Genomic DNA, 111973 nt, shown 5'->3' on the forward strand with positions numbered 1-111973 from the left:
AACCCACGACCATCCCGACCGCCGCCGCTTCGACGGCCTCCACACCTCCCGAGGCCGTGTGCGCGCCGACCGAGTCCACGGCGAAGCAGCCCCTGCGTCTCCCGCTACCGGATATCTGCCAGCGCACGCACGGAAATCCCGCACACCCCAACCCCATCCGCCCTCACACCGGAGGCACGCGATGAACCCCGCCCAGCCCAATCCCCGACCCGACCCGACGCAGGAGACAACCGTGCCGCAGCTATGCCTGACCCCGCCCGATGACCCACGCCGCACCAACCCGAAACCATTGGGGCTAAACGCCGGTGAGCTGATCGGGCTGCGGGTCACCGACGCCCGCCACCATATCCATGTGCCCGGCGTGACCGGCGCGGGGAAATCGACGTGGCTGGCCAACCTCACCGTCGCCGAAGCCAGAGCTGGGCGCGGGACAGTGCTGCTGGACTGCCAAGGCGACCTGGCCCGCCACGTCCTGGACCGGCTCCCCGCCGAGTGCGCGGACCGGTTGGTGATCCTCGATCCCGCCGAAACAGAGGCACCCCCAGTGTGGAACATCCTCGCCCCCACCGGTTTCGGGTCCGGCGACGTCGTGTCCCCGGCGGCGCACGAGTACACGGCCGAGACCTTGACCGGCACCTTCGCCAAGATCTACGCCCGCTCGTGGGGGCCGCGCATGGATGAATTGTTCCGTGCGGCGTGTCTGACCCTGATCCGCCTACCGGGGGCGACGTTGGCGGATCTGATTCCGCTGTTGACCGAACGGGGCTACCACCGCCGCATCACCGGCCGCTACGGCACACCCGGTGGCCTGCACGGGTTCTGGGAAAGCTACGACGCCCTGACCGACGCGCAGCGGCAGGAACGCTACGGGCCGGTGATCTCCCGGCTGCGGTCGGTACTGACCTACCGATTCGCCCGCGACCTGCTCGCCACCCCCGGACCCTCCACCTTCGACCTGTCCGACATCCTCGACGGCGGCATCCTCATCGCCCGCCTCCCCAAGGGCGAACTCGGCGAACACGGAGTCCGCCTGATCGGGTCGCTGCTGCTGTCGGGATTGTGGGCAGCGGCGGTGCGCCGCGCCGACCGCGCCCCCGAGGATCGGCCCGACGCCACCCTCATCGTCGACGAATGCCACAACTTCCTGCACCTGCCCATCGGCGTCGATGACGCGCTGGCCGAGGCCCGCGGCTACCGCGTCTGTCTGGTTCTGGCCCACCAGCACCTCGACCAGCTCCCACCCGAGATCCGGGGCGCGGTGGACGCGAACGCCCGCAACAAGATCGTGTTCACCGTATCCCCCGACGACGCAACAAAACTGGCCCGGCACTTCCGCCCCTATTTCGACGACAACGATCTATCGGGACGGCCCAGCTACGAAATCAGTGCCCGTATCCTGAACGCGGGCACCGCCGTTGCACCGTTCAACCTATCGGCGCTGCCGCTGCCGGATGCGATTCCCGACCGCGCGGACATGCTCCGGGCCGCCGCACGGGCACGCACAGGATTATCGAGAGCCCAACGCGCCCTGGCCGACAAGCGCCGCCGACTGCCCACCACTGATCCCGACGCCCACGACGACCGGCCGCCGGTTTCACTACCCGTCTCATCCACCGGTTCCCTCCCAGCCTCACTGCCGGTCCTAGAACCGGCGAGTGAACCGGGTACCGCCGGTCAAGGGTTTCCGCAGGTCGATGGGGGTGAACGGTGATGGGCCGGACACCCCGACAGACTCCCATGGTCTCCCCGCACAGCCACCGGTCCGGGTTTTCCTTCTCGGATGCCCTTGCCGCGCAACGGCTTCTCACCCCGCGCGATCTGCGGTTGGTGGGATTGCTTGCCGAGCATCGGGTCTTGACCGCGCATCAGATCGCGCGGCTGTTGTTCGGCTGTGACGACACCGCGCAGCGGCGGCTCAAACTCCTCGCCACCCGCGGGGTCCTCGCCCGGTTCCGCTGCTGCATCCGCCCCGGCTCGCAGGAATACCGCTACACCCTCGGCCCGCTCGGCGCGATGATCCACGCCGCCGACCACGGGCTCCCGCTCCCCACCGCCCGCACCAGCAGCGAGAAGGCATTCAAACTCTCCCGCCACCCCCAACTCGACCACCTGCTCGGCATCAACGAATTCTTCACCACCCTCGCCCATCACGCCCGCACCCACCCCGGCAGCGAACTGGTGGTCTGGCGCAACGAGTACGCCGCTGCCGACATGTGCGGGCGCATGGCCCATCCCGACGGGTACGGGCACTGGACCGAGAACGGCCGCAGTGTCCGTTTCTTCCTCGAATACGACACCGGCACCGAACAACTGTCCCGGCTGGTCGACAAACTCCACGGCTACCGCGACGTCGCCACCGCCGGACTCAACCTGCCCATCCTGTTCGTCTTCCCGGGCGCGGCCCGGCGAGACAACTTCCTGCGCACGCTGACCGGCCACCCGACCAGCACCAGCACCCTCACCATCGCGGCCACCCCCCTGCCCGACCTGGACGCCGCAGGCCCGACCGTCCCCATCTGGCAGACCCCTGCCTCGACTATCCGGTGCCGCCTCATCGACCTGCCCGTCCCACCAGCCGCCCACACGAGCGCCGCATGAATGCTCGCCACGCCCACACCAGTCCCCAGGATCGGCCCGCACGTCGACCCACCGATCCCGCACGTCTCGCCCTGCGAGACGTGCGCCACTCGTCATCGGGAATCCGAGACCGCGAAAGACGAGACGAGACAACCGGTCTCGAACCCGACCGCCACCGTCTCACCTCGACCCGCCTGCCCCCTGAACTGCACCACGACCGCCGAACACCCAGGACGCACAACGCCACCGCCGCTACCGCGACAACGACGTCAGGAGCCACACCCATGCGCCCCAGCCACCCCCACGACAACGACCACACCGACGACGACACCGCCGGTAACCCATCCGGCCGGGTGGTGCCGCTACACCGCCCGGCCCGCCGCGATGCCGTCACCGTGGAACACATCGAGACCGAACCCATGACCGGCGACCAGTACCGGCGCGCGGTCACCGCCCTGGCCGCACTCATCGGCAACTGGCACCATGCCGCGACCGACCGAGACGCTGCGTGAGATATAGGAAACAAGCCCGGCGAGACTTCCGAAAACCGTTCCCCCACTAGCAAATACGGAGGGACAATAGAACCGGGAATTCCCGCGAACCATCAATTCGAAACGCGATCATCCGAATTCGTGGACAAATCCAATTCTGGTGAAGGGACTCGACTGCCATGGTATCCAAACGCGCGCCACGCCAGCACCGCCCGGCCGATCCCGGGATCGAGGATCTGCGAGTGGGCACCTACACCCGCCGCTCCACCGACGACGAACACCAGCCCTACTCCATCGACGCCCAAGACACCCGCCTCGGCTCCTACATCGGCTCCCAACCCGGCTGGCGACACATCACCTCCTTCACCGACGACGCCTCCGGAGCCACCACCAACCGCACCGGACTGCAGAAGGCCCTCGACGCCGCCCGCGCCGGACTCATCGACGTCCTGCTCGTCTACCGAGTAGACCGCCTGTCACGCAATCTGCGCGATCTCGTCGGGCTGCTCGAAGAACTCGACCGCCTCGGAGTCGTGTTCCGCTCCGCCACCGAACCATTCGACACCGCCACCCCCATCGGACGCATGCTGGTGCAAATGCTGGGCATGTTCGCCCAATTCGAACGCGACACCATCATCGACCGCGTCATCGCCGGAATGGAACGCAAAGCCGCCAAAGGCAAATGGAAAGGCGGCAAACGCCCCTACGGCTACGACGTCGACAAAACCAGCCACCAACTCATCCCACACCCCACCGAAGCCGCGATCGTGCAACGCATCTACCGGCTCTACACCCGAGAACGGCTCGGCTCCAAAACTATTGCCCGCGTCCTCACCGAACAGGGACACCGCACCTCCACCGGTGGCAACTGGTCGGGAATTCATATCCTGCGGATCCTGGCCTCCCGCATCTACATCGGCGAACTCACCTTCCGCGACATCACCGTCACCGCTTGCCACCAACCACTCATCGACCCCGACATCTTCGCCGAAGCCGCCCGGCTGCTCACCGCCCGCGGGGAAGATCATGCGCACCGGCGCGCCAACGCCTCCGACTACACCCTGACCGGGCTCATGCGCTGCCCGGCCTGCAAGACCGCGATGATCGGCACCCGCGCCCACGGCAAAAACCGCGTCTACCGCTACTACACCTGCCACAGCCGCAACCGCTATCACTCCGGCATCTGCACCGGAGCGAGACTCAACGCCGACGACATCGAGACCGTCGTCCTCGACGCGCTCGCCCGCTTCTACCGCGACCACCACCGCCTGATCGCCGACGCGGTCGCACACGCCCAACGCCAGCACCTCGCCGGATACGACGCCCAGCACGCCGAACTGACCGCCGTACAAGCCAAGATCACCGAAACCAACGCCAAGATCGACCGCTACCTGACCGCCTTCGAGAACGGCACCATGGACGCCGAACTCGTCGGCGACCGACTCACCAGCCTGCGCGAAACCGCCCGCCAACTCGCCACCCGCCGCAACCAACTCGCCACCGCCATCGACGACACCCCCACCGCGCCGCCGCCCGCGACCCTGAACCAGATCGCCGACCACATCGCCGAAATGATCCGCACAGGCACCGATCAGACCCGCAAAGCGCTGATCGAAACCCTCATCGCCGAAATCAAAATCACCAGCCCCACGACCGTCGTCCCCGTCTTCCGCATCCCCCAACCCCCGGCATCCAACCCGGCGGCAGAGGCGGCCCCAGATACGAAAGAGGCCCTGACCGGCAGTAAACCGCCGATCAGGGCCTCAAAAAACAGTGTTCGCGCAATGGCAAACCTGGTGGAGCTAAGGGGAATCGAACCCCTGACCTTCTCGATGCGAACGAGACGCGCTACCAACTGCGCTATAGCCCCGCGGGGGCGTTTCCGACCCGCGCTGGAGAACTTTAGCAGGTGGGGTGGGGAGTCGACGAATCGGCTGGTTGGAGCGGGTTTCTCGAGATGTGGGGGCGGACAGGCGCCGGGCGATCGGCTCATCGACGAACTCCGTTCGGGCCTGAGGCGCCGAACTGAGCCCTCAGATGGGCTCGCTGTAGGAGTCGAGCACTCGCAGGAACAGGTCGAGGCGGTACTCGCGTACTGCCGGGTTGTCCGGTTCCAGCAGGCACTGGCCCAGCGTGCCGTCGTGCACCGCCACCAGTGCCCGGCCCAGTGCCGCTGGATCCGGCACCCGCCGGCCGTTGCGGCGCATGAGTGCGACCACCACGGGGATGAGTGCTGCGGCGATCGCCTCCTCCCGTGCCACCATCACCTGACGTAACGCGGGATTGCGCAGGGCGTGCGCGGTGAATTCCGAGGTGATTCGAAACCACTTGTCATCCACTGGAACTGCGGCCAGCACCTGCTCGACCGCTCGCCGTGGATCGCCGCCTACTCCGCCGGGCGTATCGAGCACCGCTGCCGCCTCGGCCAGCATCGACGCCGATCGCTGCTCCCACATGGCCAGGAACAATTCCTCCAGCGAGGTGAAGTTGGAGTAGAACGCACCCCGTGTGAATCCAGCCCGCTCACACACCTGCTCGACCGAACACCGGCCGAACCCTTCCTCGGCGAAGGCCTCGAACGCCGCGTCCAGCAGTCGCTGCCGCGTCCCGGCCCGGCTGCGGCGCACCTTCACACCCCCGGCCGCCCCATCGGCAGCCGCCCCCTCCCGCTCGGATTCGTCATAGGCCCTGCTCACGCCCGCATCGTATCCGGTCCGGCGACTTCGCCACCGAGAGTGCCGTACCCCTGGCCGATGCACCCGCCCGCACCGTCGCTGGCGACCTTCATGAATGCCGAGTCCGGACAGTCGAATCGTGCCGCCCGGCTCGGTGACGGCGATCTCGCCGGACGCCAAGGCTGGCCAGCCGAGTCGCCCGCACCGGGACTGGCGGGCTCATTGAATGCCAGACCTGGACCTCCGAATCGAGCTGTCCGCCGCGGCCGGGTCTAGGGGCGGTGGACGGGGAGGCCGGCGGATTGGGCGGCGTCGGTGAGGACCTGCTCGAGCATGGCGGGGGTGAGCCGGCCGGTGAAGGTGTTCTGCTGGGAGGGGTGGTAGGTGCCGAACAGGTGGAGGGGGGCGCGGCCGGGGACGGCGGGGGCGAGTTCGACTCGGGCGCCGTGGGTGAAGCGGGGCTTGGGTTTGGGTATGGCCCAGCCGGATTCGGCCAGGGCGGGCAGGAGGGCTTGCCAGCCCCAGCCGCCGAGGACGACGATCGCGCGGAGAGTGGGTGCCAGCAGGGTCAATTCGGTGGTCAGCCAGTGGCGGCAGGTATCGCGCTCGGTGGGGGTGGGTTTGTTGTCGGGTGGGGCGCAGTGGACCGGGGCGGTGACACGGGTGCCGAGCAGTCGCAGGCCGTCGTTGGCGGAGACGCTGGTGGGCTGGTTGGCGAGACCGGCGGCGTGCATGCAGGCGATGAGGACGTCGCCGCTGCGGTCGCCGGTGAACATGCGGCCGGTGCGATTACCGCCGTGCGCGGCCGGCGCCAGGCCCACGATCAGCAGACGGGCGTCCGCGGGACCGAAGCCGGGAACAGGCTTGCCCCAGTAATTCTCGTCACTGAAAGCGGCCCGCTTCTCATGTGCGACCTGCTCGCGCCATGCCACCAGCCGAGGGCAGGCGCGACACGCGGTAAGTTCCGCTTCTAGCTGGGCAATTGTGCGGCACACAAGGGCGACTCAACCATAAAGCGGCCCCGGCCGTGCGGCGGAGTGCCGGTGTGGCGGGCCGGGCATACTGTGCCTCGGTAGCCGAAAGTTAGCGATAGGAACGAAAGTGGGCCACCCGTGAGTGATCTCGTCGAACTCGGTACCCCTGTCGACGCGGCACAGAGTGTGGGAAACCTGCTGGGCGTGTTCGCATTCGGCGTGTCGGGCGCGCTGCTCGCGGTGCGTCGCCGCTTCGATGTGGTGGGCATCGCGGTGCTCGCGGTCGCCACCGCCACCGGCGGCGGTGTGATCCGCGATCTGGTGATCGGCCGCACCCCGCCGCTGGCCTTCGTCCAGGTGTCCTATGCCGGAGTCGCCCTGCTGGCCGCGGCCGTCATCTTCTTCTGGCATCCGCCGGTGCGGCTGGTCCGCACGCCGCTGAATATCGCCGACGCCATCGGCCTCGGCATCTTCTGTGTGACCGGCACCGTGACCGCCTTCCAGCACGGCATGTCGGCGACCTCGGCGGCGGCGCTGGGCCTGGTGACCGCGGTGGGCGGCGGTGTGATCCGCGATGTCCTGGCCGGTGTCACCCCCAGCGTGCTCAGCGACGGCGAGTTGTACGCCGTGCCGGCCCTGCTCGGTTCCGTGGCGACGGCGCTGCTGCTGCACTACGGCCAATACACATACTGGACAGGCGGATTGGCTGGGGCGGGCGCGGTCGGCCTGCGCCTGATCGCGCTCTTCCGGCACTGGCACGCCCCGATGGCCCGCCCGCACCGCCGCCGCGACGGGTGAGCGACGCGCCCGCGCGCGGGGGAGGCGAGCGCCTCAGCCGTGTCGCCGGGTACGGTCCGGGCTGATTGATAGCATGGCGAAGGCTTGGCCGACTGGCTGTGAATCACACCTCGAGAGAGTTTCCATCCAATGCAGTTCGAGATCGTCGAGCGGGACGAGACGTGGGTTGCCGGGTTGCCGGTGCGCAGTCCCAAACGTGCGCTCGGTGAACTGCGCGACCACGATCTGGAAGTGGCCTGGGCCGCGGTCCTGCACCAGGAACTCGGTGGTCCGCTGGCCTCGGCCTACACCGACTACGCGGCCGAGCTCGGCACCTTCAACACCCAGATCGTCGGCTACCAGTGCGGCTCGCTCGACGAGGTGACCCGCGGCCACGTGGTGGCCCGCCTGCCGCGCGGCACCTACGCCCGCTTCTCCTCGGTCGGCAACTTCCCCCAGGTGATGACCGATCTGTGGACGCAGATCGCCTACGCGGAGGAACACAAGCAGATCAAGCGCATTCACACCGGAGACTTCGAGACCTACCCGCACGCGTACAAGATCGATTTGTACCTGGCGGTCGAGCCGTCATGACCTATTCGATCGTGGTCCGGCCCGGCGGGGTCTACGGCGGCCTGGTGGTTCCGCGGGTGCGCCCCAGTTTCAAGGTCTCCAACAGCGAGCTCATCGAGTTCCTGCGCGACCGCCTGCGTGACCGGGAGGGCGCCGAGCGCCCGCTGGCCACCGTCTACGTTCCCGACCCTGCCGGCAACTACAACGTGCTGGTCTCCTACGAGTACAAGGGCCCCGACGATGTCCCGGTCGGCGACGTCCTCATCCGCGTCCCCAAGGGCGTCTACGCCCGCTTCCGGCCCAATGGCGATTATCACGATCCTGCCGAGGACGTCTGGGCTCAGGTCGACGACGCGACCGCTTCCGCCGAGATCACCCGCGCCTACCGCGAGGAGATCGAGATCTGGCACGGCACCGCCGAACTGGAGCTTTTCATCTCCATCCTGGTGTGATTGCTCAATGTTAACTGAATGGGAACCAACCGGTCTTGTCGCTGGTTTTCGTGACTGATAGCAATGGTTTGACCAGGGGTGATTTCTGGAGCCACGCTGGGGTTTCGGAGCATTTGCCGGACGCCTGGACAATTTCAGTTGGCTGACGGATACTCCCCTAGGCGCCCAAGCTGGGCGCGATTGATACAGAACTGTATCGGGCGAGAACTCCCAGAGGGTTGCGCGAAGTCAGTGCATAAGTGGAGCGGAACTACATGTCAGTCGAATCGATCGCGCCCGTCCCGGCCGAGGGTCCTGGTGACGGGATGCTCCACTATCGGGACGCGGAATCCGGCCACACGTTCCTGATCGGTCCGCCCCAGGCGAGTCCAGCGTTGTGGCGACAATGCATGGACGGAGCGCTGGAGGTATACCGCCACTACAGTTCCGAGGACGCGCTGGAGTACGACGCGGTCGTGGACGGCTTGTCCACCACACTCTTCGCTGTCGCCCTGGATCGCGAGCAGAAGGTCGTGGCGGGTGTCCGTGCCGAAGGGCCGCATCGTCATGTCGATGAGGTGCATGCGGTCTCGAGTTGGAGAGGCATGGCTGGTGACGCGGCTTTCCGTCGTTTGGTCGCCGAGCAGATTCCGGATGGCGTGATCGAGTGCAAAGCGGGTTGGACCGCCCGCGACACAGGGAATCGGTCCGCGCTCGCGGACTGGGTCGCACGGGCCATCGTGCACTGCGCGACCCTGCTCGGAGTGCGGTACGCCGTCGGCGTCGCTCCCGAGCACGCGCTCAAGTGCTACCGCAGCAGCGGCGCGAACGTGGCGTGGTGGATTCCGCCAACCTCGTACCCGGACGATCGGTACCGGACCGTGCCGGTGTGGTGGGACCTGCATACGTACCACACGGTCGCCACCGAACCTCAGGCGCGCTTGATCGAGATCGAATTGGCGGAACTCGTCGCGGAGGGCACCACGTTGCCCGATGAATGGAGCCGGGACGAGGGACTGGCCTGAGCATGTCCGCCGGTGATTTCGTAGCGGGCGAATATCGGCCACTCCTGCTCGATGAATTCGATCCCGAAGATGCAAGACGGTTGTCGCAATTGCGCGCCGATCGATCTGTTGACTTTTCCGATTTGCGTGGTTTGCTGCGTTCGGAATTCGAAGCCTTGGTGGCCGCGCCGAAATTATCCGAAGGGCCGGAATTCGATCGATGGGTCTATTATCCGTGGCGGCGCGCCGTCATCGCGGTTCCCGGCCCGGAACTCATGCGCGCAGTGCGGCTGGACCGGAATCGCAACACCATCACCCGGGCTGAGCAGCGGACATTGGCCGGACTGACCGTCGGCGTGGTCGGACAGAGTGTGGGGCACGCCGTTGCCTATACCCTTGCGCTCGAAGGCATCTGCGGTGGACTACGGCTGGCGGACTTCGACACCATCGAACTCACCAATCTCAATCGAGTGCCCGGCACGCTCTTCGACATCGGCGCGAACAAGGCGGTGGTCACTGCCCGCCGGATCGCCGAGCTGGATCCGTACCTGCCGGTCGAGGTCTTCGATGTCGGGGTGACCGAGGACAATGTCGACGAATTCCTGACCGGCCTGTCGATCGTCGTCGAGGAATGCGATTCGCTCGACATCAAGCTGGTGGTGCGCGAAGCCGCGCGGCGGCACCGGCTGCCATTGCTCATGCAATCCAACGATCGCGGTTTACTCGACGTAGAGCGCTTCGACCTGGAACCCGAGCGGCTGCCATTCCACGGATTGCTCGGCAGTACGCGCGCTGCCGACCTGCGGGATCTGTCGACCCGCGACAAGGCACCCTACGTGATTCGGATCCTGGATGGTCGCAATCTGTCCGGCACACTCGCGGCCAGCATGGTCGAGATCGGGGAATCGCTCAACAGCTGGCCCCAGCTGGGAGCCGATGTGTTCCTGGGAGGCGCGAGCGTCTCGACGGCGGTCCGGCGCATCGGGCTCGGTCTGAAACTGCCCTCCGGGCGCACCAGGGTCGATATCGAGCGCAGCCTCGACGAGATCGCCGAACCCGCGGGCGCCGAAGACCCGGTATGGCCGGACGAACCGGGCGAGCAAGCGGATCCCGTGTCGGGCGTTGCGGCCGTGCTGGCCTGTGCGCAGCGCGCGCCTTCGGGCGGCAACGCGCAGCCCTGGACCCTCGCCGTCGAACCGGGCGTCATTACGATTTCCCTTGCGCCCGAACGCTCTCCGCTGGTGGATATCGGTTGCCGCGGCGGCGCGCTGTCTCTCGGTGCGGCGCTGCACAACGCCCGTGCCGCTGCCTCTTCGCTCGGTCTGCTGGGCGACAGCGAACTGCACAGTGACGGTCCGGGACACCTGCGGGCGGTTCTTCGACTGGGTGCGGATTCCGATCCGTTATTGGCGAGCGATCATCAGGCATTGCTGTCGCGGCACACCAATCGTCGTCTCGGCACGGGCGCGCCGATTCCCGATGCCGTGCTGGAAACTCTGGGCGTGGTCGCTGGTAATGCCGGTGCCGCGCTGCGCTGGGTTTCCGACCGGACCACCGTCGATCTGCTCGCACAGCTGCTGGGTGAATCCGACCGGGCCCGCTACCTGACCCCCCGCCTGCACGAGGAGATGTTCGCTGAACTGCGCTGGCCCGGCGATGACCTGCAGACCGGGATGGACCTGCGCACGTTGGATCTGGCGCCCGACGAACTGGCCAAGCTCGAGATCGCCCGGCGTTCCGATGTCATGGAGCTGGTTCGCACATGGCAGGGCGGCATCGCATTGGGTGACTCGATTCGGGACCGGGTGCGAACGGCTTCGGCGCTGGCGGTGGTGACCTTCCCAGCTCCCGCACCGGACGATGCGAGTGAATTGGCCGCGTACGCCCGGGCGGGTGTGGCGATGCAGCGGGTATGGGTCGAGGCGGAACGACACGGGCTGGCCGTTCAGCCGGTATCGCCGATCTTCCTCTATGCCCGACGCCCTGGCGAACTACACACGGTTTCCCCGGAGTTCGCCGATACACTAACGTCAATTCAGGACCGCTTCCTGGACGTGTTGGGAGTACCTGAGCAGGAGACGGTGGCAGTGGTTCTTCGCCTCGGTTACGCGGCGAAGGTCACCGTACGCAGCAGGCGACTTCCGGTACCGGACGCGGACACCCGCGGTTAGTGCGATCGGAGACAAAGTGCCTCGGCGAACACTCGACTCACTGGTGACGCAAGTTGCCTCCGAGTTGATGGCGGTGGACGCCACCACGATGGTGGGTGCGAGTGAGCGCGTGCTGTCCTGGCTGGTCGAGCATTTCGACGTCGATTTCAGCTTTTTGCGCTACACCGATCAGAAGGAGCGAGCTTCGATTCTGATCGCGGAGTGGCCGCCGCGTCCGGTGGACGTCGACCCCGACCCGCTCCGGGTGACCTACTTCGACCGGACCAACTCGGTATTCGCCCAGCTGGAGCAGCTGACCGAGCCGATGATCATCCGCCGCAGCCCGGATTTTCCGGACTACCAGGAGTTCATTCTGCAGGCCACCGGATTCTCGGAGGTGTCGGCGGCCTGTGTTCCGCTGGTCTCGCGCGAAACCTCCACCGGCGTCCTGGGGTTCATCAAGGTCGGCGAGCGGGATTGGAGTACCCGCGAAATAAATGTGCTCAAGGCGATCGCCGCCTTGTTCGCCCAGTTGCAGGCGCGGGTGGAGGCCGAGGAGCGGCTCCGCTATATCGCCATGCACGACGATCTGACCGGACTGGCGAATCGGCGGGCGCTGCTCGAGCACATGGAGGAGCGGCTCAGACCCGGACGGCCGGGGCCGGTGGCGGCGTTCTTCCTGGATCTGGATCGGCTGAAGGCGCTCAACGACTTTCTCGGGCACACGGCCGGGGACAATTTCATCCGCACGCTCGCCACGCGGTTGCGCGAGAATCTGGATCCGGGTGACGTGATCGCCCGGCTGGGTGGCGACGAGTTCGTGATCGTGCCGGCCAAGCCGATGGATGCGGCCGCGGCCGAGCGGGAGGCGAGCCGGATTCAGCAGCTCATCGCGCGGCGGGTGACCGTCGGCGAGGAGACGGTGAGCCGGGGCGCGAGCGTCGGTGTGGCGCTCGGTATTCCGGGCGAGACCACGGTCGCCGATGTGCTGCGGCGCGCGGATCACGCGCTGCTGTCGGCCAAGTCGAGCGGCGGCAACGGGGTCGCGGTGTTCACCGATGCCATGCGCGCGCAGTTCGAGCTGCAGGACGACGTGGAGTTGAATCTGCGCGGCGCGGTGGCGGACGGTTCGCTGGTGCTGCACTATCAGCCCGAGGTGGATCTGCGCACCGGCCGGGTGGTCGCGCTGGAGGCCCTGGTGCGCTGGCAGCATCCGACGCGCGGGCTGCTGCCGCCCGGTGCGTTCGTGGGTGTCGCGGAGGCCACCAATCTGGCGGGGGAGCTGGGTCGCTGGGTGATTCGCACGGCCGCCGAGCAGTTCGCGCAGTGGCGGCGGCGGGGGCTGGCCTCGAATGTGGTGATCCGGATCAATGTGTCTCCGGTGCAGCTGGTTTCGCTGGATTTCGTGGAGACCATCGAGGGGATCCTGCGGCGGTACGGCATCGACGGGTCGTCGGTGTGCCTGGAGATCACCGAACATGTTGTGGTGCAGGATCTTGCGCGCACGCAGGTGACCCTGCGCGGGTTGAAACGGATGGGCGTGCAGATCGCCATCGACGACTTCGGGACGGGGTATTCCTCGCTGTCGCACCTGAAGGCGCTGCCGGTGGACGCGGTGAAGATCGACCGGGGTTTCGTGCAGCGGCTGGGCGCCAGCGCCGATGATCTGGCGATCGTGAAATCGATTGTGGGGCTGGCGGGTTCGTTCGGTCTCGGGGTGGTCGGCGAGGGTGTCGAGACCACCGTTGCGGCCCGCACCCTGGTGGCGCTGGGCTGCTACCGCGCGCAGGGGTTCCTGATCGCGCGGCCCATGCCGGGTGGGGAGGTCGAGGAGCATCTGGCGGCGGGGCGGATCGCGCTGGATCTGGACCTGCCGGGGACCAGCCGCTCGGTGCTGCCGGGGCCGTCCTGAGTCACGGTCCGGCGCCCCGGGGGCCACGGTCCGGCGGTCCGGATGGGCACGACTCCCTAACGTCCCCGTACCGCGCGCGGAATCCCGGACCGGGGTGCGTGCGCCCAGGAAAATAGGGGCGTAACGGGTACTCGCCCGACTCGCGAACAGGATTGTTCGCGTAGTAGCGTGCGGTCTGACAGGGCTGTCGAAGTGAGGGATGGATCGACGTGCGTGATCGTAGCCTGAGGGGCAAGAAGACTTTGATTACCGGCGCGGCGAGCGGCATCGGCCGGGCGACGGCACTGGCGGCGGCCCGCAAGGGCGCGCGGCTGGTGCTCACCGACGTCAATGCCGAGGGGCTGGACGCGACCGTCGAAACCATCCGTTCCACCGGCGGCATCGTCGAGGTCGCCACCGCCCTCGACATCAGCGACTACGACGCCGTCACCGCCTTCGCGGAGAAGGTGCACGAGGAGCTCGGCTCGCTGGACGTGGTGATGAACATCGCCGGTATCTCCACCTGGGGGACGGTGGAGAACCTCGAGCACCGCCACTGGAAACGCCTGGTCGATGTGAACCTCATGGGCCCCATCCATGTCATCGAGAACTTCGTGCCGCCCATGATCGAGGCGAAACGCGGTGGTGCGCTGGTCAATGTGTCCTCGGCCGCCGGTCTGATGGCCTTCCCCTGGCATGCCGCCTACAGTGCCAGCAAGTTCGGCCTGCGCGGCGTGTCGGAGGTGCTGCGCTTCGATCTGGCGCGCCACGACATCGACGTCCACCTGGTGGTGCCCGGCGCGGTCGACACGCCGCTGGTGCAGACCGTGGACATCGTCGGCGTGGATCGCGACGACCCGCGAATCCAGGCCTGGATCAACCGCTTCCGCCACCACGCCAAGTCGCCCGACCAGGTGGCCGAGGCGATCCTGCGCGGTGTCGAGAAGGGCACCTACCTGATCCACACCCAGTTCGACATCCGGTTCGGCTACTGGTGGTCCCGCAAGTTCGCCTGGCCCTACGAGTTCGCCATGCGCCGCGCCAACGACCTGTTCACCTCGTTCCTGCCGCGCAAGTAGTCACGCCTGGTCGGGTGTGGGGGCGCAGACGGCCTTGGTGCAGTTCTCGGCGGCGTGGGTGTCCAGCACGCGCGCGCCGGGGCCCTCGTCACCGAGGTGGTCGTGGGCATTGAAGATCTTGCAGACGCCCAGTGAGAGGCAGCCGCAGCCGATGCAACCGGTGAGGTTGTCGCGCAGCCGGATCAGCTGTTCGATCCGGTCGTCGAGGTCGGCGCGCCAGGTCGTGGAGAGGGTCTCCCAGTCGCGGCGGGTGGGGTTGCGGCCGTCGGGGAGGTTGTCGAGGGCGCGGCGGATCTCGGCCAGCGGAATACCGACCCGCTGTGAGATGCGGATGAAGGCCACCCGACGCAGGGTTTCCCGGGGGTAGCGGCGCTGATTTCCGCTGGTGCGACGGGCCGTGATCAGGCCCTCTCGTTCGTAGAAATGCAAGGCGGACACCGAAACTCCGGCTCGCTGGGCGAGCTGACCGGGGGTCAGCTCCTTCGCCTGCCACGACGCGGTCTGCATACCTGAACATTACTCCAGGTTTTTGGCCGGTGCGACTCCAGGGTTCTCCCAGGGTGCGACTCGAGACGCGAATTCCATGCCATCCGTGCCGCGGGGAACTACCGTCATGTCATGGGAACAAAGGCCGCACCCACGGCGCGACCGTTTTCCGTGACCTCGGAGGTCGGCGCGCTGCGCACGGTGCTGTTACACCGGCCGGGCGACGAGCTGCGCCGGCTCACCCCCCGCAACAACGACCAGTTGCTCTTCGACGCCATTCCCTGGGTCGAGCGCGCCCAGCAGGAACACGACATCTTCGCCGAGGTGTTGCGCGGGCGTGGCGTGGAGGTGCTGCTGCTGGCCGATGTGCTGACCGAGACCATCCAGGTCAGCGGCGCCGCGCGGATACAGGGCATCTCGGGTGCGGTGGACGCGCGGCGGCTCGGGCACCTGCTCGCCGACGAGCTGGCCGCTTACCTGCGCGGAGTGCCCGCGCCGGAGCTGGCGCAGATCCTCATGTCCGGCATGACATTCGACGAGCTGCCCTTCGGGGCGGATGCCACCTCGCTGGTGCGGCGCATGCACCACGGGCACGACTTCGTCATCGACCCGCTGCCCAATCTGCTGTTCACCCGGGACTCCTCCTTCTGGATCGGGCCGCGGGTGGCCATCACCTCGCTGGCGCTGCCGGCCCGCGCCCGCGAAACCTCGCTCACCGACCTGATTTACGCGTTCCACCCCCGCTTCCTGGGCGTGCGGCGAGCCTACGAATCGCACACCGCGCCGATCGAGGGCGGCGACGTGTTGCTGCTCGCGCCGGGCGTGGTGGCGGTCGGGGTGGGGGAGCGCACCACGGCGGCGGGCGCGGAAGCCCTGGCGCGCAGCCTGTTCGAGGACGATCTGGCGCGCACCGTGCTCGTGGTGCCGATCGCTCAGACCCGGGCGACCATGCATCTCGACACCGTCTGCACCATGGTGGACGTCGACGCGGTGGTCATGTATCCGGCGATCCAGGATGAGTTGTGCGCCTTCACCATTCGCAAGCAGGAGGGGCACGGGGTGAGTATCTCGGGCCCGGATCCCTTCCTGCGCGTGGCCGCCGAGGCCATGGGCATCGGCAAGCTGCGGGTGGTCGACACCGGCCTGGACGGCGTCACCGCCGAGCGGGAGCAGTGGGACGACGGCAACAACACCCTCGCCCTGGCCCCCGGCGTGGTGGTCGCCTACGAGCGCAACGAGAACACCAATGCGCGGCTCGAAGACGCCGGAATCGAGGTGTTGCGCATCCCCGGCTCCGAGTTGGGTTCCGGCCGTGGCGGTCCGCGCTGCCTGTCCTGCCCGCTGTCGCGTGACGAGGTGTGATGAAGCCATGCTGGACATCCCGGTCGACCACCACTCGACGGTCCCGCCCTACGAGCAGCTGCGCCAGGGCATCATCGCCAGGGTCCGCTCCGGCGAACTGGCGGCCGGGACCAAGATCCCCACGGTCCGGGCGCTGGCGGCGACGCTGAAGCTGGCTCCGAACACCGTGGCCCGCGCCTACCGGGAGCTCGAGCAGGACGGCGTCCTCGAAACCCGCGGCCGCCTGGGCTCTTTCATCGCCTCCTCCGGTGACCCCACCCGCGACGTGGCCGGCCGCGCCGCCACCGAATACGTCGCGGTGATCCGCCGACTCGGCCTCGACGACGCATCAGCCGTCCGCTATCTGCACGCGGCGCTCGGCGAAACTCCCACCGCTCCTTAGTTTCGGTGGATCCGCGCCGAGCGACTTACCTGGGGGTTCCGGGGCTTGGCCCCCAAGTCTTTCGGGGGTGTGGGGGCTTGCCCCCACGACCTGACGTCAGTCCTACCGCCAGCTCGGGAGCCAGAGGTGGTCGTGCCAGTTGCCCGGGGTGATGGACTGGGCGGTCAGGATCGGCCAGAGCCAGATGAAATTGGCGATGACCAGGGCCAGGTAGAGGCTGACCAGGAGCAGGCCCAGGCCTTGTCGCTCACTGAGTGGCGTGAAGTGTTGCCAGCCAGGGGCTCCCGACAGCCGTCGCCCGATGGGTGGGGCGTGGCCGAGGATGTCGCCGAGGGCCAGCGCCACACCCATGGCCAGGAACGGGGCCAGCGGCACCGCGTAGAAGTAGTACATCTGGCGGTCGAGGTCCAGGAACCAGGGCAGGATGCCCGCACCGTAGCCGACCAGGACCGCCGCGTAGCGCCAGTCGCGGCGCACCGCGCTGCGCCACAGCGCCCACGCCAGCATGGGGAAGGCCACCCACCACAGCGCGGGGGTGCCGATCGCCATCACGGCCTTCACACAGGTGGGCTGGCCGCAGCCGGTCACATTGGTGTCGGCGTAGTAGTAGAGCATCGGCCGCAGGCCCATGGGCCAGGTCCACGGCTTGGATTCCCAGGGATGGTGATTGCCGGCGGAATTGGTGAGCTGCGAGTGGAAGGTGAGCACCTCGCCGCCGTAGTACCAGAGCCCGCGCAGTGCGCTCGGCACCCAGGAGAAGTCGCCGCCGCGTCCGACCTTCACCCCGACCGCGTACCGGTCGTAGCTGGTCTCGTTGGCGAACCAGCCCCAGAAGGAGGCCAGGTACACGAACACCGGGATGACGGCGAGCGCGTAGACGGTGGGCCCGAGATCCCGTCTGGCCACACCCCACCACGGCCGCTGCACCCGGTAGCCGCGGCGGGCCGAGAGATCGAAGGCCAGTGACAGCGCGGCGAAACCGATGATCCAGTACGCGCCGGACCATTTGGTGCCGCAGGCCAGCCCGAGCAGGACGCCCGCGCCGAAGCGCCACCAGCGCACCCCGAAGCGCGGCCCGTATGGGCTGTCGTCGATGCGGCCCTGCGCGGCCACCAGCGCGATGCGAGCCCGGATGTCGTCGCGGTCCACCACCAGGCAGCCGAAAGCCGCTGTCACGAACAGGGCTTGGAAGATGTCGAGCATGCCGATGCGGGAGGACACGAAGGTGAGCCCGTCGCAGATGATCAGAATGCCCGCGAACGCGCCGATCAGCGTGGACCGGGTCATCCGCCGGACGATGCGGATCACCAGCAGCACGATCAGCGTTCCGGAGACGGCCGCGGTGAACCGCCACCCCCAGGGGGAGTAGCCGAAGATGGCCTCGCCCAGCGCGATCATCTGCTTGCCCACCGGCGGGTGCACCACCAGCCCGTAGCCCGGGTTGTCCTCCACGCCGCCGCCGGTGAGCACCTGCCAGCCCTGCGGCGCGTAGTGCTTCTCGTCGAAGACGGGCGTGTGCAGATCGGTCGGATAGTTCAGGAACAGGAACCGGGTGATGGCGGCGATGGCTGTGAGGAACAGCGTGACCACCCACCCCCGAGCCCAGTCCGTGGGCCCGAAATCGGGTGAGGGCACCAGCGGAGCCGGACTCGACAGCGCCGCCGTCTCCGCCCCCACCGCTGCCGGTCGCACGTCGGTCACCTGGGTCACGCCGTCGATCGTAAGCGGTAGCCGCCCCCGAGTCCCGCCGCGGTGAGGATGGAGGTTGGCGGTGCCGGTCGATCGCATCGATAGAGTCGGGGGCGAGTTGGCGGACCTTTCGAGGAGTAGGAGCACCATGAGCGCGGAGCCGAGTGCCGGCGGACGGCTGGTCTTGGCGGCCACTCCCATGGGCGATATCGGGGATGCCTCGCAGCGGCTGCGGGACGCGCTGGCCACCGCCGAGGTGGTGGCCGCCGAGGACACGCGCCGGACCCGGTCACTGGCCAAGGCCCTGGACATCGAGATCACCGGCCGGGTGGTGAGCTTCTACGACCACGTGGAGACCGCGCGGATCCCGATGCTGCTCGAGGAGATCGAGTCCGGTCGTACCGTGCTGCTCGTCACCGATGCCGGGATGCCGTCGGTGAGCGATCCGGGCTATCGGATGGTGGCGGCCTGCGTGGAGCGCGGCCTCCCGATCACCTGTCTGCCGGGCCCGTCCGCGGTGACCACCGCGCTCGCGCTGTCCGGCCTCCCGGTCGAACGGTTCTGTTTCGACGGCTTCCCGCCCCGCAAGTCCGGTCAGCGCAAGGAGTGGCTGCGCACCCTCACCGCGGAGCCGCGGGCCGTCGTGTTCTTCGAGGCCCCGCACCGTCTTGCGGACTGCCTGGCCGATGCCGTCGAGGTGCTCGGCCCGGAGCGCCGCGCCGCGGTGTGCCGCGAGCTCACCAAGACCTACGAGGAGATCGTGCGCGGCACGCTGGCCGAGCTGGCCGCGTGGGCGGTCGAGGGCGCGCGGGGGGAGATCACCGTGGTTCTCGAAGGCGCGCAACCGGTTTCCGCCGAGCCCGCCGACCTGGTGGGCCAGGTGGAGGCGCTGATCGGTTCCGGGCTGCGGCTCAAGGACGCGTGCGCCGAGGTCTCCGCGGCCACGGGGGCCTCGCGCCGCGAACTCTACGACGCGGTGCTCGCCGCCCGGGCCGCCGAATAGCCGGGTAAGACTCGGGACTGGCTCTCGAGTCTGATATCGCGGTGCGGGAATCACTCTCGGGTGTGAGGACCGTCGAGGACCGCGGTGCGACCATCGCGGGGTGATCTCGAATGAGGTGCGGCGGTCGGGAAGTATCGGCGCGATGGTCGGCACCTACGTGGTGCTAACGTTTCTGGCGTCCGGAGTTCTGCTTGTGATGCAGGCGAATTCGGGGATCGACCCGGCGGCGCTGTCGCTGACGCAATTCGGGCCCGCCGTGGCGGTGGGGGTCGTGGCCCTGGTGTGGCGGCAGCGCCTGGCCGCCCTGCTGCCCGCGCCGGTGTCGTGGGACGTGGTACGCGGACATGGTGTGGCGGTGGTGGTTTCGTGTGCGGCCACCGGCCTGTCGACCGCCGCGATGGCCTCCGACTCGATGAAGCTGCACGGTCCGGTGGCGGTGGGTGGGGTGCCCTTCGCGGTGTTCGTGCTGCTCCAGCTGGTCGGGGCGGCGGGGGAGGAGGCGGGCTGGCGCGGATTCCTGCAGCCGGTGCTGGAGTCGCGGTATGCCCGGCCGGTGGCGATCGGGATCACCGGGGTGGTCTGGGCGGTGTGGCATGTGCAGGCGTTCGCGGCGGGACCGGCGGTGGCGGCGGCGTTTCTGGCGGCGGTGCTCGGATTCGCCTGTGTGCTGGGGTTTCTCGCGGTCGGCAGTTACTCGCAGCGCGTGCTGATCGGCACCGTCGGGCACTGGCTGATCAACGTGGCGCTGTACTTGGTGATGGGGGACGACACACTGGGCCTGCCGCAGCTGTACTACTACGCTGCGGCGGCGCTGGTTGTCGGTGCGGCCGTGGGGATTTCGCGCCGGGGATCGGGCGTCCGCGCGGCCGGATGATCGGCAGGCGCGGCCGAGATTTGTGCACTCCGAGTGTATGCAGCGGCTGGGGTGGCCGATGGCGGGGACCCGTCAACCCGGCCGCTGTTAGAGTCCCCGATCATGGTGCACGAAACCGATGTCCCGGCAGGCGAATTGGCGATCGAGCCTTTCGTGCTGACCGATGACTTCTATCAGCACCCGCACGCCGCATACGACCTGCTGCGTGCGCGCGGGCCCGCGCATTTCGTGCGTTTCCCGGACGGCGGCACCGGCTGGCTGATCACCGACTACGAGGCGGCCAAGGCGGCCTTCCTGGACCCTGCCATCAGCAAGGCCCTCAAGTCCGAGGGCGCGCGCACGGCCCTGGCGGGTGATGGCGCGGGCGCCCAGGCGGCCGGCGCCATGTTCGGCGACATGATGCTCTTCTACGACCCGCCGGAGCACACCCGCCTGCGCACTCTGGTGAACCGGGCCTTCAGCGGCCGTGCCGTGCGTGAATTGGCCTCACGCATCACCGAATTGGCCGACGCTCTGCTCGCCGACCTGGCCGCCGACGCCGCCGTCGATCAGGATCTGCTGGACCGCTACGCCTTCCCGCTGCCCATGCTGGTCATCTGCGAACTGCTCGGTGTGCCCCACGCGGATCGCGACGACTTCCGCGCCTGGTCCACCACCCTGGTCTCCAATGACGAGACCGTCGAGGCCCGCGGGGCCGCGGTGCAGCGGTTCCTCGCCTACATCGATCAGCTCATCAACGCCAAGCGCGACGAGCCCTCCGATGACCTGCTCTCCGAACTCATCTCGGCCGGCGAGGACGGCGACCGGCTCTCCCACCGCGAGCTGATCAGCATGGTGTTCCTGCTGCTGGTCGCGGGTTTCGAGACCACTGTGAACCTCATCTCGAACGCGGTCGCGATCCTGCTGACGGACAAGGACGTCCGGACCACACTGGCCGACAGCCCGGATCGGGTACGGGATTTCGTGGAGGAGGTGCTGCGCTACGAGTCGCCGGCGAGCGAGGCCACCTTCCGCTACACCACCGTCCCGGTCACCCTGGGCGGCGTCGAAATCCCCGCCGGCCAGCGCCTTCTGGTGTCCATGGCCGCCGCCGACCGCGACCCGGCCCGCTTCGCCGATCCGCATCGCGTGGACCTGGACCGCACCGACAAGAACCACCTCGCCTTCGGCCACGGCGTCCACCGCTGTGTCGGCGCGCCCCTGGCGCGCATGGAGGGCGGGATCGCACTCAGCCGCTTGCTCGCGGCCTACCCGGATCTGGAATTGGCCGCCGGGGCGGAACTGACCTGGCGCAAGTCCTTGATCGTGCGAGGTCTCACCGCCCTGCCGGTGCGGCTTCGCCCCTGAACCGGGCGTCGGCCCGTCGAGATGTGCGCACAACGAAGGGGGTTGTGCGCCCATCTCCGCGGGCCGATGCGCGCCGGCCGAATCGGTCTCCGCCGGTGGCGGTTCCGGCCCGGTTCACGGGTGCGCCGCGTTCAACGAGGAGCGTGGCGGCCCGGGTCAGCGCAGCTGTGTGCCACGAGCGGCATCCGTGGCATGCAGTTGCGTCACCGGACTACCGGTGCGCGACAGGAACATTCAGGGCGTGACCGGGGCCGGCTTCTGGAGGAAGTCGCCGACCTGGCCGACGGCCTCGGCCGCCTCCGGATGGAACGACCAATAGATCTGGAAGGCGTGCCCGTCGACCGGGTAGCTGTCGTGCCGGACCGCGACATCGGCCGTTCGCAGCCGCTCGACGAGCGCATTGGTATTGCGCCCGAGGCCGTCGAACTCACCGGATTGCACCAGGGTCGGCGGTAGGCCGGTGAGATCGGCGCACATGGGGTTGGCCTCCGGATCGCTCACCGGGCGGCCCGCCAGGTAGGCGGTCTGGAAGCGCAGGTGCTGTTCGACATCGGCGGGCGGGTCGTCGGCGGGGGCGTAGAAGTCGACGGCGGGGCACAGCAGGACGGTCGCGCGCGGCATGGGCAGTCCGCACTCGCGGGCGTGCAGCAGCGCCGACAGGATCAGCATGGCCCCGGTCGAATCACCCACCAGCGCAATACTTGCCGGTGGCTTACCGCACTCCAGCAGCCAGCGGTAGACGGTGCACACATCGTCGCGGGCGGCTGGGAAGGGGTGTTCGGGAGCGAGCCGGTATTCGGGTACGAGTACCCGGGTGCGCCCGGCCTCGGCGACCGCGCCCGCCATGCCGCGATACCCGTAGGCCGAGCCCATCATGAAGCCGCCGCCGTGCGCGTAGACGGCGACGGTGTCGGAGTCTCCGGGCGCGAGCTGGATTCCGGGCACCCCGCCGGCGTTCACCGGCTCCAGCTGCACGCCCTCCGGAATGGGGAACTGTGCGTGCATGAGTTCGAAGGCCGACCGCATGGGCGCCAGGTCGCCGTTGAAGGTCTCCTCCACCGGACTCCACAGCCGGTCCATACGGGCCGAGAGCTCGCCGCCCGCCGCGCGGGCCGCCGTCAGGGCGCTGTCCAGGCCGGCGAGCACGTCACGGGTTCGATCCAGCAGTGCCGTGCCCGCGGGAGTGAGGCCCACGCTGCGGGTATTGCGATGGAAGAGGTCACAGCCCACCAGCTTTTCGAGTGACCGGATGGTCCGGCTGAGCGCTGGCTGGGTGACGTAGAGCCGCTGCGCCGCGCGGCCGAAGTTCAATTCCTCGGCGACCGCGACGAAGGCGCGCAGGTGCCGGAGTTCCACGCCCTCGGGGGTCCGAGGCAGCGGCTCGACCATGCGCTCGAGTATGCCCGCCCCGCATTCATTCCGCTGCGGCATCGCTGTCTTGCGAACCCGGCAATTCCTTGGGCTTTCCGAAACTGCGACCGTGGACGCATGGGAAAAATTGTTGCAGGGCAGTACCTTTCACTGGACGGCGTGACCGAGAGCGGCTGGACCGGTCTCGCCCCGTCGATCTCACCGACCGATCCGCACACCGGGCCGTATTTCAACGACGCCGAGGTGCAGCAGGCCGTGGGCGCCATCATGGCGGGCAATGACGCCATGCTCCTGGGCCGCACCACCTACGAGGGCCTGAAACCCTTCTTCACCAGCCAGTCCGGCCCGTACTTCGACGCCGTCAACGCCATGTCCAAGTACGTGGTGTCCACGACGCTGGAGTCCACCGACTGGGCCAACACCACCATCCTGCGTGACAACCTGGCCAAGGAGATCGGCGCGCTCAAGGACCGGCATCAGCACATCGGCATCGGCGGCAGCGGCACCCTGGTGCGCTACCTGATCGCCCAGAACCTCCTCGATGAGCTGCACCTGCTGGTGTTTCCGCTGATCCTGGGCGGTCCGGGCGCGCGATTCTTCACTCCGGACCAGATGCCGGCCACCTTCACGCTGACCGACTGCCGTCCCCTGGACTGCGGTGTGGTGAACCTGGTCTACACCCGGCAGGAGGCCGCGGCATGAGCCGCCGCATCACCGCCAATGTCTACCTTTCCCTCGACGGCGTGGTGGAGGCTCCGGAGACCTGGCACTTTCCGTACCACGACGACGCGACTCAGGAAGCGGTGATGGCGGGACTGCGCGCCGCCGACACCCTGCTGCTGGGCCGCAAGACCTACGACATCTTCGCCGCCGCCTGGCCGGACCGGGAAGGGGAGATGGCGGACTGGTTCAACCTGACGCCGAGACTCGTGGTGTCATCGACGCTTCGGGATCCGGAGTGGAAGTACACCACCGTGCTCGCCCCCGACCGGCTCGTCGAGGAGCTCACCGAGCTCAAGGAACAGCCGGGCCTCGCAATCGCCGTGCACGGCAGCATCACCCTGGTGCGGACGCTGCTCGAGCACGGGCTGCTGGACGACCTCGTCGTCATGCTGCACCCCATCGTCGTGGGCTCGGGTGCACGGATGTTCCCCGGCAACGGCCCCCGGCTCCCGTTACGGCTCACCGCCGCGACCACTTTCGGCAGTGGCATCCAGGCCCTCACCTACACCAAGGACAACTGATGGAACCCACCACAGGCTTCGTGGACTCCAAGGACGGCACCCGCATCGCCTACACCCGATACGGTTCGGGCCCGGCGGTCGTGCTCGTCGACGGCGCGCTCGCCGCGCAGGAGTTCGGCCCCAACAAGTCACTCGCCGAAGCGCTTTCGAGCCGCTACACCGTCTACACCTACGACCGGCGCGGCCGGGGCGGGAGCGGCGACAACCGGCCGGTCGACATCGAGCGTGAATTCGAGGATCTCGACGCGGTCATCGACCTGGCCGGGGGACCGGTGATGCTGTATGCCATCTCGTCGGGCGGCGGCCTGGTCCTGGACTACCTGCGCAGCGGCCGCACGGTGCGCAAGGTCGCGCTGTACGAGGTGCCGTTCGTGGTCGACGACAACACCCGCCCGCCGGCTCCGGCCGACTATGTCGAGCACCTGACTTCCCTGCTGGCCCAGGGCAAGAACGGTGATGCGGTCAAGTACTTCATGCGAGCGGGAGTGCATCTGCCCGCCCTCATGGTGGCCGCGTTCCCACTCTTCCCGGGCTGGAGTCACCTCAAGACGGTGGCTCCGACCATGGCCTACGACATCCAGTACGTCCAAGCGTTCCAGCGGGGCCGCAAGCTTCCGGCCGATCGCTGGGCCGAGCTCGACCTGCCGGTCACCGTGATCGCGGGCAGCAAGAGCCCCGCCTGGATGCGCAATGCCAATGCCGCGCTGGCCCAGGCGATTCCGGGCGCCTCGCACCGGGTTCTACCCGGCCAGACTCACCTGGTCAAGGCGCCCGTGCTGGCACCCGCGCTGATCGAATTCTTCGGCTGAACCTTTCTCCGATTACCCGGGGCCCACCAGTTGGCGGGCCCCATCAGCTTGACCAGGGCAGGAACCAGCAGCATGCGCACCAGGGTGGCGTCGATGAACAGCGCGATCACCATGCCCAGACCGAGGAAACGCATGGGCGTGAGCGGGGAGAGCGTGAATGCCCCGGTGATGAGCACCAGAAGCGTTGCGGCGGCGGTGATCACGCGGGCGGTCTGCACGGTGCCGATGCGCACCGATTCCTCGGTGTCGGCACCGGCGTTGTGGGCCTCCACCATTCGCGAGAGCAGGAACACCTCGTAGTCGGTGGACAGCCCGAAGACCACGGCGATGATGAGCACCATCATGCCCGCCGACAGTGGCCCGACGCTGATGTGCAGCGCACCCGCCAGGTGGCCCTGATCGAAGATCCAGGTCAGCACCCCGAAGGTGGCTGTCAGGCTCAGGAACGCCATGAGTACGGCCTTGAGCGGCAACACGATCGAGCGGAAGGCCAGTGCCAGCATGAGCAGGGTCACCGCCACCATCACCACGATCATGAGCGGCAACCGGTCCAGGACGGCGGCGATGCTGTCGACGGTGCTGGCGCTCTCGCCGCCGACCCGCAGGTCGAGTCCGTCCAGGCGCAGGTCACGCAGGTCGCGCACGACGTCCTGGGCCCGCGGCGAGCGGTCCGGAGCGGCCAGCGCCGCGTGGATGACGGTGGTGTTGTCGCGGGTGTCCAGCGCCGTCGCCTGGCGCACGCCCCGGTCGCCGCTGATCTCTCGCAGGACGGTGCTGATGGCGGTCGGAGTCGGTGCGCTGCCGTCGGTTTCGCGCAGCAAGATCGTCGCGCCACTGTTCGCGGCCGGGAAATGCGCGCTCAATTCCTCCACGGCGACGCGGGTTTCGTTCCCGGCGGGCAGTGCGGTGTGGTCGACATCGCCGAGCCGGACCCCGGACAGCGGTGCGGCGAGGACCAGCAGGATCGCACCGACCGCGATGGCGACCGTGCCCGGCCGGCGCATGACGGCGGTGACGACCCGTCCCCAGAATCGTTGCGCCCGTTCCTCCGAGCGCTCGAAGGCGTCCGCGCGCCAGCTCCACTTGCTGATGCGTGAGCCCAGCAGGGTGAGGATCGCGGGCAGCGCGGTCACCGAGAGCAGCGCGGCCAGCCCGACCGCGGCGATGGCCCCGATGCCGAGTGAGCGCAGCACGGCCAGCGGGAACACGAAGGTGCCCGCGAACGCGCACATGAGCAGCAGCGCCGAGAACAGCACGGTGCGCCCGGCGGTCCGCAGGGTGCGGGTCACCGCCTCCTCGGTCGAGCGCCCCCGCCCCAGCTCCTCGCGGAATCGTCCGACGATGAAAAGCCCGTAGTCGATGGCCAATCCGAGCCCCAGCAGCGACACCACATTCATGGCGAATACGCTGACCTCGGTCATCCGCGCGATGATCCCGACCGCGCCCAGCGCCCCCACCACCGCCAGCGTGCCGATGAGCACCGGCAGCGAGGCGGCCACCACCCCGCCGAATACCAGCACCAGCACGATCGCGGTCAGCGGGATCGAGATCGATTCGGCCAGCACCAGATCGTGCCGTGACTGATCGCTGATGGTGTCGGCCAGCGCGCTGTATCCGGTCAGCTTGGTGTCGATTCCCGGAATGCGCAGTGCGGCCGCAATTTTCGGATACTCCGCGACCCGCTGATTGTCGTTCCCCGCCGAGAACACGACCGCCACCGCCTGCCGTCCATCGGACGATCGGAGGTACTGCGATCGCGGACTGTTCCAATAACTTTCGACCGGCCGATCCAACAGCGCCGGATCGATCTTGCCGATCGCCTCGGTCACTCTCGGCCCGATATCGGTCAGCGACTGCCCCTCGGGCGTGGTGTAGATCGCGATGACATCCGGGTTCTGCGGTCCCAGGCGTTCGGCCACCCAGGCATCCACCGACGCTGATTCACCATCGGGCACCACGAATCCCGCCGAACTCACCCGCTGCTGCAGCCCGGCCGCGAACAGCCCGCAGGCCAGTGCGAACAGTACCGCGACCACCAGCACGGTCTTGGGCCGTGCCACCACGACCCGCGCCCAGGCGGCCATGAGGCCATCTGATTCCGCGGTCTCGGTGACCTCGGGGGAACTGTCGACGACGGTCATGGGGCACTCCGATCCTTGTGTGCGAGTGGCCTATTGCCGCGGCCGGGCTCGGGTCGAGAGGAGAGTCAGGCGGTCGCGTCCGAATTCGTGGGCGTCAGTTCGCTTTCCAGCGTGCGGACGATGCGGTCCAGCAGGGCGTCCAGGCGTTCCGGAATGCCGCGTCCGTTGCGGACCGAGACGGTCAGCTCGGTGCGTCCGCCGCATTCGGTCATGCCGATGAGCAGCGGCATGGCGACACTGTGCTGCGGCATGACCTTGATGGCGGTGGGGGCGAATCCGGGGACCGCGAGTGCGTCGAGGTCGTAACGGCCCATGTGGGAGACGGTGGCGGAGGCCAGGTTCCGGCCGGTACGGGAGCCGAGTAGGTTCAGCGTGCGCAGCAGCCCGCGCCCCGCCGCCTGCGGCAGGTATTTCAGCCCGCCGTTGTCCATCTGGTTGAGCTCGCGGTTCTCCTTCAGGCCCGCGCGCTTGATCTCGTTGAGCTGCTTCCAGTCGATGCCGGGCCGCACGTCCAGGAACAGCGGCAGCGCGAGATTCGCGGTGGACCGCAGTTCCGGGTCGTGGCGGCGGATGTCGACCGGAATCATGATGCGCGAGATCGGCCCGCCCTCCTCGGCGAGCAGCGCCGCCACCCGCATGAGCGCGCCCGGCCCGGTCGCGTGAATGGTGCGGGTGCGCAACAGGTGCCGGTGTTCGCCCGGGTCCTGCCGCCCGTGCCCGACCGCCGAGCGGAAGCGCGGCAGCATGAGCGTGGGCCGCCCGGGCGCGCCGACCTTGCGCACCAGTTCGGCGTCGGCGATCGGATCGGGCGCACCGACGGGTTCCTCACCGCGCAGCACCCGCAGCACATCCGTGGCCCACATGACCATGCCCATGCCGTCCATGACGCCGTGGAAGACCCGGAACACCAGGGTGGTGGGTCCCTTCTCGCCCTCGGGTAGGTCGGCCGTGAGCAGCAGCACCTCCACGGTGGCGTCCGGGGTCGGCCCGATCGGGCTGGTGAGCACCGGATCCGCCTCCAGCGCCGGATATTCCAGCACGTGGTCCACCACCCGCACGCTCGGCGCGACCCCGCTGTCCACCCACTGCTTGCCGTCGCGGACCAGCCGCGCACCCGGATTGGCGTCCGCGGCGGTGGCGACCGCGCGCCGCAGCGCCTCCGGATCGATGCTGCCCTGGCCCTCCACCACCAGCTGCATCAGGAACGGCGGCGCCAGATCCCGCATGGGGAAGTAGATGAGCTCGGTGGGGGAGATGGGACGGCGGAACATGTGTGTACCCCTGCCTAGATCTTCTCGGTCAATGCCACGATGCCGCCCTGGGTTTCGAGCCAGGCCAGGAACTCGGTCAGCCCGGTCTCGCGGTCCACGATCGGCTGGTAGCCGAAATCCCGGGTGGCGGCGGAGGTGTCGTAGGTGGCGGTGCGGGTCATCAGCGCCACCACGTACCGCGTCAGCGGCGGCGACCACCGGGTGGCGACGAACGGCAGGCGCCAGACGGTTTCGATGGCGGCCACCGCGGCGGTGAGCACCCTCGGATTCGGCTGCCGGGTCGGCTTCGGATAGCCGAGGCCGGTGGCCACCTCGCCGAGGAAGCCCCACACGTCGGTCTGCTCGGCGTCGGCGATGAAATACGCCTTGCCGCCGACCTGCTCGGAGCGGGCCGACAGGGCGGCCGCCTCGGCGATGTTCTCCACATGGCACAGCGAGGCCATCACCTGCTTGCCGTAGGACAGGTCCGGCAGCGTGCCCGCGGCCGCCCGCCCGAGCAGCCGCACGATCGGCCCGGATCGGTCGCCGGCGCCCCAGATGGCGCGGGGCCGCAGCGCGCAGGCCGTGAATTCGGCGGTGTTGGAAGCCAACACGGCGCGTTCGGCCGCGGCCTTGGTCTCCGAGTACACGTTCAGGTAGCGGCTCGGGTACGGCACCGATTCGTCGATGTCCACCTGATCGCCGCCGTCGCGGTCCATGAGTGCGCTGGGGCTGGAGATGAACACGAACCGCGAGGCCCCATTGCGCTTGGCGGCGCGCAGCAGATTCTCGGTGGCCGTGACGTTCTCGGCCACGAACTGCGCCCGGGTGCCGCGGTCGTCGACCCGCGCCGCGCTGTGGAACACCACATCCACGCCCTTGGTGGCGCGTTCGAGCGACACCTGATCGGTGAGATCGCCGGTGATGATCTCGATCTCGTCGATGACCTCGTACAGGTCACGCAGATTGCTGGTGGGCCGGGCCAGGATGGCCACCTCGAAGCCGCCGTCCCGGAGGAGGCGGCGCACGATCGCCCCGCCCAGGAACCCGGATGCCCCGGTTACCAGTGCCTTCACGCCGCCTCCTGGGTCTTCCACCACGTGATTCCGAAGATCTGGGTCATGGCCGCCGTCTTGACCGGCGAGTGCTCGGTGCCCGCGGTCGCCTTCAGTGCGGCCGGGATCTGGGCCGCGTGCACCACGATGCTGAGGAAGGCGTCGATCCAGAACACCGCCCGCAGCAGCCGGTTGGCGGGGGCGCGATCGCCCGCCGCCAGCAGCAGCCCCAGGGCCAGGTAGAGCCATCCCAGTACCGGAATCGCCCGCAGCACAGTCACCTTCATCGTCCGTCGTCCTTTCCGAGCTGCTCCGCCGCCCAGACCGCGAGTTGTTCGCGGCCGATCTTGGCATTGTGTCGGATATCGACCGGGAACTTCGGATGGAACAGGAACGTGGAAACCGGTGCGGTGACATCGAATTCGCCGGCTCGCTGCCGCAACTGCGCCGTCAGCGCCGCGGTGTCCGTGCCGGGCGCGGCCTCCACGCAGAGCACCGGCAGCTGCGCGCCGCGGGTGCCCACGCCGACCAGCGCCGTGCGGACCACCCCGGGCAGTATGTTGAAGACCTGCTCCACCTGCACGGAGAACATGGGTCCGGCGGCGGTGTGCACGCGCTGACTCTTGCGGCCGCAGAACCAGATCCGGCCCTCGCCGTCGATCCAGGCCAGGTCGCCGGTGCGATGCCACACCGTGTCGTCCTCGTGGATCTTGCCCGCCAGGTTCGCCGACTCGGGCCAGTAGTAGCGGGTGCTCACATTCGGTCCCGACACCACCAGTTCGCCGATGCCGCGGGTGGCGACCAGCTCGGATTCGCGGGCCTCGGCCTGCGACCAGGTCGGGATGGGATCGTCGGTGATGGCGACCAGCCGGGCCCGCACACCCTCGGCGGGCCGCCCGACACAGGTGCCGTCGCCCAGGTGCGCGCGCTCCGCCAGACCGCCCAGCAGTTCCCGGGATTCGATGGTGGACATGGGCAGCGCCTCGGTGGAGCCGTACCCGGCGTACACTTCGGCGTCCTCGGCCAGCACCTGCCGCAGCCCGGCGATGCACCAGTCCGGGACGGGGGCGCCGCCGGAATAGATGCTGTGCAGGGTCGGCACCGGCGTCTTGTGCGTCTCCAGGTGCCGCAGCAGCGGAATCAGCACGGCCGGGGAGGCGAACATGGTCTTCACGCCGAACCGGTTGAGGGCGTCGACCACGTGCGCCGGATCGGTGGAGCCGACCTTGCTCGGCACCAGCGGCGGTAGTACGCACCGTGATCCGAGCAGCATGTCGAGAATGCCCACCAGCGGCAGCGTGATCAGCGAGGTGCCCGGTTCCACCCGGCCGCGCGCGGCGTGCACCTGCTCGACCATGGCGCTGAGATTGCCGTGCGTCATCTCCACGGCCTTGGCGGGCCCGGTGCTGCCGGTGGTGTAGGCGATGAGCAGCACCTCGTCCGCCGGCGCCGGCACCCGCTCGCGCAGGGTGAAGGCGTCGAACGGGGCCCGGTGCTCGCCGGCGGTCCGCCGCTCAGCGCGGGCGGCCAGCAGTTCCTCCAGTCGCGCCGCGACTTTCGCGCCGACCGGACCGGCCGCGCCGTCGGCGTGGAACCGGTTGCCGAGCCGGCCCGCGGTCACCGGCGCGCCCCAGCTGCGCAGGGTCGGTCCGCTCCAGAACCACCGCGGGCCGACGGTGAGAGTCACCCGCACGTTCCGGAAGTACCTGCCGAACAGCACTCGTGCCGCGTGCGCCTGCGGAATGCCGATGAACGCCTCGGCATTCGCGGCGCGCAGGCAGTTGAGCATCTTGCGCAGGCCCATGCCCGGATCGATGACCACCGGGATGGCGCCGATCTTCAACAGCCCCAGCATGATCGCGTACAGCTCCGGGCTGGGCAGCACCAGCACGATGGTGCGGGTGCCGCGGCCCATGCCCGCCGCGGCCAGGTGCAGGCCGATGGTGTCGGACCACTCGTCGAGCTCACGGTAGGTGAGGTGGCGGTAGTCCGGGAGACCGGAGGCGGTCTTCCCCGCGGGGTAGATCACCGCCTCACGGTCCGGATCGGCGGCCACCACCGCTCGGAAGCGGTCGATGGCCTGCCAATAGGTCGCGGTGGTCACGCCGCGGCTCCGGCGAGGGCCGGGAGCCGGTAGACGACCGCGGCGGCCGAGGGGCCCGCACCGGCCGCCACGAACAGCACATCGCGGTAGCCGGCCAGCGAATCCGCCTGGGCGGCGGTGTGATACGCCAGGGTGAGCGCGGCCGTGTGCGGGTCACCGTCGGTCAGGTCCGGGGTGAACACCGCGTCCGCGGCGATGCCGAGTTCGGCGGCCAGCCGGGCCGGGAAGTCGGCGCTCGGGGTGGCGGCGATGAGGGCGGTGGTGGTCTTGTCGACCGCACTGTCCGACAGCGCGGCGCGCGCGGCCTCGGCGGCGGTGGCCAGCAGCCGGTCCAGGTAGTCGGGTTCGCGCTCGACCGTCATGATGCCGCGGCCTCGATCGCCCATCGTCTCGGTGTCCACGTAGGACTCCAGGCCCGGAGCGCCCGCGGAGGCGCGGGTGTGCACCCGGCCGAAGCCCTCGGGCTCGCCGGTCTGCTCCAGCAGCAGCGCCGCACCCGCGGTGGCGTAGGGGAATTCGTCGTCGGCGGCGGAGCGCGTCAGCGAGGGGTGGGTGTCGCCCGACACCACCAGCACGTGCTCGGCGCTGCCGGTGGCCAGTACCGCCTGCGCCACCTGCACGGCATTGAGCACGCCGGTGCCGGCGTTCATGAGGTCGAAGGAGAACGACCGCGGGTCCTCCTTCACGTAGTCGAGCCCGATGCCCGCGGCCTTCTGGATCAGGGCCGACACGGCCGGCTCGACGGTATTGCTGTCGCGGAAGATGCCCGCGTTGATCATGACCCCGACCTGCCCGGGCTCGATGCCCGCGCTCTCCATGGCCCGCCGCGCGGCCCGGCCGCTGAGCTCGACGATGCTGAAAGTGTCGGTGTCCCGGCTGATTCCGGTGGACTTGATGCGCACACCCATGGCAGTACCTCAGACCTTCAGCGACGAGATGGTGGTGGACAGGAAGCCGCCGACGACGCCGGAGGCCGCCGGAATCATCAGGATCTTCGACCCGGCCGCCAGGTTCTGCTGGCTGAGCTGATCGTGCAGCACGATGAAATGCGAAGTGCTGGAGGTGTTTCCGTACTTCTCGATGACATTCAGGTCCGGCGGCATGGGGTGGCCGAACTCGCGCTCGGCGATCGCGTTCATGAACGGAATCGCGGCCGCGCCGAACTGGTGGTGGATGATGTAGTCGAAACCCTCGTCGGCGAAGGTGATCCCGTTCGCCTCCATGAAGTTGCGCTGGGTGTCGGTCCACAGCAGGAACCGCGCCTCGTTGTGCATCTTCCGGTTGTCGGTGTAGAGCGCCACGCCATTGGACTTGTCACTGGGCATGCCCAGGCACAGGTGCGAGAACTCCGAGGCGGTGGTGAGCTCGATGTAGTGGATCATGTCGTTGTCGTCCACGGCCTCGTCGAGCACCACGGCCGCACCGGAATCGCCGACGGTCAGCGACGCGAATTGCAGATCGTATTTACTGGAAATCTCGTTCACGGCCGTTTCGGCAATAGGCGTAATGGCCTCGCCGCTGACCACGATGCCGCGTTTCACCGCGCCACTGCGAATCATTCGGTCGAGAATGTAGACGCCACTCATCATGCCCGCGCAGGCATTCGAGAGATCGAAGGCGATGACATCCTCCCGAGCGCCGATGGCACGGCCGATGGTACCGGCGAAGGATGGCTCCATGTACATCTTGGTGCCCTCCCTACTGCGCGTGATGGAGGTCGAGATGATGATGTCGAGATCGCCTGCGGCATAGGATGACCTGGACAGACAGTCCTCGACGGCCTTCATGGCCAGGGCGAAGGAGTCCTCGAGCGTCTCCGGGCGGGTGTCGCGGAAACGGCGTTCCTTGACTCCCGTGATTCGTTCGAGATCGAACTCCGGGACCTCCTTCAATTGTGAAAGCAGTTCGGCTGTGGTAATACGCTTCTCGGGCAGATAGGCGCCGATGGACTCGAATCGAGATTGCGGCACAGGGGACTCCTGAAACTGGGAGGCTGAAACCTCGTGGAAGAGAGTGAAATGTGTGTTCGTCAAGCTCGGATGAACTGAGGCTACCCGAGGGTAACTAGCTTGGGGAACTAAAGCGTTCCGAGTAGCTGTCTGAGACGAAACGTGAACGCTCGCTTAGTGTTACGCGCGGTGTCGCAAAATTTCCGCACCCAGCCTGGCTGTCCGCGGCCTGGCTGAAGTGGGGGTTCGCCGAAAGCCGGGCGCTGTGGTCACCGCCTGGTGATCGTCCGTTATGTGTCATCGGTATGGCTCGGGGATGACGAACCGAGCTTCTCGCTGTGAGTGAGTTCACCCGGCCACGTCACACCCGCACGCTCCGGTGGCCCCGACCCGAAAACTGTCTGAGCGACAGTGGATTTCGCGACGGGGCGTAGCGATTCAGGCCTGTGCGGGCAGGCCCAGCACCGCGACCACGAACTCCACGAACAGCGGCGCCAATTCGGGCACCCGATGCGCCCCCTCGGCCACGATGACCCGGCGGGTGCGTTCGCCGATGGCATCCGGAATCAGCGCGAACAGCTCGTCGGCGATGACCGGCAGGCTCGGATCGGTCGCGCGCGCCTGGGCGTAGAAGACCCGGTACAGATCCGCGAACCGATCCACCGACAGATCCCGCAGCGCCACCGACTCCTGATCCACCTTGAACGCCTCGACCAGCATCAGCCGCGCGAAATCCGGTTCGGAGGCCACGGTTTCGCAGAAGGTGACCACGATGGACTCGATGCGCTCGTACGCGCCGGCATCGGTGGGCAGCTGCGCCAGCTCGTCGGCGATGCGGGTCGCGATGATGTCGGAGGCGGTGCGCACCGCCTCGACGAAGCAGTGTTCCTTATTGCTGAAGTGCTCGTAGAAGGTGCTGCGCGAGACCCGGGCCCGCGCCACGATATCGGTGAGCGTGGTGGCGTGGTAGCCCCTGGCCTCGACGCATTCCACCATGGCCTCGAGCAGCCGGCCGCGCTGCGAGGTGAGGACGGCGTCCCGGGCGGCACGGTGCCGTTCGTCGAAGTTGGTGCGCTGCAACGTCCCCTGTGGTGCGCGAGCCGTCATGTGGACCTGCCTGTCGCGCATCCATTCCCTCTCTCACTGAACCGCGTTCGCTTCAGATGGTCATTATCGGTGGGCGCCCGGATCGGGGGGCTCCCGGGATTGCGGTCGGGTGACCTCAGTCGCCGCCGGGTACCTCGAGCGCTACGGCCGCGGCAGCCGCAACACCGCGAAGGTGAAGGCTCGCAGATCCGGAATCCGTTGCGGCAGTTGGTAAATCTCCCCACGCTCGAGCAGCCGCCGGATGCGCTCGGCAATGGCGTCGACGATCAACACCAGTAGCCGCCCGCGTTGCGAGATCAGCAGCGCTTCCCGATCCGCCCGATGTCGATCGGAGTGCCCGTTCCGGCGCGACGAAAGACCATTCCTCGTGTCGTTGGGCCGCATATGCATATCGTTGCATTGACGGATCGGCCTTCGCCATCCGCGTGGATCTCTGCCCAGGTCCGGGGTCGCTGTCGGGTGCCGCGGTCCGTACGCTGGCTGGACCGGAAAACTGGATCCTCACTGGCTACTTCGGTAGATATTTAGCTGAAGGATTGCTGGATGGATAGGCGGACAGATGCTCGACGCGCTCACCCCGGTTCCGGAGCAGCCGCTGCTCGGAATGTACCTGCGGCACCGCCGGGAGAATCAGGGCCTCACACAGGAGGAGACCGCTCGGCGGATGTTCGTCAGCGTCTCGCTCTACCGGAAGCTGGAGAGCGGGGAGCGCACGGTCTCGGCGGACCGGCTCGAGGACTGGTGTGCCGCCATGGACGTACCGATGTGGATGCTCGAGAAGGTGGTCTCGCTGGCCCTGCCCAGGGTGTCCACCTTCGCGCGCGGCACCTGGCCGCCCCGGCTGCGCCAGGAGGACCTCGACCATCTCGAGGCCCTGCCCTATCCGGCGTACTTCCACCGCTTCCCCGAATACGAGGTGCTCGCGGCCAATCGGGCTGCCAGCGGGGCGTTTCCGTGGTTGGCCCCCGCGGCGCCCGACGCCGACCGCCCGGTCAATGTCATCGAGCAGTTCCTGACCATCCCGGAAGCTCGCGAGTTGCTGGTCAACTGGGACACCATCGTGCACCGCCTGGTTTTCGGCCTGCGCGTCCTCTCACCCGGCGTAGTCGCCCCCGAGCGCCTGGCCCAGATCATCGAAACCTGTAGCGTCAACCCGGAATTCGCGCGCATGTGGAACACCCCGATGGAAGAAGACCTGTTCAATGACTCGCTCGTGCAGGTCCGCAACCCGGCCACCGGCGAGATCATGAGCCTGACCATGCGTTCCTACAACGCATTTCACCCGCAGAACTGCTCCTACCAGCTGTTCATGCTCACGCCACGGTCGCCCGGGACCACCACCATCGACCCGTGCGCGGTCCCCTGACCGGGGTCCGGCTGCTGTTCAGAGTAGGAGATCAGGTGTTCGAATCGTTCGATCCGGTTCCCGAGCAGCCGTTGGTCGGGATGTACATGCGCTTCCGGCGGGAGACGCTGGGGATCACGCAGGAGGAAGCCGCCCGGCGGATGTTCATCAGCGTCTCGCTGTACCGGAAACTGGAGAACGGGGAACGGTCCATGTCGGCCGACCGGCTCGGGGACTGGTGCGCGGCCATGGACGCGCCGATGTGGTTGCTCGAGAAAATGGTCTCGTTGGCGATGCCCAAGGCATCGCGCCTGGCGGTCGGAACCTGGCCACCGGATCTGCGCCCGGAGGATCTCGAGCACCTCGAGGCGCTGCCGGTCCCCGCGTTCTTCCACCGATTCCCCGAGCAGGAGGTGCTCGCCGCGAATCGGATTGCGCTCGAGGGCTTCCCATGGCTGGCCCCCGCGAGTCCTGATGCCGAGCGGCCGGTGAACGTGATCGAACAGTTCATGACCATCCCCGAAGCCCGGGAGCTGATCGTCAATTGGGAATCGGTTGTCCGCCGGCTGCTCTTCGGTCTGCGGGTCATGTCGCCCGGGCTGGTCGAGCCCGCCCGGCTCGAACAGATCCTGGAGACCTGCCGGACGAATCCCGAATTCGAACGTCTCTGGGCGGCCCCGATGAGCGAGGAGCTGTTCAACGATTCGCTGGTGATGGTCCGCAACCCCATGACAGGTGAGCGCATGAGCTTCACGATGCGCTTCTACAACGCCTTCCACCCGCGGTGCGGCTACCAGCTCTTCGTGCTCACGCCACGCGCGCCCGGCACCCCAACCGTTGATCCCCTCGCCAACAGCTGATCCGGGCCCGCCGGTCAGTGCGGGTGCCCCAAATCGTGCTACCGCCCCAGGTTGACCAGCGCGGTAAGCGGACCGGATGCTGGAACGGCGAGATCAGCCGCTGCCCGATCCGATTCCGCGGATCGGGCAGCGGCATGTTCGGCGCCGCATTCCCGTTCCGGCGATGGTGGAGTTCGGAGGGGAATCTCCACCCGCGGTCGGCGGGTGGGACTCGGTGCCCGCCCGCCGGAGGGCGGCGGGCGGCACCGGTTCTTACTTCGGTTCGACGTACTTCGGGAAGACCACGGCCGGTTCCGGCAGGGCGGTGCCCGGGCGGAGCGGGGTGGCGAGGTCCGCGAAGTTGCGGTCGGTGACGCCGAGCAGGTCCAGGATCTTCCCGGCCGAGCCGGGGATCACCGGCTGGACCAGGATCGAGACGATGCGCAGCACCTCCATGGTCACGTAGAGGATGGTGCCCTCGCGGGCGGTGTCCTCCGGTGTGCCGGCCTTGGCCAGGGTCCAGGGCGCCTGGGCGGAGAAGTAGCGGTTGGTCTCACCGAGGGTGAGCCACAGCTGCTCCAGACCCAGATGGATCTGCTGCTGGTCGAACTCGGCCCGGACCTTCTCCAGCAGGTCGCCCGCGCGCTCCAGCAGGGCCTTGTCGTCCTCGGTGAACTCGCCCGGGGTCGGGACGACGCCGCCGAAGTCGCGGGCCACCATCTTCAGGCAGCGCTGGGCCAGGTTGCCGTACTCGTTGGCCAGATCGGCATTGATGCGGCCGACGATGGCCTCGTGGCTGTAGGAGCCGTCCTGGCCGTAGGAGATCTCACGCAGCAGGAAGAAGCGCACGGCGTCCAGGCCGAAGGTGTCGACCAGGTCCATGGGATCGACCACATTGCCGACCGACTTGGACATCTTCTCGCCCTTGTAGTTGACGAAGCCGTGCACGAAAACCCGCTTCGGGAGCGCGATTCCGGCGCTCATCAGGAAGGCGGGCCAGTACACGGTGTGGAACCGCGAGATGTCCTTGCCGATGATGTGCAGGTCCGCGGGCCAATACCGCTGGAACGACGCCGAATCGGTGTCGGGGAAGCCCGCGCCGGTCAGGTAGTTGGTGAGCGCGTCCACCCAGACGTACATGACGTGCTCGGGGTGACCCGGCACCGGCACACCCCAGTCGAAGGTGGTGCGGGAGATGGACAGATCCTTCAGGCCCGACTTCACATACGAGACGATCTCGTTGCGCCGGGTCGCGGGCGCGATGAATTCCGGCCGGGTCTCGTACAGTTCGAGCAGCTTGTCCTGATAGTTGGACAGGCGGAAGAAGTAGTTCGACTCCTCGGTCCACTCCACCGGGGTCTTGGTGTCGGTGGAGATGCGGGTGCCGTCCTCGAGGAGGGTGGTCTCCTCCTCGGTATAGAACGCCTCGTCGCGCACCGAGTACCAGCCGGCGTAGGTGTCGAGGTAGATGTCCCCGGCCTCGACCATGCGCTCCCAGATCGCGACCGACGCGGCCAGGTGGTCCTCGTCGGTGGTGCGGATGAAGCGGTCGAAGGAGATGTCGAGCGCCTTGTCCATGTTCTCGAAGACGTCGGAGTTGCGCGCGGCGTACTCCTGCTCCGCGAGACCGGCGGCCTTGGCGGCCTGCTGCACCTTCTGGCCGTGCTCGTCGGTGCCGGTCATGTAGAACACATCGAAGCCGTCCAGCCGTTTGAAGCGGGCCAGGGCATCGGACGAGATGTACTCGTAGGCGTGCCCGATGTGCGGTGCGCCGTTCGGGTACGCGATGGCCGTGGTGATGTAAAAGGCGGGGCGATCGGATGCGCTCATGGTGTGTCTACTCTATCTGCGTGTCCTACGTCGCTCGCGTGAATATCCCCGTGGCAGGTGCCGCCCGTCTTTCCTTCAGGGGATGGGTATGACCAGTCGCCGACCTGCGCCCGAGCCGCCCGAGCCGCTGTCGCCGCTCATCGACGCGCACACCCACATCGATGCCTGCGGGGCCACCGATCCGGAATCGGTTGCGGCCCTGGTGGAGCGGGCCCGCGCGGCGGGTGTGCGGGAGCTGGTGACGGTTGCCGACGACCTCGAGGCCGCGCGCTTCGCGGTCCGCGCCGCGCACTGGGACGACCGGGTCCACGCCGCGGTCGCGCTGCACCCGACCCGCGCCAACCACCTCGATGATGCCGCCAAGGCCGAGCTCGAGCAGCTGGCCGCCGATCCGCGGGTGGTTGCGGTGGGGGAGACCGGGCTGGATTACTACTGGCCCGGCAAGCTGGACGGCTGCGCCGAGATCGAGGATCAGGTCGAGGGCTTCCGCTGGCACATCGACCTGGCCAAGCGGCTGGGCAAGCCGCTCATGATCCACAACCGGGAGGCCGATCACGACCTGCTGGCGGTGCTGCTGGACGAGGGCGCGCCGGAAACCGTGATCTTCCACTGCTTCTCCTCCGACGCGAACATGGCGATGGCCTGTGTGGAGGAGGGCTATGTGCTCAGTTTCTCGGGCACGGTCAGTTTCAAGAACGCGCACGAATTGCGCGAGGCCGCGAAACTCGTTCCGGACGAACTGATTCTGGTCGAAACGGACGCGCCCTTCCTGACTCCGCATCCGTTCCGGGGTGCGCAGAACGAGTCGTACATGCTGCCGTACACGCTGCGCGCGCTGGCCGAACTGCGCGAACAGGATCCGGTGCAGCTGGCCAAGATCACCACCGCCAATGCCCGCCGGGTCTACGGAATCTGAAATACTGTTCCGCCTCTCCGGGGCTTCAGCGCCCGGCTCGGGTGCCGTCGCGGGTACCGCACGCGTGCCGGCGGTCGGGTGGCGAACCTATTTCGGGCGTACCCGGCGAGTTACCCTCAGCGCTGCGAAATCAGTTGTCGCTGTCGGGGATCGGACACCGGGCTTTGGGACGCCATATGTGTCGCAGCTCACTATGATCTAGCGCGATCTTGATTTACCTGCGGTTCGATATCGGGTCGTAATTTTCGTCCCCGCAGTTCCGCCGAGAGTGGTTGTCAATCTCTGACCCCCTCGTTATCGTACTGTGACCATGCCGGGATTTCCGATGCACGCATTGACGAAGATCAACTCGTCGCGTTCCCCGATGCTGTACGGGGCTATCGCGGCGATGCTCGTCACGCTCATCTTCGGCGCCGGCGTTGCCATCATGAGCAAGAAGCAGATCACCTTCGTCATCGATGGCAAGCAGTTCGCCGAATCCACCATGCGCGGGGACGTTCGCGGCGCGCTCAAGGACGCCGGGTACGCGATCACCAACCGCGATGACGTATCCCCTTCCGCCGGAGCGCATATCAGCGACGGATCCACCATCACGCTGAACCGGGCCCGTGAGGTCTCACTCATCGTCGACGGCACGCCCTCCAAGGCGTGGACCACCGCGCTCACCGTGGCCGAGGCGGTCACCAAGCTCAACCTGCCCGGCGACGTCTTCACCTCGCCCGCGCGGCCGACCCCGCTGCCGCTCGAGGGCGCGCAACTGCTCATCACCAATCCGCGCACGGTCGAACTCAGCGACAACGGCGCGCCCGCGTCGCTGGTCCGCCTCGCCGCCCCGACCATCGGGGAGCTGCTCCAGGCGCAGGGCCGCCCGCTGGTCAATCAGGACTCCGTGGAACCGGTCGCGAGCACCCCGCTCACCGACGGCATGAAGATCACCGTCACCCGCAAGATCGTGGAGAACCGCACCGAGCGGGTGCCGCTCGATCCGCCGGAGAACATCATCGAGGATCAGACGCTCAATATGAGCCGCACGATCGTCGAGAATCCGGGCGTACCCGGTACGCAGGACGTGACTTTCGCGGTCTCCATCGTGAACGGCCATGAGGCGGGCAAGGATCCGATCAAGTCCACCGTGATCGTGCCCGCGCAGCCCAAGACCGTGCGCAAGGGCGCCAAGCCCGGCACCGAGGTCCCGGACGTGCAGAACGGCACCACCTGGGATGCCCTGGCCAAATGCGAATCCGGCGGCAACTGGGCCATCAATACGGGCAACGGTTTCTTCGGCGGCATCCAGTTCGACCAGAACACCTGGGAACGCCAGGGCGGCACCCGCTACGCCCCGCGCGCCGACCTCGCGACCCGCGAGGAACAGATCGCCATCGCCGAGGTGACACGCGCCCGTCAGGGTTGGGGCGCGTGGCCGGCCTGTACCTCGCGGCTCGGCATCGGTTAGAAGGGCTGTCCCGACAGCGTGGACAGCAGCTGGAACGGCATGCTGAGGAACATCAACCCGACATAGAGCGGGTAGCGGATCGGATCACCGTTGAGGTAGCCCTCGGCCAGCCAGCTCATCAGGTCTGCGGAACCCATGTCGCATCTCCCTTGCGTAGTGGTTACTGCCACCGGGCATGTCGGCAACGCGAGTCCTGTTGTTACCGAACGGAAGTATCGGCCGCCCGGGTGATCGGCGCTCGGCGCGAACGCGCAGGGTCACCGGAAAGTGGATTCGAGGTAGTCCACGAGGTCGGCTGCGGTGGTGGCCGTGCGGCGGGCGAAGCCCAGATAGCCGTCGGGACGGATGACGAAGGCCGATCCGTGGCCCGCGCGGTAGGCCCGGGCGAATTCGCCTGCGGTGTCGCGGATCAGCGGGAGGCTGGTCGCGGCCGCGCCGGCCCGGGGCGCGGCGATCAGGTAGGCGTTCAGGTGGCCGTGGGCCGTAGCGGTCGCGGTGACGGCCAGCTGTTCCAGGTCGCGCAGGTCGTGATCGGTGGTGGTGTCGTCCGCGTAGAGCAGCACGGTGTGGGCGGTGCCGTCGATGAGGGGCAGCAGCCGGAAGTCGAAGGCGACGGCGTCTCGGGTCAGGCCGCGGGCGTCGGGGGCGCGGGCGCCCGCGAGCGGGGCGGGCTCGCCGGGCGGGGACGGCGCGACGATCGGGCTGCCGGCGTAGTCGATGAGCAGCTGGGCCTCCCGGCGCAGGACGTAGCCGGGGTCGGTGGAGTCCGCCCCGATGCCTTCGCGGGCGCTGCGGACCGTGCGGCCGACGACCTCCTCGCCGACCGGGCGGCGTTCGGTGTCGTAGGAGTCGAGCAGGGTGTCGGAGGCGTCGCCGGTGAGCGCCAGGGCCAGTTTCCAGGCCAGATTGTGGGCGTCCTGGATGCCGGTGTTCATGCCCTGGGCGCCGGTGGGCGGGTGGATATGGGCGGCGTCGCCCGCCACGAAAACCCTTCCGCGGCTGTAGGAATCGACAATGCGGTGGCTGATCCGGAAGACCGAGGACCAGCGCAGGTTCGACACCTGCGCCGGCTCGGGGGCGAGGCGGTCGACGACCGCTTGCAGATCGGATAGATCGGGCGTCCACCCGGTGGTGAAGCCGTGCTCGACGCCGTCGTCGCCGGTCGCCTGGTCGGGTGTCCGGCCGTCGGGGAGGAGCATGGAGATCCGGTACCGGTGCCGGCCGGGGAGCGGGATGCAGACCAGCAGATCATCGGTGACGCCGTCGGTCTGGTGGCTCGCGCGGATGTTGTAGCCGCGCGGCATCGACCAGCTCAGTTCCACGTCCCCGAGCATGTAGTGCTCGGTGAACGCCGCGCCCTCGAAGGAGAGACCCAGCGCCTTGCGGATCGTGCTGTGCGCGCCGTCGCAGCCGACGAGATAGCTTGCCCGCGTGGTCTTCTCACTCGTTTCGCTCGCGAGCGTCACGGTGACCCCGTCGGCGTCCTGCTCGAAAGCCGCGACCCGCGTACCGCGTTCGACGGCGCCGCCCAGCGCGGCGAGCCGATCCCGCAGAATTCGCTCGGTCTCGTACTGCGGCAGGCCGACGAATCCGAACGGCACGTCCGGCGGCAGCGTCAGCTCGATGCGCGGGCCCGGCTCGCCATTGACGAAGGCCAGCTGCCCGTGCAGTTGGATCGCCGCGTCCAGGATCCGGCGCAGCACCCCCATCTGCTCGAACACTTCCAGCGCACGCGGTTGGATGCCAACGGCTTTCGCGTACTGCAGAGGTTCCAGCAGCGGGTCGACGATCCGGCACGGCACGCCGCGGCGGCGCAGCTCGATCGCCGCGGTCAGGCCGACCGGTCCGGCGCCCGCGATGATTACCGCGGTGTCGTCCATGGGGTCGAACCTGTCGGTGATACGGACGCCGCGGGGTTGTTCGTGGCCGAATTACGTTGTGCCGGATCGTGTCCGGGCACCGCACCGGTGCCGTAGAAGGTGGGCAGCATGCCCTTCACCAGTACCAGCGCCGACCCTTCGCCGGAAGGAACGGCCGCCAGGTTGGTGGCGACCACGATGGTGAGGCCGGAGTCCGGGTCCGACGCCATGTAGGTCATGTAGCCCGGGATCTGGCCGTCGTGCCCGAACTGATGCTCACCGAATCGCACGAGGCCCAGGCCGTACCCGGCCATGGCCGGATTCGCCGGATCGATCGGCTGGATACTGTCCATCCGCATCTTCTGGAACTTGGCGTCGAGCAGTTTGCCGTCGACGAGCGCCTTCGTATACGTGGTCATATCGCCGACAGTCGAGATCGCCGCACCCGCGGTCCAGGTCCACGACGGGCTCGAGGTCGTCTGGTCGCCCGGTTTCAGCGTGCCCGCCAGCGCCGCCGCCTGCTGATCCGGCGGCAGTGCGAAGGTGTCGATGGTGGAGACCATGGTGCCGAAGGCGTAGCCCTGCGGATGCGGATCCGGCATCGAGGAGTCCGCCGGCGCGGGGAACGACGTGTGCTTCAACCCGAGCGGTTCGAAGATGCGCTGCCGGAAGTTGTCGGCCACAGGCATATTCGTGACCTTCTCGATGACCAGCCCCAGCAGGATGGTGTTGGTGTTGCAGTACTCGAACTTCTCGCCCGGCTGGAAATCGACCGGGTGCGCGAACGCGATGGCCAGCAATTCCTCCGGGCTCCACACCTTCTGCGGATCCTTGTCGATCGCGGCGCTGAAGTCGTAGTCGAAGGTGTAGTTGTAGAGGCCGCTGCGCATTTCGGCGAGCTGGGCGAGGGTGATGCGATCCCCGTTCGGCACGCCCGGCCAGTACTTGCCGATCGGATCGTCGAGGGAGAGCTTGCCCTCCTGGGCGAGCTGCAGGAGGACCGTCACCGTCATGGTCTTGGTATTGCTGCCGATCCGGAAGTGGTCGTCCACCGTCATCGGATCGTCCTTGCCGATGGTCCCGGTCCCGAAGGTGGCGGTCCAGTCGCCGTCCTTGGGCGACTTGACCACCACCACCGCTCCCGGAATGGCGTTGTCCTTCATCAGTTCGGTGATGATGGGCCGCAACGTCGCGGCGTATCCGGGTTCCTTGGACCCCGTATCGTTCGACGACCCGCACCCTGCGGCGACCGTCAACGCCACGGCTGCGATGAGCACGCCGAAACTCCGCCGGTATCCCATAACTCTCCGTCCGATCCGCTGGAACGTGGTTATGAAGCTGCTGAAGCGCTTGTCAGCCTAACTCCGTACCAACCGGTCGCGAATGGAAATGGGCGGTGTCGCTACATCAGTGCGCCACCATCGACGCGGAGCTCGGTGCCGGTCATGTAGCGGCCGTCGTCGGAGGCGGCCATGGCGACGACACCCGCGATGTCCTCGGGCTTGCCGAGCGCGCCGCCCTCGATCCACCCGGGCAGCCGCGCCATGAGCGTCCAGTCGGCGTCGGCGGGCAGTTCCAGACCGGAGGTGATGCCGGTGCTGATGCCGCCGGGCACGATATTGACCGCGCGCAGGCCCTTTTTCACGTATTCCAGGGCGATGGAGTGGGTGAGCGCGTTGACGCCCGCCTTCGACGCGGAGTACGCGGCCATATAGGGGTTGGACCCGAAGGCCGAGGTGGAGGAGAAGTTCACGATCACGCCGTGCCCGGATTCGATGAGCGCGGGCAGCGCGGCCTGGATCATGAGGAAGGTGCCGGTCAGGTTGACCGAGATGACCCTGTTCCAGTCCTCGAGGGGCATGTCGTGGGTGTGCGCGGCGCGCAGGATGCCCGCGGCGTTCACCAGAACGTCCAGGCCGCCGAGGAATTCGAGGGCCTCGGCGGTGACGGCGCGGACCGCCGCCGGGTCGGAGATGTCCAGGGTGAGGGTGCGTAGACGCTCGCGCTGATCGGCGGGGACGGCGTCGACGGTGGCGGCCAGTCCGGCCTCGTTCACATCGGCGGCGACCAGGTGGGCTCCCTCTTCGAGCAGTCGCAGGGCCACGCCCTGTCCGATGCCCGATCCCGCTCCGGTGACAAGTACTCGGCGGCCTTCGTATCTGCGCGACATGGCGAGAAATTAGAACAAGTTTCAAGGCGCGTCAATGGGCCGGCGCCCAACCGGGCATAGCTGGTTGCCAGAGTCTTCTCATACTGGTCCTCCGTTCAAATCGATAAACTCGGGCCCCGAACAGGAATGGTCATCGGGTCGGGACTGATGGAGGATTCATGCGGTCGGTTGGTTGGCGTACACGGATTTTCACCGCGGCCATAGCATCGGCGGGCACGCTGCTGGTCCTGCCGGGAACCGCGGCCCATGCCGAAACGGCCGGCACCGCCTTCGCCACCACCGCGCTACCGGACGGCTTCCGCGGCCTGCCGAACGGCACCATCATCGACTACTGGACCACCCGCTCCAATGGCGAACCGGTGAAAGCCAGTGGCGCGCTGTTCGTTCCGTCCGGTCCCGCGCCCGCGGGCGGCTGGCCGATCATGGCCTACGACCACGGCACCTCCGGCATGGGACCGGGCTGCGGCGGGCAGACCGACACCTCGAAGGTGAGCCGGGCCAAGGAAGACCAGGTGCTGCAGTACTTCGTGAGCAAGGGCTTCGCCGTGGTCGCGCCGGACTACCTGGGCCTGGGCCGCTTCGACACCGGCCCGCACCCGTACCTGGAGATCAGCACCGAGGCCGGTGCCACCATCGACCTGGTCAAGGCGGCCCGCGCCACGAATCCGGAGCTGTCGCGCACCTGGGCGGTGACCGGCTTCTCGCAGGGCGGTCAGGCGGCGCTGGGCACCGCGCACCTGCAGGTGTCGCAGACCCCCGACCTCGACTTCCGCGGCACCATCGCGGTCGACCCGGAATCGGATCTGGAGAAGATCGCCCCGTTCGTCGGCCCCTGGGCGCCGGAGATCCCCGGTCAGGCCGGGACCGCGGTCAACGGGTTCGTGGTCAGCATGCTGGCCGGGCTGCGCGCCACCCACCCCGAGGTCGATGTCGACAGCTACCTGACCCCGCGCGGCAAGCAGGCCGTGGACGCCTCGGAGAGTGTGTGCTTCGCGGACATCATGAAGGCGGTCGACGGCATGGGCATCGGCGACATGCTGTCGCGGCCGCTCGACACCCCGGAATTCCAGGCCGCCATGAGCGAGTACATGGCAGTGCCGGTCAACGGCTACAACGCGCCGATCCTGCTGCTGCTCAACACGAATGACACCACCGTGCCGTCCCCGCTGCACGCGGCGCTGGCCGCGCAGCTCGCCGCCGCCGGCGCGGACTTCCAGACGGTGGTCGGCACCGGCACCCACACCCAGTTGAACCCGCAGATGTGGAATGCCATCGGCGCGTTCAGCGATCGGATCCTGGCCACGCCCACCGTGCCGTGACGATGGTCGCGTGATCCCAACGGCTTACTTCGGGAACCAGCCGAAATCGGGTTCGCAGGTGACGTCCTGGTCCGGGCGCACACCGGTGGCGAAGTAGGTGTTCACGATATTGTTCAGGCACGGGCTCAGGTCCGGCCGGAACGCGCCGTGAATCCTGGTGTCCGCCAGCGTCACCAGGCGTGACCCGGTCAGATCCGCGTGCAGCGCAAGCCCTTCCGAGTATGCGGTGCGGGTGTCGTGGACATTGGCGACGATCAGCACCGGGGTCGCATTGTGGATCTCGGTGGGCGGTTCCACCGGGTCCGGCCAGAAGGCGCAGGCGGTGATGTTGTTGGCGAACGCCCCGAACACCGGCTGCGTCGGCCGCGCGGCCTCGACATTGCCGTAGTACCAGGCGGGATCGCGCGGCGCGGCCTTGTCGCCGCACATGATGGCGGCCATGCCGGCAGCGTCGAGCGGCACCACGGAGACGATCTTGGCCTTCAGCGCGTCCATGTCGATGGGGCCGCCCGCCACGCCCGACGCCACCATGGTGAGCACTTCGGCGAGGTTGGGGTTCAGCTGCGGGTTCGGCAACAGCGCCAGCAGCATCATGGGAATGGTGTGCTCGTCGACCAGGTAGCCGCTGCCGTAGATCTCGTGACCCGCGGACCGCCGGATGAGGTCCTCGACCCAGGCGCGCACCGCCTCCGGGGTGCTGCCGAAGTGGTACTGATCGTCGTGGCGGGCCGCCCATTTCGCCCAGTCGTCGAGGGCGTACTCGTTGATCGCGCCCATGTCCTGGTAGAGCCCGACGTAGTAGCGGTCCGGGTCGACGGCACTGTCGAAGACCATGCGGTCGGCGTGGTCGCCGAACATCTGGGTGTAGACCGCGCCCAGGTAGGTGCCGTAGGACGCGCCGAAGTAGTTGAGCTTCTTCTCGCCGAGCAGGCTTCGGATGAGGTCCATGTCGCGCGCGGTATTGCGAGTCGTGATCTTGCGTGCCTTCTCCGGGTCGGTGCCCACGCACGCGGTGGCCAGCGCCGCGGCCACGGCGGTGTCGCGGGCATAGCCGAACACGTCGAATCCGGCGGAGAAGAGCATGGTGGGCACCGGAATCGTGCAATTGACGGCGTCGGAGCGGCCGACGCCGCGCGGGTCCATGCCGATCAGGTCGTACTGCGCGCGGACGTCCGCGGTTATGGCCTTCTGGGTGTTGACCGTCATCGCCAGGCCGGCGCCGCCCGGACCGCCCGGATTGGTGATCAGGATGCCGCGACGGCGCGCCGGGTCGGTGGCGGCGATGCGGGAGATCGCGACGGTGAGCGTGCGACCATCCGGATTGTTGTAGTCGAGCGGTGCCAGGACGCCCGCGCACCGCGCGCCGGCGGCGTCCAGGGCTGCGTTGTCGCACGGCTTCCACTCCAGTGTCTGGTGGTAGAAGCGGTCCAGTCCCGGGGCCGTGTCCGCATTCGCCGGTCCCGCGGGCAGCGTGACCGCCGCGGTCAGCAGCGTCGCGCCCAGGACGAGCCGTCGAATCCGCCGAGCGGGCATGCACTCTCCTTCACGGTTGTGTTCCCGAGGGGCGACGCTACTCGGATACCTGGTGAAAGACCGTGCGACATGGCGGATTTGGTCCGGCGCGCGGGGCCGCCACGCCCGCACGAACGAGTTGGCAAATGTATAGCTAACTTCAGTGTTAGACTCCGCGCGCCATCGCCCTCGCGGTGTGACCGGGTGCCGGGTGATGCACGCAGCTTGATAGGTTTTCCAGAATGTCCGAACCCGAAGTCGCCGGTCGTGGAAAAGCCGCCCTGCTGGGGCCCGCCGAAGTGCGTGAGCTGGCCGAGCGTTTCGGCGTCCGCCCGACCAAGCAGCTCGGGCAGAATTTCGTCCACGACGCCAACACCATGCGCCGCATCGTCGCCACCGCGGGCGTCCACCGCGACGACACCGTGCTCGAGGTCGGTCCCGGCCTGGGCTCGCTGACCCTGGCGCTGCTCGACGTGGTCGACCGGGTCGTAGCCGTCGAGATCGACCCGACCCTCGCGGCCCACCTGCCGCAGACCGCCGCCGCCCGCGCCCCCGAGCTCGCCGGTCGGCTGACCGTCGTCCCCATGGACGCCATGAAGGTCACCCACGCCGACCTGCCCGCCGCGCCGACCGCGCTGGTGGCCAACCTCCCCTACAACGTGGCCGTGCCGGTGCTGCTGCACCTGCTGGCCGAATTCCCCAGCATCCGAACCACTCTCGTCATGGTGCAGCTGGAAGTGGCCGACCGCCTCGCCGCCACCCCCGGCGGCCGCATCTACGGCGTGCCCAGCGTCAAGGCCGGCTTCTTCGGGACGGTCCGCCGCGCCGGAACCGTTGGCCGCCAGATCTTCTGGCCCGTACCCCAGGTCGAATCGGGACTGGTGCGCATCGACCGCTTCCCCGAATCCCCCTGGCCCCAGGACGAATCCTTCCGCCGGCGCGTCTACGCCGTCATCGACGCCGCCTTCGCCCAGCGCCGCAAGACCCTCCGCGCCGCCCTCGCCGGCTGGGCCGGTTCCGCCGCCGAAGCCGAAAAGCGCCTCACCGCGGCCGGAATCGCGCCCACCGCCCGCGGTGAAACCCTCGATACGGCCGCCTACGTCCGCCTCGCCCAGCAGGAATGAGCCGAAGACTCGTCCGTCGGCGCGGTGGAGCGCATTTCCGTCACATGTCCATGCCTGACCGCGCCGGCCGAAATGGTCGACGCGGTCACGCGGAAGATCGACGTGCGGGATTCTTCGCGGTTTGCCGGTAGTGCGCGGTTATGGCACCCGGTCTGTCCGGGTGTGCTGGGTCGTGATCAGACCGGTGCGGGGACGTCGATGGTCAGCTGGGATGGGCTGGGGTTCGTACTCACCTGGGCGGAAACCTGGCCCGAGCCTTCGAGGGTGAAGAAGGCGGCGTGCCAGCCGTAATGGCTGTCGTACTCGGTGGTTTTCGTCTCGGTCGTGCTCGTGCCGTTGTCCAGGTTCTGCATGGTGACAGTGGTGGAGATTTCGCAGCTTCCGGGCGATGCCAGCAACGAGTCGAGGGTATTGGTGTCGGGGGTGAAGTTCACCGTCACCGTGGCCGAGCTGTCGACGAAGGTATCGCCCGTTTGACCCTGATTGGCCGACAGCTGGGCGTCGGCCGTGCCCGAGCACCCCGGCGTGGAACCGGTGACCTGAGCCGAATCGAAATTCAGGGGGTCCGCAGTTGCCGGACCGGCCGGTACCAAGAATGCCAATAACGGCAGGATCGGTACTGCCGCGATCTTCAGTGCGCCTCGCTTCATGACTCTCGTCCTTCCTCACGTATACCGCGGGGATAAGGCAACTGGTCGGCAAACCGCCACTCCACGCTACTCGCCACTCGCGGCATCCGGCTGTCCGGGGCTTCGGCGCTCACACTGGGGGCATGGAGATCACGTCGGCTGTAGGGGCGGTTCTCGGGGCCTTCGGGCTGTCTGGGGCGGCGGGTTTGAATGCTTGGCTGCCGCTGCTGGTGGTGGGGGTCGCGGATCGGGCCGGGTGGATCGATCTGGGGAGCTCGTACGGGTGGTTGTCGTCGACCCCGGCGTTGATCGGTATCGCGGTGCTGTTGGTGCTCGATCTCGTGGGGGACAAGATCCCGGCCTTGGATTCGGTGTTGCACGGCGTCGGGGCGCTCGTGGCTCCGGTGTCGGGGGCGATCCTGTTCACGGCCGAGACCAGTCTGTCCTCGCATCTGCCGCCCGCGGTCGCCGCCGTCCTGGGCGCCGTCACCGCGGGCAGCGTGCATGCCGGTCGGACGGTGGCGCGACCGTTGGTCACGGGAACGACTGCGGGCGTGGGGAATCCAGTGGTTTCCACCGCCGAGGACGGAGTCTCACTGGCTCTCACGATTCTGGCGCTGGTAGTCCCGGTGGTTGCCTTCATCGTGCTGCTGATCGTGCTGATCGGGCTGGGCCGGTTGGCATTCCGGGCGGTTCGGCGGCTGCGCGGCAGGCGCGGCTCGAGCAAGCTCGAGCCGCGCTAGGCGGCGGGTCAGGCCGAGATGGACAGGCCCTGGAGCAAGGTGGTGGGGCCCGCGCCGTCGCTGTCGCTGCGGGTGGTGATGGTGAGCTGGACCAGGTACTGGCCGTTCTCGGACTCGACGATGATGTAGCGGTTGTAGGCCCAGAGGGTGAGCTGCTCGACGTTGTAGGTGCCGGTGATGCCGGCGGACGGCCAGCCCTCGAAGTCGGTGGTGTCGGTTTCGAGGTCCTCCCAGCCGGGGAGCCGGCGGGCGTCGTCGAAGGCGTGGGTGAGCAGTTCGCGGGCATCGACGGGCGGGGTGAAGGTGGCGACCAGGACGACGGCGTTGTCGGCCCAGCCGTTCACGGGGGTCTGGGTCCAGACACCGTAGGAGCCGGGGAACATGCTCGGCGGAACCTGCTGCCAGCCTTCGGGAATGCCGACGGCGACCTTGGGGGCGCCGGGAGCTGCGGGGTCGACCGGGGCGGCCTCGATCTGGGCGGCGGCCAGGTATTCGGCGATGGTGGTCAACGGGGCTCCTCGCGAGGGGACGGCGGTGGTCACCCGCCATTCAACACGATGCGACAGGGCCGCCCGGATCCGGTGATCGGGGCGGCCCTGCCGGTATCGCGGGACCAGCGATCGGTATCCCTCATCCGCGAAAGCGGCGCAGTCGCAGGCTGTTGCTGACCACGAACACGCTGGACAGTGCCATGGCGGCACCGGCGAGCATCGGGTTCAGCAGGCCGACGGCGGCCAGCGGGATGGCGGCCACGTTGTAACCGAAGGCCCAGAACAGATTTCCCTTGATCGTCCGCAGCGTCGCCCGCGACAGCTTGATCGAGGTCGGCACCGCGCGCAGGTCGTCACGCACCAGGGTGAGGTCGGCGGCCTGGATGGCGACGTCGGTCCCGGTGCCCATGGCCAGGCCCAGATCGGCCTGGGCCAGGGCGGCCGCGTCATTGACGCCGTCGCCGACCATGGCGACCACCTTGCCCTCGTCCTGCAGCTGCTTGACCACGTCCAGCTTGTCGCTGGGCAGCACCTCGGCGATGACCTGCTCGATGCCCACCTGATCCGCGACCGTGCGGGCGGTGGCCGCATTGTCGCCGGTCAGCAGCACCGGGGTGAGGCCGAGCGTCTTCATCTCCGAGATCGCCTGGGCGCTGGTGGGTTTCACCGCGTCGGCGATGACCAGCACGCCGCGCGCCTGCCCGTCCCAGGCCACCACGATGGCAGTCTTGCCCGCCCGCTCGGCCCGGATCTTGGCGTCCGCCAAGGACTCCGGCAGCGCGATGGACCAGTCCTCGAGCAACTCGACGCGTCCGATGACCACCGCCCGCTCGCCGACCAGACCCTGCACGCCCTTGCCGCCGTGGCTGACGAACTGCTCCACCTTCTCGGTGTCGAGTCCGCGCTCCGCCGCACCGGCGACCACGGCCTTGGCAACGGGGTGCTCGGAGCCGTGCTCGACGGCCGCGGCCACCGACAGCAGCTCGTCGGTATCCACGCCGGCGCTCGGAATCGCCTCGGCGAGCGTCATCTTGCCGGTGGTGACGGTGCCGGTCTTGTCCAGCACCACGGTGTCGATGCGTCGCGTCGACTCCAGCACCTGCGGGCCCTTGATCAGGATGCCCAGCTGTGCGCCGCGTCCGGTGCCCACGAGCAGAGCCGTGGGCGTGGCCAAGCCGAGGGCGCACGGGCAGGCGATGATCAGCACCGCCACCGCCGCGCCGAAGGCGGTCGCCACGGCCGTGCCGGTGCCGAGCCAGAAGCCCAGCGCCGCCACCGCGATCGCGATGACGATCGGCACGAACACGCCCGCCACCTGATCGGCCAGCCGCTGCACGGGAGCCTTGCCGTTCTGTGCCTCCTCCACCAGCGCAGCCATCTGCGCCAGCTGGGTGTCCGCGCCGACCCGGGTGGCGCGCACGGTCAGCAGGCCGCCCGCGTTCACGGTCGCGCCCACCACCTGATCGCCGGGACCCGCCTCGATCGGCACCGATTCGCCGGTCAGCATGCTCATGTCGAGCGCCGAACTGCCGCTCACCACCACACCGTCGGTGGCGACCTTCTCGCCGGGACGAACCAGGAACTCCTCGCCGACCCGCAGATCGCCGATGGGGATGCGGGTTTCGACGCCGGCCCGCAGCACCGACACGTCCTTCGCGCCCAGCTCCAGCAGCGCCCGCAGCGCGGATCCCGCCTTCTCCTTGGACCGGGTCTCGAAGTAGCGGCCCGCCAGAATCGCGGTGATCAGCGTCGCCGCCACCTCGAAGTACAGCGCCGACGACGAGTCGCCGCGCTCGATGGCCAGGCTGAACGGGTGCTTCATGCCGGGCATGCCGGCCGTGCCCCAGAACAGCGCGTACACCGACCAGCCGAAGGCGGCCAGCGTGCCCAGCGAGATCAGCGTGTCCATGGTGGCCGCGCCGTGCTTGGCGTTCACCCACGCGGCCCGGTGGAACTGCGACCCGCCCCACACCACGATGGGCGCGCTCAGGGTCAGCGACAGCCACTGCCAGTTGGTGAACTGCAGCAGCGGGAACATGCCCATGGCGACCACGGGCACGGCCAGCGCCAGCGTCACCAACAGCCTGTGCCGCAACTGATCCGCCGCCGACGGGGCCGAATCGGATTCGGCCGCCTCGGTTTTCACCGGTTCGGTGTGGTGCACGGCGGCGGTGTAGCCGGTGTCGACGACCTTGGCGATCAGGTCATCGGTCGTCACCGACTCCGGGAAGCTGACCTTCGCCTTCTCGGTCGCGTAGTTCACGGACGCGGTGACGCCGTCCATGCGGTTGAGCTTCTTCTCGATCCGGGCCGCGCAGGAGGCGCAGGTCATCCCACCGATATCGAGTTCGATCGAACGCTCGGGCGCTGGGGCGCTCATGAGTGACCTCCTCCGTGGTGGGCGGGCGCATTCGAATCGGATGCGGCAGTGGATGCTTCGTCGGTGAATTCCGCGGTGTGCACCGCGCCGCCGTGCTGGAAGTCCAGGTACAGGCGGTAGTTGCCGTCACTCGGTGCTTGCGCGTGGAAGACGACGTCGGGGCCGGGTGCGGTCCTGCCGACCTCGCCCTCCGGGTGGACGTGCAGGTAGGCCAGGTCCGTGGCCCGCAGCGCCACCAGGTGAGCGTACGCGCCCAGGTAGGGCTGCAGATCGGTCACCGGCTTGCCGTCGCGGGTGACGGTGAAGGTGAGTTCGCTGCCCGCGGTGGTCAGGTCACCGTCGAGGGTGACGCGGTAGCCGTCCACCTCGGCGGTCTTCGCGACCGGCGGCAGTGGCTTGCCGGTCACGTTCCCCGCGACCGCGATGGTGCGGCTGAGAACCAGTTCGCCGGGCCCGCCGGCGGGGGAGAAGTCGGCGAACACGCGGTAGCTGCCGGGTTCGGCCCACTTCCAGTCGATGGACCAGGTGCCGTCGGCCGCCCGGGTCGGGTGCACGTGCCGGAACTGGCTCGCGTCCGAGCGGACCACGATCAGGTGCAGGTCCTTCTCGTGCAGGTCGTTGTAGCTTGTGACGGCGCCCTGCGGTCCGGTGATCCGGAATCGCAGTGCGCCTTGTTGATCAGGGGCGGCGGGAGCGCTGATCTCGCCGAGGGTGTAGCCGGAGAGGCTGTCCTGCAGGCCCGTCGCCGCGGCGGCCTCGTGCCGACTGTGGTCGGGGGCGGCTTCGGCCGGGGCCGCGCCGGACCGGTCGCCCACCAGGGCGCCGATGCCGAGCGCGGCTCCGAACAAGACGACCAGTCCGCCGCCGAAGGCGGCGAACCTCAGCCGATCGTTCACACCGTCACCTCGTAACCCGCTTCGTCGACGGCGGCGACCACATCGGTGTCGGCGAGCGCGGCGCCGGACTCGACGGTGACCAGGCCGGTGGCGAGATCCACATCCACGCTGGTGACACCGTCGATCTTGCCGATCTCCTTCCGCACCGAACCGACGCAGTGGCCGCAGGTCATGCCGGTGACGGTGTAGGTGCTGGTGGCCATGGTGGTCTCCTTCGCTCGCTGTTCATACGGTGAGGGGGTATCCCCGACACCCAGAAACATACCCCCCATGGGTACCTGGCGCAAGTACTCGAACGGGAAATCTGTCGACTAGGCTGTGCGCGTGCTCTCAGTTGTGCCCAGCCCCCTCGTCGTGCGCGCGCCCGCGAAGGTGAATCTGCACCTCGGGGTGGGCGACCTGCGCGAGGACGGCTACCACGACCTCACCACGGTGTTCCAGGCGTTATCGCTCAGCGACGACGTGCAGATCTCGCCGTCCTCGGCGCTACGCGTAAAGGTTGTCGGCGAGGGGGCCGACGAGGTTCCCACCGATCGCGGCAATCTGGTCTGGCAGGCCGCCGTCAAGCTGGCCGATATGGCCGGACGCGCCCCGCTGGTGGAATTCGCCATCACCAAGGGCATTCCGGTGGCGGGCGGGATGGCCGGCGGGAGCGCCGACGCCGCCGCGGCCCTGGTCGGTCTGAACGACCTGTGGGAACTCGGCCTCGGGCGCACCGAATTGTCCGATATCGCAGCCGAACTCGGCAGCGACGTCCCCTTCTCCCTGCACGGCGGCACCGCCCTCGGCCGCGGCCGCGGCGAGGAACTGCTGCCGGTGTTGTCCCGCAACACCTTTCACTGGGTGCTGGCCCTGGCCAAGGACGGCCTGTCCACCCCGGCCGTCTTCCGCGAACTCGACCGCCTGCGCGAAGCCGGCGACCCGCCGCGACTCGGGAGCCCGGAGGAGCTGTTGCAGGCGCTGGCCTCCGGCGAGGCCAAACAGCTCGCCCCGCTGCTCGGCAACGACCTCCAGGCCGCGGCACTCTCGCTGAAACCCGAACTGCGCCGCACCCTGCGCGCGGGCGTCACCGCCGGAGCCCTCGCGGGCATCGTCTCCGGCTCCGGCCCGACCTGCGCCTTCCTGTGCGAGAGCGAGGAGGCCGCGGTCACCGTCGCCGCCGAACTCGCGGGCGCCGGAGTCAGCCGCAGCGTCCGTACCGCCCACGGCCCGGTCCCGGGCGCACGCCGCATCACCGATCTTCCGGACGCCGCCAAGCGCTGACATCGGGGTGGTCCAGGCTGCTCGGTAGGCTTGCCCAGGGCAAGCATCGACGACACAGAGGATTCATGGCCAACCTGATCAACCTGGAAGCCGTCTCCAAGAGCTTCGGTATCAAGCCGCTGCTCGACAACATCTCCCTCGGGGTTCAGGAGGGGGAGCGGATCGGTGTCGTCGGTCTCAACGGCGGTGGCAAGACCACGCTGCTGGAAGTGCTGACCGGAATCGAAGAGCCCGACTCGGGGCGCGTCAGCCGTCGCGGTGATCTGCGCATGGCCGTCGTCACCCAGCGCGGCGTGCTGCCCGAAGGCGCGACCGTCGGCGAGGTCGTGCTCGCGGGCCTGGCCGAGGATCAGCGCACCGACGGGGTCGCCGAACACGAATGGGCCGCCAATCCGCGCATTCGGTCCGTGGTCGAGGGCATCGGCATCGCCGACCTCGGCCTGGACACCCCCGTGGCCAACCTCTCCGGTGGCGAGCGCCGCCGCACCGCCCTGGCCGCCGCCCTGGTCCGCGACCTCGACCTGCTGGTCCTCGACGAGCCCACCAACCACCTCGACGTCGAGGGCGTGCAGTGGCTGGCCGAGCACCTGCTGAACCGCCGCAGCGCGCTGGTGGTCGTGACCCACGACCGCTGGTTCCTCGACACCGTCGCCACCCGCACCTGGGAGGTGCAGGGCGGCCGGGTCGAGACCTACGAGGGCGGCTACAACGACTGGATCTTCGCCCGCGCCGAACGCGTCCGCCAGGCCGACGCCAGCGAGGCCCGCCGCCAGAACCTGGCCCGCAAGGAACTCGCGTGGCTGCGCCGCGGCGCACCCGCCCGGACCTCCAAGCCGCGCTACCGCATCGAGGCCGCCGAGGCCCTGATCGCCAATGTGCCGCCGCCGCGCGACACCGTCGAGCTGGCCTCCTTCGCGCGAAAGCGCCTGGGCCGCGTGGTGATCGAGCTCGAGGACGCCACCCTCGCCACCCCGGACGGCCGGGAACTGGTGACCGACCTGACCTGGCGGCTCGCCCCGGGCGAGCGCGTCGGCCTGGTCGGCGTGAACGGGTCGGGCAAGACCACGCTGCTGCGCGCGCTCGCCGGCGACGCGGACCCGAAGTCCGGCAAGCGGATCCAGGGCCAGACCGTCAAGATCGGCTGGCTGCGTCAGGAACTCGACGACCTGCCGCTGAACATGCGGGTGCTGGAGGCGGTCCAGGACGTGGCACAGCGCATGATGCTGGGCGACAAGGAGATCAGCGCCGGCCAGCTGGCCGAGCGGCTCGGCTTCACCCCAGCCAAGCAGCGCACCCCGGTCGGCGACCTGTCCGGTGGCGAACGCCGCCGCCTGCAGCTGACCCGCATCCTCATGGCCGAGCCCAATGTGCTGCTGCTCGACGAGCCCACCAACGACCTCGACATCGACACCCTCCAGCAGCTCGAGGACATGCTCGACGGCTGGGCGGGCACCCTGGTGGTGATCTCCCACGACCGCTACCTGATCGAGCGCATCTGCGACTCCACCTGGGCGCTGTTCGGCGACGGCAAGCTCACGAACCTGCCCGGCGGCATCGAGGAGTACCTGCGCAAGCGCGCCGGCCTCACCGCGGGCAAGACGGCCGCTCCGGTCAAGGCCGTGTCCCCGGCCGGCGCGAATTCCGCCGCCCCGGCGACGGATTCGGCCGCCTACCGCGCGGCCCGCAAGGAGCTGGCCAAGCTGGAACGCGCCCTGGAAAAACTCACCGACCGCGAGGACAAGCTGCACGCGGCTCTGGCCGAGGCGGCCACCGAGCCGGACAAGCTGGTCACGCTCGGCGCGGAACTCAAGCAGGTACAAGCGGAAAAGGAAGCCACAGAAGAGCGCTGGCTCGAGTTGGCCGACAGCTAGCCCGCCTCCCCGAGCCTTCAGCGGGCGGCCGGGAGCCGTTGTCCGCTACGCATCCGTGCCGGCGGTTGGGGGAGCGAACCGAATTTGGACGTACCCGGCGAGTTACCCCAACCGTAACGAAATCAGTTGTCGCCCTGGCATACGCGTTGCGCGCATACGCGTTGCGCGGGGCGCAACCGGAGCTTTACCCGTGCTGTTCGAGCACCTGTGGGTCCAGCGACGGGACCGGCAGGCAGGTGCGGGTGAATCCCGCTCCGAACGAGGTCAATTCGATGGTCCGGTACATCACCTTGGTGCCGAAGCTGGCTCGCTTGAGCAGCCGGCGTACCTCCGGCATGGCCTCGAGCAACTGGTAGCGGTTCGGATTGCCCAGTGCCTCGCGGGTGATGTCGATCAGGCCCAGCCGGTCCAGATTCGTCAGATATTCGTCGATCCGGTTCGGATACCGCAGCGCCGCATCCTCGCCCAGCAGGTTGAAAATGCCGCGGTAGGCGGTCCGCCCGGTCTTCACCTCCACCGCGGGCTGCGGCCCGTCCAGGTACAGGTGCCGCACCACGCGCGCCTCGTCGGGGGCGAGCTCGCCCAGGATGCGGGCGTAGGCGGTGTGATGGTGGTTGTCGTCCTCGGTGTGGAAATCGGCGGAGCGGCGCAGCAATTCGGCGCCGCGGGCGCGCAGCACGCTGGCGGGACTGGACTCGGGGGCGATCTCGGCGGCCTCGGGTGCGGTCACGCCCAGCGCCTGCCGGACCGAATGCCGCACCTGCGCACCGGCATCGGAGAGGATCTCGCGCGGCGGCTGCCCGGCCATGCTGCCGCGCAGCACCACCGAGGTCACGCCCAGCGCGGTCTGCAGGCTCCAGAAGCTCGCCTCGACCGCGGCCGACATCGCCACTCGCACCACCCCGGTGGCGGCGCGCACCGGCCCGGCCGCACCCCGGCGCTCGGTCGTGTCGACCGGCACCGGCAGCGGCGCGGCCTGGCGAACAGCGATGTCGGTGCTGGTATCGGCGGGATCGTCCTCGCCCGAACCTGATTCGGCGCGCCCACCGGTGGACGGGTCGGTCATATCCATGAGGTGGCAACTCCTGTTCCGAAGATCAGGAGGTGAGCGTAACCGGCGAACAGGCCCAGCGCGCCGCCATGGACGAACAAAAGCCATTCGTCCTGTTTGATGGCCGAACGCAGCATGTCCACGAACTCCGGCGGGGCCAGCGCCGACATTTGTTTGGCGATGTACTCCTGCACCTGCTTGCCCTGCTGCACATTGAAGGCCGGGTCGGCGAAGGCGATCGGCGCGATGGTCATCGCCTCGGAGGTGAAGGTGTCCTGCAGCGAGTCGTACTCACGGCTGCCCAGCGCGAACTTGACCACCGACCGGGCCGGTCCGAGCGCCCGGTCGGCCGCCGGCTTGAGGGTGTCCTGGAGCATCTGCATGGTGCGGTCGGCGCGCGGCCCGTTGAGCAGCTCGTCGCCGATATTGGCGACCGTCATGATCTCGCTGGCCACCAGGGCCGCGTACCCCTCGGTGATCTCCGGCTGCCGCTTGATGAGCAGGCCCTGCCGCCACGGGCACCACCACTTCGGGTAGGCCGGTTCGAAGATCAGGTTGATGCCGATCCAGTTCACCACCCAGCCGATGATCACCCCGCCGACCGGCAGCACCACCAGCGACGACCAGCCGGTGAAGTGCAGGATGGCGACCAGCACCAGACCCATGGGCGCACCGAAATAGAAGCCGAAGTTCTGCATGAATCGCAGTTCCTTGGCGCCCAGCACCTGGAACACCGAGTTCAGCATCTGCGGCCGCGCCTGGAAGTAGCGAATGGTCATCGACTTGACGTCCAGCAGCTGATCGATGTTCTTGCCGAGTTCATCGGTGAGTTCCCGGAGAATATCGGGCAACTGTTCGCGCACCCGGCTGTGCACCATCTCACGCAGACCGGTCGGCAGGTTGTACCAGAACTGCGGATGTTCGCGCTTCAGGATGTCCTCGACAATGTCGCGAATCTGAAGGTCCGCAATTTCAACAAAATGTTCAGCGAGCTTGTCGGGTTCCAGTTCCCGATAGAAATCCGCGACGCTGCCGAGTTTCGCCAGCCCTTTGTCCACCGCGATGCTGGCCATCTTGTCCGCCCGCGACGGCACGATTCCCTGCCAGCCGATCCGGCCGTCGTACTGCAGCAACGGCAGCACCTGAATGCGCTTGGGCAGCAATGGAAACAACGCCGCCAGGCCCGGAAGCCGAAACCCGTGGAACCGGATCGGCTTGAACAGCATGAGCACACCGGTCCAGTTGGTGATATAGCCGATCACACCCGTGAACAACGGGATGGTGATCAATTCCAAGAGGATGGTCGGACGCACCCCAAAGACACTTTCCAGCACGACACCCTCCTGCCGACCCGCAACGCACCGCCGTTGGCGTTGACAACCCCTCGGCGGTTCGGACCTTACTGGTTCTTTAGGAATCGAGTCCAGCGGGGAGTGTCTGAGTCGGAGATCTCGGTCACACTGGCCGGGCTCGATGTTCCTCTCTCTCGATAGGAACACGAGAATGGCACGGACCACATCCATATCGCGCCTTGTGCGGTCGTGTTGGGGGTCATGTGCGTCGTTCTGCGGCGGACGTGGACTGGGGTAACCTTCGTCTGGCTCGCGGGTTCAACGTGCCCGAAGGTCCGTCGGGGGCAATAATCTGTGGACGATTGTGTTCACCTGGCGATATTCGGAGATGGACGTGGCGGAAGACAGGATCCCGGGGCAGGACGTGGCCCGTCCGGGACCCCGTGCCGTGGAACGTAGTTCGGATGTGGAGAAGCGGCAGATCAGCAATGAGGCCCGGCTGATCCGCGGCGCCTTCCGGGCCGCCGGCCTGGCAGTGGGCACCGCGGTGCGGGGGACCGAGTGGGCGGTCGGCACCAGCTTCGAGATCACCAAACAGCTGACCCAGGCCGCGCTGGACGGCGAGTCGTCGGCCGATATCGCCGAGCGCACGGGGGCGGCGCTGCGGTCCATCGCGCGTAGCGCGCTCGGTGTCACCGAGGGTTCGGTGCGCGAGATCGTCAGTTACGTACCGACTCCCATGGGCGCGCCGCAGCCGGCCATCACCAACGGCCTGGTGCGCTCGGTCACCACCGACGACCTGCGCCGGCGCGGCGACGCGCTGCTGGCCCGGTCTGCCGACGTCTATTTCACCGAGGACGTGCACCCGGCCTACGACCGGATCCTCGATCAGTTGGCCCCCGACGAGGCTCGGATTCTGCGCTTCATGGCGCTACAGGGTCCGCAGCCGTCGGTGGACGTCCGTACCAACCGGCCGCTGGGCATCGGTTCCGAACTGGTCGCAGGGGACCTGACCTCGGTTCCGGAGCAGTCCGGCGTCCGCTACCCGGACCGGGCCCGGCACTACCTGATCAATCTGAACCGCCTCGGCCTCACCATGACCTCCGAAGATCCGGTCGTTTTGTCGCGATACATGGTGCTCGAGGTGCAGCCCCTCGTGGAGCAGGCGCTGAAAAAGGCCGGTCGCGTGCCCAAGATCGTGCGAAAGAGTCTGCGACTGACCGAGTTCGGCGAGGATTTCTGCAACACCTGCTTCAGCATCAACGGCTGAGTCGGTATCCGGCTGATAGCGATCTGGTACAAATCCGTGCCGATCCCTGAAGGTTTCCTACACCTGATGGGATGGTTGAAGGTATGGATTCCGATGCCGTCGCGGCGATCAGCCGGCTGAAGTTCCGTTACCTGCGCGCGCTCGACACGAAGGCGTGGGAGGAGTTCGCCGACACGATGATTCCGGAGGCCACCGCCACTTACAGCGAGTACCTCCAGTTCGAATCGCGCGACGCCTTCCTGGCCTTCATGCGCAACACCCTGGGCCCGCACGTCATCACGGAACACCGCTGCGACCACCCGGAAATCGACGTTCACGGCGACGAGGCGACCGGCACCTGGTACCTGGCCGACACCGTCCTCATCCCGGGCCACAACATGCTGCTCCGCGGTGCGGCGTTCTATACGGACCGCTACGTCCGCTGCGACGACGGACAGTGGCGCATCGCGCACACCGGATATGAGCGCACCTATGAGGTGGTGCTGTCCCTGTCGGATCTGCCCAGCCTGCGCCTGACCTCGAGCCGCTGGGGGCTGATCGCCCGCGAACCCGCGGAATCGCCGCGCACCGAACCCGGCTCGGACGGGACGGGCACGATCGGCTGACGGCACCGGCCGCGCGGTCACCGCGCTGAACGTGTCGCTATCGCTGGGCCGAACGGGTCACTATCGCCGGCGCCGAATGCGTTGCGCGTCAGTGCAGCTGGTTCTGCGCGGTTTCCAAGCCCACGCGCAGCAGCAGTTCGACCGCGTCGGCGGTCTGCTCGACGATCACCGGAACCTCTTTGCGTTCCGGTGCGGAGAAGGGCTTGAGGACGTAGTCCGCGGGATCCTGGCGGCCCGGCGGGCGGCCGATGCCGAAGCGGACGCGCAGATAGTCCTTGGTGGTGAGGGCCTGCGAGATGGAGCGCAGCCCATTGTGCCCGCCCTCGCCGCCGCCGCGCTTGAGACGGATGGCGCCGAAGGGTAGGTCGAGCTCGTCGTGGACGACGATCACCTCGGCGGCGGGCACGGAGAAGAATTTGGCCAGCGCCGCGACGGACCGCCCGGACAGGTTCATGTAGGTGCGCGGCTTGGCCAGCAGCACCTTGCGCCCGTCCAGACGGGCCTCGAGCAGATCCGCGCCGGACTTCTTGTGCACGGTGAAACGGCCGCCGACGCGCTCCGCGAGCACATCGGCGACCAGGAAACCGACATTGTGCCGGGTGCGCTCGTATTCGGATCCGGGATTACCCAGACCGACCACCAGCGCGGGCCCGGCCGTTGCCTCGGTCATCGAGAACCGTTGTGGGAGTAGGGAGTTACTCCGCGGCTTCCTCGGAAGCGGCGGCCTCGGCCTCTTCCTCGGCGGCGGCGGCCGGGGCGGCGATGATGTTGACGATCAGGGCCTCGGCGTCACCGGCCAGGGTGACACCCTTCGGCAGCTCGATCTGGCCGGCGGTGATCTGGGTGCCGGCCTCGACGCCCTCGATCGAGACCTCGATGGACTCGGGGATGTTCAGAGCCTCGGCCTCGATGGACAGGGTGGTGGCGTCCTGGGTGACCAGGGTGCCGGAGGCGGCGTCGCCGACCAGGGCGACGAGCACGTCGGCGGTGACCTTCTCGCCGCGGCGCACGATCAGCAGGTCGGCGTGCTCGATGTAGCGGCGGATCGGGTGGACGACGACCGACTTGGTCAGCGCCAGCTGCTTCTTGCCGTTGATGTCGAGGTTCAGGACGGCGTTGGTGCCGTGCTCACGCAGGATGGCAGCGAACGCCTGGGCGTTCACCGACAGGTGCTGCGGCTCCTCGTTGTGGCCGTAGAGCACGGCCGGGACATTGCCGTCGCGGCGGGTACGGCGGGCAGCGCCCTTACCGAACTCGGTGCGTACGGTGGCTTCGAGAAGGTTGGCGTCGGACATGACTGTCTACTCCCTACGGCTCGTCCGGCTGTAATGTCAGCGTGTCGCCAGGCGACGGGGCCGCCCTGGCTGAGGTTGGTCTGCTCGTCGGCGAAGACCAACATGGACGGCCGTATAGGCCGAGCCGCGTCGATCACGGTGGGCAATTGGGTGCCGCACCCTCGCCGAGACAACCTGACGACTCTAACACGCGGCCGGAGCGGCTCTGCGCCACCCCCTCGATGGCTGGGGGCGGGGCGTGCGTTCCCAGGAATTGCACAGGAATTTTTTCACTCTTGTTTCCCGCAATCTGACACACTACCATTTCGCATCACTCCGCCTCGCGGGGAATGCTTTGCGCCATAGGGAAATGCGCCCCCATTTCCGGCGCCGGGCAATTCGAACGACACGCTGAGTAGCGTGTCTTCCGAGTAAGGATCAGTTTGATGAAGAACATCCGCCGGTTCGGTCTGAGTGCCGTGGGCATCGCCGCCGTCTCCGCCACCGTCGCCCTCACCGCCCCGGTCGCCGCGGCCGATTCGAATGCCAACTGCCCCCCGTCCAACTCGGGCGGAACCAGCACCGGCAGCAGCTCGACCACCCTGGGCCCGCTCATCAACAACATTCTGAGCAGCCTGGGCGCCCTGAGCGGCCACGGTACTTCGACGTCCAGCGGCAACGCTTCCTCGGTCGGCTGACGAAAACTGGGCTGCGACCGGCGGTCGGTTATCTGTTTGCCTCGCTGTCGTGACCGGTTCGGGTGGTCGTCACCGTTTTCCGCGGTAATACCGCTTCGGGTAGCGGAGACGCCACTCCGGTGCTAGGCAATTTGATCGGCACGCTGAGTAGCTTGTCTTCGAAGTAAGGAAACAGATTCATGAAGAACATCCGCCGGTTCGGTCTGAGCGCTGCGGGCATCGCCGCCATCTCCGCCACCGTCGCCCTCGCCGCCCCGTTCGCCGCCGCGGACACCTCCAACAACGGTATGACCGTGGTCGGCAGCAACTTCCAGACCGGCACGGCGTACACCATCAACATCATCACCGGCGTTCCCGGCGTCACCGCCAACGTGTACGACACCAACGCTTCCAACACCACGGTGTCGGTCGGCTCGGCGACCTCCTCGGGCTCCACCCAGGCGTCCGTGCAGTGGACCCCGGCCACCTCGGGCTCGCATCACCTGTGGGTGGTGCTGAGCGGCGGCTCCCAGTCGGTGCCGACCTCCGGCCCGGTGGATGTCACCGTCGCCGACCCCTCGACGACCACCACCACGACGGGAACCGGTAGCGCGGGCTCGCTGATCCCGTTGATCAGCAACCTGCTGAACAGCCTCGGAGCCTCCTCACAGGTGAGCTGACGTTCCGGCTGACGGCCGGTTGCCCGGAACCCGCGCGGGGGTCCGGGCAACCGGCCGTTCTGTTTACCGGGCCGTCTCGATATACCCGGCCCTATCGATTACGCGGCGTCTGCGGCCTTGAACGTGGCCGCGTAGCAATCGACATACGGGCGGCCGGAGCGGCGCACGATATCCGCCATGAGCTCGTCGGTGGCCTGGCGCACGGCCGGCGGATCGGCGGGCGGGATATAGCGCGGGTGGCCGAAGGAGATGCCCACCTTGGCCGGGCGCAGGAGACGCCGATTGCGCGGATTGACCCGATCGGTGCCGGAGAGTGCGACCGGGATGACGGGAGCGCCGGTCTCCATGGCCACCCGGACCGCGCCGGTGCGTCCCCGGTAGACGCGGCCGTCGGGTGAGCGGGTCCCCTCCGGGTGAATGCCCCAGATGCCGCCCGACCTGAGAATGCGGACCGCGGCGGCCAGTGAATCCGATCCCGCGGTGCCGCCGCTGCGATCCACCGGCACCTGGCCGGTGGCGTTCATGACGAAGCGATTGATGCGGCCGCGGAAGCCGCTCCCGGTGAAGTACTCCTGCTTGGCGATGAAGGTGACCCTGCGGCGCAGCACCAGGCACAGGTAGAACGAGTCCACCACGGCCAGATGGTTCGCCGCGATGATCACCGGGCCGTCCTTCGGAACATGGTGCAGCCCTTCGATCTTCGGTCGCCCGAGGAGTCGCAGCACCGGCCCCACCAATACCTGCTTCAGTAGCCAGTACCACATGGAAAGCCTCCCGAATCGTGGCCGTAGACAATGTCTACTCACTGTTCCTACCGGACCGGAGTAGACACTGTCTACCCTTATCGGCAGAATGTGACGCATGACTTCGCTCGAGCCGCTGCGGGAACGCCTGGTGACCGCGGGTGTCGCCCTGCTCGAGGAGGTCGGCTCCGGCGAGCTCGGCCTCCGCGCCATCGCCCGTGAGGCGGGGGTCTCGCACGGCGCCCCCCGGCGGTATTTCCCCACCCACAGTGCCCTGCTGGCCGCGATCGCCGCGCGTGGCTACGCCGATCTGCGGACCGAAATCGATGCGGTGCAGGGCGATACGGCGCCGGCGCGGGTGCGGCGCAGCTGCCTGGCCTACATCGGTTTCGCGGCCGCGCGGCCGGAGATGTTCACCCTCATGTTCCGCCACGACCTGCTGGAGGGCGCGGGTGAGAACCTGCGGGCGAACTCGACACTGCCCATGTTCGCAAGCTGGCGGGCGCTGGTCGCCGAGTGCGTGCGCGACGGCGCGGACGAGCGGGCCCTGAGCCTGTGGACCCAGCTGCACGGCATCGCGGTGGTGGTCGCGAATCGCAGTATCGAGGCGATCGCGCCGGGGGCCGATATCGAAGCGCTGGTCGCGCAGGCTGTCGCCCGGCACCTCGCAGGGCAAACCGGCGAATAGCGTGCCGGACCCGGACGGCGCTGGACCGGCCGGTCGGGCAGAGGGGCCGGTCACGTACCCTGGGGCGGTTGCCTCGTCTGCACAAAAAGGAGTCCCCCGTGAGTTCCCCGACTGCCCCCTCAGCTACCGCCGGTCGGCTGGCCGACGAGGCGGCGCGGCGGCGCACCTTCGCGGTGATCTCCCACCCGGACGCGGGTAAATCGACGCTCACCGAGGCGCTGGCGCTGCACGCCAAGATGATCTCCGAGGCGGGCGCGATCCACGGCAAGGCCGGCCGCCGGTCCACCGTCTCCGACTGGATGGAGATGGAGAAGGCGCGCGGTATCTCCGTCAGCTCCACGGCCCTGCAGTTCGAGTACGGCGACTGCGTCATCAACCTGGTGGACACCCCCGGCCACTCCGACTTCTCGGAGGACACCTACCGCGTGCTCACCGCGGTGGACGCGGCGGTCATGCTCATCGATGCCGCCAAGGGCCTGGAACCGCAGACGCTCAAGCTCTTTCAGGTCGCGCGCGATCGCGGCATCCCGGTCATCACCGTCATCAACAAGTGGGACCGCCCGGGCCAGGCGCCGCTGGAACTGCTGGACGAGATCGTCGAGCGCATCGGCCTGACCCCCACCCCGCTGTTCCTCCCCGTCGGCATCGCCGGCGACTTCCGCGGCCTGCTGCGCCGCGGCGAGGAGGGCACGCCCACCGAGTACATCCACTTCACCCGCACCGCGGGCGGCGCGACCATCGCCCCCGAGGAGCACTTCACGCCCGAGCAGGCCGCCGAGCGCGAGGGCGATGTGTGGGCCACCGCCGCCGAGGAGAGCGAACTGCTCTCGGCCGCAGGGCAGGACCACGATCAGGAACTGTTCCTGGCCGGGCACACCTCGCCGGTCATCTATGCCTCCGCCATGCTGAACTTCGGTGTGCGCCAGCTGCTCGACACGCTCGTCGAGCTCGCGCCACCGCCGCGCGGCCGCAAGGACGTCAAGGGCAATCCGCGCGATACCACCGCGCCGTTCAGCGCCGTCATCTTCAAGGTGCAGGCGGGCATGGACACCGCGCACCGCGACCGGCTGGCGTTCATGCGCATCGTGTCCGGTGAGTTCGAGCGCGGCATGGTGGTGACCCATGCGCAGACCGGGCGGCCCTTCGCCACCAAGTACGCGCTGACGGTGTTCGGCCGCGAGCGCACCACCGTCGACACCGCCTACCCGGGCGATGTGGTCGGTCTGGTCAACGCCACCGCGCTGGCTCCCGGGCACACCCTGTTCGTGGACAAGAAGGTCGAGTTCCCGCCGATCCCGTCCTTCGCGCCGGAGCACTTCGCGACGCTGCGGGCGCAGACCGCGGGCAAGTACAAGCAGTTCCGCAAGGCCATCGACCAGCTCGACTCCGAGGGCGTGGTGCAGGTGCTGCGCAATGACGCCCGCGGTGACCAGTCGCCGGTGCTGGCCGCGGTCGGTCCCATGCAGTTCGAAGTCGTCACGGCCCGAATGCAATCCGAGTTCAATGTCGAGACACAGCTCGACCACCTGCCGTACCAGCTGGCCCGGCGCACCGACGCGGAATCGGCGGAGGAACTGAACCGTCAGCGCGGCGTCGAGGTCTTCACCCGCACCGACGGCGCGCTGCTCGCGCTGTTCAGCGACAAGTGGCGGTTGCAGTACATCACCAAGGAGATGCCGAAGCTGACCCTCGAACTACTGGTCGCCGGAACGGAATAGCCGGTGCCGCGACCCACCCCCGGGCTGGTTCAGCCGAGGTAGGTGGCGGTGGCCGAGCGCCGGAGCTTGCCGGAGGAGGTCTTGGGCAGCGCGCCCGGGCCGAGAACGGTCACGCTGCGAGGCCGGACCCCGACCTCGGAGACGACCGCGTGCACGATGTCGTGCTCGATGCGGTGGACCTCCTCGGGATTCTGGTGATCGTTGGATTCGACCACGACGGCGAAGCTTTCGCGTTTCTGCCCGGCGTCGAGGCGCACCGCCACCGCGTTGCCGGGGCGAACTCCCTTGACGCGCAGGGCCGCTCGCTCGACGTCGGTGGGGAAGATATTGCGGCCCGCCATGATGATGACGTCCTTGATGCGGCCGCACACCACCACCAGGCCGTCGTCGGTGAAGTAGCCGAGGTCGCCGGTGTCGAGCCAGCCCTGCGGGTCCTGCGCGCCGCGGAAGCCGTCCACCGTGAGGTAGCCGGATGTGACTGCGGGGCCGCGTAATTCGATGACGCCGACGCTGCGCACCGGGAGGGGCCGGCGCTCGGCGTCCACGATCCGGCCCTCGAGGTTGTCGACCAGGTAGCCGAGGGTCGGCAGACGGCGTACGCCGCCGTGATGGTGTTCCGGATCGCGGATGGGGACGGCCTTGCCGAGGGCCTCCAGCAGGTCGGCGTCGACGACGTCGAGGACCTGGCCGAGGCCCGGATCGGGGATGGAGACCGCGAGGGTGGTCTCGGCCATGCCGTAGACGGGGGTGAGGGCCATGGGGTTGAGGCCGAAGCGTTTTCCGGCCTCGCCGAGGGCGTCCATGGTGTCGGCCTCGACGGGTTCCGCGCCGTTCCACATGTAGCGGACGCTGCTCAGATCGACCGACCCGTCGGCCGCGTTGCGCAATCGGCGGGCCAGCAGCGAATACGCGAAATTTGGTGCGGCGGTGACGGTTCCGCGATACTTCGAGATCAACTCGGCCCACAGGATGGGGCGGGTCAGGAAGTCGAGCGGGGTCACGCACACCACTTCCGCGCCGAATTGCATGGGCACGCTGAGGAATCCGACCATGCCCATGTCGTGGAACAGCGGCAGCCAGCTGATCATCACGTCGTCGTCGAGCTGGAATTTCACCCGATCGAACATGGCGTGGGCGTTGACGAAGAAGTTGCCGTGCGTGATCTGCACCGCCTTGGGCGACCCGGTGGATCCGGATGTCAACTGCTGCAGGGCGATATCGTCCTCGCCGGTCGGCACCGGCTCGATCGGCTCACCTGTGCGCATGGCCGCGATGGTCACCACCGCGATACCGCGTTCGCGCAGCAGCGGTTCCGCGATCTCGAACGGCGCGCCCAGAATGACGGCCCGCGCCTGGATCATGCCCAGCACGGTCTCGGTGTCGTGCGCCCACACCTGCAGATCGGTGCGCGGGGTCGGCTGATGCAGCATGGTGATCGAGGCGCCGCGCATCCACACCGCCTGGCAGGCGGGCGCGATGTCCACCGGCATGCCGGCCAGCACGCCCACCGCGTCGCCCGGGCCGATCCCGGCGGCGGCCAGGCCGCCGGCCATCCGGCGGGCGATGTCATGGATCAGGCCCCAGTCGTGCCGCACCGGCGCATCCGGTTCACCGGTCACCAGCCCTCTCCGGGAAACGCGGGCGGTGGCATACATTTCGTCGGTGAATCGGCTCACGATCGACTCCTCAAACGCCGAACCAGCACCTCAAATAATCCCGCGCCCGGTGCGCGCTGTTAAGCGTTTCGGAGTTTTGGGCGGCGGTCAGGCGAAGGTCCGGACCGCCCCGACGAAGCGATCCAGGTCCTGGTAGTCGACGAAGCAGTGCGGGGAGGCACGGACCACCGAGTTCAGTTCTCTGGCGGTCATATCGAGCAGCGTGGAGCCGCGGTGGCTGACCGTCACCGTGATGGCCTCGGCGGCCAGCCGATCGCGCACCTGGACCGGTTCCAGGCCGTCGACGGTGAAGGACACGATGCCCGCGTGCTGGATGCCCCGGTCGCGCACCTCGACGCCGGGAATCTCCTGCAGGGCCTTGCGCAGGTACTCGGCGCGTTCGGCGATCGCCGCGTACACCTGCGCCGGACCCAGGTCGAGCAGGTAGCGCACAGCCGCGCCCAGCGCGAGGCGGCTCGCGACCGAGCATTCCCAGAATTCGAAGCGACCGGCGTCGGGGGAGAGCACGTAGTCGTCGGGGGCGATCCACTCGGCGCTGTGCAGGTCGAGCCGGCCGGGCTCGAGACTCAGCGCCAGGTCGGGCCGCACATACAGAAATCCGGTGCCACGCGGGCCGCGCAGCCACTTGCGGCCGGTGGCGGACAGCGCGTCCACGTCGAGTTCGGCGACATCGAGGGGCAGCTGACCGGCCGACTGGCACGCGTCCAGCAGCGCCAGCGCACCGACCCGGTGTGCGATGCGGGCGGCCTCGGCGACCGGGTTCACCAGGCCGCCATTGGTCGGAACATGCACCAGCGACACCAGTTTCACGCGCTCGTCGATCATGGCGTCCAGAGCGTCGAGGTCGAGCTGGCCGCTGCCGTCGCTGGGTATGGCCTCCACGACCGCGCCGGTCTGCCGGGCGCGCTGCAGGGCGGCGATGGCATTGCTGCCGTAGTCCACGCCGGAGATCAGGATGCGGTCGCCGGGGCTCAGCGGGACCGAGTAGAAGAAGTCGCTCCAGGAGCGGCTGGCGCTGTCGCTGAGGGCCAGCGCGGCCGGGTCGGCATTGATCAGTTCGGCAATGGCCGTCTTGACGCCGTGCAGGTCGTCGATGCGCTCGTTGGCGGCGCGGTAGCCACCGATCTCGGCCTCGCGCCGCAGGTGGTCGATGGCGGTGTCGACGACGATCCGCGGGGGGAGCGAGGACCCCGCGCTGTCGAGAAAGACCTGATTCCGGCACCCCGGCGTGTCGGCGCGCAGACGGGCGATGTCCAGTGTGGCGTTGTCTCTCACACATTCGACCCTATCCACCGCGTCGAGCGCCCACCGGGGGAGCCGCGCTACCCCGTTGCGCCGCCTGCGGTTTCGAGCACCGCGCCGATCAGTGGCGCCGAGCGCTCGGCGAGCTCTGCGGGCGGGTACGGCCGGTCGTGGTCGAGCCACCACACGATGGATTGCATGAACATCGCCGACACGACGGCCGGCGCCAGGGCGTCACCGCCCTGCCCGGGCAGATGCTCGCTGACCATGGCCGCCAGCGCCGCACGCATGCGGTCGGCGAACCAGGGGCTGCCGCGTCGGCCCAGCAGCGCGCCGTACAACCGGTGATAGGCCTCGATGTGGGCGAGGAATTCCTGCCAGCGCTGCCCGGGCGGCCGATCGCAGCCGGCCGCGGTCAGCTCGGCGAACGCCTCGTCGAAGATCTGCTCGACCAGCTGGTATTTGTCGCGATAGTTCCGGTAGAACGCGGCCCTGCTGATCATCGCGCGGGCGGTGAGCTCACCGACGGTGACGCGGTCGAATCCCCGCTCCTCGATCAGGTCCACCAGGGCCTCGCGCAGCAATGCGCGGGTGCGGCGGACCCGCAGATTCGGCTGAGACACTTTCGACTCCTTGTCTCGGTCGGGACATACCGGCTCGGTTGATCCTTGTGCGGGGACCGACCGGATTCGGAGACTGGACGAGTTGATTCAAACGAGACAGATTGTCTCACTTCGGATTCAGTGTGCGGGAAGGGGCGCGGCCATGCGAGCTGTGCAGGCGGATCGATTCGGTGCACCGGAGGTGCTCGGCCTCACGGAGGTCCCGGAGCCGGAACCGAGTGCGGGCCAGGTCAAGATCGCGGTCCGGTCGGCGAGCGTGATCTACGGGGACGTCATCGTCCGGTCGGGCCGATATCCCCGGCCCCTGCCCTGGATTCCCGGCATCGAGGTCGCCGGGGAGGTCGTGCGAATCGGCCCGGAGGTGGACGAATCCCTGCTCGGCGCGACGGTCGTCGCGACCACGGCCGGGCCGCTCGGGATCGTCTTCCGCAAATCCGACGCCGAGCAGCGCGGTGATGCCGAATGGGCATTGGCCGCGGCGGGCCGCGGTGAGCTGAGGCCCCGGATCCATGCCCGCCATCCGCTGGGACGGGCCGCAGATGCCCACCGTGAGCTGGAGGAACGTCGCAATGTCGGGGCCATTGTGCTCTCGGTGGGGCAATGACAGCGGCGGTCGGGAATCGGCTGTTCCTCTGCAGGCGTTCTCCATTTCGTCAGATTTCTTGTCACAGTCGCTCGCTACTCTTGTTTGGGTCGCCGTGCGATCCCCGGCGGCGACCGCATCAGACGGAGGTTGGCAATGGCTGTCACGGCGTCACCGACCGATGTGCTGCACAGTGGCCTGGCCGAATCGGACCCGGGCGGCGAATTCACGTCACGCGCCGCCGCCGAGGCTTATGTCGGAAAAGTCTGTTTCAAACAGGGCCCACCGCTGCTCATCGGCGCCGAACTGGAGTGGCTCACCGCGCAGGGTGAATTTTCGGCGACCAACTCGCGTCCGGACCTCAGGGTCCTCGCGGACGCTCTCGGACCACATGCGCCACGGTCCATTTCCCCCGATTCCCCGGCCGTTCCGTTGCCGGGAGGCAGCCGGGTCACCCTCGAACCCGGCGGTCAGATCGAACTGTCCAGTGCCCCGTTCGGCACCGCCGCCGAACTGTGCGAGCGCTTGCGGGCAGACACGATACGCTTGCGGGAGCTGCTCGAATCCCGCGAAATCCGAACTATTTCCGCCGCCGCCGACGCAACTCGGCGGCCGCTTCGTGTGCTGCAGCTCCCGCGCTACCGGGCGATGGAGCGATCCTTCGCCGGCATCGGCCCGTTCGGTGCGCTCATGATGTGCAATACCGCCGCCGCCCAGGTGAGCGTCGACGCGGGCGCGAATCGCGCCGAGATCGCCGCCCGCTGGCAGGTCCTGCACGCCGTGGGTCCCGCCCTGCTGGCCGCTTTCGCCTGCTCACCCAGGCTGCACGCCGCCCCGCCCGGCGACTGGGCCTCCCAGCGCATGCGGGCCTGGCAGCGGCTCGACCCGCTCCGCACCCGGCCGCCCGTGCACGACTGGGCCGACCCGATCACCGGGTACGCGCGCTGGGCGCTGGACGTGCCACTGCTGTGCGTGCGGTCGCCGGACCCGCAGGCCGGTGACTGGTCGGCCCCGCCCGGGGCCACCTTCGCCGACTGGCTGTGCGGGGCGCTGGACGAGGAGATCGGCCGCCGCCCGGACCGGGCGGATCTGGACTATCACCTCACCACCCTGTTCCCGCCGGTCCGCGCGGCCGGGCACCTCGAGGTCCGCTACCTCGACGCGCAGCCTGGCGACGGGTGGTCGGTGCCGGTGCATGCCATCGACGCGCTGCTGTCCGATCCTGGAACCATCACGGAGGCAACGGCTCTGGCCGCCTCCACCGCGGATCTCTGGTCCGAATCCGCCCGCCGCGGGCTGGCCGACGCGGAGCTGCGGGCAGCCGCGGTCGCCCTGCTCGACCTGGCCACCGCGCATGCCGCCACTCCCGAGGCGGCCAAGGAATTGGCTGCCGCCGCCGACCGATGTCGCAGCGGCCGCACACCGACAGAATCGGAAGTTCTCTCATGACTGTTCAGCATCTGCCGGGATCGGATCGGGCGGAGACCGAGGCGTTGCGCGGGCGGATCGCGGACGCGCTCGAGCGGGCGCGCCGGCGGACCATCGGACTGACCGAGTGCATCGACGAGGCCGAACTGGTCGCGCAGCACTCGCGACTGATGAGCCCGCTGGTCTGGGATCTCGCACACATCGGCAACCAGGAGGAACTCTGGCTGGTACGCGATGTGGGCGGGCGGGAACCCGTGCGGCAGGACATCGATCACCTCTACGACGCCTTCCGGCACGCCCGGGCGGACCGGCCCGCGCTGCCGCTGCTGGATCCGGCGCAGGCCCGCGACTATGTCGGCACCGTGCGGGACAAGGTGTGGGATGTGCTGGACCGCAGCCCCTTACGCGGTAATGACCTGGTCCACGACGGCTTCGCCTTCGGCATGATCGCCCAGCACGAGCAGCAGCACGACGAGACCATGCTCGCCACCCACCAGCTGCGGACCGGAGACGCGGTGCTGTCCGCCCCGCCCACCCCCGCCGCGCGGGTGGCGGTCACCGGTGAAGTCGTCGTTCCCGCAGGCGAATTCATCATGGGCACCGACTCCGATCCCTGGGCCCTGGACAACGAGCGGCCCGCGCACCCGGTGCACGTCGACGCCTTCGCCATCGACGCCGCGCCCATCACCAACGAGCAGTACCTGGCCTTCGTCGACGACGGCGGCTACGAGCGGCCCGAGCTGTGGTCCGAGCGCGGCTGGGCGCACCGCGTGGAGGCCGGGCTGACCGCGCCCCAGTTCTGGGAGCAGGACGCCGGAGGCCGTTGGTGGCGCCGGGTTTTCGGCACCATGCAGCCGCTGCGCGCCCACCAGCCGGTGGTGCACGTCTGCTGGTTCGAGGCCGAGGCCTATGCCAACTGGGCGGGCAAGCGCCTGCCCACCGAGGCGGAATGGGAGAAGGCCGCCCGCTTCGATCCGGCCACCGGCCGCTCCCGCCGATACCCCTGGGGCGATATCGATCCCACCGATGCCCTGGCGAATCTCGGCCAGCACCACCTGGAACCGGCCGATGTCGGGGCCTACCCCGCGGGGGCGTCCCCGGCCGGTGTCCATCAGCTGATCGGCGACGTCTGGGAGTGGACCACTTCGGGTTTCGAGGCCTACCCGGGCTTCCGCGCCTTCCCGTACCGGGAATACTCCGAGGTCTTCTTCGGCGGCGACTACCGGGTCCTGCGCGGTGGTTCCTTCGGTGCCGACCAGGTCGCCTCCCGCGGCACCTTCCGCAATTGGGATCACCCGATCCGCCGCCAGATCTTCGCCGGCTTCCGCCTCGCCCGGGACCTGAGATCGGACGAGCGCTGATGTGCCGTCACCTCGCCTACCTGGGCCCACCCACCCCGGTAGGGGTGCTCCTGACCCGGGGCCCGAATTCCCTGCGCACCCAATCCTGGGCCCCGCGCGACATGCGTGGCGGCGGCACCATCAACGCCGACGGTTTCGGCGTCGCCTGGTGGCACCACCCCGATGCCGCCGCTCCCGACCACGGACCCGGCGTCATCTGGCACGGCGGTACGGCGGCGGATATCCGGGCTGCGGCGGAAACCGTCGGCGCTCAGGCGGATCAGGCCGGATCCGGTGCCGCGGGGGCGGATCCGGTGGTCAGCCGGTATCGCAATGCGGCCCCGATCTGGACGGATCCGGCGGTCGACGAGGTATTGCCGCAGATTCGGTCCGGAGCAGTACTGGCCGCAATCCGTTCCGCCACAGTGGGAATGCCGGTGGAGCGAGCAGCCTGCGCCCCGTTCACACACGGCCGCTGGGCCTTCAGCCACAACGGCGCGATCCCCGACTGGCGGCGAGCGCTGAGTGCGGTTGCCGCCGAATTCGATTCGCCACCGCTCCTGGAGGCAGAGTCCCTGACCGACTCTGCCGCACTATGGGTGATCCTGCGCGGACTGCTCGACGGTGGTGGCGACACCACTGCGGGCGTCGAGCATTCGGGCATCGGCGAATCGCGGAGTTTCGGCGCGACGGTGACGTCCCGGTCGTCGATCAGTGTCACCTCGGCTTCCGGTGCAGCGCCGGAGGTTCGGACCTGGCGGTCGGCCACGGCCTCGGACGGCTCGGCCGGCGCGGCGTTCCATGGTGCGGGGGCGAGAGATCCGGAGGAGGTATTGCGGCTGGTGATGGCGGCGGTGCTGGCGCGGTCGCCCCGCGCGCGGTTGAACTTGCTGGTGGGGGACGGGGCGGGGATTTGGGGGACGACGTGGCATCACTCTTTGTCGGTGTTGGAGACCGACGGGTTCGTGTTGGTGGCCTCGGAACCGTTCGATGACGATCCGCGGTGGCGGCCGATTGCCGATCGGCAGCTGCTGAGCGTGCGGGACGGGCGGGTGTCGGTGGAACCACTGGATATCGAGATCGGAAAGGCTGGCTCATGACTGCGGCTACGCTGGAAATTCATCTGACCGACGAGGATTTGACGACCGCGCTGCGCGCGGACGTGCGACAGGGGCTGACCGCGGAACCGAAGTGGTTGCCGCCCAAGTGGTTCTACGACGCACGCGGCAGCGAGCTGTTCGAGAAGATCACCGAACTGCCCGAGTACTACCCGACCCGCACCGAGCGGACCCTGCTGGAACGGGTGGTCGGCGAGATCGCGCGGACTGCGCAGGCCGAGGTGCTGGTCGAGCTCGGCGCGGGCTCGGCGGCCAAGACCCGGCTGTTGCTCAACGCACTGAAGGCGGAGGGCCCGCTGAAGAGCTATGTGCCGCAGGATGTCTCGGTCTCGGCGCTGCGGATGGCGGCGGACGAGGTGGCCGCGGAGTTCCCCGGCCTGGGCGTGCACGGCGTGGTCAGTGATTTCACCGCCACCCTCGACAACCTGCCTGGCGGCGGCCGCCGCATGGTCGCCTTCCTGGGCGGCACCATCGGCAACCTGATCCCCGCCGAGCGCGCCGAATTCCTCGGTGGCATCCGGGATGTCCTGGAACCGGGCGAGCAGCTGCTGCTCGGCGCGGGCCTGGTCATCGACCCGGCGGTGCTGGTCCCCGCCTATGACGACGCCGCGGGTGTCACCGCGGAATTCAATCGCAATGTGCTGCATGTCCTGAACAGCCGGCTGGGCGCGAACTTCGAACCGGAGAAGTTCAGGCACGTCGCGATCTGGGACGCCGAGCGGGAGTGGATCGAAATGCGCCTCGAGGCCACCGAGGCCATGACGGTCGGCATCCCGGACCTGGACCTGACCGTCGATTTCGCGGCGGGCGAGCAGCTGCGCACCGAGATCTCCGCCAAGTTCCGCCGTGAGGTCCTCGAAAGCGAGCTGGACGCAGCCGGTTTCACCACCGAGCGGATGTGGACCGATCCCGCCGAGCGGTTCGCCCTGGTGCTCGCGGAGCGCAGGTAGGCACGATGCTTGCGTAGGTGCGCGGGCGGTGGCGGCTACTTCTGCGCCGTCACCGCCGCCAGCCACTCGATGAGCGGCCGCATCTCCTCCCACGCCGCCCGGACCTCCCGGGCGGCGCGCGGGGTGCTCAGCCACTTGGGTGCGCCGAAATCTCTTCCAGCGGTGAGGGATTTGTGCCGCAGCAGCTCGATGCGCGGGTGATCGATGTCGTAGCCCTTGGGTTTGGTCGCCAGCTTGTCCCCGCCGATCTGGTATCCGGCCGAGACGAGCTGTGCGATCAGCCCTTCCAGCTCCGTCCCGCGCACCTCGTCGTCGATGGCGACCCGCAATGCGGCCAGCTGGGCGGTCTCGGCGGCGTACATGCCGCCCCCGACCCGCAGTCCGGCCGCGCTGATCTGGACGTACCAGCCGGAGTACTGCGCGCTGTACACCACCGCGCCCTGATGGTTCTTGTAGGGCGACTTGTCCTTGGCGAAGCGCACATCCCGGTACGGCCGGAAGATCTTGGCCTCGCCGAAGTCCGGTTCCAGCTCGGCGACAAGGGCTTTCATCGGATCCCGGACGGACTTCTCCCATACCTGCTTGTGGGCGTTCCAGAAGGTCTTGCTGTTGTCGGCTTCCAGATCCTCGTAGAAGTCGAGTCCGGCGAGCGGGAATCCGGTGAATGCGGTCATGTCAATTAGTGTTCGGCATGACCCCGGAGCCGTAGATCGCGACCCCGATGATGATGCCCAGCACCAGCGCCACCCCGGAGGCGACCGCGGCCCACTTGCCCAGCGGCTCGCCCTTGCTGTGCCCGATCACGCCGAGCACGATGCCCGCGATGCCGAACAGCGGCGGACAGAAGATGAGTGCGATGACCGCGCAGACGAATCCGATGATCGAGAAGGTCTGCGGTCCGCTGCGCGGCGGCGGCGCACCGAAATTCGCGCCACCGGGATAGGGCTGGTACGGCTGACCGTACGGCTGCTGCTGGCCGTAGGGCTGCTGACCGGGTCCGAACTGCTGCGGGTACGGCGGCTGCGCACCCCGGGGGTAAGAAGGCTGCGAACCCTGAGGGTAGGAAGCGTTCGGGTAGGGCGGAAACCCGCCGCCCGGATACGCGGCCGGTGGCTGATCGCCCTGTGGCGGGTAGCCGTACGCCCCGCCGGCCGGGTACTGCGGCTGGGCCGGTGGAGGCTCGGACTGCGCGGCCGGGTTGAACTGTGTGGGGTCGGGCTGACCGGGAGGCGGGGGAGTGCCCGGGATGTACCGGAAGGTGATGTCGTCCGCGGGCGGTTCGTCGGTGGGCCGAGCGCCCGAGGCGTCCTCTGGCGTGTCCGCCGCTGGCGTGTCGGATTCCTTCTTGAACATGTCGGCCGGTCCGGTGCCGGATTCGTCCGACGGCTTGCCGGGCTCGTGCGGCGGCGTGCTCATCGCGCCCTCCTCGATCGTGGTGTGCGTCTTCAGGGATATCCCTCTGCGGCCCGTGCTACGCAACAGTCCTAATCGCCGAGTTCCTCCACGATGTCCATGGCGGCGACCTCCGCGGGCCGGTCGTCCTCGGCCATGAACTCCTCGCGCTGCCGCCGGCGGCTCCACTCCTGGTCGAGTTCGGCTCCGATGCCGAGCCTGCCGTGGTCGTCGTTCTCGCGATCGCGGATGACGAGGTCCTCGGGCGGATCGGTGATGAACCGCGTGTACTCGCGGATCTCGTCCTCCTGATCGTCGTCGCCGAGGTCGTAGTCGAGGTTGTCGACATCGCTGTCGAAGACCTGATCGGTGTCGAAGATCTCGTCCATGACGCGGGCATCGTCCTCGTCGGGCCGGCCGGCCATTCGGCACCACCTCTCCGCGCAATCAGCGCACCAGTAGCAACCCTGAGTTCGATCCAACGCTACCGCTTACCTTCAGAAACGGACATCCATTGCCATCCCCATTTCACGCAAGAGCACCCCTCCCGTGCAGTGGGAGGGGTGCTCTTGCGTGTGTCTATCGGGCTGAGCTACGCAGCCGGTTATGCGTTCCCGTTGAAAAGACCTGTGACGGAACCGTTTTCGAAGACCTCGCGGATGGTCTGTGCCAGCAGCGGGGCGATCGACAGCACGGTCAGCGTCGGGAACTTCTTGGCCTCGTCGATCGGCAGGGTGTTGGTCACCACGACCTCCTTGGCCCCGCTGCTGGCGAGACGCTCGGCGGCCGGGTCGGACAGGATGCCGTGGGTGGCGGCGATGACCACGTCGCCCGCGCCGGCCTGCTTGAGCACCTTGACCGCGCCGGCGATGGTGCCACCGGTGTCGATCATGTCGTCGATCAGGATGCAGGTGCGGCCCTCGACCTCACCGACCACGCGGTTGGAGACGGTCTGGTTGGGGACCAGCGGGTCGCGGGTCTTGTGGATGAACGCCATCGGCGCGTCCGCGAGCGAGTTGGCCCACTTCTCGGCGACCTTCACGCGGCCGGCGTCGGGGGAGACGACCGTGATGTTGGACAGGTCGTAGTTGTTGCGGATGTGCTCGGCCAGCTGCACCTGCGCGTGCATGTGATCGACCGGGCCGTCGAAGAAGCCCTGGATCTGATCGGTGTGCAGGTCGATGGTGATGATGCGGTCCGCGCCCGCGGTCTTGAGCAGGTCCGCGATCAGGCGGGCCGAGATGGGCTCGCGGCCGCGGTGCTTCTTGTCCTGACGGGCGTAGGGGTAGAAGGGCAGCACCGAGGTGATGCGCTTGGCCGAACCGCGCTTGAGCGCGTCGATCATGATCAGGTGCTCCATGACCCACTGGTTCAGCGGGGCCGGGAAGCTCTGCAGCACGAAAGCGTCGGAGCCGCGCACCGATTCCTCGAACCGGACGAAGGTCTCACCGTTTGCGAAGTCGCGCGCGGTCTGGGGAGTGACGTGAACGTTGAGTTCCTTGGCCACCGCCTCGGCGAGCTCAGGATGAGCGCGCCCCGAGAACAGCATCAGATTCTTCTGGTTATCGGTAGAGAACGCGGTCACTGACGTTCGCCATCCTTTTGCTCGTTGGATATCTCGGTGGTTCCCGGCGGATCCGGGAGAGCCGCGAGCGCCGCTTCGGCCGCGCGGGCTGCATCGGTGCCGGGGCGATTGCGCTGCACCCAGCCTTCAATGTTGCGTTGTGCTCCACCCGACACCGCGAGCGCTCCCGGGGGAACGCTTCTGCGCAGTACAGTACCCGCCGCCGAATACGCGCCGTCACCCACGGTGACCGGCGCGACGAACATGGTGTCGCTGCCCGTGCGCACGTGCGAGCCGACCGTGGTGTGGTGCTTCTTGACCCCGTCGTAATTGACGAAAACGCTGGACGCGCCGATATTGCTGTATTCGCCGATGGTGGCGTCGCCGACATAGGTGAGGTGCGGGACCTTGGAGTGCGCGCCGATGGTGGCGTTCTTGGTCTCGACGAAGCCGCCGATCTTGCCCTCCGCGCCGAGCGAGGTGCCGGGCCGCAGATAGGCGAAGGGGCCGACGCTCGCGCCCGGGCCGATGCTCGACTTCTCGCCGTGCGTGCGCACCACCTTGGCGCCGTCGCCGACGGTCACGTCGGTGAGCGTGCAGTCCGGTCCGATCTCGGCGTCCTCGCCGATCACGGTGTCGCCCAACAGTTGTACGCCCGGCCGGATGACGGAGTCGCGGCCGATCACCACATTGCCGTCGATCCAGGTGCTGCCCGGATCGATGATGGTGACCCCGGCGCGCATGTGCCGTTCCAGGATGTAGCGGTTGAGGGTGCGGGCCGCGCCGGCCAGCTGCACCCGATCGTTCACGCCGGTGACCTTGGCGGAATCGATCAGCCGCGCGCCGTGCACCGGATGTCCGGCCTCACGGGCCAGCTTGAGCACGTCGGTGAGGTACAGCTCGTGGCGGGCGTTGGCGGTATCGATGCGCGAGATCATGATTCGCAGCACGGCCGCGTCGAAGACGTAGACGCCGGAGTTGACCTCGGTGATGGCCGCCTGCGCCGGGCTGGCGTCGGCGTGCTCGACGATCTCCAGCACGTGACCCTGTGCGTCGCGCACGATGCGGCCGTAGCCGTTCGGGTCCTCGGGCTCGAAAGTCAGTACGGTGACTGCGGATCCGTCGGAGTAGCTGCGGTGCTCGTCGAGCAGCGCGTGCAGGGTGTGCCCGTCCAGCAGTGGCACGTCGGCGTAGGTGACGAGGACGTCGCCGTCGAAGTTCTCCGGCAGCGAGGTGAGCGCGCACTGCACGGCGTGCCCGGTACCGCGCTGTTCCTCCTGCACCGCCAGGGTGATCTGGCGGCCCAGTTCGGCTCCCACCTTGCCGACCGCGTCGCCGACCTGTTCGCGATCGTGACCGATCACGGTGATGAGCGCCGTCGGGTCGATCTCGTGCGCGGCATGCAGCGCGTGGGCGAGCATGCTCCGACCGGCGAGCGGGTGCAACACCTTGGGTGTCTTGGACCGCATTCGGGTTCCGGCTCCGGCGGCGAGAACGACGACGGCGGTCTGCTGTGGCATGGATCTCCCTCGGCTGCCGGTCATCGTGTGCTGAGTCAGGTTGTGCTGGGCCACAGTGGGTCGGCACCCACAGCGTGGTCAGCGATTTTGTGCGGGGCCCACCATATCGACCCTGCTCGTGAGCTCCGCCGCCAGGACTCGAACCTGGACAAACTGAACCAAAATCAGTTGTGCTGCCATTACACCACGGCGGATTGGCGCTTCATGCGGGTCTGATCCTCGCATGAAGTACGCCTCTACGTCGAACCGCTTACATAGATTCGAACGTGTCTGTCGATAGGCTACGTACGAATGCGCGGCGGCCCATGGCCCCGCACCCCCTGCAAAGGTGCTCGGGGGCAGGGTGAAAGGGCAGGTGGCGATGACGACGGGCGAGGGCTCCAAGCCGGCGCGGCCGCGCATGACCGGCACCCAGCGCCGCCAGCAGCTCATCGAGATCGGCCGGGCGCTGTTCGCGGAGCGGGGATATGACGCCACCTCGATCGAGGAGATCGCGGCGCGGGCCCAGGTGTCGAAACCGGTGGTGTACGAGCACTTCGGCGGCAAGGAGGGGCTCTACGCCGTGGTGGTCGACCGGGAGATGTCGACGCTGCTGGAGATGATCACCTCCTCGCTCACCCAGAACCGTTCGCGGGTGCGGCTCGAGCAGGTGGCGCTGGCGTTGCTCACCTATATGGAGGAGCGCACCGACGGTTTCCGGATTCTCATGCGGGATCAGCCGGTGTCGGCCGCGGAGGGCACCTACTCGAGTCTGCTGAACGAGGCCGTGAATCAGGTGGCGCACATTCTGGCCGGGGATTTCGAGCGCCGCGGGCTGGACCCGACGCTGGCGACGCTGTACGGGCAGGCGCTGGTGGGAATGGTTGCGACGGCGGCGACCTGGTGGCTGGACGAGCGCCAGCCATCCAAGGAAGTGGTGGCCGCGCACCTGGTGAACCTGTGCTGGAACGGCCTCACTCATTTGGAGGCGGAACCCCAGCTGGCGTCGGAATGGCCGAGCGGCAAGGGGTTATAGAACCCGGCGGTTTGAATTCAGGTCTGATATGTCTGTCCTAGCGGGGCAGAACTGGACAGTTAACCAGCGAATTGCGAAGGAGGACGGGTCGAATGCTCGAATCGACTGGCAGCACGCAGCCGGGTGGTACGGTTCACCCATCCTTCGAGTGCTGTTCGAACTGTGATGTCGGTCAACTTCGGGATATCGGTCTACTTCAGGATGGCTGGTTTGATGACAGGCGGCTCTGATGGCTAGGCAGGCGCGTGCGGAGATCACTCGCGATTCCGTGCTCGCGGGCGCGGCCGATGTCTTTCTGCGACTGGGCTACGCGAACGCGTCCCTGTCCGAGATCATCGCGCAGTCGAATGTGACCAAGGGCGCGTTGTACTTTCACTTCGGATCCAAGGAAGAACTGGCGCGCGCGGTCGTCGATCAGGGCAACGAGCGACTGGTCAGCGCATGCCAGGGATTCTTCGATCCGCGGGTGCCGGCGCTGGAGGCGTGCATCGGGATCACCTATGTGGTCGCCGACCTCACCATGAACGATCCGATGGTGGGCGCGATGCTCAAACTGACCCACCAGATCGGCGACTACCGCGGCGCGACCGGCGACAATATCGCCAAGACCTGGGGCGAGACGCACCGTTTGCTCGCCGAACGCGCGATCACCCAGGGGGATCTCAAACCCGACCTGGATCCCGACACCATCGGCATGCTGCTGCAGGAGATGACCACCGGCGTCCATATCGTCGCGGTCAGCACCGAGTCCATCGATCAGATGGCGACCCGCATGGAGCGGGCCTGGTACTTCCTGCTGCCGAGCATCGTGCCCGAGGAGAAGGTCGCCTACTTCCGCGAATTCGCGGCTCGGCGCCTGCGTCGCTACGTGCAGTGAGACTGTGCACGGTGCAGTGAGGTGAGCACCGTGCAGTGCGTGTGAGCACGTAGCGAGCAGTGCTGCGACGCAGCGGGTTTCGCGAATCGGCTACTTGAGCCCCGCCTGCCACTTGGTGAGCGCCTTGCTGAACAGGCGGTTGGCCTCGTCGGCGTGGTAGTCGTTGACGTTGGCGTTGTAGTCGAAGTACCAGATCTTGCCGCCCGACCGGCAGACATAGTGCAGGCCGCGGGCCTGGCCGCCGCCGGCCGCCGTGGCGTCCATCTGGTAGCCGATGATCTCGTCGCCCACCGCCGGAATGTTCGAGATCTTCGTGTACACGATCTGCATGCCGTCGTAGATCACTGTCGGGCAGTTGTCGGAGGCGTCCTTCTCCTCGTCGAATTCGCTCTGGATCTCGGCGGGGGTGCGGAACGCGACCGTCGTCGACACCGCGGCGCCGCCGTAGCCGCCCTTCTGGCCGAACGCCGAGGTGGCCTTCGCCGCCGGTTTGGTCGCGGGCGGGGCGGCCTCCTTCTTCAGCTTCGCGGTGCAGTCCGGAGTCTCACCCGAGACCCGGGCCTCATCGGTGCCGTCGTTGGTCTGCTGCTCCTTCTTGGTGTCCTCGGTCCACCCGACCGGCAGGTCGTCGACCGCCAGTACCATCGCCGCCGGATCGCTCGTGCCCGCTCCGGTTTTGGTGGTGGCGGCCGCACTCGACGTCTCCGGGGACTGGGCCTGCGTGCCGCCCGAATCATCCGACCGGGTCGCCACCACGGCGATCACCGCACCCACGACCAGCACCGCGACTCCGGCCAGCGCCAGCAGGATCATCCGATTCCTGTTGCGCCCCATCGGTTGTGTGACCACCGGCGCTTGTGCGCCGAACTGACCCGGTGCGGCGAAGGGCTGCTGCCGCGCGAATTGTCCCTGCGGCGTACCGAACTGACCCTGAGGGGAGCTGAACTGGCCCTGCGGAGAACCGAACTGTGCCTGCGGGGAACCGAACTGCGCGTGTGGATCGAAGCCCGGTCCCTGCGGCGAACCGAACCCTGGTGGCGGGAACCCCGGCTGCGGAACATCGTGACCCGGTCCCGGGGCGAAGTGCTGGGGCTGTCCGAACTGCTGCTGTGGTTGCGCGAATTGCTGCTGCGACGGGAACTGGCCCTGCGGCGGAAACTGCGTCTGAGCCGGTTGCCCGTGCCACTGCTGGGTGGGTGCCCACTGACTGTCCGGCTGCGGTGGATTGCTGTGGTGATCCGGTTGCCCGCCGGAGGGTGACGCGGGTGGCGGTGTGGTCATGCTGTCCCCCTGGACCCGGGCGTTCTGGTCACGGCGGGTCGAGTCCCGGACCTCCTCCCCGCGGGGACCATTGTTATCACAGAGCCCCGACGCCGGTAGGTCGGCGAAATCGGCGGCAGAGCCCGGGACGGGCTACTCGCCCTCGAGTTTTCGCCGGCCGCCCGCGCGGTTGTTGGCGATGATCTGCCGGAACATGGCGAGAAGGGCTGGAGCATTGAGGGTTTCGCCCTCCGCCACGGCGATCATGCGGGCGGTCTTGTTGTCGTGACCGCCGGTGATGATGCCCTCGGGGTCGGGCACGATGGCCCCGTCGTAGAGGAAGATGTCGACCGCCTTCTTGGTGGCGAGCAGCGCGCAGATATTGCCGTCGAGCACGAAGTAGGGCCGGACCGTGCGTTTGATGGTCTCCTCGACCGCCGGGTCGGCCGCGTGCACCAGGTCGCGGACCTGGCCGCAGATGGCCTGTTGCCAGCCGGGCAGGGCGTCGATGTAGGCGTCCACCCGCGGATCGCGCGCATAGGACATTCCGCCATCCAAGCACGGCCGGGGCGCCCGGGGGCCAAGAAGCGTCTGCGTGCTGAAGCTGTCACGCCGGGTGACTAGACTCAGTTGGCTGTCTGAAACGCTGATCTGCGCCGAGGAGTCTGCCCCATGACCACCCAACGTCCACCTCTGGCGGGCCTGGCTGCGGTGGCCGGTGCCGATGCCGCGCTGGAGCAGGTCGCGAGCCTGATCGGTCGGGAGTCGGCGATGCTGGTCGCGCCGTCGGCGGTGCGGCCGTTCGTGGCCTCGACCATCGCCGGGCACCGCCCGCTGCTGGTGGTGACGGCCACCGGGCGGGAGGCCGACGATCTGGCCGTCGAGCTGACGGAGATGCTGGGGGACACGGTCGCACTGTTCCCGTCCTGGGAGACGCTGCCGCACGAGCGGCTCTCGCCGGGCGCGGACACCGTGGGCCGGCGGCTGCAGGTGCTGCGCCGATTGGCGCATCCGGAGGACCCGGGCTGCGCGGGTCCGCTGCGGGTGGTGGTCACCACGGTTCGCTCGCTCATGCAGCCGATGGCGGCGGGGCTCGGGGAGATCGAACCCATCGTGCTGCGCCGCGGCGCCGAGTTCGAATTCGACCAATTGCTCACGCGGCTGGTGGAATTCGCCTACGAGCGGGTCGACATGGTCGGCAAGCGCGGCGAGTTCGCGGTGCGCGGCGGCATTCTGGACGTCTTCCCGCCGACCGCGGATCATCCGGTGCGCGTGGAGTTCTGGGGCGACGAGGTCTCCGAGGTGCGCGCCTTCTCGGTGCAGGACCAGCGCTCGATCCACGAGGTGCCGATCGACCTGGTGGTCGCGCCGCCGTGCCGGGAACTGCTGCTCACCGACGCCCTGCGGGAACGCGCCGCCCAGGTGGCCGCCGAGAATCCGGCCGATGCCGCGCTGGTGGAGATGCTGGAGAAGATCTCCCAGGGCGTCCCGGTGGAGGGCATGGAGGCGCTGCTGCCGGTGCTGCAGCCCGGTGAGCTGCAACTGCTGGTGGACGCGCTGCCCGCGGAAACCCATGTGCTGCTGTGCGATCCGGAGAAGGTCCGCACCCGCGCCGCCGACCTGGTGCGCACCGGGCAGGAATTCCTGGAGGCGTCGTGGACGGCGGCCTCCTTCGGCGGGGCCGCCCCGCTGGGCGCGCACGGGCTGGACCTGGCAGCCTCCGGCTACCGGGGGCTGGATGTGGTGCACGCCGATGCCGAGCGGCGCGGCCTGCCCTGGTGGACGCTGAGCCCGCTGGCCGCCGACGATCCGAAGGAGATCGCGCTGCCGGTGCTGGCCGCCGCCTCGGCGCGCGGTTCGGAGGAGCTGGTCGCCACCATCTTCGCCTCGCTGCGCGCGCATGTCGCGACCGGCGGCCGCGCGGTCATCGTGGTGGCCGGACACGGTACGGCGCAACGCATTCTGGAACGGCTCGCCGATGCCGAGGTGCCCGCGGCGGCGCTGGAGGCCGGTGCCGAGCCGGTGCGCGGACTGGTCGGCGTGCTGTGCGGGTCGCTGCACGACGGCGTCGTGTTCGATGACGCCAAGCTGGTGGTGATCGCGGAATCCGATCTCACCGGCAACCGGGTCACCGCGCCCGGCGAGGGCAAGAAGCTGCCCGCGCGGCGGCGCAACCAGGTCGATCCGCTGGCGCTGACCGCCGGCGACATGGTGGTGCACGACCAGCACGGCATCGGCCGCTTCGTGGAGATGATCGAGCGGACCGTCGGCGGCGCGCGCCGCGAGTACCTGGTCATCGAGTACGCGCCCAGCAAGCGCGGCCAGCCGGGGGACCGGTTGTTCGTGCCGATGGACTCGCTGGATCAGCTGTCGCGCTATGTCGGCGGCGAGATGCCGTCGCTGTCCAAACTGGGCGGTTCCGACTGGGCCAATACGAAGCGCAAGGCGCGCAAGGCGGTTCGCGAGATCGCCACCGAGCTGGTGCAGCTCTATGCCGCCCGGCAGGCTGCGCCCGGCCACGCCTTCGGCGCGGACACGCCGTGGCAGCAGGAGATGGAGGACGCCTTCGCGTTCACCGAGACCGTCGATCAGCTCTCGGCCATCGCCGAGGTGAAGTCGGATATGGAGAAGGCGGTCCCGATGGACCGCGTGATCTGCGGTGACGTCGGCTACGGCAAGACCGAGATCGCGGTGCGCGCGGCCTTCAAGGCGGTGCAGGACGGCAAGCAGGTGGCCGTGCTGGTGCCGACCACGCTGCTGGCGCAACAGCATCTGCAGACCTTCACCGAGCGGATGGCCGGTTTCCCGGTGGTGGTGAAGGGCCTGTCCCGCTTCACCGATGCGGCCGAATCGCGGGAAATCCTGGAGGGCATGACCACCAAGGATGTCGACATCGTGGTGGGTACCCATCGTCTGCTGCAGACCGGGGTGCGCTGGAAGGACCTGGGCCTGGTCGTCATCGACGAGGAACAGCGGTTCGGCGTCGAGCACAAGGAGCACATCAAGGCGCTGCGCACTCACGTGGACGTTCTGACCATGTCCGCCACGCCGATTCCGCGCACGCTGGAGATGTCCCTCGCCGGCATTCGTGAGATGTCGACCATCCTCACCCCGCCGGAGGAGCGGCATCCGGTGCTCACCTATGTGGGCTCCTACAACGACAAGCAGGTGGCCGCGGCCATCCGCCGTGAGCTGCTGCGCGACGGCCAGGTGTTCTACGTGCACAACCGGGTGTCGTCGATCGACAAGGCGGCCAAGCGGATTCGCGACCTGGTGCCGGAGGCGCGAGTAGTGGTCGCGCACGGGCAGATGAACGAGGACATGCTCGAGAAGACCGTGCAGGGCTTCTGGGAGCGGGAATTCGATGTGCTGGTGTGTACCACCATCATCGAGACCGGTCTCGACATCTCCAATGCCAATACCCTGATCGTGGAACGCGCCGACGCCCTGGGCCTTTCGCAGCTGCACCAGCTGCGCGGGCGGGTCGGCCGCTCGCGGGAACGCGGCTACGCCTACTTCCTGTACCCGCCGGAGAAGCCGCTCACCGAGACCGCCTACGACCGGCTCGCGACCATCTCGCAGAACTCGGATCTGGGCGCGGGCATGGCGGTGGCCATGAAGGACCTCGAGATTCGCGGCGCGGGCAATGTGCTGGGCGCCGAGCAGTCCGGCCATGTCGCGGGTGTCGGCTTCGACCTGTACGTGCGCCTGGTCGGCGAGGCGGTGGAGGCCTACCGGGCCGCCGCCGACGGCCGCCCGATCTCGGTGGACGAGGAGGTCAAGGAGGTCCGCATCGACCTGCCGGTGGACGCCCACATTCCGCCCGACTACATCGCCTCCGACCGCCTGCGCCTGGAGGCGTACCGCAAACTCGCCGCCGCCCAGGACGATTCGGCGCTCTCGGCCGTGGTCGAGGAACTGGTGGACCGCTACGGCCCGCTACCCGTGGAGGTCGGCCGCCTGGTCTCGGTCGCCAAGCTGCGCCTGCTGGCCCGCGAGTACGCCATCGCCGAGATCGGCGTTACCGGAACCACTCTGAAGGTGTCGCCGCTGCAGCTCCCGGATTCCAAGCAACTGCGGCTGAAGCGGCTGTACCCCAACGCCACCTACCGCCCGGCGACCGGCATCGTCCAGTTGCCGCTGCCGCGCGTCGAGGACAGTGTCGGTGCGGCCCGCGTCCGTGATGTGCAGGTGCTCCAGTTCGTCGCGGACCTGCTGCTCGCCCTGGACGGAAAGGCCCCGGGCGCAGTGGATGTCAAGGTCGCAGCGGAGGTGCTGGCTCCCCGATGAGTTGTCCGACGAACGCAAGCCCGCCACGGGTGTTCGTGGGGCGGGCCGTCGCGCCGACGGCGTCGTGCGTCCGGTCCGCGGCTGCGGTGGCGTGATGAGTACCGGGAACGGCGCGGGAGCGGAGTCGGCCCGGCGGGGCGAGTCGGTCAGGCGGACCTCGGAACAGCCCAGCGCGGGAGGCGGTTTCGTGCGTGGCGAGGCGGGGCGCGAGGCGATGGCGGCCGAATCCGCGGCGGATACCGCGCGCATGATCGCGGCGCTGGGCGAGGCGGTCGAGGTGATGGACCGGCTGTGGAACTTCGGCGGGTGGGAGGTGACGCAGACGCATGATTCGCTGCGGCCGTACCTGCTGGAGGAGACGTACGAACTCCTGGACGCCATTCAGGCCGCAGACGCGGAGACCATCAAGGAGGAGCTGGGGGATCTGCTGCTGCAGGTGCTGTTCCACTCCCGGATTGCCGAGGCCGCAGGGGAATTCACCGTGGCCGACGTGGCCGCGGCGCTGGTGTCCAAGCTGGTGCACCGCAGTCCGCATCTGATCGGTGAGCACGGTTCCGGCGAATACGGCATCGATCCGGCCGCGGCGGTCGCCGACAAGATCGCGGCGCAGGAAAAGGCTTGGGAGGAGCGCAAATCCGCCGAGAAGGCGCGGCGCTCCTGCCTGGACGGCATTGCCATGGCGCAGCCCGCGCTGGCGCTGGCGGAGAAGGTCCGCTCGCGAGGCATCAAGGCGGGTTTACCCGAGGAGCTGATTCCCGGCGCTCTGCGTGTCGTGGAGCTCGGCGGGCCGGACAGTGCCGAAGAGCGGTTGCGCAAGGCCACTCTCGCGTTCGCCACCGCCGTCCGCGCCGCCGAGGATGCTGCCGAAATCGGTCGGGGCGAGCGGCGCGCGCTGGCCGCCGCGGACTGGCATCGGTACTGGCCGCGCGGCTGAACGGGATCGGGCACCGCGGACGGATCGGGCGTCGCGGTCGCGATGCCGGGCGATAACGGCGGTGTTGCCTTCGGCTCGTTTCGGCTAGCGTCAGAGGGGTGCATGCTTCGGGGCGCGAATCGATTACCGAGTACTACCCGCCACGAACGGGTGCGATCATCGCGCTGGTCTTCTTCCTATTGATGACCGCGCTACCCGGTTTCGTGGTGTTCGACGGCAGTCAGCAGCTGGTCATGCGTTTGCTCGGCGGATTGGCCATGGCGTTGTTCGGTTTCGGGGTGTACGCCATGCTCGAGGATCTGCTTCGCCCGCAGCCGACCCTGCTGGTCACCGACCAGGGCTTCACCTATCGCGGGTTTCCGCATGTGGCGTGGGCGGAGGTGGAGCGGGTGCGGCTGGGCATCGGGCGGCTGCGCAAGGGCGGTCGCGCGGAGATGTTCGCCGAGGTGGTGCTGCGCGATCCGGTCGAATTCCGTGACCGCGTACAGGCACTCGGCGATGTGATCATGCGCCGCAATCCGGACCGCCGGCTGTTCATCGTGGCCGAGCGGCTGCCGGTGCCGGTGCCGATGGTGGTGGACGTGATGCGGGAGCATCATCCCGGTCTGTCGGTGCGTGCCGTCGAGGACGCGCCGCCGGCCGCGCCCCGCTCACCCGATCGTGACATGGTGGAGAGCGCGCTCGTGAGCGCCCTCACCGAAGCGCTCCCCGTCGGCTGGAATCTGGCGGTCCTGTGGTTCTCCCTGGTCGGCGACGACGGCCACGCCGGCATCCAGCTGGAACTGACCGACCCCGACGCCGATCACACCGACGAGCTCCAGCCCTCCGAGGAGATCCTCACCCTCCTCAACCGGCTCAAGGAAGTCTGCTACGACCAGATGACCGGCACCTGGCTCAGCGGCCAGGTCGTTCTCCGCGCCGCCTCCACCAAGGCCGAATTCACCCTGTCCTTCAAGGAAATTCCCGACTGGCTCCCGATCCCCGAACCCGACGAATGCCGCCGCGAACTCGCCAAGTACCCCCGCGCCGGCGACGAAATCCCCACCTGGCTCCGCCAACGCATCTCCTGATCGCGCGGACCGCTCAGGGCCGGACGTTCTCGACCACGTCGGTGATCACCGAATAGGTGCTCAATATGTTGCTCTCGATCGGCGCGTGGTCGGGCCAGTCGTGTGCCGCCCGAAACGCATCCGACTCCATATACCCGATATAAGCGGCCTCATCGGCGAATTCGAGCATCGACACATAGCCGCGCCCGACCTCCCGGGCTCGCATCAGCCGCGCCCCCACCAGTCCCGGCACCTCCGACAGCGTCCCCCGCATGCTCGCCCCGAAGTTCCGTTCGAACACCTCCCGATCCGCGTCCGCCACGAACAACTCATTGACGACGACAAACATGACTACTCCTCGAGATTCAGCGCGCGACCGATGAATCGCACGGTGGTGGACAGCACCCGATCGAATTCATCCCCCGTGTCGATCCGATCGATGGCCCGTCCCAACGCCCCATCGACCAGCTCCGCGGTCAACTCCGGTTCCGGATCTCCCCGCTCGGCGAGTGCCTGCCGCAGCGGTTCGGCCATTTCATGATGCGTACGTGAAATCCGCTCCCGTGCACTCGCATCCGTGAGCCCGCCCCCACCGAGGACCGCGATTCGATGCGCCCCCGCCCCCGCCAACTCCACCGTGGCCCGCACATAGGCGATGACGCGCGCATCCGCCCCTTCAGCGGCCGCGACGGCCTCGCCCACGCTCCGCCCCAGCTGGCGAACGAGTCCACCACGATCCGCGCGAGAATCTCCTCCCCCGACCGGAAGTACTTGTACGGATAGGGATCGACAATGGTGCGGGGAACATCATCGCGCAGAGATGCTGCAGAAGGCCTGACTCGGCCAGGCCGCCGCGGGTTCAGTCTTCGGCGAGGTACCGCTCGACTGTTTCGACCTTGGCTTTCATGGCGTCGGTGACGCCCGGGCGGATGTCGGCTTTCAGGACGAGGCTGCAGCGTGGGGCGACTGCCATGACGGCGTCGGTGGCCTGTTTGACGACGGCCATGACCTCGTCCCATTCACCCTCGATAGTGGTGAACATGGCATTGGTCTCGTTGGGGAGGCCGCTGGCGCGGACGATCCGGACCGCTTCGGCGACGGCGCGGCCGACGTTCTCGCCGACGCCGAGCGGGGTCACGGAGAAGGCGATGATCAAACGTTCACGCCGTAGTCGCGGGCGATGCCGGCCAGGCCGGAGGCGTAGCCCTGGCCGATGGCGCGGAACTTCCACTCGGGGCCGTGGCGGTAGAGCTCGCCGAAGACCATGGCGGTTTCGGTGGACGCGTCCTCGGTGAGGTCGAAGCGGGCCAGTTCGGAACTGGTCACGGCGTCGATCACGCGGATGTAGGCGTTGCGGACCTGGCCGAAGGACTGGCGGCGGACGTCGGCCTCGTGGATGGAGACCGGGAAGAAGATATTGGTGATGGTCGGCGGCATGGCGGCCAGGTCGACATTGATCACCTCGTCGTCACCGTCGCCCGCGCCGGTGAGGTTGTCGCCGGTGTGCTCGATGGTGCCCTCGGGGGAGCGCAGGTTGTTGTAGAAGATGAAGTGCGCGTCGGAGAGCACGCGCTGGTTGGATCCGCAGGCCAGTGCGCTGGCGTCCAGGTCGTAATCGGCGCCGGTGGTGGTGCGCACGTCCCAGCCCAGCGCCACCGCGACCTTGGTCAGGTTGGGGGCCTGTTTGGACAGCGAAACGTTTCCGCCCTTGGCCAAGCTGACAGACACACGGACTCCTTCGATACTCAGTTGCGGTCGGCCGCCATCGCTTTGAGCGTCGCGACTCGTTTCTCCAGATAGCGTAGTTCGCTGTCGTCGAGGACGGTGCGCTGAATTCCCGTGGCGACCGAGAATGCTGATTGCCGGTGGTCGTCGATCACCTCGACCGTCAATTCCACCGCCACATAGTCGTCCGCGTCCGGCATGGGATCGGCGATCACCTTGGCGGTGCCGCGGGCGCACAGCGCCACATCGCCGCCGCCCAGAATCAGCAGCGCGATATCGGGACGTTCCCGCAGCCGCGCCAGCGAGCCGCGATCGAACTTGAGGCTGAGCAGGATTCGGCGATCACCGGCGCGCACCGGCCAGGAGACCGGGATGGCGTGGGGTGCGGGATCGGTGGTGACGAGGACCGCGATGGTGTCCTGCGGCCATTCGGGGAGGGCGTCCAGTTCGGGGTGGTCGGTCGGATGTACTGTCGTCTCGGTGTCGTCCGGTTCCGTCACTGTCGAGGGCTCCTGACGTTCCCGCGCTTCGGTTACCATCCGCGTCACCTCACCATCGGCTCCGCACAGCGGGCTGGACTGTGCTGCCGCAAGTGTATGCCGTTGCCGCGCTGGCCCGCTGGCGTCCGATCGGGGCCCGCGGCGTGCCGGTTCCGCGAGGTTCGTCCGTTACGACTGTGAAAACACCGCCGGACCTGCGAGGAAACAGATTGACGAGAAGCGATAACGGTTGCATCATTCGTTACAGTCCCTCGACTGAACGAGGTCATGCGAGTAGCCGGCCGATGACCGCCCGGTGAATATCGTCCGCCCATCCGGGTGTCGACGAACGCAGCAGCTTTTCCCAACCGGCGCGGTAGGCGCCATGTGAACGAGTGAGGTGAGTGCGAATGGGATTCCGGCCGTATCAGCGACGACCGTGGAATACACCTCGCACCGCCCTGTCCGCTCCGTTCTTCTGACTGCCCAACAGGTTTCACGACGCTGCCGGTACCGGGTCCGCCCGGCGTCCGGTCGCGCCGGTGCAGGGCTGCAGATGTGAGGTGAACAGCGCGAAGAGAGCGGAGATGGTGATGGCGGATCTGGGTTCGGGGCAGCAGCCGGAAATGGTGGAGATGGTGGGGCGCGCGACCGCGGCGAATCTGGTGGTATCGGATGCGGTCATCGACGATCTGCGTTACCTGCGTGGCGAACTGGCGGCCGCGGACGTGCCGTTCGTGCTGGTGCGCGACGCCGACCATCGGCTGGTACTGGCCGTGGACAGCGGTCACCGGTCGGCCCTGAGACGGGTGCTGGGTGCCGCGATGGTCGCGGGCTTCTCCTGCAACGAGAAGCCGCACAATGTCTTCCGCCTCGGCCGCGACCTGGACCCGGCCCATCATGTGGAGCTCGAGCTGTGGGAGTACCACGGCGACACCGTCGAGTGCCCGCGCCCGAATGCCCTGACCCGCATGGTCTTCGACGTCGCCGACGTGGAACCCGCCACCGTGCTGCTCTACGACGCCAGCTGGCCCACCCTGGCGGGGATGTTCACGCCCAACCCGACCGATGTCGGCTTCGACATCGACCTGGTCTTCTCGTGGGTGGACGGCACCGACCCCGAATTCCGCGCCCGCCGTGCCGGAATGATGGCGCAGGTGGTGGTCGGCGAGGGCGACGAGGCGGACGCCCGCATCCGCCAGATCGACGAACTGCGCTACGCCCTGCGCTCGGTGCACAAGAACGCGCCGTGGATCCGCCGCATCTTCATCGCCACCGATTCCCGGATTCCGGACTGGCTGGCCGACGACCCGAAGGTCACCATCGTCCGTGCGGTGGAGCACTTCTCGGATATCAGCGGCCTGCCGGTGTTCAATTCCCATGCGATCGAATGCCAACTGCAGCACATCGAGGGCTTGTCGGAGCACTTCCTCTACTCCAACGACGACATGTTCTTCGCCCGCCCCGTGCGCCCGTCCATGTTCTTCACTCCCGCGGGCATCAGCCGCTATATCGAAGCGGGCACCCGAATCGGCCCGGGCGCCAATGACGAACGCCGCAGCGGTTTCGAGAACGCGGCCCGCGTCAACCGCGCCCTGCTGACCCAGCGTTTCGGCCACGTCATCACCCGCCACCTCGAGCACACGCCGGTTCCCTTGCGCCGCAGTGTGCTCCAGGAAATGGAGCAGGTCTTCGCCGAGGATTTCGCGCGTACCCGAGCCAGCCGCTTCCGCGCCGCCACCGATATCTCGGTGACGAATTCCCTGTACCACTACTACGCCCTGCTCACGGGCCGCGCGGTCCCGCAGGAGGCCGCCAAGATGCGCTATGTGGACACCACCATGTACACGGGCCTGGCTCTGCTCGATGGCCTGGCGAAACGCCGCAACGTAGATTTCTTCTGCCTCAATGACGGCAGTTTCCCGGAGGTCCCGGAGGCCGAACGGGTCCGCGCCGTCTCGGAATTCCTGGAAACGTACTTCCCGGATCCGGCCCCCTGGGAAAAGCCGGATGCCACCGTCGGCACCATGACGGCCTTCGAGTCCGGCGCGGCCTGACCCGTCCGGGGCCAACGACTGTCAACCGTCCGGTGGGCGCTGCCGGACCGGGCCCGGGTTCTGCGCGCACCCACGCGGCGAACCCGGGCGATCGCTCAGAGTGCGTACGGGTTGAAGGTGCAGACCAGGTTCGGATGGCCGGCCGGGTCCAGGGCGTGCAGGGCGATGGACGCGGCCCGTGGGGAGTACATCATCGACAGGTGGTCGGACAGGTCGATGCCGCAGTTGTCCTGCAGGGTCACGTTGTTCACCGTTGCGCCGGGGCCGGCGGTCAGGAAGGTGGCGTTGTACGGGGTCGAGATCTCGTCGTGGGTGGTGGCGACGCTGGTGTAGTGCACGCCGGGGACGGTGTCGCCGGTGGCGTCGAGGGTCGAGTAGAAGCTGGATCCGGTGACCTGCTCGATCAGGCCCTGACCGACCAGCAGCTGGCTGAATCCCAGTGCGTTGAAACCCATGTCCGTCAGATGCCGGCCCAGGGTGGCGATGCCGTCGAGGGTGGTGCCGTGGTGGGTGGCGCCGAAGGTGATCAACTGGTCGACCTTCCCGGCGCCGCCGTCGAACTTCAGGTATTGGTCGGCGACCGTGCCGCCCTGGGAGTGTCCGATGATGTCGACCTGGTGTGCGCCGGTCGACGTGAGCACCTTGTCGATGAAGGTGGCGACCTCCTTGGCCGACTCCTCCATGGGCGCAATGCCATTGACGCCCGGCACCAGCGCGCCCAGACCACCCTGCTGCAGCAGACCCTCCTGGCCGAAGTTCAGCGCGTACACGCAGAATCCGGCCGTTTTGATCTTGGGCGACAGGTAGGCGAACCCGTCGTAGGCGTTCATCCAGGATCCGTGCAACAGCACCACCGGCTCGGGATGTGCCGCAGTGGGTTTGCAGTTCCAGTCGTTGGCGCCGGCGGGGGCCATGTTCTCATTGGCGACTGAGAAGGTGAACGCGGCCACGGCGTCGGTCATTTCGGGACCGTTGCCGGTCGGGATGGTGGAGTGCGGCGCACTGGAGATGCCGGTGTCCGCGAGTGCCTTGCCGGCGGTGGTCACGCCGGTGTTGATGGCGTCGACGAGGTCCTGGATCGTGGGCTGGGTAGCGGCCTGGGCGTTCACGCTGTGCGTACCGGCCAGCACGGCCGCGCCCATGATCGCGGCGGCGATGCGCACGCGCATCCGCTTGCTCGTGGTCATCTGGATGTCCTTCCTGCAGGTGCCGGGCTTCACTGCCCGAACCTGGATGCCGAAGGTAGAGCTGCGGCCGCGTCCGTTCGTCCAGGTTGCAGGGGGATTCCACGTTCCAACAACGGCGCGAGTAGGTCGGTGTGAGGACCTCCAACCCCGAGATGGGTGTGCCCTCGCTCCATCCGAGTCCGCTACCGCGAGAGCGCCGGCTGCTGAGCGATGGCGCTGATATGCGCCAATAGTGTTCGGTTGGAATCTGATTGGTGCCGCCGCCCACTCTCGGCAGCATGAAAAAGAAATTCCTCGCCGCCACGGTCCTCGCCGCCGCCTCGACCGCCACCATCTTCGGCGCCGGCCCCGCCTCCGCGGACGACGTGCACCAGATCTACTTCGCCTACGACACCGACAACGGCTACGTCAGCGGCCGCCTGACCGGCTTCAGCCACGACACCTACCAGGTCGACGCCCGCGGCGGCCAGGTCATGGTGGTCGACGCCACCCCCTACTGGTCGGACGCGACCGTCACCATCACCGGCCCCACCGGAACCCTGTCCTACCAGCACCAGTGGACCTCGGTCACCCTGCCGGTCAACGGTTCCTACCGGCTCACGGTGTCCTCGCCCAGCCACAGCACCGTCGACTACGGCCTCAGCGTCAAGATCGACTGAATACCCACTCCATGATCCTGTGGAGCGCGCTGTCAGCGCGCTCCACATCGGCGTGTGATGACCTCGGAACGAAGCGCGCATCCGGTAGCGGGGAGCCATGGTCGACGACCTTCTCCCGGTCGGACTCGCGGCCTCGGGGCAGCGCACGGCGAGTGGGCTGTGGGTACCGCGACGGCCTTGGAGTCCAGTGCGGCCGCCGGCACCTCGAGTCAGGCTTTGTGCACCGATTTCGTCACTCTCGACAAGCGGTTGAGCTTCTCGAAATATCGTGCGGCATCGTGACTTCCGGATGTCAGGTGGGTCGGGTCGAAGCACTCGCCATTACAGAGAGTGACTCGCCCGGCCGATGTGATCACGGTGATGATGCAGTCCGCGTCGTCCCTTCCGGTCATCCGGAACCGCACGGGCGCACCTACTTTCACCCAATCGGGCAGCCTGATCATGGTCGCCGCCCCTCCTGCTCACGCTCGTCGCGCAACCGCACGAGGTGTCGGCGCAGCGCGCAGCCGGCCTTCTCGCACGCCTCACTATGGGCGCGCAAGAGGGCTTCGATCTCTCGGTCGGAGAACACCGTGCCGCGCGAGGGCTCGGCGTGCCATGCGGGGTGGTCGCGCAGAGAGGCCGCCCGGTCGGACACGGGTGGATCAGCGGGCGCGATATAGGGATTGGTCATCATCGACTCCGAGTCGTCTGACGGGAAGAGGGCACGTCGTTACTGCGCGCGATGCCTGCCGTGCACGCGGTGGCGGTTGTGTAGCGGCACGCGGGCAAATCGGCCCGCGACCAGCGCCGTGTGACCCGGTGCAGCGGTGCGAGCGTCGCTGAATCCCCACCGTGCGACAGCCAGAAGTGCAGTTCCGGTAGCAGTAATCAGAAGTAAAAACCAAATGTCCCAAACCATTCGCCAGCTCCTCACTGAGTCGGACGGTCATAGCCATGAGGTGACGATGCTCCCGGTCGCGACACAGGGCCCGACTCGCCGCCGGATTTCCGAAATCAACGCGAAGCCGCAGCTCACTTCTCATGAGAGGCATAGTCTTCCTCTCAAAATGAGAGGAACGCGTCGGCCGGATGAGAGGACGGACGGATGGCGGACCACGAGCCCGAGGACACCGGCACCACCTTGCCGCGTCGGCAGCTCGGTCGGCTATTACGAGATGCGCGCACAGCGACGGGCATGAACCTGGACGAGGCAGCGGTGCTGGTGCAATGGAGTCGGCCCACACTGAGCCGCCTCGAGCGAGGCGAGACCGGAAGAGTGCGGGTCAACGATGTCCTGGCCCTCTGCGAAGCCTACGGATTGAGCGAGGCGAATACCGCTGTCGCACAGGGACTCGCCGAGCAGGTACCGGCGAAATCGTGGTGGTACGCCTATGGCGACCTCATCCCGGCATGGGCCAACCTCTATGTCGGATTGGAATCCGGTGCAACGACTTTGACGATCTTCCAACCACTGATCATGCATGGTTTGCTGCAGACCGCGGATTACACCCGGGCCGTCGACCGGGCCTTCTTCGTCGACGACACCGACGACGAACTGGAACGCAGGGTGCAGATCCGCGTGCAGCGGCAGCACCTCCTCACTCGTTCGCGACGCCCGACCGAGGTATCAGTAGTCCTGCACGAGAACGTATTACGCACAGTGGTCGGGGACAATCGTGTGATGGCGGCACAGTGCCGACACGTGGCGGACATGAGTACGCACGACAACATCGATATCCGAGTGATGCCGTTCCGAGCGGGACTGCCCCTCGGGGCTGCGCTGCCACCGTTCACGATCATGGATTTCGGTGGATCCGTACGCGGCAACAACGTCACGGAACCTCCGCAGGTCTACTGCGAGGGCTACGCCGGTAGCGCTTATCTCGAGAAGCGCACCGATGTGCTGAGGTTCCGCCAGGCATTCGGCAAGCTTCAACAGGCGAGCCTGGACACCCGCCCGAGCCGCGACTTTCTGCGAGAGATAGCAAGGAGACACGAGAGTGAACGTTGACTCGACCGTCGCTCATTGGTTCAAATCCAGCTACAGCCAGGGCGGCTCGGACTGTGTAGAGGTCGCACATCGCGCAGACCGCGTTCTCGTCCGAGACAGCAAGTACGCAGGCCCGTCTCACGATCAACCAGTGCTCGCGATTGCTCCCGAACTCTGGCCCGCCTTGCTGGATCTCGTGCTGAGTGGCAACTCCGGCCGAATCGGCGACCAACTCTCTGTCACCGTCTCCGCCGCGGGCGGTGCCACGCTCACCAACCCCCACGGCACCGCCCTCGACTACACCCCCGCCGAATGGTCGGCCTTCAGCAAGGGCGTGGCCAACGCCGAATTCAACCGCTGACAATACTTTTCGTCGATGTGCCCGTCTTCGAATGCGCTCTGATCATCGCACCGGTCGCAGTTCGTATCGCGGCGGCAGCCGAGGGGGTCCATTTTGTGAACGGCGAAAATCTTTGCTGCACAGTGCAATCGGGAGTTGCTTGGCCGTGCCGAACAGCGCTGCATACGGCAGGGCGCGGCGAGTGTGTTCTTCGGTCAGTCCAAAACCGGCAGTCCTTCAGGGGAAGTCGATCTTCCTTCACCGGCCGCCGCCGAAATAGCCGTACTGAGTGCCGCCGTGCCCTCGAACAGCGCCCGGGACCGGTTCTCGATGCTCTTGTCCCGCGCGGCCAGCCCGGCCATCACCGCGTCCCACCGCCGCGCACCCCGGAACTGCGGCATCAACTCCTGCAGCTGCGGAATCCGGTACCCCGCGGCCCGCAACTGATGCACGATCCGCGCATCCCGCACCTCGGCCGGCGTATATCTGCGTGCACCCCGGCTGTCCCCTCGTCCGGGCACAACCAGCCCCATCGCGTCCCAGTGCCGCAGCGTGGAGGCCCGCACTCCCAGTGCCTCCGCCAACTCGGTCACGCCCATCTCGTCCGAGGGCCGCGCATCCGTGATGGGTTCTTCGGCGATCAACCTGGCTGCGGCCCTCGCGATTTCGAGTTCCCGCCGCTCGCCGTCGAGCTGCCCGTGCACGGCATCCAGTAATGCGAGCATCTCGGGGCCGGCTCCGGCCTGCGCGGCCCGCATGATCTGCTTGGCTGCCCCCGGCCCCGCGCCCGCCGCGAGACTCCGGTACGCCCGCACGGACCACAGATGGGCTTCGCCGTACATTCGGTAGCCGGCGTCCGTGCGGATCGCCGGCGGCAGCACACCCTCGTTCTCCAGGTTGCGGACCTGCTGCACCGAGCACCCCGCAAGCCGCGCCACATCCACCGTCCGCCATCGGCCCGAGTTGCGACTTCGCAACTCCCCACCTCCCTATTTCCAGGGAAAAGTCCACACGAGCACTTCAATGTAACGCTGTAACTCATGACCATCGAAGACCTGGCCACATACATCGAATCCCTCGGCGGCGTCCTCACCCTCCACCCGGCCCCCGGCGACGGCACCCCCGAAATCGCCTGGGGCGACTACTTCTTCTACTACGCCCCCGACGGCATCACCCCCACCACAGTCCAGCCCTTCGCCACCCTCATCACGAAGGACTACCCCGACGACACCACCTCCCAGCTCGACCGCCCCGGCACGTTCCGCCTGAACATCAACACATCAAGGGACGAGTTCATCGAGTGGACAGGCCACACTCCCCGCGAACGAGGCTCCCTCGACCCGAGCACCACCGACACCCTGATCCCCCACCCGATCTACGCCTCAGCCGCCTGGCTAGCCGTCGTCAACCCCGGCCCCCGAACCGAGGCCCCAATCCGAAACCTCCTCCGAACCGCCCACAATCGAGCCCGCACCCGCTACGACCGCCACACCGAACCCAACTGACAGTTGCGCATCGGCACCCTCAACGTCCGTTCGACGCCCACCACTCGATAATCGAGCCATGAGCGGATGTCCTTGGGTGGCAGTGGGTCTCGCCGTGGGCCGCCCCTGAGTCGGCGCCTGTTCGGTCAACGCGGTCTGCGGCTTCTTAGCTGACACCATGTCTCACGTCGTTGTTGTCTCGTTGTAGATGTATCGGGATGAGTTGTGCTGCACGATGTTTCGTCTTGTTTACGAGCTTTCGAGCGGTTTGCGCCCCGGCGACTTGCGGGAGTTGGCTGAGCCGCTGCTGCCGAAGGCCACCTTTCGTTCACGGGGCGCCGCCCTCACCTGCTTCGAGCAGCTGATGAGGGCAAAACCCCGGAGGGTCCGGGGCGAGACCGGACCCTCCGTAGCGACCGGGTGGCTGAAGGGCTGGGATTTCAGTCGGGTGGTCCGATGAGTTCGGCGATGATTTCGATGCCGAGGGCGTAGGCGGGCACGCCGGCGGTGAGGACAGCGGTTTCGGCCACGCCGATCAGGTCGACGATGGTCGCGCCGGCGTGGAGTGCGCCGCGGGCGTGGATCCGGGCAGGGTCGGATCGGCCCAGGGCCAGCAGTTGACCGAAGTGGACGAGCTGCTGCACGCGTGGTCCCAGCGCATTGTCGGTCAGCACGATGTGCCGCAGCGCCATGATCGCTTCTTCGGTGTCGAGCCGATCATGTTCTTCTGCCAGGCGCAGGCGGTCCTCGGCGCCTCGGGGGATGGTGCCGAGGGTCGAGCGGTAGCGGTCGCGGATCGCTTCGGCGCGGGATGCGTTGTCGCTCATGACACCCGGGCCATCGACGCTCGGACGGCCTCGAGGGCGCCCGCGGGGAAGTCCACGGCCCCGCCGATCGCTTGCGCGGCGATTTCCGCTTCGGCGCTTTCCTCGATCGCGTACACGAGCTCGGCGGCCGACGCCGGGTCCGGGCCGAAGACCATCAGGCCGTGGTTGGCCAGCAGCACGGCCCGCGTGGTTGGGCGTTCGTCGAGGATCTGCGCGATGCTGCGGACCGACACGTCCGACCCGCGCGGCCCCCATGCGACGATCGGCACGTCCTCGGCCTGGCCGAAACGCAGCATCGGCTCGGTGCGGCACGGCAGCGGCCGATTGGCCACGGCGAACGCGGTCGAGGCGGGCGAGTGCGTATGGATGACCGCCCCCACCTCGGGGCGCTTGCGATAGACGATGCCGTGCATGGTGATGATCTCGGCGCTGGCGGACCGCAGCTTTCCCTCGAGGACCCGACCGTCCTGGTGGACGATCGCCACCTGTTCGGGGCGCAGATCGCGGACGAAGCCCGGGGTCATGGCGAAGCGTTCGCTATCCACCCGCGCGCTGAGGTTGGCGTGCCCGGAGTGCGACATCACGCCGGCCACGAACAGCTGCGCGGCGGTCTCGGCGATCTGCTGGGCCTGGGGTGTCGTTGCCGGTGTTCCCGTCATGATCCGACCTTTCGGATTCGGTTGTCGGCGGCCGGTTGCCGCCGGTGAAGACCACCGTGCGCCTTAAACTTGGGTTTAAGTCAAGCGTCGAGTCGGACGAGGAGGAACAGCCGTGATGACCATCGGCCAGCTCGCCGCCAGCACCGGAGTCCCGGCCTCGGCGATCCGGTATTGGGAGCGGCACGGGCTCTTGCCGGAACCCGAGCGGCGCGGTGGGCAGCGCCGCTATCCGGCCGAGGCCGCGGACCGGATCGTGCTGTTGCGCAAGTGTCAAACAGCCGGTCTCAGCCTGGACGAGATTCGCGAGTTACAGCAGGACCGGCCGCGGCGCAAGGCGATGCTGACCGCCAAGCTCGTCGAGATCGAGCGCCGCATCATCGACCTTCAGCATGCCCACGAACTCCTGGCCCACGCCGTCCAATGCAGCAAGCCCGACATCGTGACATGCGGGACATTCCGCGCGCAGATGGCGACCTGGCAGTCACCGCCCAACGACCCGACCTAGCCCGGGGCGTACGCCAACGTAAGTCGAGCCGATGCGCCGTTGTCCGGTGCGGGCTCGAGACGGGTGCAACTCGGCGGCAGCGGCTCGGACGACTCCCCAACTCGCCGAGCGGCCGACTACCCGGAAAATGTCTCAACGGAGACGAAACATTATGCAGCACAAATTATCCCGAAACATCACTAACGAAATAACAACGACGTCAGACACGGTCTAAGGTTCCGCGTCGCGACAGCACGGCGCAAAGGGACGGCAGGTGTGGGCTTCACGCGATGTGCAAAAGCGCGCCTGTTCAAGCCGCGGCCCGATTGGTACTTCCGCAGGCATTGACTCGGTCCACACCAGTACGTCAAGACTCGGCAAAGGGCGCGGTTCGCGAGCCGAGATGATCTCGGCGCATTGATCTTCGAGCCTGCCGGGTGACCGCTACTAACCGCCCGGGAAGCCCGGAGCGGACATTTCGGCTGGCATGCGCGCGCACCGCTGGCGGGGTACGACACTCGGCGCGTGATCTTCGGAGGCTGCGGACGACCGTTCGGGACAGGTTGGCTGTTTCAGCCTGTGGCGAATGGGAATTCGACGAATTCGACTGGACCGAACTCGTCGGAGGCTTGCTCGCGCGCCCCGGCAATACTGTGGTGGCAGGTGTCGGTGATGACATTCCACTCCCCGTCGCAATAGAACAAGTACACCTCAGGGCTCGCGTCGTACCGCGCTATCGCCAGTCCTGCGAAGTCATTGACGACGAGACCATCCACTTCGTGCCTTGTGCATCCAGATGGTCTCGCACCGCGGATATCTGCTGTTGCCAGCACGCGTGCACCATCGAGGAATCGCGGTACGTCCGTCACGAACCGAATTGTGCACCCACGCCAACCGCTCGCGCTCGTCGCCCTCGCGTCGAAGACGTGCACTGAAATCAGTAGCGGATGTTCCGCACCGCAACAGGTTCCGGCCGTCACTGCCTCGCGCTGGCCGGTTCGGTCAGCGCGGTATGCGGCAGAAGAGGATGTTATGCGCGGCCGTGTATCTGGTTCGCGAGTGACACGCGAGTCTCGTCCGTCGTCGGAATGCGCGGTGGGCGAACAACGTTGGGTTTGCGCTGACGGGCTGCGCGACTGCTTCGTCTCGCTGCGGACCCGCAGATGTATGTCAAGATCGGAACGTGGCGGTTTGCATCGAGAGCGTCGTGTCGGCCGACGGGACGCGCATTGTCTTTCAGACGCAAGGGGCGGGGCCGGCGCTGGTGATCGTTCCCGGCGCGTTGGTCACCTTGGACACGTATCTGGAGCTGGCCGGGCTGCTGGCTCCGGATTATCGGGTCGTCGTGATCGAACGACGTGAATACGGATCGAGCGGAAACGGCCCGCGCCCAGCGGAGTTCGCCGCGCAAGCCGCCGATCTGGCGGCGGTCCTGGCCGCGGTGGGTGAACCTGCTTTCGTCTTCGGGCACTCGGCGGGCGGTCTGGTCACCTTGGAAGCGATGCAGCGGGATCCGTCGATGGTGCGGCGTCTCGCACTGTACGAGCCCCCGGTCGCGCTCGCCGGCCCTCCATTGACGCCGACGCTCGAGAAGATTCGGCTCCACATGGAGTGCGAACGGTCCGAGGACGCGATCATCGAATTCTTCACCGCCATCACCGATCCCGTCCCTCCCCGCGCGGCCCTGCAACCGCTCGCGGACGCTCTCGCCTTCCGCGCGCCCGGATTGGTCGCCGATCTCGAATGCCTCACGGCGATGGACCCCGATCTCGCATCCTGGTCGGCCATCGAGTTGCCCACCCTTCTCCTCGCCGGCGAGATCACCGATCCTTACGGCACGGCCAGCGTTGACCTGCTCCAGGGGGCGCTGCCCGATGCCCGCACCGTCACCTTGCCCGGACAACGTCATCATCCCGACGACGTCCCCGCGGTGGCCGGCGCACTGCGCGAATTCTTCCGCTGAACAGGCTGGGCGCAGCGGTGGCGTGCGACCGGAATCGGCGAAGCGGCCCGTCATCGGTTGTGCGGCAACAGACATCGATCTCGCTCGCAACCTCACGTGAACGGTTGACCTGAACCGCGGTCGAGGTTGCACAGTGGCCGGATGCGGCTGAATCAGATCACGATCGGTACCACCGACCTGCACCGGTCCGAGCGGTTCTATGAACTGCTCGGACTCCAGCTGATCGTCAAAGACGACCACTACCTGCGGTTCCAATGTCCTGAGGGTGACAGCACGTTTTCGGTCGAGCTGGTGGACTCCGTGCCCGGCGGCGCGCAGGTGTCCATCTACTTCGAGTCCGATGACCTCGACGACCAATGCGCCCGGCTACGCGCTGCGGGCGTGGATTTCGACAGCCTGCCCGCCGACACGTCGTGGCTGTGGCGAGAGGCATGGCTGCGCGATCCCGACGGCCACCGTCTTTGCCTGTTCTATGCCGGAGCCAATCGCCTGAACCCGCCATGGCGGATCCCCGACCCGGCATCGCGGTCATGGCCAAGTCCCGGGGCGGCGGAATAATCGCCCGCATGCGAACAGCTCGGGACCGTCGATGCCACGGTTCCCGCACGGGAATTCGGCAGAAGCGGACGCTTTGAGTCGCGAGCAGTCTCGGCGCCGGCCGGTTCGGTCAGCGCGGTCTGCGTCATTTGCGATGTTATCGGCTAGAGGCGTATCGCCGTACGGACGAGGTCGGCGATGGCTTTGGATCTGCTGTGTGGTGGCCAGGCGATGACGGTCGTGACGGCCGGTGCGTCCGGCACCGGCACGATGGCGTGATCGTCGCGTAGTTGGGCTCGGAGTGACTCGGGCATGACTGCGCAGGCCCGTCCGAGCCTGATCAGCTGGATCAACTGGGTGTGGTCGCGAACCTGCGGGCCGGGGCCGTCCGGATAACTTCCATCCGGTCGAGGCCAGCGCGGCAGGGGCAGGTCCGTCAGGGCGTTGACCTCGGCCATCGACATGTGGGGTCGGTTGGCGAGGGGGTGCCCGGCGGGCAGGACCACGACCTGCTGTTCGGTGTGCAGGTCCTCGGTGTCGAATCCGGCCGTCGTGTCGTAGGGCCGGTGGAGCAGAGCGACGTCGGCACGCCCGTTGCGTAGCAGGTTTTCCGGTTCGCCGGGCCCGCACAGCACCACCTCGACCGCGACAGCGCAGGGGTCGGCTGCGTAGGCGTCCAGCAGCTTCGACAACAGTTCGCTGGACGCTCCTGCCTTGGTGGCCAGCACCACGCCGGGCCGGTCGGCAGCGGCGCGGCGGGTGCGGCGCTCGGCGGCTTCGACCGCTTCGAGGGCGAGGCGGGCCTCCCGCAGCAGCACCGACCCGGCCTTGGTCAACGTGATCGCGCGGGAATTGCGGTGCAGCAGAACGACTCCGAGCCGCCGTTCCAGCTGTTGGATCGCCCGCGACAGCGGTGGTTGTGCCATCGAGAGCCGTTGTGCCGCCCGCCCGAAGTGCAATTCTTCGGCGACGGCGACGAAGTATCGCAACTCCCGCGTCTCCACCGTGTCATCGTATCCGGCGCTCACCACGGCCAATACCCGTGCGGTATCGCCGCCCACCCGACCGGTCTTGGACGCCCCACCCGAGTCCGCAACATGATCGACGGCATGAGTGAACCGACGATCGCGCTGGTGACCGGCGCGAACAAAGGAATCGGATACGAGATCGCGGCGGGCCTGGGCGCCCTCGGCTGGCGAATCGGGGTGGGCGCGCGGGATCGACAACGCCGCGAGACCGCGGTGGAGAAGTTGCGCGCGACTGGAACCGATGCGTTCGGCGTGCCGCTCGACGTGACCGACGACGCGAGTGTGGCAGCGGCGGCCGAGTTGATCGCCGACCATGCCGGAGGGCTCGATGTTCTGGTCAACAATGCCGCGATCACCGGTGGTTCGCCGCAGACACCGACCACGGTCGATCCCGCGACCGTGCGAGCTGTCGTGGAAACCAACGTGATCGGGGTTATCCGGGTCACCAACGCGATGCTGCCGCTGCTGCGCGCCTCGGCCTCACCGCGAATCGTCAACATGTCCAGCAGTGTCGGCTCGCTCGCCCTGCACACCACGCCCGGCATCGACATGGGCCCGGTTCCCACTGCGTACTTGGCCTCGAAGACCTTCCTCAACGCCGTCACTATCCAATACGTCAAGGAACTGAGCGGCACCAACATCCTGATCAATTCCGGCTGCCCCGGTTTCACCGCCACCGATCTCAATGGCTTCCAAGGCGTCCGCACACCACAGCAGGGGGCGGCGATCGCGATTCACCTCGCGACCCTGCCCGACGACGGACCGACCGGCGGATTCTTCGACGACGCAGGAACAGTGCCCTGGTGATGGGCACGCCGGTGCGAACCATTCCCGTTCTCGAAGTCAGCCGCGCATGGCGCTCCAGAGGAGAAGCAAGACAATGACAAAAGCAGTCAGGTACGACGAATCCGGCGGAATCGACGTCCTGCGGATCGAGGAGGTCGACCGTCCCGTGCCCGGGGAAGGGCAGGTCCTCGTGCAGGTGAGAGCAGCAGGCATCAACCCCGGTGAGGCGGCATTACGCACCGGCGCGATGACGGACATCTTTCCCTCCATCTTTCCCTCCGGGCAGGGCAGCGATCTCGCCGGAGTCGTCGTCGAGATCGGTGCCGGAGCCGGCCGATTCGCGCCCGGTGACGAGGTGATCGGATTCTCCGAGCGGCGAAGCGCCCAGGCCGAGCTGGTCCTCGTCGACGTCGACAACCTCACCCCCAAACCGAAGAACGTCCCATGGGAAGTGGCGGGCGGCCTATACATTGCCGGCGTGACTGCATGGGGGGCAGTGCATTCCGTACAGCTCGAGAAGGGCGATAGCGTCGTCGTCTCCGGAGCCGCCGGAGGAGTCGGCTCACTCGCCGTTCAGCTCGCGCGTCGTGCCGGAGCCACGGTCATCGGTCTGGCGAGCGACAGCAACCACGAGTGGCTGCAAAGCCACAGCGTGATCCCCGTCGCATACGGTGACGGCGTCATGGACCGGATCAAGGCCGCCGCACCGGGCGGCATCCATGCCTTCATCGACACCTACGGCGACGGGTACGTTGAACTGGCCCTCGCTCTCGGCGTCGCAATCGAGCGGATCGACACCATCATTGATTTCCCAGCAGCCGCAAAGTATGGGGTCAAAACCGAACCCGGGCCCAACGGCAGGCCGGGCGCCGAGGTCCTCGCCGAACTGGCCGGCCTGATCGCCGACGGACACCTCGAAGTCCCGATCGCGAACGTCTACCCGTTGACACAGGTTCGTCAGGCCTACACCGAGCTCGAACGCAGACACACCCACGGCAAAATCGTGCTGAGGCCCTAGCCGGCGCCACACAGTGCAGCGCGCTTTCAGGGGACTGCTCGACCGCGGGGGCTGATTCCCGTCAGCACGGTTGTCTGCCACCCAAAGACCACGACACCGCCGACTACACATCCGGTATTCGGCTATAGCGTGCACTGCCCGCGGTTAGTTAGCCGCCCGGGATGCCTTCGGCCCGTTGATCTTCCGAGGTGACGCGCTGGTCGGTTCGGTCAGCGCGCCATGCGGAAATGCGTTGGCGCCGCGGACGTGATGATCTTGTCTGGGCCGGTAGATCGGCTCCAGTACTGGGCGAGCCGGGCAGGTGTCGTGCACCTGTCCGGCTCGCCGTGCTCAGTGGCTGGTGGATTCGACTCCGGGTGCGGCAGTTTCGGGTGTGAGACTTGCTTTTTGGAGGGGGCGGGTGAGTAGCAGAACGAGTAGGCCTCCCAGCAGTCCGACGATTCCGCTGACGGCGAGTGTGCTCTGGATGCCGGCGGCGGCTGCGGTATGCAGGGTTTCGCGGACGATGGGCTGCACCGCGGCCGGAGTGTGCGCCAGTATCAGTGGGGTTTGGCCGCCTGCCACGGCGCGCGCTGTGGCGGCGGGGTCGGGCATCGATTGGGCCGCGAGCACGTGCTGAGCTCGTAGAGTGAATGTGTTGCCCAGCGTGGCTATGGCAACGGCCATGCCGAGCTGCTGTGCGGTGTTGACCGCGCCGGCCGCCATTCCGGCGCGCTGCAGCGGAACCGCCGATACCGCAGCAGAATTCAGGGTTGCCGTGGCCAGTCCAACCCCAGCGCCGAGCAGCAGGAACCCCGGAACCAGCGCAGGCCAACCAGCGCCGCCGTGGACCAGAAGCGCGCCCACTATCCCGCCTGCACCGGTGATCAGCAGTCCGGCACCGATGATGCGCCCAGTATTCGGGCCGTGCAGGTGTCGGCCGAGTCCGCCGGACACTGCAAATGCCAGTGCGGACAAGGGGAGTCCCACGAGGGCGGCACCGATGGGACTCATCCCGAGCACCGATTGCAGCCAGATCTGGGTGTACATGAGCGCCCCGAACGCTGCGAAGAACAAGACAACCCCGGCGATCAGTACGCCGATGAACGAACGGTCCCGCAGCAGAGCGAGGTCGAGCATCGGATGTGTCGAATACCGTTCGATGGTGAGGAACAGCGCGAGCGCGAGCGCCGCGGTCAGCAGTGTCCACCGGATCCCGACATCCGACCAGCCGTGCTCGTTGGCCCGGATCAGCGCGTACGTCGCGGCACCGGCGGCGCCGGCGAACGTGAAGACACCTGGCGCATCGACCCGGCCGCCGTGCGACGCACCTGACTCGGCGATTACCCAGGCGCACAACACTATTGCCACGATGCCGACCGGGAGGTTGACGAAGAATATCCACCGCCACGATGCCCAATTCGTGAGCACGCCACCGATGATCGGCCCGACGGCGGAGGATGCGCCCGCGATCGCTCCCCATACTCCGTACGCGGCACCCCGGTCGCGGCCGGTGTAGGAGCTGTTCAACAGCGCGAAGGTCATCGAGCCCATCGCGGTCGCTCCGATACCCTGTGCGATGCGGGCCGCGATGAGTATCGCCGGATTCGGTGCGATCCCGCAGATCAGCGACGATACCGTGAACAGCGCCATACCCGCCAGGTAGGTGCGTCGATGCCCGACCAGATCACCGATCGATCCGGCGCCGAGCATCAACGCCGCCATGGCCAGCGCGTAGCCGTCGACCACCCATTGCAGCGCGCTGAAGGAAGCGTCGAGGTCGCGCTGCATGTCCGGTAGCGCGACGTTCACGATCGTCACGTCGATGAGCAGCATGAAGGTGCTGAGACAGACCGTCAGCAGCGGTAGCCACTTCCGCAATTCCGTTGTCCTTTCAGGGGATTGGATATGCGGCGTCGAGTATCTTCCTCGGCATCGGAGGAAGTCGCCTCCGGTCGTCCACGGCGTAGATTTTGTGCAGTGAGCGACTCTGGCATGCGCGAAAACTCCGTACTCGATCCGATCGATAAGCGAATTGTGCGTGCGCTGCAGTTCGATCCACGCCTTCCATTCAGTGTCGTGGCGGACGAACTGGGTGTCGCGGAACAGACGATTGCGCGCCGGTATCGGCGACTGCGTCGCGACGGCTTGGTTCGGGTGATCGGGGCGGTCGATGCCCGCGCGATCGGCGAGACGGAGTGGATCGTCCGGGTACGCTGTCGCCCCGAGGGAGCGCTACAAGTGGCCGAGGCGCTCGCGCGCCGCGACGACACGGCGTGGGTCAGCCTCGCCGGCGGCGGCGCCGAGGTCGTGTTTTCGCTGCATCCACGTGCCCAGCACACGCGCGAAGACCTTCTGGCGCAACGACTGCAGCGGAGTGCACCGGTCCTGGACGTCTCGGCGTCGATGATTCTGCATCGCTTCGTCGGCGCGAGTCCGGTCGATTCGCGTGGTCGTCGGCTCGCTGATCCGGCCGCCACGCCCGTCGCCCCGGGCGATACCCGAATCGAGGACGCTGATCGTCCACTGCTGGACCTCCTTGCCCGCGACGGACGGACAAGCTATGCGATGCTGGCCCGCTCGACGGGCCTGAGTCCAGGAAGAGTCATGCGTCGCATCGAAGCATTGCAAGCCTCCGGGCTTCTCTACTTCGACCTCGACATTGCTCCCGCCGCACTGGGCACCCGGCTCGCGGCACTGCTGTGGCTCACTGTCACTCCAGCACAACTGGAACCAGTCGCGCAGGCCATCGCCCAACACGAGAACACGACCTACGCGGCCGCGATCACCGGACCGTTCAACCTGATCGCGACGCTGTCCTTCGGCAACACCAACGACCTGTACCGGCACATGACCACCGAACTGGCCGATCTGACCGGCATCCATACCGCCGAAATATCGCCGGTGCTGCGGCAACTGAAGCAAGCGGGTGCGCTCATGAACGGTGATCGACTCGCGCAGCCCACACCCACGCGACGTCGCAGACACTGACCATCGGGCAGAACCTCGGAGTCTGGGCACTGGCGCGGACCGAACAAGACGAGCAGCTCTGGAACAAGCCCGAAATCGGCAGTTGCGGACGTTCCGCCGGCGTCGGATCGGTACGGCCAGTTGATCTTCCGATGCCCCGCGCCGGCGCCTCACGGTGGCCGGTTCGGTCAGCGCGGCATGCGGCAGAAGAGCACGCTGCCTTGCGCTCATGAACCGGACAACCCAGCCGTTCTAAACGCGCACTACAGCTGAGGAATTGGCGCGGAACTGCTGTTCTACAACGGATTGTGCGGGATTGCACCGGTTGTCCGAAACTCGGCAATATGGTGTGTTCGGCGAGGCTCAGATCGGTAGTCCCAGTTGATCTTCCAGGCCCCGGCCCGAACACTTCGGGGTTGCTGCGCCGGATGGCTCCTCGGTCCGGTCCGTACGCTCACCCCTCAGCACTGGACGCGCATATCTGCACCTTCGCGGACAAGGTCGAAACACTGCTCGGCAGAGTCCAATTCGCCGCTGAAGTGAGGATTCGGCCGGATGGCTACAATGCAAACCTGTGGACGGACTTCGTCCTGATCTCCGGCACCTATGTCGCTCGGTTGTCCTTGTCGGTGACCGACTGACAACCCACAGCCCGTATTGTCGAACCTTGCGCAGAGCCCACCGAACGCGACTCCACGCGGCATTACCGCGCACTCGAGTCGACTGAAGCCCGCTCGGGAGCTCGGCATTGCGGGCCCCGCAGCCCAATGAGCAACGACCTAGAACATATGTCCATGAATAGCGTGGCCAGCTGGGCGAACTCAGTCCCGGTCCTGATCGTGTGCAAGCGGATTCGGCTCTGGTTCATTCGCCACGATCCAGCGACCGGTTGCCGGGACCGCGCACAGGACGAGAATCAGCAGGCTCACGATGATCGGAATGAACAAGAAGGTGAAACCCCTGTTGAAGAGCTGTGCAACGCTCACGATCAGTGCCACCCCTGACGCGAGGATCAACAGGAAACGACCCGTTTTCATGTACGCCAGCAGAAGGGATCCGCCGACGGACCAGGTCAGCCCGATGACGACGGCGACGATCCCCATGACGATCAGGTCTGTGTTGTACCCGCCGATCTCTGAATATTCGCGGGTGTGATATTCGCGGGCGTGATCTTCGATTGCGACGACCATGTAGAGAACCCACATGATTCCGGCGATTCCGGTGGGTGGACCGAGGATCAGTGCGGTAATGGATGCGGTGACGGCGGTCGCGCCGTGTGGGGCCGGCGTCGGTAACTCCGGTTGATCGTGCGGATCTTTCACATCCGTTCCCCTCGTCGTTTCGCGCGAACCTACCTCGCCGTGCCGGCAGTTGGCGATGCAGTGTTTCAGGTGTCTTGACCGACTCGCCGGCAAAACCTCGATGGAGGCGATCCGCGCGCTCAAACGACGACTGTCCAACGTCATCTACGTCCGGATGCTCGCCGACCAGCGTCAACGCGAATCAGCAGGCCCGGCAGGGCAAT

At 67.7% G+C, this 111973-nt stretch carries 111 protein-coding genes, 2 tRNA genes and 1 pseudogene (1 of these 114 only partly in view); 57 read left to right on the forward strand and 57 right to left on the reverse strand.

Features of this window, described 5'->3' with window-relative positions:
- The 5 genes and pseudogenes from ACFXHE_RS27800 to ACFXHE_RS27820 form a co-directional block, all read left to right on the forward strand.
- A protein-coding gene (locus ACFXHE_RS27800; protein WP_379387396.1) for a hypothetical protein crosses the window boundary here: on the forward strand, positions 1-185 show its 3' portion. The gene continues 1159 nt to the left of window position 1, outside the view; only the last 185 of its 1344 coding nucleotides appear in the window; the start codon falls outside the window, past its left edge; its stop codon occupies positions 183-185.
- Positions 186-232: 47 nt separating this feature from the next.
- Complete coding sequence (locus ACFXHE_RS27805; protein ID WP_379387397.1) at positions 233-1711, forward strand: type IV secretory system conjugative DNA transfer family protein; 1479 nt, start codon at positions 233-235, stop codon at positions 1709-1711.
- Between the two features lie 26 nt (positions 1712-1737).
- Positions 1738-2598, forward strand: a complete 861-nt coding sequence (locus tag ACFXHE_RS27810; protein WP_379387508.1) for a replication-relaxation family protein — start codon at positions 1738-1740, stop codon at positions 2596-2598.
- Positions 2599-2861: 263 nt separating this feature from the next.
- Entirely contained in the window at positions 2862-3089 is a 228-nt protein-coding gene (locus ACFXHE_RS27815) for a hypothetical protein (protein WP_379387398.1), read from the forward strand.
- A gap of 158 nt (positions 3090-3247) precedes the next feature.
- Positions 3248-4249: pseudogene (locus ACFXHE_RS27820) on the forward strand (recombinase family protein); the annotation flags it as partial.
- A 613-nt stretch (positions 4250-4862) separates the two neighbouring features.
- On the opposite strand, the gene ACFXHE_RS27825 reads toward ACFXHE_RS27820, so the two are convergent.
- The 3 genes from ACFXHE_RS27825 to ACFXHE_RS27835 form a co-directional block, all read right to left on the reverse strand.
- Positions 4863-4938 (reverse strand) — tRNA-Ala (locus ACFXHE_RS27825).
- A gap of 163 nt (positions 4939-5101) precedes the next feature.
- Entirely contained in the window at positions 5102-5695 is a 594-nt protein-coding gene (locus ACFXHE_RS27830) for a TetR/AcrR family transcriptional regulator (protein WP_379387509.1), read from the reverse strand.
- Positions 5696-6015: 320 nt separating this feature from the next.
- On the reverse strand, positions 6016-6738 hold the full coding sequence (locus ACFXHE_RS27835) for a uracil-DNA glycosylase (RefSeq protein ID WP_379387399.1): 723 nt from the start codon (positions 6736-6738) through the stop codon (positions 6016-6018).
- Between the two features lie 117 nt (positions 6739-6855).
- On the opposite strand from ACFXHE_RS27835, the gene ACFXHE_RS27840 reads away from it, so the two are divergent.
- The 7 genes from ACFXHE_RS27840 (at position 6856) to ACFXHE_RS27870 (ending at position 14622) form a co-directional block, all read left to right on the forward strand.
- Positions 6856-7515, forward strand: a complete 660-nt coding sequence (locus ACFXHE_RS27840; RefSeq protein WP_379387400.1) for a trimeric intracellular cation channel family protein — start codon at positions 6856-6858, stop codon at positions 7513-7515.
- Positions 7516-7644: 129 nt separating this feature from the next.
- Positions 7645-8088 carry a GyrI-like domain-containing protein gene (locus tag ACFXHE_RS27845; protein ID WP_379387401.1) on the forward strand — a complete coding sequence of 148 codons (444 nt, stop codon included), beginning with the start codon at positions 7645-7647 and terminating at the stop codon, positions 8086-8088.
- Positions 8085-8519 carry an effector binding domain-containing protein gene (locus ACFXHE_RS27850; protein WP_379387402.1) on the forward strand — a complete coding sequence of 145 codons (435 nt, stop codon included), beginning with the start codon at positions 8085-8087 and terminating at the stop codon, positions 8517-8519. Before ACFXHE_RS27845 ends, ACFXHE_RS27850 begins: the two co-directional genes overlap by 4 nt.
- A gap of 254 nt (positions 8520-8773) precedes the next feature.
- Positions 8774-9523, forward strand: coding sequence for a hypothetical protein (locus tag ACFXHE_RS27855; protein ID WP_379387403.1), 750 nt, complete (start codon positions 8774-8776; stop codon positions 9521-9523).
- A gap of 2 nt (positions 9524-9525) precedes the next feature.
- Positions 9526-11673 (forward strand): Rv1355c family protein, encoded by a 2148-nt coding sequence (locus ACFXHE_RS27860; RefSeq protein WP_379387404.1) that lies wholly within the window; start codon positions 9526-9528, stop codon positions 11671-11673.
- Positions 11674-11716: 43 nt separating this feature from the next.
- Positions 11717-13564, forward strand: a complete 1848-nt coding sequence (locus tag ACFXHE_RS27865; RefSeq protein ID WP_379387405.1) for a putative bifunctional diguanylate cyclase/phosphodiesterase — start codon at positions 11717-11719, stop codon at positions 13562-13564.
- A 209-nt stretch (positions 13565-13773) separates the two neighbouring features.
- Positions 13774-14622 (forward strand): SDR family oxidoreductase, encoded by an 849-nt coding sequence (locus ACFXHE_RS27870; protein ID WP_379387406.1) that lies wholly within the window; start codon positions 13774-13776, stop codon positions 14620-14622.
- Here the strand turns inward: ACFXHE_RS27870 and soxR are convergent, their stop codons facing one another.
- Positions 14623-15129: a redox-sensitive transcriptional activator SoxR gene (soxR, locus tag ACFXHE_RS27875; protein ID WP_379387407.1), complete on the reverse strand. Its 507-nt coding sequence runs from the start codon at positions 15127-15129 to the stop codon at positions 14623-14625. It lies immediately after the preceding gene.
- Positions 15130-15240: 111 nt separating this feature from the next.
- On the opposite strand from soxR, the gene arcA reads away from it, so the two are divergent.
- Both arcA and ACFXHE_RS27885 read left to right on the forward strand, forming a co-directional pair.
- Positions 15241-16470, forward strand: a complete 1230-nt coding sequence (gene arcA / locus ACFXHE_RS27880; RefSeq protein WP_379387408.1) for an arginine deiminase — start codon at positions 15241-15243, stop codon at positions 16468-16470.
- A gap of 7 nt (positions 16471-16477) precedes the next feature.
- Positions 16478-16852 carry a GntR family transcriptional regulator gene (locus ACFXHE_RS27885; RefSeq protein ID WP_379387409.1) on the forward strand — a complete coding sequence of 125 codons (375 nt, stop codon included), beginning with the start codon at positions 16478-16480 and terminating at the stop codon, positions 16850-16852.
- Positions 16853-16954: 102 nt separating this feature from the next.
- Here the strand turns inward: ACFXHE_RS27885 and ACFXHE_RS27890 are convergent, their stop codons facing one another.
- The gene (locus ACFXHE_RS27890; protein ID WP_379387410.1) at positions 16955-18562 is read right to left on the reverse strand and encodes a dolichyl-phosphate-mannose--protein mannosyltransferase; all 1608 of its coding nucleotides are present in this window, start codon (positions 18560-18562) and stop codon (positions 16955-16957) included.
- Positions 18563-18689: 127 nt separating this feature from the next.
- Here ACFXHE_RS27890 and rsmI point away from each other — a divergent pair, with 127 nt between their 5' ends.
- The 3 genes from rsmI to ACFXHE_RS27905 all read left to right on the forward strand — a co-directional run bounded on the left by rsmI (position 18690) and on the right by ACFXHE_RS27905 (position 21765).
- Entirely contained in the window at positions 18690-19544 is an 855-nt protein-coding gene (rsmI, locus tag ACFXHE_RS27895; protein WP_379387411.1) for a 16S rRNA (cytidine(1402)-2'-O)-methyltransferase, read from the forward strand.
- 100 nt (positions 19545-19644) lie between these two features.
- Positions 19645-20418 (forward strand): CPBP family intramembrane glutamic endopeptidase, encoded by a 774-nt coding sequence (locus tag ACFXHE_RS27900; protein ID WP_379387412.1) that lies wholly within the window; start codon positions 19645-19647, stop codon positions 20416-20418.
- 102 nt (positions 20419-20520) lie between these two features.
- Positions 20521-21765, forward strand: a complete 1245-nt coding sequence (locus tag ACFXHE_RS27905; protein WP_379387413.1) for a cytochrome P450 — start codon at positions 20521-20523, stop codon at positions 21763-21765.
- A 234-nt stretch (positions 21766-21999) separates the two neighbouring features.
- On the opposite strand, the gene ACFXHE_RS27910 is transcribed toward ACFXHE_RS27905, so the two are convergent.
- A complete protein-coding gene (locus tag ACFXHE_RS27910) occupies positions 22000-23154 on the reverse strand; it encodes an alpha/beta hydrolase fold domain-containing protein (protein WP_379387414.1) in 1155 nt (384 codons plus the stop codon).
- Positions 23155-23253: 99 nt separating this feature from the next.
- Between ACFXHE_RS27910 and ACFXHE_RS27915 the strand changes: the two genes are divergently transcribed.
- Genes ACFXHE_RS27915 through ACFXHE_RS27925 form a run of 3 tightly spaced genes read left to right on the forward strand, consistent with a single transcriptional unit; the run spans position 23254 to position 25189 of the window.
- Positions 23254-23838, forward strand: coding sequence for a dihydrofolate reductase family protein (locus ACFXHE_RS27915; protein WP_379387415.1), 585 nt, complete (start codon positions 23254-23256; stop codon positions 23836-23838).
- Positions 23835-24380, forward strand: a complete 546-nt coding sequence (locus ACFXHE_RS27920; protein ID WP_379387416.1) for a dihydrofolate reductase family protein — start codon at positions 23835-23837, stop codon at positions 24378-24380. The genes ACFXHE_RS27915 and ACFXHE_RS27920 overlap by 4 nt, the downstream gene beginning before the upstream one ends.
- Complete coding sequence (locus tag ACFXHE_RS27925; RefSeq protein WP_379387417.1) at positions 24380-25189, forward strand: alpha/beta fold hydrolase; 810 nt, start codon at positions 24380-24382, stop codon at positions 25187-25189. The genes ACFXHE_RS27920 and ACFXHE_RS27925 overlap by 1 nt, the downstream gene beginning before the upstream one ends.
- Here ACFXHE_RS27925 and ACFXHE_RS27930 read toward each other — a convergent pair.
- The 9 genes from ACFXHE_RS27930 to ACFXHE_RS27970 form a co-directional block, all read right to left on the reverse strand.
- A complete protein-coding gene (locus ACFXHE_RS27930; protein ID WP_379387510.1) occupies positions 25135-27273 on the reverse strand; it encodes an MMPL family transporter in 2139 nt (712 codons plus the stop codon). The genes ACFXHE_RS27925 and ACFXHE_RS27930 overlap by 55 nt on opposite strands.
- Before the next feature lie 122 nt (positions 27274-27395).
- On the reverse strand, positions 27396-28601 hold the full coding sequence (locus ACFXHE_RS27935; protein WP_379387418.1) for a peptide synthetase: 1206 nt from the start codon (positions 28599-28601) through the stop codon (positions 27396-27398).
- Positions 28602-28615: 14 nt separating this feature from the next.
- A complete protein-coding gene (locus tag ACFXHE_RS27940; RefSeq protein WP_379387419.1) occupies positions 28616-29656 on the reverse strand; it encodes an NAD-dependent epimerase/dehydratase family protein in 1041 nt (346 codons plus the stop codon).
- Positions 29653-29922: a hypothetical protein gene (locus tag ACFXHE_RS27945; protein WP_364622935.1), complete on the reverse strand. Its 270-nt coding sequence runs from the start codon at positions 29920-29922 to the stop codon at positions 29653-29655. Before ACFXHE_RS27945 ends, ACFXHE_RS27940 begins: the two co-directional genes overlap by 4 nt.
- Entirely contained in the window at positions 29919-31739 is a 1821-nt protein-coding gene (locus ACFXHE_RS27950) for a fatty acid CoA ligase family protein (RefSeq protein ID WP_379387420.1), read from the reverse strand. Before ACFXHE_RS27950 ends, ACFXHE_RS27945 begins: the two co-directional genes overlap by 4 nt.
- Positions 31736-32647, reverse strand: a complete 912-nt coding sequence (locus ACFXHE_RS27955; protein ID WP_379387421.1) for a hypothetical protein — start codon at positions 32645-32647, stop codon at positions 31736-31738. Before ACFXHE_RS27955 ends, ACFXHE_RS27950 begins: the two co-directional genes overlap by 4 nt.
- Positions 32648-32656: 9 nt before the next feature.
- Positions 32657-33709: a 3-oxoacyl-ACP synthase III family protein gene (locus ACFXHE_RS27960; protein ID WP_379387422.1), complete on the reverse strand. Its 1053-nt coding sequence runs from the start codon at positions 33707-33709 to the stop codon at positions 32657-32659.
- Positions 33710-34126: 417 nt separating this feature from the next.
- Positions 34127-34816, reverse strand: coding sequence for a TetR/AcrR family transcriptional regulator (locus tag ACFXHE_RS27965; RefSeq protein ID WP_379387423.1), 690 nt, complete (start codon positions 34814-34816; stop codon positions 34127-34129).
- 120 nt (positions 34817-34936) lie between these two features.
- Positions 34937-35179, reverse strand: a complete 243-nt coding sequence (locus ACFXHE_RS27970) for a hypothetical protein (RefSeq protein ID WP_379387424.1) — start codon at positions 35177-35179, stop codon at positions 34937-34939.
- A gap of 175 nt (positions 35180-35354) precedes the next feature.
- On the opposite strand from ACFXHE_RS27970, the gene ACFXHE_RS27975 reads away from it, so the two are divergent.
- Positions 35355-36161, forward strand: a complete 807-nt coding sequence (locus ACFXHE_RS27975; RefSeq protein WP_379387425.1) for a helix-turn-helix domain-containing protein — start codon at positions 35355-35357, stop codon at positions 36159-36161.
- Positions 36162-36196: 35 nt separating this feature from the next.
- Positions 36197-37000 (forward strand): helix-turn-helix domain-containing protein, encoded by an 804-nt coding sequence (locus ACFXHE_RS27980; RefSeq protein ID WP_379387426.1) that lies wholly within the window; start codon positions 36197-36199, stop codon positions 36998-37000.
- A 252-nt stretch (positions 37001-37252) separates the two neighbouring features.
- Here the strand turns inward: ACFXHE_RS27980 and metG are convergent, their stop codons facing one another.
- A complete protein-coding gene (gene metG, locus ACFXHE_RS27985) occupies positions 37253-38809 on the reverse strand; it encodes a methionine--tRNA ligase (RefSeq protein WP_379387427.1) in 1557 nt (518 codons plus the stop codon).
- Positions 38810-38897: 88 nt separating this feature from the next.
- Between metG and ACFXHE_RS27990 the strand changes: the two genes are divergently transcribed.
- Together ACFXHE_RS27990 and ACFXHE_RS27995 are read left to right on the forward strand one after the other, a co-directional pair.
- Positions 38898-39725 (forward strand): TatD family hydrolase, encoded by an 828-nt coding sequence (locus ACFXHE_RS27990; RefSeq protein WP_379387428.1) that lies wholly within the window; start codon positions 38898-38900, stop codon positions 39723-39725.
- 325 nt (positions 39726-40050) lie between these two features.
- Positions 40051-41178: a transglycosylase family protein gene (locus ACFXHE_RS27995; protein ID WP_379387429.1), complete on the forward strand. Its 1128-nt coding sequence runs from the start codon at positions 40051-40053 to the stop codon at positions 41176-41178.
- Here ACFXHE_RS27995 and ACFXHE_RS28000 read toward each other — a convergent pair.
- From ACFXHE_RS28000 to ACFXHE_RS28015, 4 genes are all read right to left on the reverse strand, one after another.
- On the reverse strand, positions 41175-41315 hold the full coding sequence (locus ACFXHE_RS28000; RefSeq protein WP_354836094.1) for a hypothetical protein: 141 nt from the start codon (positions 41313-41315) through the stop codon (positions 41175-41177). The genes ACFXHE_RS27995 and ACFXHE_RS28000 overlap by 4 nt on opposite strands.
- Positions 41316-41435: 120 nt before the next feature.
- Positions 41436-43058 (reverse strand): FAD-dependent monooxygenase, encoded by a 1623-nt coding sequence (locus tag ACFXHE_RS28005; RefSeq protein WP_379387430.1) that lies wholly within the window; start codon positions 43056-43058, stop codon positions 41436-41438.
- Entirely contained in the window at positions 43040-44314 is a 1275-nt protein-coding gene (locus ACFXHE_RS28010; protein WP_379387431.1) for a serine hydrolase domain-containing protein, read from the reverse strand. The genes ACFXHE_RS28005 and ACFXHE_RS28010 overlap by 19 nt, the downstream gene beginning before the upstream one ends.
- Before the next feature lie 125 nt (positions 44315-44439).
- On the reverse strand, positions 44440-45207 hold the full coding sequence (locus ACFXHE_RS28015; protein WP_379387432.1) for an SDR family NAD(P)-dependent oxidoreductase: 768 nt from the start codon (positions 45205-45207) through the stop codon (positions 44440-44442).
- 158 nt (positions 45208-45365) lie between these two features.
- Here ACFXHE_RS28015 and ACFXHE_RS28020 point away from each other — a divergent pair, with 158 nt between their 5' ends.
- A complete protein-coding gene (locus tag ACFXHE_RS28020) occupies positions 45366-46526 on the forward strand; it encodes an alpha/beta fold hydrolase (RefSeq protein ID WP_379387433.1) in 1161 nt (386 codons plus the stop codon).
- 24 nt (positions 46527-46550) lie between these two features.
- Here ACFXHE_RS28020 and ACFXHE_RS28025 read toward each other — a convergent pair whose 3' ends face one another.
- Positions 46551-48059 (reverse strand): alpha/beta fold hydrolase, encoded by a 1509-nt coding sequence (locus tag ACFXHE_RS28025; RefSeq protein WP_379387434.1) that lies wholly within the window; start codon positions 48057-48059, stop codon positions 46551-46553.
- A gap of 221 nt (positions 48060-48280) precedes the next feature.
- On the opposite strand from ACFXHE_RS28025, the gene rsmA reads away from it, so the two are divergent.
- The gene (rsmA, locus tag ACFXHE_RS28030) at positions 48281-49162 is read left to right on the forward strand and encodes a 16S rRNA (adenine(1518)-N(6)/adenine(1519)-N(6))-dimethyltransferase RsmA (protein ID WP_379387435.1); all 882 of its coding nucleotides are present in this window, start codon (positions 48281-48283) and stop codon (positions 49160-49162) included.
- Positions 49163-49338: 176 nt separating this feature from the next.
- On the opposite strand, the gene ACFXHE_RS28035 is transcribed toward rsmA, so the two are convergent.
- Complete coding sequence (locus ACFXHE_RS28035; RefSeq protein WP_379387436.1) at positions 49339-49812, reverse strand: hypothetical protein; 474 nt, start codon at positions 49810-49812, stop codon at positions 49339-49341.
- A gap of 122 nt (positions 49813-49934) precedes the next feature.
- Between ACFXHE_RS28035 and ACFXHE_RS28040 the strand changes: the two genes are divergently transcribed.
- On the forward strand, positions 49935-50534 hold the full coding sequence (locus ACFXHE_RS28040; RefSeq protein ID WP_379387437.1) for a DUF4126 domain-containing protein: 600 nt from the start codon (positions 49935-49937) through the stop codon (positions 50532-50534).
- An 8-nt stretch (positions 50535-50542) separates the two neighbouring features.
- On the opposite strand, the gene ACFXHE_RS28045 is transcribed toward ACFXHE_RS28040, so the two are convergent.
- From ACFXHE_RS28045 to ACFXHE_RS28060, 4 genes are all read right to left on the reverse strand, one after another.
- Complete coding sequence (locus ACFXHE_RS28045; RefSeq protein WP_354836076.1) at positions 50543-51043, reverse strand: LpqN/LpqT family lipoprotein; 501 nt, start codon at positions 51041-51043, stop codon at positions 50543-50545.
- 121 nt (positions 51044-51164) lie between these two features.
- On the reverse strand, positions 51165-53405 hold the full coding sequence (locus ACFXHE_RS28050; RefSeq protein ID WP_379387438.1) for a heavy metal translocating P-type ATPase: 2241 nt from the start codon (positions 53403-53405) through the stop codon (positions 51165-51167).
- On the reverse strand, positions 53402-54301 hold the full coding sequence (locus tag ACFXHE_RS28055) for a hypothetical protein (RefSeq protein WP_379387439.1): 900 nt from the start codon (positions 54299-54301) through the stop codon (positions 53402-53404). The genes ACFXHE_RS28050 and ACFXHE_RS28055 overlap by 4 nt, the downstream gene beginning before the upstream one ends.
- The gene (locus tag ACFXHE_RS28060; RefSeq protein WP_379387440.1) at positions 54298-54504 is read right to left on the reverse strand and encodes a heavy-metal-associated domain-containing protein; all 207 of its coding nucleotides are present in this window, start codon (positions 54502-54504) and stop codon (positions 54298-54300) included. The genes ACFXHE_RS28055 and ACFXHE_RS28060 overlap by 4 nt, the downstream gene beginning before the upstream one ends.
- Positions 54505-54625: 121 nt before the next feature.
- On the opposite strand from ACFXHE_RS28060, the gene ACFXHE_RS28065 reads away from it, so the two are divergent.
- On the forward strand, positions 54626-55564 hold the full coding sequence (locus tag ACFXHE_RS28065; protein ID WP_379387441.1) for a 4-(cytidine 5'-diphospho)-2-C-methyl-D-erythritol kinase: 939 nt from the start codon (positions 54626-54628) through the stop codon (positions 55562-55564).
- A 65-nt stretch (positions 55565-55629) separates the two neighbouring features.
- On the forward strand, positions 55630-57435 hold the full coding sequence (locus tag ACFXHE_RS28070) for an ABC-F family ATP-binding cassette domain-containing protein (protein WP_379387442.1): 1806 nt from the start codon (positions 55630-55632) through the stop codon (positions 57433-57435).
- A 184-nt stretch (positions 57436-57619) separates the two neighbouring features.
- On the opposite strand, the gene ACFXHE_RS28075 is transcribed toward ACFXHE_RS28070, so the two are convergent.
- Together ACFXHE_RS28075 and ACFXHE_RS28080 are read right to left on the reverse strand one after the other, a co-directional pair.
- Positions 57620-58507 carry an Abi-alpha family protein gene (locus tag ACFXHE_RS28075; RefSeq protein WP_379387443.1) on the reverse strand — a complete coding sequence of 296 codons (888 nt, stop codon included), beginning with the start codon at positions 58505-58507 and terminating at the stop codon, positions 57620-57622.
- Complete coding sequence (locus tag ACFXHE_RS28080) at positions 58498-60009, reverse strand: hypothetical protein (protein WP_379387444.1); 1512 nt, start codon at positions 60007-60009, stop codon at positions 58498-58500. Before ACFXHE_RS28080 ends, ACFXHE_RS28075 begins: the two co-directional genes overlap by 10 nt.
- A gap of 157 nt (positions 60010-60166) precedes the next feature.
- On the opposite strand from ACFXHE_RS28080, the gene ACFXHE_RS28085 reads away from it, so the two are divergent.
- Together ACFXHE_RS28085 and ACFXHE_RS28090 are read left to right on the forward strand one after the other, a co-directional pair.
- Positions 60167-61048, forward strand: coding sequence for an Abi-alpha family protein (locus tag ACFXHE_RS28085; RefSeq protein ID WP_379387445.1), 882 nt, complete (start codon positions 60167-60169; stop codon positions 61046-61048).
- Between the two features lie 83 nt (positions 61049-61131).
- The gene (locus tag ACFXHE_RS28090; protein WP_379387446.1) at positions 61132-61653 is read left to right on the forward strand and encodes a nuclear transport factor 2 family protein; all 522 of its coding nucleotides are present in this window, start codon (positions 61132-61134) and stop codon (positions 61651-61653) included.
- 88 nt (positions 61654-61741) lie between these two features.
- Here ACFXHE_RS28090 and pth read toward each other — a convergent pair whose 3' ends face one another.
- Together pth and ACFXHE_RS28100 are read right to left on the reverse strand one after the other, a co-directional pair.
- Positions 61742-62323, reverse strand: coding sequence for an aminoacyl-tRNA hydrolase (pth, locus tag ACFXHE_RS28095; protein ID WP_379387447.1), 582 nt, complete (start codon positions 62321-62323; stop codon positions 61742-61744).
- A 25-nt stretch (positions 62324-62348) separates the two neighbouring features.
- The gene (locus ACFXHE_RS28100; RefSeq protein ID WP_379387448.1) at positions 62349-62948 is read right to left on the reverse strand and encodes a 50S ribosomal protein L25/general stress protein Ctc; all 600 of its coding nucleotides are present in this window, start codon (positions 62946-62948) and stop codon (positions 62349-62351) included.
- A 425-nt stretch (positions 62949-63373) separates the two neighbouring features.
- On the opposite strand from ACFXHE_RS28100, the gene ACFXHE_RS28105 reads away from it, so the two are divergent.
- Positions 63374-63625 carry a hypothetical protein gene (locus ACFXHE_RS28105; protein ID WP_379387449.1) on the forward strand — a complete coding sequence of 84 codons (252 nt, stop codon included), beginning with the start codon at positions 63374-63376 and terminating at the stop codon, positions 63623-63625.
- Between the two features lie 179 nt (positions 63626-63804).
- Positions 63805-64284: a hypothetical protein gene (locus tag ACFXHE_RS28110; protein WP_379387450.1), complete on the forward strand. Its 480-nt coding sequence runs from the start codon at positions 63805-63807 to the stop codon at positions 64282-64284.
- Positions 64285-64382: 98 nt separating this feature from the next.
- Here ACFXHE_RS28110 and ACFXHE_RS28115 read toward each other — a convergent pair whose 3' ends face one another.
- Positions 64383-65048, reverse strand: coding sequence for a lysophospholipid acyltransferase family protein (locus tag ACFXHE_RS28115; protein ID WP_379387451.1), 666 nt, complete (start codon positions 65046-65048; stop codon positions 64383-64385).
- Positions 65049-65145: 97 nt separating this feature from the next.
- On the opposite strand from ACFXHE_RS28115, the gene ACFXHE_RS28120 reads away from it, so the two are divergent.
- Together ACFXHE_RS28120 and ACFXHE_RS28125 are read left to right on the forward strand one after the other, a co-directional pair.
- Positions 65146-65715 carry a TetR/AcrR family transcriptional regulator gene (locus ACFXHE_RS28120; RefSeq protein WP_379387452.1) on the forward strand — a complete coding sequence of 190 codons (570 nt, stop codon included), beginning with the start codon at positions 65146-65148 and terminating at the stop codon, positions 65713-65715.
- A 98-nt stretch (positions 65716-65813) separates the two neighbouring features.
- Positions 65814-67433, forward strand: coding sequence for a peptide chain release factor 3 (locus ACFXHE_RS28125; protein WP_379387453.1), 1620 nt, complete (start codon positions 65814-65816; stop codon positions 67431-67433).
- A 29-nt stretch (positions 67434-67462) separates the two neighbouring features.
- Here the strand turns inward: ACFXHE_RS28125 and ACFXHE_RS28130 are convergent, their stop codons facing one another.
- From ACFXHE_RS28130 to ACFXHE_RS28140, 3 genes are all read right to left on the reverse strand, one after another.
- Positions 67463-69109, reverse strand: a complete 1647-nt coding sequence (locus ACFXHE_RS28130) for a fatty acyl-AMP ligase (protein ID WP_379387454.1) — start codon at positions 69107-69109, stop codon at positions 67463-67465.
- 87 nt (positions 69110-69196) lie between these two features.
- Positions 69197-70384 carry an aminotransferase class V-fold PLP-dependent enzyme gene (locus tag ACFXHE_RS28135; protein ID WP_379387455.1) on the reverse strand — a complete coding sequence of 396 codons (1188 nt, stop codon included), beginning with the start codon at positions 70382-70384 and terminating at the stop codon, positions 69197-69199.
- A 47-nt stretch (positions 70385-70431) separates the two neighbouring features.
- A complete protein-coding gene (locus ACFXHE_RS28140; protein ID WP_379387456.1) occupies positions 70432-70974 on the reverse strand; it encodes a TetR/AcrR family transcriptional regulator in 543 nt (180 codons plus the stop codon).
- Positions 70975-71116: 142 nt separating this feature from the next.
- Between ACFXHE_RS28140 and ACFXHE_RS28145 the strand changes: the two genes are divergently transcribed.
- The 5 genes from ACFXHE_RS28145 to egtD all read left to right on the forward strand — a co-directional run bounded on the left by ACFXHE_RS28145 (position 71117) and on the right by egtD (position 76393).
- The gene (locus tag ACFXHE_RS28145) at positions 71117-71578 is read left to right on the forward strand and encodes an alcohol dehydrogenase catalytic domain-containing protein (RefSeq protein ID WP_379387457.1); all 462 of its coding nucleotides are present in this window, start codon (positions 71117-71119) and stop codon (positions 71576-71578) included.
- A gap of 135 nt (positions 71579-71713) precedes the next feature.
- Positions 71714-73006 (forward strand): ergothioneine biosynthesis glutamate--cysteine ligase EgtA, encoded by a 1293-nt coding sequence (egtA, locus tag ACFXHE_RS28150; protein WP_379387458.1) that lies wholly within the window; start codon positions 71714-71716, stop codon positions 73004-73006.
- Positions 73003-74346, forward strand: coding sequence for an ergothioneine biosynthesis protein EgtB (egtB, locus tag ACFXHE_RS28155; RefSeq protein WP_379387459.1), 1344 nt, complete (start codon positions 73003-73005; stop codon positions 74344-74346). The genes egtA and egtB overlap by 4 nt, the downstream gene beginning before the upstream one ends.
- Positions 74346-75425 (forward strand): ergothioneine biosynthesis protein EgtC, encoded by a 1080-nt coding sequence (locus tag ACFXHE_RS28160; RefSeq protein WP_379387460.1) that lies wholly within the window; start codon positions 74346-74348, stop codon positions 75423-75425. Before egtB ends, ACFXHE_RS28160 begins: the two co-directional genes overlap by 1 nt.
- Positions 75422-76393 (forward strand): L-histidine N(alpha)-methyltransferase, encoded by a 972-nt coding sequence (egtD, locus tag ACFXHE_RS28165; RefSeq protein WP_379387461.1) that lies wholly within the window; start codon positions 75422-75424, stop codon positions 76391-76393. The genes ACFXHE_RS28160 and egtD overlap by 4 nt, the downstream gene beginning before the upstream one ends.
- A 35-nt stretch (positions 76394-76428) precedes the next feature.
- Here egtD and ACFXHE_RS28170 read toward each other — a convergent pair whose 3' ends face one another.
- The 6 genes from ACFXHE_RS28170 to ACFXHE_RS28195 form a co-directional block, all read right to left on the reverse strand.
- Positions 76429-77067 carry a DUF2461 domain-containing protein gene (locus ACFXHE_RS28170; protein ID WP_379387462.1) on the reverse strand — a complete coding sequence of 213 codons (639 nt, stop codon included), beginning with the start codon at positions 77065-77067 and terminating at the stop codon, positions 76429-76431.
- A gap of 1 nt (position 77068) precedes the next feature.
- Positions 77069-77809, reverse strand: coding sequence for a hypothetical protein (locus ACFXHE_RS28175; protein ID WP_379387463.1), 741 nt, complete (start codon positions 77807-77809; stop codon positions 77069-77071).
- A 68-nt stretch (positions 77810-77877) separates the two neighbouring features.
- A complete protein-coding gene (locus ACFXHE_RS28180; protein WP_379387464.1) occupies positions 77878-78210 on the reverse strand; it encodes a hypothetical protein in 333 nt (110 codons plus the stop codon).
- Positions 78211-78389: 179 nt separating this feature from the next.
- Complete coding sequence (locus ACFXHE_RS28185) at positions 78390-79370, reverse strand: ribose-phosphate diphosphokinase (RefSeq protein ID WP_379387465.1); 981 nt, start codon at positions 79368-79370, stop codon at positions 78390-78392.
- Positions 79367-80869, reverse strand: a complete 1503-nt coding sequence (glmU, locus tag ACFXHE_RS28190; RefSeq protein WP_379387466.1) for a bifunctional UDP-N-acetylglucosamine diphosphorylase/glucosamine-1-phosphate N-acetyltransferase GlmU — start codon at positions 80867-80869, stop codon at positions 79367-79369. The genes ACFXHE_RS28185 and glmU overlap by 4 nt, the downstream gene beginning before the upstream one ends.
- A 123-nt stretch (positions 80870-80992) precedes the next feature.
- Positions 80993-81063 (reverse strand) — tRNA-Gln (locus tag ACFXHE_RS28195).
- 206 nt (positions 81064-81269) lie between these two features.
- On the opposite strand from ACFXHE_RS28195, the gene ACFXHE_RS28200 reads away from it, so the two are divergent.
- Together ACFXHE_RS28200 and ACFXHE_RS28205 are read left to right on the forward strand one after the other, a co-directional pair.
- A complete protein-coding gene (locus tag ACFXHE_RS28200; RefSeq protein ID WP_354836545.1) occupies positions 81270-81884 on the forward strand; it encodes a TetR/AcrR family transcriptional regulator in 615 nt (204 codons plus the stop codon).
- 229 nt (positions 81885-82113) lie between these two features.
- Complete coding sequence (locus ACFXHE_RS28205; RefSeq protein WP_379387467.1) at positions 82114-82761, forward strand: TetR family transcriptional regulator; 648 nt, start codon at positions 82114-82116, stop codon at positions 82759-82761.
- A 90-nt stretch (positions 82762-82851) separates the two neighbouring features.
- Here ACFXHE_RS28205 and ACFXHE_RS28210 read toward each other — a convergent pair whose 3' ends face one another.
- Complete coding sequence (locus ACFXHE_RS28210) at positions 82852-83574, reverse strand: hypothetical protein (protein WP_379387468.1); 723 nt, start codon at positions 83572-83574, stop codon at positions 82852-82854.
- A gap of 42 nt (positions 83575-83616) precedes the next feature.
- Between ACFXHE_RS28210 and ACFXHE_RS28215 the strand changes: the two genes are divergently transcribed.
- Entirely contained in the window at positions 83617-84021 is a 405-nt protein-coding gene (locus ACFXHE_RS28215; protein ID WP_379387469.1) for a hypothetical protein, read from the forward strand.
- A 153-nt stretch (positions 84022-84174) separates the two neighbouring features.
- Here the strand turns inward: ACFXHE_RS28215 and ACFXHE_RS28220 are convergent, their stop codons facing one another.
- Positions 84175-84567 carry a DUF1801 domain-containing protein gene (locus ACFXHE_RS28220; protein WP_379387470.1) on the reverse strand — a complete coding sequence of 131 codons (393 nt, stop codon included), beginning with the start codon at positions 84565-84567 and terminating at the stop codon, positions 84175-84177.
- 126 nt (positions 84568-84693) lie between these two features.
- Between ACFXHE_RS28220 and mfd the strand changes: the two genes are divergently transcribed.
- The 3 genes from mfd (at position 84694) to ACFXHE_RS28235 (ending at position 90315) form a co-directional block, all read left to right on the forward strand.
- Entirely contained in the window at positions 84694-88311 is a 3618-nt protein-coding gene (gene mfd, locus ACFXHE_RS28225) for a transcription-repair coupling factor (RefSeq protein ID WP_379387471.1), read from the forward strand.
- A 214-nt stretch (positions 88312-88525) separates the two neighbouring features.
- Positions 88526-89245, forward strand: a complete 720-nt coding sequence (locus ACFXHE_RS28230; protein WP_379387511.1) for a MazG family protein — start codon at positions 88526-88528, stop codon at positions 89243-89245.
- Positions 89246-89343: 98 nt separating this feature from the next.
- Positions 89344-90315: a hypothetical protein gene (locus ACFXHE_RS28235; RefSeq protein ID WP_379387472.1), complete on the forward strand. Its 972-nt coding sequence runs from the start codon at positions 89344-89346 to the stop codon at positions 90313-90315.
- Positions 90316-90328: 13 nt separating this feature from the next.
- On the opposite strand, the gene ACFXHE_RS28240 is transcribed toward ACFXHE_RS28235, so the two are convergent.
- From ACFXHE_RS28240 to ACFXHE_RS28260, 5 genes are all read right to left on the reverse strand, one after another.
- Positions 90329-90643, reverse strand: coding sequence for an antibiotic biosynthesis monooxygenase family protein (locus ACFXHE_RS28240; protein ID WP_379387473.1), 315 nt, complete (start codon positions 90641-90643; stop codon positions 90329-90331).
- 2 nt (positions 90644-90645) lie between these two features.
- Complete coding sequence (locus ACFXHE_RS28245) at positions 90646-90996, reverse strand: hypothetical protein (RefSeq protein ID WP_379387474.1); 351 nt, start codon at positions 90994-90996, stop codon at positions 90646-90648.
- Between the two features lie 157 nt (positions 90997-91153).
- Complete coding sequence (locus tag ACFXHE_RS28250) at positions 91154-91450, reverse strand: MTH1187 family thiamine-binding protein (protein WP_364623083.1); 297 nt, start codon at positions 91448-91450, stop codon at positions 91154-91156.
- Entirely contained in the window at positions 91447-92022 is a 576-nt protein-coding gene (locus ACFXHE_RS28255; RefSeq protein ID WP_354833161.1) for a TerD family protein, read from the reverse strand. The genes ACFXHE_RS28250 and ACFXHE_RS28255 overlap by 4 nt, the downstream gene beginning before the upstream one ends.
- A 17-nt stretch (positions 92023-92039) precedes the next feature.
- Positions 92040-92558 (reverse strand): hypothetical protein, encoded by a 519-nt coding sequence (locus ACFXHE_RS28260; protein WP_379387475.1) that lies wholly within the window; start codon positions 92556-92558, stop codon positions 92040-92042.
- A gap of 566 nt (positions 92559-93124) precedes the next feature.
- Here ACFXHE_RS28260 and ACFXHE_RS28265 point away from each other — a divergent pair.
- Complete coding sequence (locus ACFXHE_RS28265; RefSeq protein ID WP_379387512.1) at positions 93125-94555, forward strand: stealth family protein; 1431 nt, start codon at positions 93125-93127, stop codon at positions 94553-94555.
- 95 nt (positions 94556-94650) lie between these two features.
- On the opposite strand, the gene ACFXHE_RS28270 is transcribed toward ACFXHE_RS28265, so the two are convergent.
- Positions 94651-95742, reverse strand: coding sequence for an esterase/lipase family protein (locus ACFXHE_RS28270; protein WP_379387476.1), 1092 nt, complete (start codon positions 95740-95742; stop codon positions 94651-94653).
- Between the two features lie 278 nt (positions 95743-96020).
- Here ACFXHE_RS28270 and ACFXHE_RS28275 point away from each other — a divergent pair, with 278 nt between their 5' ends.
- Positions 96021-96401 (forward strand): hypothetical protein, encoded by a 381-nt coding sequence (locus tag ACFXHE_RS28275; RefSeq protein ID WP_379387477.1) that lies wholly within the window; start codon positions 96021-96023, stop codon positions 96399-96401.
- Between the two features lie 209 nt (positions 96402-96610).
- On the opposite strand, the gene ACFXHE_RS28280 is transcribed toward ACFXHE_RS28275, so the two are convergent.
- Together ACFXHE_RS28280 and ACFXHE_RS28285 are read right to left on the reverse strand one after the other, a co-directional pair.
- Entirely contained in the window at positions 96611-96844 is a 234-nt protein-coding gene (locus ACFXHE_RS28280; RefSeq protein WP_379387478.1) for a hypothetical protein, read from the reverse strand.
- Positions 96841-97074, reverse strand: coding sequence for a hypothetical protein (locus ACFXHE_RS28285; protein WP_379387479.1), 234 nt, complete (start codon positions 97072-97074; stop codon positions 96841-96843). Before ACFXHE_RS28285 ends, ACFXHE_RS28280 begins: the two co-directional genes overlap by 4 nt.
- 414 nt (positions 97075-97488) lie before the next feature.
- Here ACFXHE_RS28285 and ACFXHE_RS28290 point away from each other — a divergent pair, with 414 nt between their 5' ends.
- Complete coding sequence (locus ACFXHE_RS28290) at positions 97489-98394, forward strand: helix-turn-helix domain-containing protein (RefSeq protein WP_379387480.1); 906 nt, start codon at positions 97489-97491, stop codon at positions 98392-98394.
- The gene (locus ACFXHE_RS28295) at positions 98384-98734 is read left to right on the forward strand and encodes a DUF397 domain-containing protein (RefSeq protein ID WP_379387481.1); all 351 of its coding nucleotides are present in this window, start codon (positions 98384-98386) and stop codon (positions 98732-98734) included. The genes ACFXHE_RS28290 and ACFXHE_RS28295 overlap by 11 nt, the downstream gene beginning before the upstream one ends.
- Before the next feature lie 194 nt (positions 98735-98928).
- Here ACFXHE_RS28295 and ACFXHE_RS28300 read toward each other — a convergent pair whose 3' ends face one another.
- Entirely contained in the window at positions 98929-99690 is a 762-nt protein-coding gene (locus ACFXHE_RS28300) for a MerR family transcriptional regulator (protein ID WP_379387482.1), read from the reverse strand.
- 63 nt (positions 99691-99753) lie between these two features.
- Here ACFXHE_RS28300 and ACFXHE_RS28305 point away from each other — a divergent pair, with 63 nt between their 5' ends.
- Positions 99754-100218 carry a DUF6194 family protein gene (locus ACFXHE_RS28305; RefSeq protein WP_379387483.1) on the forward strand — a complete coding sequence of 155 codons (465 nt, stop codon included), beginning with the start codon at positions 99754-99756 and terminating at the stop codon, positions 100216-100218.
- Positions 100219-100637: 419 nt separating this feature from the next.
- On the opposite strand, the gene ACFXHE_RS28310 is transcribed toward ACFXHE_RS28305, so the two are convergent.
- Together ACFXHE_RS28310 and ACFXHE_RS28315 are read right to left on the reverse strand one after the other, a co-directional pair.
- A complete protein-coding gene (locus tag ACFXHE_RS28310) occupies positions 100638-101024 on the reverse strand; it encodes a carboxymuconolactone decarboxylase family protein (protein WP_379387484.1) in 387 nt (128 codons plus the stop codon).
- Positions 101021-101683 (reverse strand): class II aldolase/adducin family protein, encoded by a 663-nt coding sequence (locus ACFXHE_RS28315; protein WP_379387485.1) that lies wholly within the window; start codon positions 101681-101683, stop codon positions 101021-101023. The genes ACFXHE_RS28310 and ACFXHE_RS28315 overlap by 4 nt, the downstream gene beginning before the upstream one ends.
- A 115-nt stretch (positions 101684-101798) precedes the next feature.
- Between ACFXHE_RS28315 and ACFXHE_RS28320 the strand changes: the two genes are divergently transcribed.
- The gene (locus ACFXHE_RS28320) at positions 101799-102188 is read left to right on the forward strand and encodes a MerR family transcriptional regulator (protein WP_379387486.1); all 390 of its coding nucleotides are present in this window, start codon (positions 101799-101801) and stop codon (positions 102186-102188) included.
- 551 nt (positions 102189-102739) lie between these two features.
- Here ACFXHE_RS28320 and ACFXHE_RS28325 read toward each other — a convergent pair.
- Complete coding sequence (locus tag ACFXHE_RS28325; protein WP_379387487.1) at positions 102740-103036, reverse strand: hypothetical protein; 297 nt, start codon at positions 103034-103036, stop codon at positions 102740-102742.
- Positions 103037-103374: 338 nt separating this feature from the next.
- Between ACFXHE_RS28325 and ACFXHE_RS28330 the strand changes: the two genes are divergently transcribed.
- Positions 103375-104130: an alpha/beta fold hydrolase gene (locus tag ACFXHE_RS28330; protein WP_379387488.1), complete on the forward strand. Its 756-nt coding sequence runs from the start codon at positions 103375-103377 to the stop codon at positions 104128-104130.
- Between the two features lie 141 nt (positions 104131-104271).
- A complete protein-coding gene (locus ACFXHE_RS28335; protein ID WP_379387489.1) occupies positions 104272-104688 on the forward strand; it encodes a VOC family protein in 417 nt (138 codons plus the stop codon).
- 143 nt (positions 104689-104831) lie between these two features.
- Here the strand turns inward: ACFXHE_RS28335 and ACFXHE_RS28340 are convergent, their stop codons facing one another.
- Positions 104832-105728: a LysR family transcriptional regulator gene (locus ACFXHE_RS28340; protein WP_379387490.1), complete on the reverse strand. Its 897-nt coding sequence runs from the start codon at positions 105726-105728 to the stop codon at positions 104832-104834.
- Positions 105729-105776: 48 nt separating this feature from the next.
- Between ACFXHE_RS28340 and ACFXHE_RS28345 the strand changes: the two genes are divergently transcribed.
- Positions 105777-106502, forward strand: coding sequence for an SDR family oxidoreductase (locus tag ACFXHE_RS28345; protein ID WP_379387491.1), 726 nt, complete (start codon positions 105777-105779; stop codon positions 106500-106502).
- 73 nt (positions 106503-106575) lie between these two features.
- Entirely contained in the window at positions 106576-107499 is a 924-nt protein-coding gene (locus ACFXHE_RS28350; RefSeq protein WP_379387492.1) for an NADP-dependent oxidoreductase, read from the forward strand.
- A gap of 330 nt (positions 107500-107829) precedes the next feature.
- Here the strand turns inward: ACFXHE_RS28350 and ACFXHE_RS28355 are convergent, their stop codons facing one another.
- Positions 107830-109359, reverse strand: a complete 1530-nt coding sequence (locus tag ACFXHE_RS28355) for an MFS transporter (RefSeq protein ID WP_379387493.1) — start codon at positions 109357-109359, stop codon at positions 107830-107832.
- 99 nt (positions 109360-109458) lie between these two features.
- On the opposite strand from ACFXHE_RS28355, the gene ACFXHE_RS28360 reads away from it, so the two are divergent.
- Positions 109459-110469, forward strand: coding sequence for an Lrp/AsnC family transcriptional regulator (locus ACFXHE_RS28360; protein ID WP_379387494.1), 1011 nt, complete (start codon positions 109459-109461; stop codon positions 110467-110469).
- Between the two features lie 800 nt (positions 110470-111269).
- On the opposite strand, the gene ACFXHE_RS28365 is transcribed toward ACFXHE_RS28360, so the two are convergent.
- Complete coding sequence (locus tag ACFXHE_RS28365; protein WP_379387495.1) at positions 111270-111893, reverse strand: hypothetical protein; 624 nt, start codon at positions 111891-111893, stop codon at positions 111270-111272.
- Between the last annotated feature and the right edge of the window lie 80 nt (positions 111894-111973).

Origin of the sequence: Nocardia sp. NPDC059229 (genome assembly GCF_042754165.1) — a bacterium.
Lineage (GTDB): Bacteria > Actinomycetota > Actinomycetes > Mycobacteriales > Mycobacteriaceae > Nocardia.

Coding starts and splice junctions, on each gene's coding strand:
- ACFXHE_RS28220 (WP_379387470.1), bottom strand. CDS start 84,567: ATGTCCTATGCGCGCGATCCGCGGGTGGACGCCTACATCGACGCCCTG.
- ACFXHE_RS28115 (WP_379387451.1), bottom strand. CDS start 65,048: ATGTGGTACTGGCTACTGAAGCAGGTATTGGTGGGGCCGGTGCTGCGA.
- ACFXHE_RS28240 (WP_379387473.1), bottom strand. CDS start 90,643: ATGTTTGTCGTCGTCAATGAGTTGTTCGTGGCGGACGCGGATCGGGAG.
- ACFXHE_RS28005 (WP_379387430.1), bottom strand. CDS start 43,058: ATGGACGACACCGCGGTAATCATCGCGGGCGCCGGACCGGTCGGCCTG.
- egtB (WP_379387459.1), top strand. CDS start 73,003: ATGACTGTTCAGCATCTGCCGGGATCGGATCGGGCGGAGACCGAGGCG.
- ACFXHE_RS27810 (WP_379387508.1), top strand. CDS start 1,738: ATGGTCTCCCCGCACAGCCACCGGTCCGGGTTTTCCTTCTCGGATGCC.
- ACFXHE_RS28085 (WP_379387445.1), top strand. CDS start 60,167: ATGGACGTGGCGGAAGACAGGATCCCGGGGCAGGACGTGGCCCGTCCG.
- ACFXHE_RS27995 (WP_379387429.1), top strand. CDS start 40,051: ATGCACGCATTGACGAAGATCAACTCGTCGCGTTCCCCGATGCTGTAC.
- ACFXHE_RS28200 (WP_354836545.1), top strand. CDS start 81,270: ATGACCGGCACCCAGCGCCGCCAGCAGCTCATCGAGATCGGCCGGGCG.
- ACFXHE_RS27860 (WP_379387404.1), top strand. CDS start 9,526: ATGTCCGCCGGTGATTTCGTAGCGGGCGAATATCGGCCACTCCTGCTC.
- ACFXHE_RS28335 (WP_379387489.1), top strand. CDS start 104,272: ATGCGGCTGAATCAGATCACGATCGGTACCACCGACCTGCACCGGTCC.
- ACFXHE_RS28290 (WP_379387480.1), top strand. CDS start 97,489: ATGGCGGACCACGAGCCCGAGGACACCGGCACCACCTTGCCGCGTCGG.
- ACFXHE_RS28175 (WP_379387463.1), bottom strand. CDS start 77,809: ATGAGCACGCCGCCGCACGAGCCCGGCAAGCCGTCGGACGAATCCGGC.
- ACFXHE_RS27815 (WP_379387398.1), top strand. CDS start 2,862: ATGCGCCCCAGCCACCCCCACGACAACGACCACACCGACGACGACACC.
- ACFXHE_RS28100 (WP_379387448.1), bottom strand. CDS start 62,948: ATGTCCGACGCCAACCTTCTCGAAGCCACCGTACGCACCGAGTTCGGT.
- ACFXHE_RS28080 (WP_379387444.1), bottom strand. CDS start 60,009: ATGGATGTGGTCCGTGCCATTCTCGTGTTCCTATCGAGAGAGAGGAAC.
- ACFXHE_RS28305 (WP_379387483.1), top strand. CDS start 99,754: ATGACCATCGAAGACCTGGCCACATACATCGAATCCCTCGGCGGCGTC.
- rsmA (WP_379387435.1), top strand. CDS start 48,281: ATGTCCGAACCCGAAGTCGCCGGTCGTGGAAAAGCCGCCCTGCTGGGG.
- ACFXHE_RS27845 (WP_379387401.1), top strand. CDS start 7,645: ATGCAGTTCGAGATCGTCGAGCGGGACGAGACGTGGGTTGCCGGGTTG.
- ACFXHE_RS28025 (WP_379387434.1), bottom strand. CDS start 48,059: ATGCCCGCTCGGCGGATTCGACGGCTCGTCCTGGGCGCGACGCTGCTG.
- ACFXHE_RS28310 (WP_379387484.1), bottom strand. CDS start 101,024: ATGAGCGACAACGCATCCCGCGCCGAAGCGATCCGCGACCGCTACCGC.
- ACFXHE_RS28345 (WP_379387491.1), top strand. CDS start 105,777: ATGAGTGAACCGACGATCGCGCTGGTGACCGGCGCGAACAAAGGAATC.
- ACFXHE_RS28120 (WP_379387452.1), top strand. CDS start 65,146: ATGACTTCGCTCGAGCCGCTGCGGGAACGCCTGGTGACCGCGGGTGTC.
- ACFXHE_RS27885 (WP_379387409.1), top strand. CDS start 16,478: ATGCTGGACATCCCGGTCGACCACCACTCGACGGTCCCGCCCTACGAG.
- ACFXHE_RS27910 (WP_379387414.1), bottom strand. CDS start 23,154: ATGGTCGAGCCGCTGCCTCGGACCCCCGAGGGCGTGGAACTCCGGCAC.
- ACFXHE_RS28105 (WP_379387449.1), top strand. CDS start 63,374: ATGAAGAACATCCGCCGGTTCGGTCTGAGTGCCGTGGGCATCGCCGCC.
- ACFXHE_RS28280 (WP_379387478.1), bottom strand. CDS start 96,844: ATGATCAGGCTGCCCGATTGGGTGAAAGTAGGTGCGCCCGTGCGGTTC.
- ACFXHE_RS28000 (WP_354836094.1), bottom strand. CDS start 41,315: ATGGGTTCCGCAGACCTGATGAGCTGGCTGGCCGAGGGCTACCTCAAC.
- ACFXHE_RS27955 (WP_379387421.1), bottom strand. CDS start 32,647: ATGGGTGTGCGCATCAAGTCCACCGGAATCAGCCGGGACACCGACACT.
- rsmI (WP_379387411.1), top strand. CDS start 18,690: ATGAGCGCGGAGCCGAGTGCCGGCGGACGGCTGGTCTTGGCGGCCACT.
- egtA (WP_379387458.1), top strand. CDS start 71,714: ATGGCTGTCACGGCGTCACCGACCGATGTGCTGCACAGTGGCCTGGCC.
- ACFXHE_RS27925 (WP_379387417.1), top strand. CDS start 24,380: ATGGAACCCACCACAGGCTTCGTGGACTCCAAGGACGGCACCCGCATC.
- ACFXHE_RS27915 (WP_379387415.1), top strand. CDS start 23,254: ATGGGAAAAATTGTTGCAGGGCAGTACCTTTCACTGGACGGCGTGACC.
- ACFXHE_RS28210 (WP_379387468.1), bottom strand. CDS start 83,574: ATGATCCTGCTGGCGCTGGCCGGAGTCGCGGTGCTGGTCGTGGGTGCG.
- ACFXHE_RS28315 (WP_379387485.1), bottom strand. CDS start 101,683: ATGACGGGAACACCGGCAACGACACCCCAGGCCCAGCAGATCGCCGAG.
- ACFXHE_RS28035 (WP_379387436.1), bottom strand. CDS start 49,812: ATGAAGCGAGGCGCACTGAAGATCGCGGCAGTACCGATCCTGCCGTTA.
- ACFXHE_RS27930 (WP_379387510.1), bottom strand. CDS start 27,273: ATGGCCGCCTGGGCGCGGGTCGTGGTGGCACGGCCCAAGACCGTGCTG.
- mfd (WP_379387471.1), top strand. CDS start 84,694: ATGACCACCCAACGTCCACCTCTGGCGGGCCTGGCTGCGGTGGCCGGT.
- ACFXHE_RS28050 (WP_379387438.1), bottom strand. CDS start 53,405: ATGAGCGCCCCAGCGCCCGAGCGTTCGATCGAACTCGATATCGGTGGG.
- glmU (WP_379387466.1), bottom strand. CDS start 80,869: ATGCCACAGCAGACCGCCGTCGTCGTTCTCGCCGCCGGAGCCGGAACC.
- ACFXHE_RS27945 (WP_364622935.1), bottom strand. CDS start 29,922: ATGAAGGTGACTGTGCTGCGGGCGATTCCGGTACTGGGATGGCTCTAC.
- pth (WP_379387447.1), bottom strand. CDS start 62,323: ATGACCGAGGCAACGGCCGGGCCCGCGCTGGTGGTCGGTCTGGGTAAT.
- ACFXHE_RS28090 (WP_379387446.1), top strand. CDS start 61,132: ATGGATTCCGATGCCGTCGCGGCGATCAGCCGGCTGAAGTTCCGTTAC.
- ACFXHE_RS28075 (WP_379387443.1), bottom strand. CDS start 58,507: ATGGATATGACCGACCCGTCCACCGGTGGGCGCGCCGAATCAGGTTCG.
- ACFXHE_RS27920 (WP_379387416.1), top strand. CDS start 23,835: ATGAGCCGCCGCATCACCGCCAATGTCTACCTTTCCCTCGACGGCGTG.
- ACFXHE_RS28285 (WP_379387479.1), bottom strand. CDS start 97,074: ATGACCAATCCCTATATCGCGCCCGCTGATCCACCCGTGTCCGACCGG.
- ACFXHE_RS28180 (WP_379387464.1), bottom strand. CDS start 78,210: ATGGCCGGCCGGCCCGACGAGGACGATGCCCGCGTCATGGACGAGATC.
- ACFXHE_RS27975 (WP_379387425.1), top strand. CDS start 35,355: ATGCTCGACGCGCTCACCCCGGTTCCGGAGCAGCCGCTGCTCGGAATG.
- ACFXHE_RS28160 (WP_379387460.1), top strand. CDS start 74,346: ATGTGCCGTCACCTCGCCTACCTGGGCCCACCCACCCCGGTAGGGGTG.
- ACFXHE_RS28350 (WP_379387492.1), top strand. CDS start 106,576: ATGACAAAAGCAGTCAGGTACGACGAATCCGGCGGAATCGACGTCCTG.
- ACFXHE_RS28230 (WP_379387511.1), top strand. CDS start 88,526: ATGGCGGCCGAATCCGCGGCGGATACCGCGCGCATGATCGCGGCGCTG.
- egtD (WP_379387461.1), top strand. CDS start 75,422: ATGACTGCGGCTACGCTGGAAATTCATCTGACCGACGAGGATTTGACG.
- ACFXHE_RS27990 (WP_379387428.1), top strand. CDS start 38,898: ATGACCAGTCGCCGACCTGCGCCCGAGCCGCCCGAGCCGCTGTCGCCG.
- ACFXHE_RS27970 (WP_379387424.1), bottom strand. CDS start 35,179: ATGCGGCCCAACGACACGAGGAATGGTCTTTCGTCGCGCCGGAACGGG.
- ACFXHE_RS28170 (WP_379387462.1), bottom strand. CDS start 77,067: ATGACCGCATTCACCGGATTCCCGCTCGCCGGACTCGACTTCTACGAG.
- ACFXHE_RS27855 (WP_379387403.1), top strand. CDS start 8,774: ATGTCAGTCGAATCGATCGCGCCCGTCCCGGCCGAGGGTCCTGGTGAC.
- ACFXHE_RS28205 (WP_379387467.1), top strand. CDS start 82,114: ATGGCTAGGCAGGCGCGTGCGGAGATCACTCGCGATTCCGTGCTCGCG.
- ACFXHE_RS27935 (WP_379387418.1), bottom strand. CDS start 28,601: ATGTTCCGCCGTCCCATCTCCCCCACCGAGCTCATCTACTTCCCCATG.
- ACFXHE_RS28015 (WP_379387432.1), bottom strand. CDS start 45,207: ATGTCGCGCAGATACGAAGGCCGCCGAGTACTTGTCACCGGAGCGGGA.
- ACFXHE_RS28020 (WP_379387433.1), top strand. CDS start 45,366: ATGCGGTCGGTTGGTTGGCGTACACGGATTTTCACCGCGGCCATAGCA.
- ACFXHE_RS28070 (WP_379387442.1), top strand. CDS start 55,630: ATGGCCAACCTGATCAACCTGGAAGCCGTCTCCAAGAGCTTCGGTATC.
- ACFXHE_RS28270 (WP_379387476.1), bottom strand. CDS start 95,742: ATGACCACGAGCAAGCGGATGCGCGTGCGCATCGCCGCCGCGATCATG.
- ACFXHE_RS28040 (WP_379387437.1), top strand. CDS start 49,935: ATGGAGATCACGTCGGCTGTAGGGGCGGTTCTCGGGGCCTTCGGGCTG.
- ACFXHE_RS28145 (WP_379387457.1), top strand. CDS start 71,117: ATGCGAGCTGTGCAGGCGGATCGATTCGGTGCACCGGAGGTGCTCGGC.
- arcA (WP_379387408.1), top strand. CDS start 15,241: ATGGGAACAAAGGCCGCACCCACGGCGCGACCGTTTTCCGTGACCTCG.
- ACFXHE_RS28110 (WP_379387450.1), top strand. CDS start 63,805: ATGAAGAACATCCGCCGGTTCGGTCTGAGCGCTGCGGGCATCGCCGCC.
- ACFXHE_RS28320 (WP_379387486.1), top strand. CDS start 101,799: ATGACCATCGGCCAGCTCGCCGCCAGCACCGGAGTCCCGGCCTCGGCG.
- soxR (WP_379387407.1), bottom strand. CDS start 15,129: ATGCAGACCGCGTCGTGGCAGGCGAAGGAGCTGACCCCCGGTCAGCTC.
- ACFXHE_RS27905 (WP_379387413.1), top strand. CDS start 20,521: ATGGTGCACGAAACCGATGTCCCGGCAGGCGAATTGGCGATCGAGCCT.
- ACFXHE_RS28060 (WP_379387440.1), bottom strand. CDS start 54,504: ATGGCCACCAGCACCTACACCGTCACCGGCATGACCTGCGGCCACTGC.
- ACFXHE_RS28260 (WP_379387475.1), bottom strand. CDS start 92,558: ATGGTAACCGAAGCGCGGGAACGTCAGGAGCCCTCGACAGTGACGGAA.
- ACFXHE_RS27965 (WP_379387423.1), bottom strand. CDS start 34,816: ATGCGCGACAGGCAGGTCCACATGACGGCTCGCGCACCACAGGGGACG.
- metG (WP_379387427.1), bottom strand. CDS start 38,809: ATGAGCGCATCCGATCGCCCCGCCTTTTACATCACCACGGCCATCGCG.
- ACFXHE_RS28275 (WP_379387477.1), top strand. CDS start 96,021: ATGAAAAAGAAATTCCTCGCCGCCACGGTCCTCGCCGCCGCCTCGACC.
- ACFXHE_RS28265 (WP_379387512.1), top strand. CDS start 93,125: ATGGTGGAGATGGTGGGGCGCGCGACCGCGGCGAATCTGGTGGTATCG.
- ACFXHE_RS27850 (WP_379387402.1), top strand. CDS start 8,085: ATGACCTATTCGATCGTGGTCCGGCCCGGCGGGGTCTACGGCGGCCTG.